This window comes from Bradyrhizobium sp. Ken64, assembly GCF_055807555.1.
Map to the genome: position 1 here is coordinate 1 of NZ_JBVVPA010000008.1, position 109945 is coordinate 109945.

Consider the following 109945-nt stretch of genomic DNA (forward strand, 5'->3'; position numbering starts at 1 on the left):
TTTTCCTGCGTGTGCTTTTCGCGCAGCGGACCGCGGGTGCGAGGTCAGCACCCGGCCTTCCCTGCGCCCTCTTGGATCAAGAGGGTGGAATGACGAAGCAAAACTCGGGCGATTTGCGCCGCGAGGATGCGAAGCTGTGTCTGCATTCAAGATGCGAGCTGGAAAAGTGGCGCTGCCGCCTCATACTCATTGCGAGCGCAGCGAAGCAATCCAGTCTGCCGCCGCGGAGGGATTCTAGATTGCTTCCGCCTTCGCTAAAGCTTCGGCGGACAAGTCGCTGCGCTCGCAATGACGATGTGGAGAGAACGTGCCTCACGCTCCGCTCTCGTGCCCCGGACGCAGCGCAGCGTCCCTTCGACGGTGCGCTGCAGAGCCGGGGCCCATCTCGCTGCAGTTTACTGTGTCGTCCTGGGTCCCGGCTCTGCGCAGCAGCGCAAGAGCGCTGCAGCGCGTCCGGGACACGAGAGCTTCGCTGCCCCCGCGATGAGGAGGCGAAAACACCGACTCACCTCAGTTCGCGCGGTCGCGAGTCGAATGGGCGCGCACGGTGCCTGCCACAAAATCTGAAGTTGCAAATGTCCACGCCCGCGATGGTATTTTGGTAGGGAAAATTCGTGTCCTCCGGGCCACGATTGTGCCGCCCATGCAACACTCATCACGGATTTATCCATCATCGCTGTCCGTTCGCATCAACGCCGCTTTTTGGCCACACCCGAACATGAATAAATTCACTCGAATGTTTTAGCGGCAGCGGTGGTCCTGAAGGCGACGGAAATCCCCAAGGTCGATTCAAAAGGTCGATTCAAATCTTGGCTCTGATTTTTCGGGTCTGAAAGGGTTGGCCGGGGAAACTGGTTTGCGATGGACGCGAAGAGCAACATCAAGCAGAGGCTGCCGAGCCGTCACGTGACGGAAGGCCCTGCGCGCGCGCCTCATCGGTCCTACCTCTACGCCATGGGTCTGACCACCGACCAGATCCACCAGCCCTTCGTCGGCGTCGCCTCGTGCTGGAACGAGGCCGCGCCCTGCAACATCTCCCTGATGCGCCAGGCGCAGGCGGTGAAGAAGGGCGTCGCATCCGCCGGCGGCACGCCGCGCGAATTCTGCACCATCACAGTGACCGACGGCATCGCCATGGGCCATGACGGCATGCGCTCCTCGCTGCCGTCGCGCGAATGCATTGCCGATTCCGTCGAGTTGACGATCCGCGGTCACGCCTATGATGCCCTCGTTGGCCTGGCCGGCTGCGACAAGTCGCTGCCGGGCATGATGATGGCGATGGTCCGCCTCAACGTGCCCTCGATCTTCATCTATGGCGGTTCGATCCTGCCCGGCAATTTCCGGGGCCAGCAGGTGACCGTGCAAGACATGTTCGAAGCCGTCGGCAAGCACTCCGTCGGCGCGATGTCCGACGAGGACCTCGACGAGATCGAGCGCGTGGCGTGCCCCTCGGCGGGTGCCTGCGGCGCGCAGTTCACCGCCAACACGATGGCGACCGTCTCCGAGGCGATCGGGCTGGCGCTGCCGTACTCGGCTGGTGCTCCGGCCCCCTATGAAATTCGTGACGCCTTCTGCATGACCGCGGGCGAGCAGGTCATGGAGCTGATCGCCCAAAACATCCGGCCGCGCGACATCGTCACCCGCAAGGCGCTGGAGAATGCCGCCGCGGTGGTCGCCGCGTCCGGTGGCTCGACCAATGCTGCACTGCACCTACCGGCAATCGCGCACGAGGCCGGCATCAAGTTCGACCTGTTCGACGTCGCCGAAATCTTCAAAAAGACACCGTACGTCGCGGATTTGAAGCCGGGCGGCCGTTATGTCGCCAAAGACATGTTTGAAGTAGGTGGCATACCGCTTCTGATGAAGACGCTGCTCGACAACGGATTTCTCCACGGTGACTGCATGACCGTCACCGGTCGAACGATCGCCGAAAACCTCAAAAGCGTGAAGTGGAATCCGCACCAGGACGTGGTGCACCCGGCAGACAAACCCATCACCGTCACCGGCGGTGTGGTCGGTCTGAAGGGCAATCTGGCGCCAGAAGGTGCGATCGTGAAAGTCGCGGGAATGTCCAACCTCAGGTTCACCGGTCCGGCCAGGTGCTTCGACCGTGAGGAGGATGCTTTCGAGGCCGTCCAGAAGCGCACCTACCGCGAAGGCGAAGTCATCGTGATCCGCTACGAGGGGCCCAAGGGCGGTCCCGGCATGCGGGAAATGCTCCAGACCACCGCGGCGCTGACCGGCCAGGGCATGGGCGGCAAGATCGCGCTCATCACCGATGGCCGCTTCTCCGGCGCCACCCGGGGCTTCTGCATCGGCCATGTCGGGCCGGAAGCCGCCATCGGCGGCCCGATCGGGCTGCTCGAGGACGGCGATATCATCGAGATCGACGCGGTCGCCGGTACCCTTAACGTAAAATTGAGCGACCAGGAGCTTGCCCAACGCAAGACCAAATGGACCGCTCGCGCGACTAACCACACGACGGGCGCGCTCTGGAAATATGCTCAGCAGGTTGGACCAGCGGTCGGTGGGGCAGTGACCCATCCGGGCGGCGCGCACGAGAAACAGTGCTATGCGGACATCTAGGCGTACCATCGTTGCGTTTGTGTTGGGGGCTACCGCGCTGGCCGCGCCGGCGCTCGCCTTTGACGGCGCACCCGTCAGCCAGAAGGATGCGACCATCCCGGTGGTCACGACCTTGCCGGGCGCAGCAGGCAAGGTGCGCAATGTACCGCCAGTCGTGCCCCAGGAAACCTCGCTCAGCGCCCTGCAATATGCCGCGGAGGGTGGCCACCCCATCGCGCAGTGGAAGCTCGGCCGCATGTACGCCAATGGCGACGGCGTCGCCCAGGACGATGTGCGTGCGTTCGAGTATTTCACCCGCATCGCCAACGCGCACGCCGAGGACAGCCCGTCGGCGCCGCAGGCGCAGATCGTCGCCAACGCCTTTGTGGCGCTCGGCCGCTATTATCTCAGTGGCATCCCGAATTCGAAGGTCAAGCCGGACCAGGAGCGGGCGCGGGAGATGTTCTCGTATGCCGCGTCCTATTTCGGCAACGCGGATGCGCAATACGATCTCGCCCGCCTGTACCTGAAGACGCCGGACGCTTCGCGCGAGGATTTCCGCTACGGCGCACGCTGGCTTGGGCTCGCCGCGCAGAAGGGCCAGCACGAGGCCCAGGCGCTGCTCGGCCAGATGCTATTCAACGGCGACCGCCTGCCGCGGCAGGCCGCGCGCGGCCTGATGTGGTTGACGCTGGCGCGCGACAGCGCAGGCAGCGACGAGACCTGGATCAAGGAAAACTACAACCGCGCCTTCGCAAAGGCCTCCGACGACGATCGCGCCATGTGCCTGCAGATGCTGGAGCAATGGGTGCAGGGCCGCCGGGAGTGATGGGTTGAGGCGGCCTCACGCCGCCTCGAGATCGAGATCCGCCCACACCGGCACGTGGTCCGACGGCTTCTCCCAGCTGCGCACATAGCTGTCGATGCCGACATTGGCGAGCCGGTCGCTGGCCTGTGGCGACAGCAGCAAATGGTCGATCCGCAGACCGTGGTTCTTCTGCCAGGCGCCGGCCTGGTAGTCCCAGAACGTATAGAGCCCGGGCTCGTCGGTGACGGCCCGAAGCGCATCGGTCAGACCGAGGCCGAGCAAGGACTGAAAACTCTCCCGCGTCTCGGCCTTGAACAGGGCGTCCTCGGTCCAGGCGGCGGGATTATGGACGTCCCGGGCATGCGGGATGACGTTGAAGTCGCCTGCGAGGATCAGCGGCTCCTCGGTCTTGAGGCGCTCCTTCGAATACTCAAGAAGCCGCGACATCCATTTGAGTTTGTAAGGATATTTCTCGGTGCCGACCGGATTGCCGTTAGGCAGATAGAGGCAGGCGATGCGCAGCACGCCGGACTTGAGCGTCACCACGCCTTCGAGGAAGCGGGCATGGGCGTCCTCGTCGTCGCCGGCCAGCCCCGACTTGGTTTCATCGAACCGGAGCTTCGAGAGCAGGGCGACACCGTTGAACGTCTTCTGTCCGTGGGTGACCACGTTGTAGCCGAGCGCCTCGATCTCCAGCCGCGGGAAGGCCTCGTCGACGCATTTGATCTCCTGGAGGCAGACGATGTCCGGCTGGCACTCCTTCAGCCAGGTCAGCAACAGGTCGATCCGCTGCCGGACCGAGTTCACGTTCCAGGTGGCTATTCTGATGGGCATCTTGGCGGCTCCGGGCAGGGGCCATCGTTAGAACAAAATGCAAACGCGCCCGTCAAGGAGGCTGCGAAATCTCCCACAAAATTAACCCGGCTTAAGTCGGGCCCGGGCCATTGATCGTGAAAAGGTTTTTCGAATGGGACGGCCGGACAAATCCATGAAGCGAACCGAGCCCCGCGACGGGTTGATCGGCGCGTTCCTGTACTGGCTCGGCGGCTACGAGATCGAGGACGGCCTGACCGCCGGTCTCAGCGAGAGGGAGCTGAGCCGCATCCGCGCCAAGCAGATCGACGCGGTGATACGGCTGATTCCCGTGACGATGGCCGTCACCATGCTCAACGTCGCCGTCGTGTTGATCTTGTTCTGGGGCCGTGGCTGGAACGACTTTCTCGCGATCTGGGGCATGACCCTCGCGACCGCCGCCTCGCTCGCGGTGCGCGCGTGGCGGCGCTCTCACCAGAGCCCGCCGCAGGAAGCCTCGCCTCGCGCCGCGCGGCAGATGTTGCGGCAGGCGTTTTTCCTCGCCGCAATCTGGGGCACGCTGCCGGTTGCGCTGTTCAGCCACATCGAGCCAACCAGCCAGCTCATTCTGGCCTGCCTGATGGTCGGCATGATGTCTGGCGGCGCCTTCACGCTGTCGACCTTCCCGCGCGCGGGCCTCGTCTATCTCGCGACGACGACGATCGCCTGCGCCGGTGCGTTGCTGTTGTGCGGCACCGGGCCTTACCTCGTGACCGCGGTGTTCCTGCTGCTGTTCGCGTTCTTCATGGCGCGGAACATCGTCTCGCAAGGCAATCTGTTCCTCGGCAATCTCAAGGCCCAGCTCGAGCTCGAGCGCAAGACCGAGATCATTTCGCTGTTGCTGAAGGATTTTCAGGAGAATGCTAGCGACTGGCTGTGGCAGACCGACGCCGAAGGGCATCTGGTCGACGTGCCCGAGCGCTTCGCCGCGGTCGCACAGCTGCCACTGCCGTTGCTGAAGGGCTCGCATTTCGCCGACGTGCTCGACATGCTGTGCCCCGAAGACAAGAGCGCGGCCTACAACGTCGTCGGCCTGATGGAGCACGCCGAACCGCTGCACGAGATGAACCTCAAAGTGGTCGCCGGCGGCGAGGCGCGGCTGTGGTCGCTCACTGCGAAGCCGGCCTACGACCGCGACGGTCAATTCCTCGGCTATCGCGGCTTCGGCCGCGACGTGACCGAGCGCTGGCGCGCGGAAAAGGCCGAGGCCGAGAGCCGTGCCAAATCCGATTTCCTCGCGGTGATGAGCCACGAGATCCGCACGCCGATGAACGGCGTGCTCGGGCTTGCCAGCATGCTGCTGGAGACAAAGCTCGATCCGGAGCAGCACGAAGCCGTCACCACGATCCGCGAGTCCGGCGACAATCTCCAGCGCATCCTCAACGACATTCTGGACCTCTCCAAGCTCGAGGCCGGACGTTTCGCGTTCGAGGTGATCGACTTCGCGCCGCAGGCGATGGTCGAAGCCGTGGCGACCGTCGTGCGCGCGAGCGCCAAGAGCAAGGGGCTTGCGGTCAAGGTCGAACTCGATCCCAACCTGCCGCCGACGCTGCGCGGCGATGTCGCGCGTATCCGCCAGGTCCTGCTCAATCTCGCCGCCAACGCGGTGAAGTTCACCGACGCAGGCGAAGTCACGATCGCAGCTGTCTGTCAGGCCCGCCGCGATCTGCTCGCCACCGTCGAATGGAGCGTGACCGACAGCGGCATCGGCATCGCCCCCGAGAAGCTCGGCCAGCTCTTCTCCGAGTTCGCTCAGGCCGACGCCTCGATCAGCCGCCGCTTCGGCGGCACCGGGCTGGGCCTAGCGATCTCCCGGCGCATCATCGAGCAGATGGGCGGCACCATCGGCGTCACCTCGACGCCGGGCGAAGGCTCGACCTTCCGCTTTACGCTGGTGCTGCCCTGGAGCCAGGCGCAGGCATCCGACCACAATGCAGACCGCGACGAAGCCGACGATCTCAAGGCGCGCATCGCGGGCCTCGACCGGCCGCTGAAGGTGCTGGTCGCCGAGGACGACGCCGTCAACCGCATGGTCGTGAGCAAGATGCTCGGCGCTTTCGATGTCGAGTTGCGCGTCGTGACCGACGGTGTCGAGGCCGTCGCGGCCGTGTCCGAAGGCGATTACGATATCGTGCTGATGGACGTGCGCATGCCCGAGATGGACGGCCTTGCCGCGACCCGCGCGATCCGCGCCGAGGGCGGACGCTTCGCGGCCTTGCCGATCATCGCGCTGACCGCCAATGCCTTCCCCGAGGACGTCAAGATCTGCCGCGAGGCCGGGATGTCCGACTTCCTCGCCAAACCGCTGCGCAAGCCTGCGCTGGTCACGGCGCTGCTGCGTGCGCTGGACGGCCAATGGGTATCGGAGGACGCCCCGCTTCAGCCAGAGCAGATGCCGGTCGAGGCGGACTGGACGGACGAGGAAAGGCAGATCACCGGCGCCTAGCCGGCGACGTCAGATCGAGAAGTGGTCCCGCAACCGCAGGACGCCGTGGCGTTCGGATTGTTGACGCGGAACGAGGTGCCGATCAGATCGTCGACGAAATCGACCTGGTACTCCATCCGGCTGAGCCACGGCCGACGATGTAAGACGTTACAGCTTTCCATACACTCGCGTGGCGACCGCCTTGAGACGCTCGACAGACCCGGACGCCGGATGCGGCTTGACCGGCGCGAACAGGATCGAAGCCTGCCTGCCGTTCTTCCAGACGAAGATGTTGACCGCGTTGCCGTTGCCCTTGGTGCAAGAATGCTCGCCGAACGCTTCGCTGCCGAGCTCGGGGACCGTGACGTGCTGGCACGGGCCCGGGCGTTTCATCATGCTGATGACCGTGTCGCGCGAGATCGCGATGACCGCTACTATCATAGTGTTGGCCTCGCGATCGAACATCATGCAGCTTCCTGCGCCGGTCCGCTGGACCTGCAGCGTGCTCTTGTCGAGAAAGCCGTCGGCGTCCGCGGCAGTGAGCCATTCGCAGGTGCCGAACCGCTCGCTGGTCTTGCTCACATTGCCAACGGCGACGCGCGCGGCTTGGGTGATCGGTCCGAGCAGCGCGTCGTCGGCGCGCCGGCCGATCGGATAGACGCTGATCTGCAGAATGTAATCGCCGGACAAGGCAACAACCGAAGCCTCCTGGCGCTCCGCGCCGGTCGCGCTCGTTCCGCCCTGGCCTTCGTCGCCGATCCCTGACACCGCGTTAAGCGGCATGCGCTCGGCGAGCGTTTTGACGAAGGTCGCGTACAATTCCCTGGCGCGGTCCTTCTCGGGATTGCGGAACACGGTCAGCATCATCGTGTCGCCGCGCCCGCCCTGGTAGATGCAGCCGCGGCCGTCCTGATTTGAAATCAGTGACCATTTGAGCGCCGGCATCGCGCCGGCGAGCTCCCGGGCGCTGATGAACGGGCAGGTCTCGGCCGCGAGCGCGGGAGGCGGGACGGCTGCAACGGCGAGGAAGAGAGCGAGGCAGCAGAACAGGCGATCGGTCATGCGCATTGGATAATTGTTCTCAGCTATTGGCGCCCACGGCGTGCCGCAGTCTGGCTTACGGTCCAAGCGGCTGCGATGGAATGCTCGATCTCGTCGCTGCCGAAGGTGCCTCGTAATATTGTAGGTTCAACAGGTGTTGGGGGGCGAGATGAATGAGGGGCTGTCAGCGGACAATGGCGGGGTCTCAGCGGAGGCTATTGATCGAAGGCTCAGGTCAGAAGTGATCCTTCGAGCCGAGGGCGTACCTGTCCTTGCCACATTACCCGTTATTGAAACTGCGGCTGAGTCGCTGAAACGATCAAAAGAAGAAGTCGCGCTACGCACTCTTTGCGTCCTTTTCGTTGCTGCAAAGGGCGAAGGTCTTGGGGAAGAGCTAGTTGAACAACTTCTGGAATGATACGAACTCCGGCCACATCTCACTCGCTTTCGTGCTCGACAAGTCCCCCCTCGCAGCACGACCGGATTCAATTCACTTGGCGGCACGAAGCCGCTTGGACGCTGCTTTGGGCAATGGGCTTCGTGGCGCGATTAGGAAAGCCAGCTCAGATTTGCGACGTGGGATTCGCCGCTGGGACAATGGCCGAAAGGACAACCTCTCAGTTCATCGAAGACTCCGAACTTCGTCCGATCGCCGACATTCTTGATCAGGCCGATCTGGTCTACAGGTACCACTGGACTGTTAGAAATGCCGTATAGGGACAGGAGGTACCGGCGGGTCTCGATCCTGGCGTGACGCAAGAAAGGCACTACGCTTTGAACTGGCTTATCGGATACCATGAACAAGCGTGGGATAATGTCACGACTGACACATAATACTCTACCGAGTACATGACCCCTGTTTTGCCCGACACGTCAAGTTATTTTCGTAAAATACGAAGTTGATCGTGCCGGCTTCCCGGCTACTTTGCATGGGGTTGTTTTTCAGATTTTGAGTCGGGCTAGATCGAGAAGCTGGTCCCGCAGCCACAGGACGCCGTGGCGTTCGGATTGTTGACGCGGAACGAGGCGCCGATCAGATCGTCGACGAAATCGACCTGCGACCCCGCCAGGAATGGCTGCGAGGCGGAATCGACCAGCACCACCGCATTGTCCTGCTCGATCACGAGATCGTCGTCGGTGCGGGCACGGTCAATGTCGAACTTGTACTGAAAGCCGGAACAGCCGCCGCCCTCGACCGAGATCCGCAGCATCGCGCCAGACCCTTCGCCCTTGAGGATCTCCCCAATCCGGCGTGCGGCCTTGTCACTGATGGTCACGTCAGTCGTCATCGTTCGTCTCCGATAGGCCCGCGGTCACACCAAGATCACCTGAGGGTCGCTTGCCCAATTCAGTTGGTATCCCGCGTCCGGCATAGTTAAGTGCCACCATACGCAGAATCAAATGGATAGGGACTAAATTCGCCGTGTCCGTCGGAATGGCTGCCCCCCACGCGCCCTATGCCTGCGATCCCAATCGCAGCCGCGGCCGGTTGGTCGCGGAACCGCCGAGCCGGACCCGCAGCCCGTTCCGGCGGGATTGCGACCGGGTGATCCATTCCACAGCGTTCCGCCGGCTGAAGTACAAGACCCAGGTGTTCGTGTTCCACGAGGGCGACCACTACCGCACCCGGCTGACCCATTCCCTGGAGGTGGCGCAGATCGCCCGGGCGCTGGCCCGGCAGCTCGGGCTGGACGAGGACCTCACGGAAACCCTCGCGCTCGCCCACGACCTCGGCCATCCCCCGTTCGGGCACGCCGGCGAGCGGGCGCTGGACGCCTGCCTGACGGATTTTGGCGGCTTCGACCACAACGCCCAGACGCTCCGCGTCGTTGCGGCGCTGGAACACCGTTATCCCGAATTCGACGGACTCAACCTGACCTGGGAATCGCTGGAGGGCATCGTCAAGCACAACGGCCCGCTGACCGATCGCAGCGGTGCGCCGGTCGGGCGTTATCGCGAGCACGGCATTCCCGTCGGCATCGCCGACTACGTCAAGACCTACGATCTCGAATTGTGGAGTTTCCCCTCGCCGGAGGCACAGGTCGCCGCGATCGCCGATGACATCGCCTATGATGCCCACGATATCGACGACGGCCTGCGCGCGGGTCTGTTTCACCTCGACGACCTCAAGGTCATGCCGCTGACCGCGGAGATCATCGCCGAGACGTCTGCGCATTACCCCGATCTCGAAGACGTCAGGCGCGGCGCCGAGCTGGTGCGCGAGCTGATCTCGCACCTGATCGGTGCCGTGTTCGCCGAGGCGCAGACCAACCTTGCCGCCGTGAAACCGCAATCCGCCCAGGACGTGCGCCAGCAGAGCCGGGCACTGATCGCGTTCCCCGCCGAGGTCGCCGAGGAGGAGGCCGCCATCAAGCGCTTTCTCTATCAGCACATGTACCGCCACAAACGGGTCATGCGGGTAATGGGTGAGGCGGAACAGATCCTGTTCGACCTGTTCGCGAAATACCTCAAATCGCCCGGCGAACTGCCGCCGGAATGGCTGGTCGGGGCGGAGGCGGACAATGAGGGCGACCGGGCTCGCCGGATCGGGAATTTCATTGCCGGAATGACCGACCGTTTCGCCCTGACCGAGCACCAGCGGCTCTTTGACTCGACCCCGGATTTGCGTTAGGCGGCGCCCATGCCCGACACATCCTCAGCACTGCACCTGTTCGCCGACGTGCTCGCACGCGTGCACGCGGTCTGCCGCGCGCTCGCGGCGGAAGCCAACTGGCCAGAGGGCATCGATTTCTCGCGCGTGGTGGTCGAGCCGCCGCGCGATGCTTCCCATGGCGACATGGCGACCAACGCGGCGATGGTGCTTGCGAAAGAGGCAAAGGCAAAGCCGCGCGACCTCGCCGAGCAGATCGCCGAACGGCTGCGCGCGGATGCGCTGATCGCGAAGGTCGACGTCGCCGGTCCGGGCTTCATCAACCTGACGCTGAAGCCGGCCGCATGGGCCGAGGCGCTACGGACCGTGCTGCGCGAGGGCGCCGATTACGGCCGCGTCCGCGGCGGCTCCAAGGTCAACGTCGAATATGTCTCCGCCAACCCGACCGGACCGATGCATGTCGGCCATTGCCGCGGCGCCGTGTTCGGCGACGCGCTGGCGAGCCTGCTTGAATTTGCAGGCCGTGACGTCACGCGGGAATATTACATCAACGACGCCGGCGCGCAGGTCGACGTGCTCGCACGTTCCGCCTTCCTCAGGTATCGCGAGGCGCTCGGCGAGGACATCGGCGCGATCCCGGAAGGCCTTTATCCCGGCGACTATCTGAAGCCGGTCGGGCAGGCCCTGGCGCAGGAGCATGGCGACAAGCTGCTCGCCATGAGCGAGGCGCAATGGCTGCCGACGGTTCGCGCCAAGGCGATCGCAATGATGATGGACGAGATCAAGGACGATCTTGCCGCGCTCAACATCCGTCACGACGTGTTCTTCTCCGAGCGCTCGCTGCAGGACGCCGGCAACAACAAGGTCGCCGAGACCATCGATTTCCTGCGCGCCAAGGGCGACGTCTACCAGGGCCGTCTGCCGCCGCCAAAGGGCGCCCCGGCCGAGGATTGGGAAGATCGCGAGCAGTTGCTGTTCAAGGCGACCGCCTATGGCGACGACGTCGATCGCCCGCTGGTCAAGTCGGATAATTCCTACACCTACTTCGCCGCCGATATCGCCTACCACAAGAACAAGTTCGACCGTGGTTTTGCCGAGATGATCGACGTCTGGGGCGCCGACCATGGCGGCTACATCAAGCGCATGCAGGCGGCCGTGAAGGCGACCACCTCCGGCAAGGGGGCGCTCGACGTCAAGATCGTCCAGCTCGTGAAGTTGCTGCGCAACGGCGAGCCGGTGAAAATGTCCAAGCGGAGCGGGGACTTCGTCACCTTGCGTGAGGTGGTGGATGAAGTCGGCCAGGACGCCGTCCGCTTCATGATGCTCTACCGCAAGAACGACGCGGTGCTCGACTTCGATCTCGCCAAGGTCATGGAACAGTCGCGCGACAACCCGGTGTTCTACGTGCAGTATGGCCACGCCCGCGGCCATTCGATCTTCCGCAACGCCCGGACCGAGCTGTTCCCGGAACTCCCGGAGGACACGGAAACGCGCATCGCCTGGCTCGGTGAGTCGGCGGTGGAACGGCTGTCGGACCCGGCTGAACTCGACCTTCTTAAGCGGCTCGCAATTTTTCCGCGCATGCTGGAGGCGGCAGCAAGCGCCCACGAGCCGCACCGAATTGCCTTCTATCTCTATGATTTAGCCAGCGAATTTCATGCACTTTGGACGAAGGGGCGCGATTTGCCCTATTTACGCTTCATTATCAATAATGATGCAGATCTAACGAAGGCGCGGCTGGCCATGGTCCAGGGCGTCGTCTCTGTCCTGGCATCGGGCCTCGCCATCCTCGGCGTCCATGCTCCGGACGAGATGCGGTAGTTTGGGGCGAACTACTTAAGGGATTTCGGGGGTAACCGGCAGAAGCCGGATCGCTTAGACTTGGTTGAAAGCCTTGTGGGTCGAAAGCCGTGCCTTGGTCGAGGGGCGCGCGGCTTTCCCGAAGGGACGCATCATCACGATGGCCGAACGATATCAGGACAGACCGTTTCCTTCCGATGACTATGGTCGCGGTGGCGATCAGCATGGGGGCGGCGATCCCTTGGCCGAACTTGCACGTCTGATCGGGCAGACCGATCCGTTCGCAGCGCAGGGGCGGCCGGGCGCGCACCCGCCAGCAGCGCCCGCGCCTGTCCAGAGCTATCAGGACGACGACTATCACCAGGACGATTATCAGCAGGACTATGCCGAGCAGGCTCCTCCTCCGCCGCCCGGACCGCCCTCATGGATGCGGCGCGCCAATGTGCAGCCGCAGACGGCGCCAACTGAGCCTGCCTATCCCCCTTCCGTAAACCCGGTTCATCCACTGCATCGGTATTCTGCCCAGCCGGCTGCACCCGAGCCCGAACCTGATTTTCGTCAGCCGCAGGCCTATCCGGATCAGGGCTATCAAGCTCCTGCTTATCAAGCTCCTGCCTATCAGGATCAGGCCTACCAGCAGCACGATCAGGCTTACCAGGAGCAAGCCTATCAGCAGCCCGATCCAGCGCGCTACGACGATGCGCTCTACGGACGGCCGGAGGCGGGCGAGCAGGACTATCAGCGCGATCCCGCCTATCCAGACGATCCCTACGCGTTCCAGAGCGACTACCCCGAGGCCGATCTCGACGAGCCGAAGAAGCAGCGCGGCGGCATGATGACGGTCGCGGCGATCCTGGCGCTTGCCGTGGTCGGGACCGGCGCCGCGTTCGCCTACAAGACCTATGTGGGCTCGCCCCGCAGCGGCGAGCCGCCGATCATCAAGGCCGACAACACGCCGACCAAAATCGTGCCGGCGCCGTCGGACTCCTCGGCCAAGGTGCCGGACCGCATGGTCACCGGAGATGGCACCGAGAAGATCGTGCCGCGCGAGGAGGCGCCTGTCGACGTCAACGCCAAGGCGGGAGGTCCCCGCGTGGTGTTCCCGCCGCTGAACCAGAACGCGAACCCGCCGCCGGTCGCGAGCGTGTCGCCGTCCAGCATTCCTCTGTCGAGTGCGGGCCCGAATCCGAGCAACGGCACGCTGCCGAACAATTCGCCGCGCGCGATCAGGACCGTGGCCGTGAAGGGCGATCAGACTGACGCCACCGCGTCGCCAGCGGCCACGGCCGCGAAGCCGGCAGCTCTCCCGAAGCCCGTCGCGGCACCGGCTGCACCGCGCACGCCGCCGACCTCGGCCAATGCGAGCGCCAATCAGCCGCTCTCGCTGGCGCCGCAATCGGCGCCGGGTGCGGAGCCGCCGCAGCGGATGGCTGCGACCAATCCGACGCAAATTGCGCCCCCGAGCAGCAGCGGCGGCGGCTACGTCGTGCAGGTCTCATCGCAGCAGACCGAGGATAGCGCCCACGCCTCCTACCGGGTGCTTCAGAGCAAGTACGGCAGCGTGCTGGGCTCCCGCGCACCGGTGGTCAAGCGGGTCGACCTCACCGACAAGGGCAAGGGAATCGTCTATCGCGCCTTCGCTGGTCCCTACGGCTCGCTCGAAGAGGCGAACCAGGCCTGCAACAGTTTGAAATCCGCTGGCCTGTCTGCCTGCTTCGTCCAGAGGAATTAACGGCCGTTTCCTTGACCCTCCCGCGGGTCAGGGTTAATCGGCCGTATGAGCACGCGGGCCTTCATTACCGGCGTTTCCGGAACGGAACTGACCGCCGCCGAGCGGGAGTTTATCCGCAGCGAACGCCCGTGGGGCTTCATCCTCTTCAAGCGCAATGTCGAGACGCCGGCTCAAGTTGCTGCACTCGTTGCGGAATTGCGGGCGGTCGCGGGTTTTGGGGATGCTCCTGTCCTGATCGACCAGGAGGGTGGACGGGTGCAGCGGCTAGGGCCGCCGCATTGGCCGGTCTATCCGCCGGGCGCTATTTTCGCCGGCCTCTACGATACTGATTCGGCGCTCGGGCTGACCGCGGCGCGCCTCAGCGCCCGGCTGATCGCGGCCGATCTCGCCGATCTCGGCATTACCGTGGATTGCTTGCCGCTGGCTGATGTGCCCGTGGCTGGCGCCAACGCCGTCATCGGGAACAGGGCTTACGGCACCGAACCGGGAAAGGTCGCCGCGATCGCCCGCGCGGTCACCGAGGGCCTGGAAGAGGGCGGCGTGTTGCCGGTCCTCAAGCACATCCCCGGCCATGGCCGAGCTACGGCCGATACCCATTTCAATCTGCCGACGGTCGACACGTCGCGAGACGAACTGGACCGCACCGACTTCGCGGCATTCAAGCCGCTGGCAGATTTGCCGATGGCCATGACTGCACATGTTGTGTTTAGCGCAGTCGACCCCGCCCATCCGGCGACGACATCTGCGACAATGATCGCTGAGGTGATTCGCGGCACAATCGGGTTCCAGGGTTTGTTAATGAGTGATGACGTGTCGATGAATGCGCTGTCGGGCAATATCGCCGAGCGGACCCGCGCAATTTTTGCGGCCGGGTGCGACATGGCCCTGCATTGCAACGGCAACATCGAGGAAATGCGTGATGTCGCCGGCCAGACACCCGAACTGGCGGGCAGGGCGCTGGAGCGGGCGAAGGCCGCGCTCGCGGCGCGTAAAGGACCGCAACCGTTTGATCGCGCGGCCGCGCGCGTCGAACTGGACGCATTGATCGCACGGGCAAACACGGCATCGGCATGACCGCAGAAATCCTATCGTTTGAAACCGGGCGGCCCGCAGAGCTCGCCGAGGGTGAGCCGGCGTTGGTGGTGGACGTCGAGGGCTATGAGGGTCCGCTCGACCTGCTGCTCGCACTGGCGCGGCAGCAAAAGGTCGATCTCGCCAAGATCTCGATCCTGGCGCTCGCCGACCAATATCTCCACTTCATTGAAGCCGCGCGAAAGATCCGCCTCGAGCTTGCCGCCGACTATCTCGTGATGGCGGCCTGGCTCGCCTTTCTGAAATCTCGCCTGCTGCTGCCGGAGCCGCCGAGTGCGGAAGGCCCGAGCGCCGAGCAGATGGCGACGGCGCTCGCCAACCGCCTGCGCCGGCTGGAGGCGATTCGTGAAGCCGCCAACCGGCTGATGAACCGGCAGCAATTGCTGCGCGACATCTTCCCGCGCGGCGAGCCCGAGCAGATCGCCGAGATCAAGCATCCGAAATACACCGCGACGCTCTATGACCTGCTCACCGCTTATGCCGCGCAGCGCCAGTCGCGCGTGCTGGCGAGCGTGCATCTGGCCAAGCGCACGGTGTGGTCGCTCGCCGAGGCGCGCGCCACGCTGGAGCGGCTGGTCGGCAGCATCAGCGAGCAAGACGATTGGGGCGTTCTCGACGATTTTCTGCTGCAGCATGTCGCCGATCCGACGCAGCGCGCGACGGTGCTCGCCTCGAGCTTCGCGGCTGCGCTCGAGCTGGTGCGCGAAGGTCAGCTCGAGCTGAATCAGAAAGAGGCGTTTGCGCCCATCTATTTCCGGAAGGGGCGCCCCAAGCCGGTCATGGACGCAGCTCCTGCGCCCGATGCGCCGGTCGCTTAAGTGCAACAAGGAGAATCTGCCATGGCAAGCCTGGCTGAAGTGCGGGTAGAAGAGGCCGAGCCGATGGAGAACGAGTCCCAGGCACGTCCCGAAGAATTGCGGCTGCTGGAAGCGCTGCTGTTCGCTTCGAACGAACCGCTGGACACCGCGACGTTGGCCAAGCGCATGCCCGAGGGCGTGGACGTGAAGGCCGCGCTCGAGCAGTTGCAGGCCGACTATTCCCTGCGCGGCGTGAATCTCGTGCGGGTCGCCAACAAATGGACCTTCCGCACCGCGGGCGATCTCGCCTGGCTGATGACCCGCGAGAGCACCGAGACCCGCCGCCTGTCGCGCGCCGCGATCGAGGTGCTGGCGATCATCGCCTATCACCAGCCGGTGACGCGCGCCGAGATCGAGGAGATCCGCGGCGTCGTCACCTCGAAGGGCACGCTGGACGTGCTGCTGGAAACCGGCTGGATCAAGCCGCGCGGCCGTCGCAAGACGCCGGGCCGTCCCTTGACCTTTGGAACCACCGAGGACTTCCTGTCGCAGTTCACTCTGGAACAGCTTGGCGATCTGCCGGGCCTGGAGGAGCTGAAGGGCACCGGCCTCCTGGATTCGCGTCTGCCGACCGGATTCAGCGTGCCGACGCCGTCGGATGACCCGACTTTGCGGGAGGACGAGGATCCGCTGGAACCGGGCGAGGACCTTGATCTTGCGCTGGCGCCCGCGGTCGAGCCCGAGACGCCGCCGGAAGGCGGCAATGAGGGTGGCGAGGACTGACGTCCCGGCCTTTTACCGGACACCTGCGACCAGTTAACACTAGCAAAATTACGTAGCGCCAACAGCGAATTGGCGCTGCCTTGGTCCTTGTTTTTGACACCTGCCAAGCCTAGGTTTCGGTGAAGATCGGCCGGTCCTCGGCCATGCGCGTTTGGAGGGTTGCAGGATGGGTTCACTCAGCATTTGGCACTGGGTCCTGGTGATCGCAGTGGTCCTGCTGCTGTTCGGTCGCGGCAAGATCTCGGATCTGATGGGCGACGTGGCGCAGGGCATCAAGGCGTTCAAGAAGGGCATGCAGGACGACGACAAGGTCGCCGACAAGCCCGAGCCGGCCAAGTCCATCGAGCACAACAATGCCGCGCCGACCGCGGCACGGTCCGACGTCGGCAGCAAGGCCGTCTGAGCCAGAGAGCACGCGAGACGCGGGTAGCGGACCCGATCCTGCGCGCGAGGGATTGGGCCGGCTTGCTGCTGGCGTGAACGGAAGACCTCATGTTCGACATCGGGTGGAGTGAACTGGTCCTGATCGGGGTCGTGGCCCTGATCGCCATCGGCCCGAAAGAGCTGCCGGGCGTGCTGCGCATGGTCGGGCAATGGATGGGCAAGGCGCGCAAGATGGCCGCCGAATTCCAGGGGCAATTCCAGGAAGCGATGCGCGAGGCCGAAATGGCCGACCTCAAGAAGAGCTTTGACGAGGTCAAGGAAGCGGCTTCCGGATTCGCCGGCAACAATTTGATGACTTCGCTTCAGAAAGACGTCAGCGACGCGCTCCGCGTCGATGCGCTGGACAAGCCAGCCGAGACCTCGACCACCACCGCTGTCGAACCGCTGGCGACTTCAATCGAGGCGCCGTCGACGCCCACCACGCCCGAAGCGCCGACGCCCGAGACCTTCGTGGAAGCCGAGGCACATGCGGCCGTGAATGAGCCGCTCGCCATCACCCGTGAGGTCGAGCAGGCGCAGGTGGCGCAAGGTTCGGCCACGCAAGATTCGGTGATCCAGGACACCGCGCCGGCCGAGGCGATCAAGGACGCCAGAGCGTCATGAGCGCCGCGGATATCGAGGCCAGCAAAGCTCCCCTGATGGACCATTTGATCGAGCTGCGTTCGCGGCTGATCAAAGCACTGCTCGGCTTCGGCATTGCCTTCATCTTCTGCTTCTTCTTCGCCAAGCAGATCTACAACGTGCTGGTCTGGCCGTTCGTGTGGGTCGCGGGTCCCGAGAACTCGAAATTCATCTACACGGCGCTGCTGGAATATTTCATCACCCAGCTCAAGCTCGCGCTGTTCGGCGCCGGCTTCATCTCGTTCCCGATCGTCGCGACGCAGATCTACAAGTTCGTCGCTCCGGGCCTCTACAAGCACGAGAAGCAGGCCTTTCTGCCGTATCTGGTCGCGACCCCGTTCTTCTTCGTGATGGGCGCAGCACTGGTCTATTTCGTCGTGCTGCCGATGCTGGTCCGCTTCTCGCTCGGCATGCAGCAGGCCGGCAGCGACGACACCGCGCAGATCCAGCTGCTGCCCAAGGTCGGCGAATATCTGTCGCTGATGATGTCGCTGATCTTCGCCTTCGGCATCGCCTTCCAGCTTCCGGTGATCCTGACACTGCTCGGGCGTATCGGCATCGTCACCTCAAAAATGCTGCGCGAGAAGCGCCGCTATTTCATCGTCGTCGCCTTCGTCATCGCGGCCGTTCTGACCCCGCCCGACGTGCTCAGCCAGTGCTCGCTCGCGATCCCATTGCTCGCGCTCTACGAGGGCTCGATCATCGCGGTGGGGATCGTGGAGAAGAAGGCGGCAGCTTCGCAAGCCTCTAGCGGCACCGACGTATCGACGCCGGCCAATCCGGCGGAGTAGGGCGCCCCATACTCCGGTGTCATTCCCCGCGAAAGCGGGGAATCCAGTACGCCGCGGCCTCTCGGGGAATCACGGACGTCTCTGGAATACTGGATCATCCGCCTTCGCGGATGGTGACAGCCGTGCTAGGAGACGCGCTGATGTAAACTGACAACGTTCGCCGTTGTTTGTTTACGCGCTGCCCCAGGACCTCGGCCATGCACGACATCAAATCGATCCGCGACAACCCGCAAGCCTTCGACGCCGGCCTCGTACGACGCGGCCTGAAGCCGATGTCGGCCTCGCTGCTAGCGATTGACGAGACCCGGCGCGCAGCGATCCTGGCCTCCGAGCAGGCGCAGGCGCGGCGCAATGCGGCCTCCAGGGAAATCGGCGATGCCAAGAAGGCGAAGGACGAGGCGCGCGCGGCGAAGCTGATGGCGGAAGTTACCGAGCTCAAGACCACGATGCCGGAGCTCGAGGCGACCGCGAAGGCTGCCGACGAGGAGCTGACGAAAGAGCTGTCCGCGATTCCGAACATCCCGTTAGACGAAGTGCCCGATGGCGTCGACGAGCACGGCAACGTTCAGCACCATGTGTTCGGCAACAAGCGCAATTACGGCTTCGCGCCGAGGCTGCACGACGATCTCGGGACCGCCCTCGGCTACATGGATTTCGAGACAGCGGCAAAACTATCGGGTGCGCGCTTCGTCGTGCTCAAGAAGGGGTTGGCGAGACTGGAGCGCGCGCTCGGCCAGTTCATGCTCGACCTGCATACCAACGAGCACGGCTACACCGAGGTCAATCCGCCGCTGCTGGTGCGCAACGAGGTGATGTTCGGCACCGGGCAGTTGCCGAAATTCGAGGACGATCAGTTCTGGGCGATCAGGGGTGAGCTCCTGGCCGCGCCGGACCCGGAGCGGCTGATGACCGAGCGCCTCGGCCTCATCCCGACCGCCGAGGTTGCCCTCACCAACCTCGTCCGCGAATCCATCCTGGACGAGAAACAATTGCCGATGCGGCTGACTGCGCTGACGCCCTGCTTCCGCGCCGAGGCGGGTGCGGCCGGGCGCGACACCCGCGGCATGATCCGCCAGCACCAGTTCACCAAGGTCGAGCTGGTCTCGATCACAACGCCCGAAACCAGCAAGGACGAACTGGAGCGGATGCTGTCCTGCGCCGAACAGGTGTTGCAGAAGCTCGAGTTGCATTATCGCGTGATGACGCTGTGCGCAGGAGATATGGGTTTCTCGTCGCAAAAAACCTATGACATCGAGGTCTGGATGCCGGGGCAGGGCGAGGGCGGCATGTTCCGCGAGATCTCGAGCTGCTCGGTCTGCGGCGACTTCCAGGCGCGGCGCATGGATGCCCGCTCGCGCGGGCCCGACGGCAAGCCGCGTTTCGTGCATACGCTGAACGGCTCGGGTACCGCGGTCGGCCGCGCGCTGATCGCCGTGATGGAGACTTATCAGCAGGAGGACGGCTCGATTGCAGTCCCCGATGTGCTCCAGCCCTATATGGGCGGCCTGAAGGTCGTCGCGCGCGAGTAAGGCACGTTGCTCGCCTGAAACGGTCGAAACGTTTGGTTGCGAAGATCGGGCGGCCGGTTATCCTGCCGGCCACCCGACAACGCGAACCGATCGTTCATGGCCTTGCACCGCGACATCTTCTGGGTCGGCAGACAATGGGCGGTGACGGGTGCCGGCATCCAGGCTGTCGATCAGCGGCTGCGTGGCGTGCTCGACATCGAGATCACGCGGCTCTGGGACGATCATCTCGTCCAGAGCCGGCGGGCCAAGCCCGGTGTGAATGCCGCGGATTTCGACCGGGCACTGACGCTGGCACGCGAACGCTTTCCGCAGGCGCCGTTGGCGGATCCGTTCGTTGCACAGCTGGAGGCGCTCGGCGTCATCGAGGCTCCCATCGTGAGCCCGGTCGTGCCGGCGATGAAATTGCACGCGGAGGGCCGGCTGGCGCGCTTCCTGCCGCAATGGCGCGTTCGCCGATAGCCGGCCCAAGCCGGGATCGGTCCGGTTTGCCTGATCGGCCCCAGCCGGATAAGACGGCTCAGACCCGCTTCAGGAATCGACCTTCCCCATGCGCATTCTCTGCACCAATGACGACGGCATCCACGCCCCCGGCCTCAAGGTCCTGGAGGAGATCGCGCGCGCATTGTCCGACGACGTCTGGGTGGTCGCGCCTGAGCTCGACCAGTCCGGTGTGTCGCATTCGCTGTCGCTGAACGATCCGCTGCGGCTGCGCGAGGTCGGACCGCGGCATTTCGCGGTGCGCGGCACGCCGACCGACTGCGTCATCATGGGCGCGCGCCACATCCTCGGCGCCAAGCTGCCCGATGTCGTGCTGTCCGGCGTCAACAAGGGCCGCAACGTCGCCGAGGACGTGGTCTATTCCGGCACCATCGCCGGCGCGCTGGAGGGTACCATCCTGGGGCTGCCGTCCTTCGCCCTGTCGCAGGAATTCAGCGTCGAGACCCGCGACCGGCCGCTGTGGGACACTGCGCGCAAATTCGGGCCCGACATCCTGCGCAAGGTGATCGCCGCCGGCATCCCGAAGGACACCGTCATCAACGTCAACTTCCCCGCCTGCGCGCCGGAGGATGTGCTGGGCATTCGCGTGACGCGGCAGGGCAAGCGCAACCTCGGCTTCCTCAAAATCGACGAGCGCAAGGACGGCCGTGGCAATCCCTATTTCTGGATCGGCTTCGAGCGCACTGCGATGATGGATACGCCCGCTGAAGGCACCGATCTCGCGGCGCTGCGCGAACGCTACGTCTCCGTCACGCCGCTCAGGCTCGACCGGACCAACGAGGCGTTTTCCGAGGCGCTGAGTGCAACGCTGAAGTAAGTCCGACCTGGAACGGGGCCTAGCCGCCGCGAAGCGCGGCTTCGATGGTCTTGCCGAGCGCGTCGAGCTGAAACGGCTTCTGAAGCGCCGGCCGATCGCGGTACTGCTCGGGCAGGCCGGAGGAGCCGTATCCGGTGGCGAAGATGAACGGGCAGCCCTTCGCCTTGATGACGTCGGCGACCGGCGAGATGACCTTGCCGTTGACGTTGACGTCGAGAATGGCGATGTCGAACTCGGTTGCCTGGGCGAGCCGCATGGCTTCGCTGATGTCGCCAGCCTCGGCTGCGACCTTGTAGCCAAGCTCTTCGAGCATGTCCGCGACCATCATCCTGATCATCACCTCGTCTTCGACGAGGAATACAGAGCGGCCGGTAAGCCCCGTCGCGGTCATAGTGGAGTCCTTGCCCATTGCCAAAAACGTTCGCAGATAACATGAATCGACGCAATGCGCGTTTCGACGAACGGATGCCTGAAAATGGCCATCGCGGCTCGCCCGTTGCAAGCCAATTTGTGGTCAACTACGCCATCCGAAGCCTATCATGGGTTCCCTGAGCCGGAACAAGAATCTCGCGCCCCAGGTTGGCGTCCCGGACCCCAAAGACAGCACAAGCAGGCAATGACCTCCCATCAGCACCCGCCGGAAAAGATGATGTTTCAGCTCACGCTGAGGCGTCGGGGCATCAGCGACCAGGCGGTCCTGCGGGCCATGGAGGAGGTGCCGCGCGATCAATTCGTCGACGACGCCGATCGCGACGGCGCCTATCGCGACAGCGCGCTACCGATCGCCTGCGGGCAGACCATCAGCCAGCCCTTCGTCGTCGCCTACATGACCGAGCAGCTCCAGCTTCAGAAGAAGCACCGCGTGCTCGAGATCGGCGCCGGCTCGGGCTACCAGGCGGCGGTGCTGTCGCGGCTCGCCGGCCAGGTGTTGACGGTCGAGCGCTACCGCAAGCTGGCGGATGCCGCACGTATCAGGCTTGAAAAGCTCAACTATCACAACGTCGAGGTGATGCTGGGCGACGGACTCAATCTGCCCCCCAATATCGGCCCGTTCGACCGCATCATCGTCACTGCCGCGATGGAGCAGCTCCCGGAGAACCTGGTCGAGCGGCTGGAGGTGGGCGGCATCCTGATCGCGCCCGTCGGCCCGCATCAGGGGGTGCAGACGCTGATCCGGCTGAGCCGGACCGAAGCCGGGATCGAGCGCAGGGAACTCGTCGAGGTCCGCTTCGTGCCGGCGCTGCCCGGTGTGGCGCGGGAGCTGTAGAATTCCGGATTGGCTGTGCTGACAACGTCTTATTGGGAGGGTTAAGCCGTTATTTACTCGGCGCGTGTTTACTTAAAACACCAGTTCTGTTGCGTACGAGTGAGTAACCATGTCCGTTGCCGCCGAGTTGCTTTACTCGCGCCGTGTGCCGCAGGTCGCGGTGCTGGCGCTGATCTCCTTCAGCTTCGCAGGGTGCAGCGCCGACATGTCGTCGCGCATGTCCCAGTCGAACTTCTCCAATCCCTTCGCGCAGGAATCGACCGGTTCGGTGCAGCAGGCACCGCCGCCGCAGCGTGAGCTGCCGCAATATTCGCGGCCGCAGACGCAGCCCGGTTCCTATCAGTCGCAGCCTTTGCCGCCGGCGGTGTCCGCGCCGCAATCCTACCCCGTTGCAACAGGCGGTGTGTCCGGAGGTGGTCGCGGTGTCGGCTCCTACGCCCCCCCGGCGCAGCCGCATCTCGAGACCACGGCCACCGTGCCGCCGCGCTCGGTTGCAGCCGCCCAGCCGGTCGGTGGAACCAAGATCATCGTCGGCACCAGCGATACGCTCGACCTGCTTGCCAAACGCTATCGCGTCACGCCGCAGGCAATCCTCGCGGCCAACGGCTATAAGGGCCCGCGCGCGCTCTCGCCCGGCCAGCAGCTGATCATTCCGCATCAGGCCACCGCCGCTGCGCCCGCGCCGCTCATGGCTCCGGTTGCGGCGGCCCCCGCGTTGGCGCCTGCTGCGAGGCAGGTTGCGGCCGTTGCCGCGCCGTCAAGCACGCACTTCGTCAACCACGGCGACACGCTCGCCAGCATTGCCCGCAAGAACCATATCTCGACGGCTGAACTGGCCCGTGCCAACGGCCTCAATCCCTCTGCAAAACTCAAGCTCGGCACCAGGCTGGCCGTGCCCGGCGCCAAGACCGCCGCTGTCGCAGCACCGCTTGCCGCGGCTCCGGTCGGAGCCGCTCCCGTCGCGGGGACGCTGCAGCCCGTTGCGGCCGCACCTGCGCCCGCTACCAAAATGGCGGCCGTCGCCGCGCCCGTGCAGAGCGCGCGCCTGGCCCAGGCCACGGCGAATGTCGAAGACAAGGCCGCGGAAGCTCCGGCGAAAGCTGCGGAGACCACCAGCGCGCTGCCGACTTTCCGCTGGCCGGTGCGCGGCAAGGTGGTCACGAGCTACGGCGCCAAGACCAATGGCAAGTCCAACGACGGCATCAATCTCGCGGTGCCCGAGGGTACGCCGGTCAAGGCAGCTGAAGACGGTGTCGTTGCCTATTCCGGCAACGAGCTGAAAGGTTACGGCAATCTCGTCCTGGTTCGGCACTCCAACGGCTACGTCACCGCATATGCCCATGCGAGTGAGCTGATGGTGAAGCGCGGCGATACCATCAAGCGCGGCCAGGTCATTGCCAAGTCGGGTCAATCCGGGGAGGTGGCGTCGCCGCAGCTTCACTTCGAGATCCGTAAGGGATCGAGCCCGGTTGACCCGCTTCAATTCCTGAACGGGGCGTGAGCCTGAAGTAGGGCACGCCACCGCCACAAACTCGGTGGCGTCGCCCGGTTCGGCCGGGCGACCCAGTACGCCGCAGCGTCTCGATCGATCACAACCGTCTCTGGAATACTGGATCGCCCGCTTTCGCGGGCGATGACAGTTTTGGGTTGGGCTATGACTGTGGCCACGTCGCCGTCAGCTTCACGCCGAGCCGGCCCGCAAGCTCCTGCACGAACTGCCAGGCGACGCGGCCCGAGCGCGAACCGCGCGTCGTCGACCATTCAAGTGCCTCGCGCTCCAGCGCGTCATCGTCGACCTTGACGCCGAAATGGCTGCAATAGCCCCGCACCATGGCGAGATATTCGTCCTGGCTGCAGCGGTGGAAGCCAAGCCAGAGGCCAAAGCGATCCGACAGCGAGACCTTCTCCTCGACGGCTTCGCCGGGATTGATCGCGGTCGAGCGCTCGTTCTCGATCATCTCGCGCGCCAGCAGATGGCGGCGGTTGGAGGTGGCGTAGAGGATGACGTTCTCCGGCCGACCTTCGATGCCACCTTCCAGCACCGCCTTGAGCGATTTGTAGGACGCATCATTGCCGTCGAAGGAGAGATCGTCGCAGAACACGATGAAGCGGAAGGACGAGGCGCGTAGCTGCTCCATGAGCGCCGGCAGGCTTTCGATGTCCTCGCGATGAATCTCGATCAGCTTCAGTCTGTCGGCCGGTTTGCGCTCCGCGTTGATGCTGGCATGCGCCGCTTTCACCAGCGACGACTTGCCCATGCCGCGCGCGCCCCAGAGCAGCGCGTTGTTGGCGGGCAATCCGTTGGCGAAGCGCTCGGTGTTCTCCATCAGGATGTCGCGCATCCGATCGACGCCCTTGAGCAGGAACAGTTCGACGCGGCTGACGCGCGGCACCGCCGCAAGACGGCCGTCCGGATGCCAGACGAAAGCGTCCGCCTGCTTGAACGATTCGCGTTCGGCGGCGGGCTTGCCTTGAGCGGCGAGGTGCGCCGCGATCGTCTCCAGCGCGCGAACGATGCGCTCCTGGGAGACGCTTTGGTTGGCCTTCGAAGTCGTCTTGGAAGTCGCCTTGGAAATCGTCTTGAAAGCCGCTTTGACGGCCGCCTTGGGACGTTTTGCCGCGACGCCGGCTGGTTTCGCGGCAGGGGTGCGGGGGCCTTTGCCGGCCGGGCTTTTGCTTGGTTTTTGGGGCATGTCCGAAGTTCCTGAGAATGCAGCCTTATCGGGCCTGAGCGCGCGCCGCAAGGTGGCTAAAAGGGCGGTCTGGCAGCGTTGCAATTGGGGCAATGGCCGCTATAGTCCGCGCGAATTTGACCGAACCGGTCGCCATCTGGGCCTGACCGGTTTTCCCCCGTTCTCACGAGGATCGTCCGAATGCTGATTACCCCTGCGTATGCCCAGGCTGCGGGCGCCGGCGACACCAGCGGCATGTTGATGTCGCTGCTGCCGTTCGCCCTGATCTTCGTGATCATGTACTTCCTGATTCTGCGTCCGCAGCAGAAGAAGGTCCGTGACCACGCCGACCTCGTGAAAAACATCCGCCGCGGCGACACCGTGGTGACCTCGGGCGGTCTCGTCGGCAAGGTCACCAAGGTCGTCGACGACGACCAGATCGAGTTCGAGATCGCCGATGGCGTGCGGGTGCGGCAGATGCGCTCGATGGTCTCCGGCGTGCGCGCCAAGGGGGAGCCGGCCAAGGAATCCAAGGAAAGCGCCAAGGAAGACGCCGCGTCGAAGTAAGTGCTTCCGCGAGTCTCTCAAGTTTTCCTGCAAATCTCCTGATCTGACAGGTCCAGTCGATGTTGTATTTCACGCGGTGGAAGGCGCTCGGGATTATCCTGACGGCGCTGATCGTGTGCCTCTGCGCGGTCCCGAACTTCTTCTCCGAAGCGCAGGTCAAGACCTGGCCCGCCTGGGCGCAGCGGAAGCTCGTGCTCGGCCTCGATCTCCAGGGCGGCTCCTCTTTGCTGCTCGAGGTCGATTCCAACTATGTGAAGAAGGAAAAGCTCGATCAGATCCGCGACGACGTCCGTCGCGTGCTGCGCGAGGCCAAGATCGGCTTTACCGGCGGCGTCACCGTGCGCAACGACGCGGCCGAGGTTCGCATCACCAAGGAATCCGACCAGCAGCCGGCGCTGGCCAAGCTGCGTGATTTGGCCCAGCCGCTCGGCGGCCTGATGGGATCCAGCGGTCAGCGCGACCTCGAAGTGACTGACGCCGGGGGCGGATTGATCCGCCTGAGCATCCCGCAGGGCGCGATGCTCGACCGTTTGCGCAAGACCATCGAGCAGTCGATCCAAATCGTCGAGAAGCGCGTCAACGAGCTTGGCACCGTCGAGCCTATCATCCAGCGTCAGGGTAACGACCGCATCCTGGTGCAGGTCCCCGGCCTTCAGGATCCGACCCGCCTGAAGGAGCTGCTGGGCAAGACTGCGAAGCTGGAATTCCGCATGGTCGATCCCTCGGTGCCGCCAGACCAGGCGCAGCAGGGCACGTTGCCGCCGGACACCGAGTACCTGCCGAGCGCCTCGCCGCCGCCGCCCGGCGAGGTGGTCAAGAAGCAGGTGCTGGTTGCGGGCGGCGATCTAACCGACGCCCAGGCGACCTTCGACCAGCGTAGCAATGAGCCGGTCGTCAGCTTCAAGTTCAATAGCTCGGGTGCGCGCAAGTTTGCGCAGGCCACGCAGGAGAATGTCGGGCTGCGCTTCGCAATCATTCTCGACAACAAGGTGATCTCCGCCCCGGTCATTCGCGAGCCGATCACCGGCGGCCAGGGCCAGATCTCCGGCAGTTTCACCGTGCAGTCGGCCAACGACCTCGCGATCCTCTTGCGCGCCGGCGCGCTGCCGGCGCCACTGACTGTCGTGGAGGAACGCACTGTCGGGCCGGGCCTCGGCCAGGACTCGATCGAGAAGGGTGAACTTGCTGCCTATGTCGGTTCGATCATGGTCGTCGTGTTCATGCTGTTGACGTATCGGCTGTTCGGCGTGTTCGCCAACATCGCCGTCTGTATCAACGTCGCCATGATCTTCGGCCTGCTGTCGCTGCTCAGCGCCACGCTGACCCTGCCGGGCATCGCCGGCATCGTGCTCACGGTCGGTATCGCGGTCGACTCCAACGTGCTGATCTATGAGCGCATCCGCGAGGAATTGCGCGGCGGGAGAAGCCCGATATCGGCGATCGACGCAGGCTTCAAGCGGGCGCTTGCCACCATTCTCGACTCCAATATCACCACCTTCATCGCCGCTGCAGTGCTGTTCATGATCGGCACCGGTCCGGTGCGCGGCTTCGCAGTGACGCTCGGCATTGGCATCATCACCACCGTCTTCACCGCCTTCACAATGACCCGCCTGATCGTCGCATGGTGGGTGCAGTGGAAGCGGCCGAAGACCGTGCCGATTTGATCATTCGAGGCCGGCCGTGACCACTACTCAAATCGTTCTCATCTCCCTCGGCGTCGTTATTGCCGTGCTGACCGTGGTCAGCGTGCTCGGGCTGCTGCCGTCGCTGCGCATCGTGCCGGATGACACGCATTTCGACTTCACCCAGTTCCGCCGCATCTCGTTCCCGATCTCGGCGACGCTCTCGATCCTCGCCATCGTGCTGTTCTTCACGCACGGCCTGAATTTCGGCATCGACTTCAAGGGTGGCACCCTGATGGAGGTGCGTGCCAAGTCAGGCACGGCGGACATTGCGCAGATGCGGTCCACCCTCGGCAGTCTGGGCCTCGGAGAAGTCCAGCTGCAGCAATTCGGCGGCCCCGCCGACGTGCTGCTTCGCGTTGCCGAGCAGCCGGGCGGCGACAAGGCGCAGCAGGCAGCTGTCGACAAGGTCCGCGCTGCCCTCGGCGACTCCGTGGACTATCGCCGCGTCGAGGTGGTGGGGCCGCGTGTCTCCGGCGAACTGCTGAGCTACGGCATGCTCGGCCTGATGCTGGCGATCGTCTCGATCCTGGTCTATCTCTGGTTCCGCTTCGAGTGGCAGTTCGCGCTCGGCGCCATGATCGCCAACGTGCACGACATCGTGCTGACGATCGGCTTCATGTCGATCAGCCAAGTCGATTTCGACCTGACCAGCATCGCGGCGCTTCTGACCATTTTGGGCTATTCACTCAACGACACCGTCGTCATCTACGACCGCATCCGTGAAATGCTGCGGCGCTACAAGAAGATGCCGATGCCGCAGCTCCTCAACGAGTCCATCAACTCGACCCTGTCGCGCTCGATCATCACCCATTTCACCGTGACGCTGGCGCTGCTGGCCCTGCTGCTGTTCGGTGGCCATGCCATCCACAGCTTCACCGCGGTGATGATGTTCGGCGTGGTGCTGGTCGGCACCTATACCTCGATCTTCATTGCGGCCCCGATCCTGATCTATCTCGGCGTCGGCGAGCATCGCGAAGATGCGGTCGATAAGGCTACGCCGACGAAGAAAAGCAAGGCATGATCCGAACCGCATGCCCTCGCAGGAGTTTGCGAGGGCAGTAGGCTCATTCGGACGAAGCTCATGGCCGGCGATCCCAACGCACCGCATTTCCCCCGCTCGGCGCCGATCGAAGCTTATGGCAAGGGCGGCTTTGCCTTTGCCGGCATGTCGCATCGGGGATCGCTGCTTTGCTTGCCCGACGCGATCTGGGCCTGGGACATAACGGACCCCGCGAAGATCGACCGCTATTCGCTGGATCGGGTCTTCAAGTCCGCCAACAGCATCGATACGCTCCTGATCGGCACCGGAACCGGGGTCTGGCTGCCGCCGGCGGAACTGCGCCAGGCGCTCAAAGCGGCGAGGGTGGTTCTGGATACGATGCAGACCGGTCCGGCCGTGCGTACCTACAACATCATGATCGGCGAACGGCGGCGCGTCGCGGCCGCGCTGATCGCCGTGCCATGAGTGGCTCTGTGCCGCCGCCGGATTCTGCCGCGTTCTGTGCTGACCTCGTGCGCAGCCACGACTTTCCGCGCTATGCCGCGACCCTGTTCGCGCCTGCTGCCGAGCGCCGCGCGCTGCTGGCGCTCTATGCCTTCAATGTCGAGATCGTCCGCGTCCGCGACCAGGTGACCCAGCCATTGCCCGGTGAAATCCGCCTGCAATGGTGGACCGACATGCTGTCGGGCCAGGTCCATGGCAGCGCCGAGGGCAATCCGGTGGCGGCGGAGCTGCTCCGCGCAATCCGTGATTTCGACCTGCCGGTCGAACCGCTGTCGCTACTCGCCGACGAGCATCAATTCGATCTCTACAACGACCCAATGCCAACAATGGCGGCGCTGGAGGGCTACCTCGCGGCGACCTCATCGGCGCTGTTCGATCTCGCCGCCCGGATCATGGGACCATCGTCGGAGGCGGCCGAGCATCTCGCCCGCCATGCCGGGCTGGCGCAGGGCATCGTAGAGGTCATCGCCAATCTGCCGCGCGATGCGGCGCGCCGGCAATTGTTCCTGCCGCAGCAGGTGCTGGCGAGCCACGATTGCGACGTGGAAGACGTCTTCGCCGGCAAGGAGACGCCAAACTTGCGCGCCGCGCTGGACCAGCTCTCGGCCGAGGCGCGGCAACATTTGACGACGGCCTTGTCGCTGCTGGTGGAGGTGCCGGCATCAGTGCGTCCAGCGTTCCTTCCGCTCGGACAAGCGCGGGCCGACCTCAAGCGCCTGTCGCAGCCCGGGCGCAATCCTTTTACGCCGCAGCCATCGTCGCGGCTGCGTACGCTGTGGACGCTTTGGCGGGCTTCACGTTCGCGGGAATTTACCAAATAGCCGTTGGCTTATCGCCGGAGCCGGGCAAATGCTCTATGCTGTCCTATGGCTGAGTTGTCCCAAAGCATCTCCTCTGATCTCAGCGGCCTTCCGGTCGGACCGGATGACATCCATGCCGCCGCCGAGACGATCCGCGGCGCCGTCGTCGAGACGCCCTGTAGCTACAGCCGCACGCTGAGCCATATCTGCGGCTGCGACATCTGGCTGAAATTCGAGAACCTCCAGTTCACGTCCTCGTTCAAGGAGCGCGGCGCGCTCAACCGCCTCAAGGCGCTGACGCCGGAGGAGCGCGCGCGGGGCGTCGTCGCGATGTCGGCGGGTAATCACGCGCAGGGCGTCGCCTATCACGCCAAGCGGCTCGGCATCCCCGCCACCATCGTCATGCCGGTCGGCACGCCCATGGTGAAGGTCGAGAACACCAGGCATCACGGCGCCGAGGTGGTGGTGACGGGCGCCACGCTGGAGGAGGCGGCCGCGTGTGCGCGCAGCCACGGCGAAGCCCATGGCATGATTTTCGTCCATCCTTATGACGATCCGCTTGTGATCGCGGGGCAGGGCACTGTCGGGCTGGAAATACTCAAGGCAGTGCCGGAGCTCGATACGCTGGTCGTCCCGATCGGCGGCGGTGGCCTGATCAGCGGGATCGCCATTGCCGCGAAATCGATCAAGCCGTCGCTGCGGATCCTCGGCGTCGAGGCCTGGCTCTACCCCTCGATGTACAACGCCATCCATGACGGCAATCTGCCGGCACGCGGCGACACGCTCGCGGAAGGCATCGCGGTGAAATCGCCCGGCAAGATCACGGCCGAAATCGTCCGCCGCCTCGTCGACGACATTGCGCTCGTCAACGAAGCCGAGCTTGAGCGCGCGGTGGCGACCCTGATCTCGATCGAGAAGACGGTCGTCGAAGGCGCCGGGGCCGCCGGTCTCGCCGCGCTGATGTCCGACCCGTCCCGTTTCGCCGGCCAGAAGGTCGGGCTGGTGCTGAGCGGCGGAAATATTGATACACGGCTGATCGCATCGGTCCTGACCCGCGAGTTGGCGCGCGAGGGACGGCTCACCCAGCTGTCGCTCGACATCCCCGACAGGCCCGGCCAACTGGCTGCGGTCGCGGCACTGCTGGCCGAGGCCGGCGCCAACATCATCGAGGTCTCGCACCAGCGCACCTTCTCGGATCTTCCGGCCAAGGCGACGTTGCTGCAGTTGGTGATCGAGACCCGCGACAGCGCCCATCTCGACGAGGTCATGGCGAAGCTTGGCGCATCCGGATTGAGTGCGCGCTGTACCTGATTGGCGCGACCGTTATTCCGGCAGGCCGGCGGCACGAAGCGCCTCGCCAAGGGACGACGCAAGCGACGGGGAACAGTTAACGCCTGAGAACTGCCGGCTGTAGCGAAACGTCGGGTGCAACTCGAGCACCCGGGCGGCCGCCGCCCTCGCTTCTTCCAGACGTCCGAGCTTTGCGAGCGCCGCAGCCAGTTGCACATAGGTAATGCTGTGTCGAGGATTGGCCTGAACCGACCGGTAGGCCGCACGACATGCTTCTTCATATCGACCGCGGTGGAAGTGACCCATGGCTTGCGCGTCGAACGCAGCAAAGGCCCAGGGATCGAACGGACTGAGCCGCACGCCCCTTTCGCTCCACTCGATGGCGCGGTCGGCTTCGCCGCTCCAGCCGAGCATGACGCTGCCGAGGATGTAGGTCAGCGCCGATGATGGGCTGATGGCGAGTGCGGCGTCGAGTGCAGTGAATGCTGCGGAACGATCGTGCCCATCCATGCCGATCGAAAAAGCCGCAAGGGTGAGAGCAAGCGCGTCATCCTGTCCGTGGATCAGAGCCGACCGTGCATGATGGATCGACGCGGCCCGATTGACCGCCTGCAAACCGGCTCGAAGGAACAGGCAATGGTGGCACATTGCGGCATTGCCGTGCGCTAGCGCATACGTGGGCTCAAGCGCGATCGAACGTGCGAGCAGCACAAGGGCTTGCGTGACCTGCTCTGGCATTCCGGAATCGACATCCGGCTGGGCCCGCAGGACAAGATCATAGGCATCGAGGCTGTCGGGCCGTTGGCGCTTGACCCTGTTGAATTCGGCGCGCCGCAGGCTCGGCGCAATGGCGCCGACGACCGATAGGGCGATGTCATCCTGGAGGGCGAAAACGTCCTCGGACCCGCGGTCGTAGCGCTCGGCCCACACATGCCCGCCGGTCGACGTATCGATCAACTGACCAGTGATGCGGACCGTTGTGCCGGTCTTCCGGACGCTGCCTTCCAGCACATACCGGACGCCAAGCTCGCGGCCGACCTGTTTCAAGTCTACCGCACGGCCCTTGTATATGAACGTCGAATTCCGCGCGATTACGAACAGCCAGTTGATGCGCGACAGTCCGGTGATGATGTCGTCGACCATCCCTTCGGCAAAGTAGTCTTGCTCTGCATCACCGCTCAGGTTCGCGAAGGGCAAGACCGCGATTGACGGCCTGTCAGGCAACATCAGCGATGGCGCTGCGGAGGCGGCGGATGCGTGATCCCGATGGGACGTCGTAACGGAGGGACCCACATAGCGATAGCCACGCCGTGGCAGGGTCTCGATCCAGCGGGCCTCTCCAGAGATATCTGCCAAAATGCGCCGCACAGCAGCGATTTGGACGGTCAAATTACTGTCCTCGATTGCCTGGGCAGGCCACGCCGCCTCGATCAAGGCTTCCTTGGACACCGGCGCGCCGGCCCGTTGCACGAGCAGGGCCAAGAGCAGGACGGCTCGCTGGCCGAGGGGGATCGGCTCGGCACCGTGGAAAAGGATTCCTGCATCGGCGTCGAGACGGAATGGACCAAATTCAAGGATCATGGCCATTGCCAAAGAAGGGCACATTTCGGAGGTTTTTTGCAATGTTTTCCGAACGGCTTCACCACTTTCAGGAGCCGCTGGATCACCATGGCGTGATTTTCAGCAGAGCCGCACCGAGCCATGGAGGGTCACATGAACGCCAAACCGCTCATCCGCAGGTCCGGCGAGACCAAGGGAATCATGCTGCGCGGTCAACCGATGGCCTTCCTGGTAACCGGCGAAGATACAAAGCACACCAGCATGTTCGACTGGACGATACCGGCAGGGTTCGCCACAGGCCGGCACGTTCATCGCGTGCAGGAAGAGACCTTCTACATGCTGGAGGGCGAGTGCGAATGGCATGTCGGTGACGAAGTCGTCCGAGCGGCACCGGGGACCTATCTCTTCATTCCCCCCGGCGTCCCGCACAACATCACCAACGTCAGCGAGAAGCCAGCGCGCGTGCTCATGACGGTCTCTCCACCGGGACACGAACGCTACTTCGAGGAATTGGCCAAGCTGACCGCAAGCGGAGCCCCGGACGCGAAAGCCATCAGTGAATTGCGCGCCCGTTTCGACACCGACCAGCTGTCGGCGCTGACAACGAAAGGTTGAAGGCCATGTGCTGGGGCGACGGCGGATCGGCTTCGAACTCGATTCGGTCGAGCAGGTTCTTGCGCCTTGCTATCGGGGCGTCAAAGCTTCCAGGTGGGCGATCAGCCGATCGATCTCGGCTTCCGTATTGTAGTAATGCGGGGAGGCGCGCACCACCGGGGGCAGCGCGCGAATTTCGGCATCGATGCGCGTGCTCGATGGATCTGACGCACCGATCGTGATGCCGGCGGCGGCCGCGTCGCTGACGATCGTGTCCGCCTCGTACCCTTCCACCGTGAAGCTGACGATGGCTCCCGGCGCGCGTCCGAGGTCGCGAACTCTGATGCCGCGAATGGTCGCAAGGCCGCCCCTTAGGCGGTCCGCCAACATGCGGCAACGCTGCTCGATGGGGCCGATCCCGATATCGAGGGCATAATCGACAGCCGTGCCCAGCCCAAGCCGGGCTGCGTAGTTGTTCTCCCAAGTCTCGAAACGACGCGCATCGTCACGCAGCCGATAAGCGTCCCGGGAGACCCAGGGTGCGGCGAAGTGGTCGATCATTGGCGGTTCGAGCTGCTGCAGCATCGCGCGGCGGACGTAGAGGAAGCCGGTGCCGCGCGGGCCGCGGAGGAATTTACGTCCAGTCGCCGACAACATGTCACAGCCGATGGCCTCGACGTCGACCGACATCTGTCCGACCGCCTGGCAGGCGTCGAGCAGATAAGGAATGCCTCGCGCTCGTGCGATCTTGCCGACGGCCGCAGCCGGATTGACCAGCCCGCCATTGGTCGGAACCCATGTGATCGCAATCAGCTTCACGCGCCCATCGATCATGCGTTCGAGCGCGTCAACGTCGAGCTCGCCGCTAGCATCGCTCGGCACGATGTCGATCGAGACGCCTGTTCGCTTGGCGACCTGGAGAAAGGCGACATAGTTGGCAGCGTACTCCGCCTCGGCGGTCAGGATCCGGTCGCCCTGACGAAATGGAAGCGCGTAGAACGCCATCTGCCAGGCAACCGTCGCGTTCTCCATGAGGGCGATCTCATCAGGCGCGGCATTCAGCAGGCGGGCCACTGAGCCGTAGACGGATTCAAGCCGGGGCGCCTCACGGTCGGCGGCGGCATAGCCTCCGATCTCGCTCTCCAGATCGATGTGTTCCTTCATCGCCGCAACAACCGGCGCCGACATCAGCGCCGCGCCCGCGTTGTGGAGATAGGCGAGCCGAGAGGCAGCCGGGGTGTCGCAACGAATTCGGTCGATATCCATCATCCATACCTCCGCGTCTCGCGATCCTCGTGCATGGATTAAACGCGTCGAGGGATGCGGGCAAGATGGCCGGGCTTGGTCTCAGATCGGGCTTGGTCTTAAATGCAGAGGCCGAGCAGCTTGATGTGGCAGCCGCCGGATTTGGGCTTGCTTGCAGGAGCGGCTTCGCGTTTCACGGCAACCAGGGGCTCCTTGTCCTTCTTGCCTTTGCCCTTCGGTTCGTAGTCGCCGGCGATCACCATCGCCCAATAGGTACGTTTGCCGCTGGCGTTTTTCGCGCTCGCGATCCCCACGCGGGAAGCGTTGTGCAGCAGCAAATTCTTGCGGTGTCCCGACGAGTCGATCCACTGTCCGAGGGTCTTCTCGAAATTGTCGTAGCCGTAGGCGATGTTCTCGGCGGCGCGGCCTGCGCCGGCCGGTGCGACGCGGCGGTTGAACGGGCCGAGGGCGTCGTGACTGAGGTCGTCCTTCGTCGCCATCGCGCGCGCCTGGTCCATGGCGATGCGGTCGAGGGTCGAATCGCGGACGACGCGGACCTCACCATGCTTGAGGCGGAAGCTGGAGATCAGCTCGGCCGGAGCCTCGGCCATTGCGGGCGTGGTGGCGAGCAGCAGAAGGCCGGCGATCAGGCTGCCAACCACACGATGCACCATTGTCCCCCGAATGCCCATGACCCCGCCAAGTCCTCCCGCCAAGCCCCGAATTATCCGATCGCTTCTCTATCGCCAATGTGGACGCTTCAAGGCGTGGTCCACCATGCTAGCCCGCCGGCAGGTCGGCCTCGAAATTGAAGCGGTCGCGCAGGTTCTTGCGCTGCTCCAGGATGTCCTTGAGGAAGGCGCGGTCCTGGTCGTTCTTCATCATCGGCTCGATCAGGTCGAGCTGGTTCATGGCGACCAGTTGCAGGATCTCCGTGCGCGGCTTGCCGTCCGGATTGCGTGGCAGCGCGTGCACGACCTGGATGTGTTCCGGCGGCTTCGGCCCCTTGGCGGCGGTGAGCTCGTTCCGCAACTGGCCTTCGAGCGCGGCCTGATCGGCTTCGACGAAGGCATAGAGCCCGACACCGGAGCGGCGGTCGGCAAAGGCGACGATGGCGGTGTCGCGCACGGCGGGGTTCTTGCGGATCAGTTCCGCCAGCACCGGTGCGTCGTTGACGAGCCGGCGGCCGCCGCCTTCACGATCGGTGAAGTTGAACAGGCCGCGCGTGATTGCCCGATAGACCTTCTTGCCGGTGGCGAGCCAAAGGCTGGCGGCGAACGACTTCTTCGCCAGGATCTTGCGCTCGCGCGGCGTCAGCGCTTCAGGCGCGTAGGAGCGCTTGTGCTTGAGCAGATGCCGGAGATCTTCATAGGCCAGGATTCGGTAAAGCCGGCCGCGACGTTCGAAGCAGGCCGCGAGCTGAAAGTCGGTCACGTAGGCGCGCCCGTCGCGGCCGACCAGCCAGTTCTGTTCCTTGGCAAGATCGTTGTGGCAGATGCCGGCGCGGCGCAGCCGGCGCAGCGCGGCCTTGGCCGAGCGAAAATAGGCGAGGTCGCCATGCGGTTTGGCCAGATGCAGCGCGACACCATCGACGAAGCCGCGCACCAGCGCGCGGCGTCCGGCCCACAGCAGCTCGGGGCCGACGTTCAGCCCCTTGGCGAGCACCAGCGCATGCTTTTCGCGAGCGAACAGATGGCGCGCCAAAGCGAATGACCACCACGGCACCTCGTCGAGGCGGCGCAGCACCGCGTCGACTTCGCTGTTGTCGCCACGGAATCGGCCGCGCTCGACGGTCGAGAACACGTCGCGCTTGAGCAGCACGCCCTCGGTCCAGCGCGCCGACAGTGTCGCGGCGTCGTCTTTGGGAAGGTTCATCGAAAACTCACGCCGCGGCGGCAATGCGCAGATGATCGGCGATCCAGCGATCGAGATCGGCGAGCGCCAGCGCGCTCATCGCCTGCTTCTTGGCCACCGTCTTCTCGTTCCCGCGCAGCCGGCTTCCGTCGGGCTTCTTCGTCGGTGCGCTGGCGAGCGGCGGGAACAGGCCGAAATTGATGTTCATCGGCTGGAACGAGCGCGTGCCGGGCTCGATGGTCTCGATATGGCCGCCGGTGATGTGGCCGAGCAGGGATCCGAGCGCGGTCGTGCCCGGCGGACTCGCAAGCGTCTCGCCGCGCACGTCCGCCGCCGCATAGAGGCCGGCGATCAGGCCGATGCTGGCGGATTCCACATAGCCCTCGCAGCCCGTCATCTGGCCGGCAAAGCGCAGCCGCGGCTGCGCGCGAAGGCGCAACTGGCCGTCGAGCAGCTTTGGCGAGTTGAGGAAGGTGTTGCGATGCAGGCCGCCGAGGCGAGCGAATTCAGCGTTCTCCAGCCCAGGAATGGTGCGGAAAATGCGTTGCTGCTCGCCGTATTTCAGTTTCGTCTGGAAGCCGACAATGTTGTAGAGCGTGCCGAGCTTGTTGTCCTGGCGCAGCTGCACGATCGCGTAGGCTTTTGTGGTGGGATCGTGCGGATTGGTGAGGCCGACCGGCTTCATCGGCCCGTGGCGAAGAGTCTCGGCGCCGCGTTCCGCCATGACCTCGATCGGCAGGCAGCCGTCGAAATAGGGCGTGTTGGTCTCCCATTCCTTGAACTCGGTCTTCTCGCCGGCCACCAGCGCGGCGACGAAGCCGTCATACTGCTCCTTTGTCATCGGGCAGTTGATGTAGTCGGCGCCGGTGCCGCCGGGACCGACCTTATCGTAGCGCGACTGGAACCAGGCCACTGACATGTCGATGGATTCGCGGTGCACGATCGGCGCGATCGCGTCGAAGAAGGCGAGGGCGTTCTCGTCGGTCAACTCGCGGATCGCGTCGGCCAGCGGCGCCGAGGTGAGGGGGCCCGTCGCAACGATGACGTTGCTCCACTCGGCCGGCGGCAGGCCTGCGACCTCGTCGCGGGCGATCTCGATCAGGGGATGGTCGTTCAGCGCCTTGGTGACGGCTGCTGAGAAGCCGTCGCGGTCGACCGCCAGCGCGCCGCCGGCGGGCACCTGGTTGGCATCGGCCGCGCGCATGATCAGCGAATCGAGGCGGCGCATCTCCGCATGGAGCAGGCCGACGGCGTTATTGGCGGCGTCGTCCGACCGAAACGAATTGGAGCAGACGAGTTCGGCGAGCCCGTCGGTGCGGTGCGCTTCGGTCATCCGGCTCGGCCGCATCTCGTGCAGCATCACGGGGACGCCGGCTTTGGCCACTTGCCAGGCGGCTTCGGAGCCGGCAAGGCCTGCGCCGATCACGTGCACGGTATTGGATTGGGGTCCTGTCATGGGGCGGACAGGTAGCGCTTTTCGGCGATCAGTGGAATCGCCGAGATCGAGTTTTCTGCCTTCAGATACGACAACGCCCGCACGAGGCGGGCGCTATCGGTTCGTCCGGTTAAGGGCTGAACGATATCAGCCCTGATACTGACCGGCGGCAACGCGCGGGATGTCCGAGCGATCGAGGCCGATATCGGCCAGCTCGCGATCGCTGAGCTGGGACAGCTCGGCAACATTGCGCTGATAGTCCCGGAAAGCCTGGATCATGCGGATGAGCGAGAGCAGCATTGGTAGTCTCCTGTAGTTCGATTCAGCTCTTGCCCGAGCCTCATCGTTGAAATGAATATAGGTGAGAGTGGTGCAGTGCGAAAGTTCCGATGTTGCGATGCAGCTAAGCGCTGGGTGCATGGCATTGGTAACGGGAGATTAACCCAGGAGCACTCCCGCCCAAAGAGTGGGCGGAACGGGAAAAGGAGTGCTAAAAATGCCCGTTAATTCACGGATTTATCGCAGTTCAGTCGGTTCCATTTAAGTGCAAATAGGTTGCTTTTAGGTTGTCTGCAAGCTGATTGCCTAGCTCCTATACCCAAGTCTCGCATGCGCGAATCGCATGCTTGTTGAGTATCAGAAATGAATCATAATTCATTTACCGGCACGTGCGGTACACTTCGCCAGCCGTGGGCAGCGGTGCGACTGGACCGGCGGATCGACATGACGAGGGCGCTGGTTGCAGTGCACACGCGCCGAACTATGGGGCTGCTAGGGGGCGCGCGCGAGCTGGGTAGCAAAATAAGCGATGGTCTTCGAGTAGACCTCGCTCTTGTTCCACTGCTGCAGCACCGCGAAATTCGGACTGCCCGGCTGCCAATCCTTAGCCTTCTGCCACCCATAGCCGGCAAGGTAGTTCGCGGTGGAGGCGAGCACGTCGGGGGCGCTGTGCAGGAGATCGCGCTTGCCATTGCCGTCGAAATCGACGGCGTATTTCATCCATGACGACGGCATGAACTGGGTCTGTCCGAGCTCGCCGGCCCAGGCGCCCTTCATCTCGGCCGGTGCGAGGTCGCCGCGCTGGACGATGCGGAGCGCATCCAACAGCTCGGCGCGAAATTGCTCGGCGCGCCGGCAGTCATACGCCAGCGTCGCCAGTGAGCGGATGGTCGCGAACTTGCCGGTATTGATGCCGAAATCGGTCTCGAGACCCCAGATCGCGACCAGCACCTCGCCAGGCACGCCGTAGGTCTGCTCGATACGCGACAGCACCGAGCCGTATTGCTTCATCATGTTGGAGCCGCGCGTCATGCGCGGCGGCACCATGCGGCCGGAAAATTCCTCGAAGGTTTGGCTGAAGACCTTCTGCGAGCGGTCGCGGTTGAGCACGTTCTGATCGAGCGTCACACCAGCGAGCCCGGCGGAAATGGCCTGTGGCGAGACGCCTTTGGCCGCGGCGTCGGTTTTGAAGTCTGCAAGCCACGCGTCGAAATTGCCCGAACCGCAGGCAACAGCGGCGAGCGCTGGCTGAGCGGATAGGATGGACGCGGTGATGGCTAAAGCTGCGAGGGCGAGACGAGAAATCGTCGGGGTCATTCGAGCAAATAAATTCCGTGAAGTGATCTGACCGGCGGGCGCAATCTCGATGGTAACCGCGGCCAAAGCAAGGCGTATGACAGTGCGCGATCCTGCCCGCACCGGGGCAGGATCGCATGTCACGATATCGTCAGGCGTCGGACCGATTGCGCCAAGGGAAGAGGTTGGCGGGGAAATCGGCGGCCGGCTTGCGTGGACGATGCGGGGGAGGCGGCACCGGACGCGCGCCCGGATCGGCCGCGATCACCTTGCGGTAGAGATGCCAGGTGGCATGGCCGAGCACGGGGACCACCACGGCAAGGCCGAGGAAGGCGGGAATCGTGCCCAGCGCCAGCAGGACGGCTACGATCAGGCCCCAGGCCGCCATCGGCACCGGGTTCTTCGCGACGACGCGCAACGACGTCACCATGGCCTCGAACGCGCCGGCATGGCGGTCGAGCATCAGCGGGAACGACACAGCACTGATGCAGAGAGCGGCAAGGGCGAACAGGAAGCCGGTGCCGCAGCCGACCACGATCAGCCACCAGCCTTGCCGGCTCGTGAGAACGCGCGTCAGAAAATCCGATATCCCGGATGCGCCTTCATAGCCGAAAGCGGCGACGTAGATCGCCTGCGCGGTCGCAACCCAGGTCACGAACAGGGCTAGCAGCAGCGCGCCGAGACCGAGCATGGCGCCGAAGGAGGGCGAACGCAGCACCTCCATGGCATCCCAGGCGCTGGCCTCTTCATAGCGCTCGCGCCGGCTGGAGAGCTCGTAGAGACCGAGAGCGGCGAACGGGCCGATCAGCGCGAAGCCCGCGGCCAGCGGAAACAACAACGGCAGCACTGAATAGCCCATCACCACGCGGGCGAGCACGAGGCCCAGCACAGGATAGATCACGCAGAGGATGATGGCGTGGCTCGGCACCGCCTTGAAATCTTCCCAGCCGCGCTTGAGCGCATCGTGCAGATCGGAGAGTTGGATGGTTCGGATCACCGGTCCAGCCGCTTCGGCGGTCTGGCCCATAGTTGGGACATTGCCCTGGTAGAGTGTGGCCATGGTCGCTAGCTCCCTTGCCATGCGGCCGCATCTGGCGCCAGCAACGGCGCAAGCGGCCGCTATTCTGAGTTTCGCGATCCCGACCAGACGCGAATTCTGGATGGCATCGCGAACTGAACGTCAAGCGTACGCCCATTTGCGAGTCCTGTCCCTCACGCTTGGGTGAGATTCGATGCCGCAGCGCAACCTCGACGATGTCATTCGGCCGTCATTTCGCCGCAGATAAGCTGATGCTGCGTGTTGGTTCGCGGAACTTCGCGGGCGCAATGACGCAACTTGGTCTATAAGGGCCGCTCAAGGCCCTTCCACGGGTCCTTTTCGGGGAGCAGACATGAGCATTTTCGGGAAAATTATGGGCGCGATCTTCGGTAGCCATCCAGCTTCCGCCGCGCCCGCGGGCAGCGCACCGTCGGGCAGCGCGCCCGCAGGGGCCGCGCCGAGCGGATCGGCGCCCGCGGTGGACGTTGCCTCGATCGTCGACGCGGCGGTCGCCGCGCACAAGGGCGAGAAGCTGGAATGGCGCACCTCGATCGTCGACCTCATGAAGGCGCTCGACATCGATTCCAGCCTCGCTGCGCGCAAGGACCTCGCCAAGGAGCTCGGCTACAGCGGCGACACCAACGATTCCGCGACCATGAACGTCTGGCTGCACAAGCAGGTGATGTCCAAGCTCGCCGCGAATGGCGGCAAGCTGCCGCCGGAGATCAAGCACTGACCGATCGCCCGGTCATAACCCAAGGGCCCGCGATCGCGCGGGCCCTTTTGCATTCAGGCGACGAGATCCGCATCTTCCGGATGCCTGTCGAGATAGTCGACGACGAAGCCGCAACCGGCGATCACCTTCCTGCCGTCGCGGCGGATCAATTCCAGCGCGCCCTTGACCAGCTCGGAGCCGATGCCGCGGCCGCGCAGCGCGCGCGGCGTCTCGGTGTGGATGATGATCACCGCCGACGGCGTCAGCCGATAATTGGCGAAGGCGATCTCGCTGCCGACATCGAGTTCGAAGCGGCTTCTGTCCTTGTTGTCCCGTACCGATGGCGCCATGCAAAACCCTTCCGACATGCTGCTTGCGCCTGATCTAGGCGCCTGAACCGGTCCTTGCCAAGGTGCGACCAAGAGCGGTTGCCGCAGGGGAGATATCCGGAAACTGCGTGTCCCGCTCAGCCTCATCGTGCAATCGCCGAATACGACCAGGCCATCAAGCTCGAACCGCGTCGACTAAGGCGAGGCGATCCGTGCTGCGTCGGCCGACGCGCGCGGCTCGGCGACAAACAGGGTACGATTGCCGATTTCAGGAAGGCGCTGGAATTGAAACCGGGCCTGCAGACCGCACAGGAGTGATTGCGGAAGCTCGGGGCGTTGTAGCTCTCGGTCGCTTCTCGCGACGACGGGGCTGGACTTCCTCCGGGTCCTGATAGTCCGGATGCTTCAATCGGTCGCCTTGGCGAGCCTGGAATCCTCCGGCTGCGCCTGCGGGTGCAGGCAGCCCTGGCAGATGACGAGGGAACGGTTGACCCTGGCGTCCCGTTCAGCCTCGATGCCATCCTGCGCCTGCCACCATTCCTTCGAATAGGGATGAAGCCCGGCTTGCGATCTGTTGCGCTCGGATCGGGCCGTCCGTGCTGGTTCTGAAGCGGCGCGCGGGTGATTGGGATTTTCGCCGGCGCCGTCCCAGGCATAGCGCGCAGGCTTGAAGACGGGATCGGAGGCGAGGTGCGCTTGTGGGCCCACGGCACATCCGGCAAGCGCCAGCGATAACAGGAGGAGGGCGGGCGCTTTGACCATGATGCGGCACTCTGTACGCGAGAACTGACCAAGGTTGCGCCGATCATGTTTAAAATTCCCTGAACGATCGCGGCTGCGCTGACGACCAATGCCAATGCGATATCTGATCCTCCTGCTCGTCCTGTTCGCAACCGCTGCGCGCGCCGAGAACGCAAAGCCGTTCAATCCTGTCGACTATCCGCCGGGCGTGCAGAAGGCCGTGCGCTACGCGAACGAGGAATGCGAGAGCCAGGGCGGTGGCGCGGTCACTTTTGCGCCCGATACGGTGCGCAGGATCGATCTGACCGGCGACGGTCGCGACGACTACATCGTCGATTTCAGCGAGACCAGATGTGGCGATCGCGAGACGACCTATTGCGGAACCGGCGGCTGCGTCATGAACATCCTGGTCACGTTGCCGGACGGCAGCGTGCAACCCGTCTTCGATGGCCGTGTCCGCGGCTACGAGATCAAGCCAAAACCAATGAAGCGGGGTGCGGCGCGCACCATCCGCTTCGATCTGCATGGCAGCTATTGCGGCGGCTTTGGTGCGCAGGCCTGCGTCAAGGAGAAGGCCGTTGCGGCAACACCATTCGCATTCAGGCAGCCGTAGGGCAGGCGTGCGGCCGACGGTCTTGCGAGGTCGTGGGCGATGGCGATAAATGGGCTGCAATGAGCGGGCGGCTCGCGTGCCGTCCGCCGCCGAAGAGGAAGCCCGATGCAGCCCCTGCGCATGTCCCGCCGCGTCATGAATCTCGCTCACATGTTGACCCAGAATGCGCGGCGGCATGGGGCGCGTCCCGGTTTCGTCTGGGGCGACAGGTCCTGGACCTGGCGGGAGATCGACGCGCAGGTCTCGGCGCTGGCGGCTGCCCTCGCGGCGCGCGGCATCGCGAAGGGCGACCGCATCCTCGTCCATTCCAAGAACGGCGATGAGATGTTCTTCTCGATGTTCGCCGCGTTCCGGCTCGGCGCGGTCTGGGTACCCACCAATTTCCGCCTGATGCCGGACGAGGTGACTTATCTTGCGCAGGCCTCCGGGGCGAGGGCGTTTCTGTGCCATATCGATTTTCCCGAGCACGCGACGGCCGTGAGCGGTGGCGCGCTGGAATTCACCTGGAGCGTCGGTGGCAAGGCCTCGTTCGGCGAGCGCTCGGTGGCCGATGCCGTTGGTTCGCAGGCCGGCGCCGTGGTCGAGAACGTCGCGGTCGAGCACGACGATCCCTGCTGGTTCTTCTTCACGTCGGGCACCACCGGCCGCTCCAAGGCTGCGGTGCTCACCCACGGTCAGATGGGTTTTGTCGTCACCAACCACCTCGCCGATCTCACCCCCGGCGTCACCGAATCGGATGCCTCGCTGGTGGTGGCGCCGCTGTCGCATGGCGCGGGCGTGCATCAGCTGGTGCAGACCGCGCGCGGCGTGTGCACCGTGCTGCTGTCGACCGAGAAATTCGACATCGACGAGGCGTTCCGCCTGATCGAGGCGCATCGGGTCAGCAATCTCTTCGTGGTGCCGACCATTCTGAAGATGATGGTCGAGCATCCCGCCGCCGACAAATACGATCATTCCTCGCTGCGCCAGGTGATCTATGCGGGTGCGCCGATGTATCGTGAGGACCAGAAGGCTGCGCTGAGGAAGCTCGGCAAGGTCATCGTGCAGTATTTCGGCCTCGGCGAGGTGACCGGCAACATCACCGTGCTGCCGGCGGCGCTGCATGATCCCGAGGACGGGCCGCACGCGAAGATCGGCACCTGTGGCTTCGAGCGTACCGGCATGCAGGTCTCGATCCAGGACGACGACGGCCGTGAACTCGGCGCCAACCAGAGCGGCGAGATCTGCGTGATCGGCCCCGCGGTGCTTGCCGGCTACTACGACAATCCCGAAGCCAATGCGAAGGCGTTCCGCAACGGCTGGTTCCGCACCGGCGATCTCGGTCACATGGACGAGGAGGGGTTCGTCTACATCACGGGACGAGCCTCCGACATGTACATCTCCGGCGGCTCCAATATCTATCCGCGCGAGATCGAGGAGAAGATCCTGACCCATCCCTGCGTCGGCGAGGTTGCGGTGCTCGGCGTGCCCGATGCGACCTGGGGCGAGGTCGGCGTTGCCGTCTGCGTCGTCCGCGAAGGCGCGAAGCCGGTGAGCGAAGCGGAGATGGCGGCATTCCTGTCGCCCAAGGTGCCGCGCTACAAGATGCCGAAGCGGTTCTTCTTCTGGGAGGCCTTGCCGAAATCCGGCTACGGCAAAATTCCGAAACGGATGGTTCGCGACGAGCTCGAGGCGCGCGGCCTGCTCGATCTCGACAAGACACGGACGGGCTGAGCAAAGGTCATGCGCAGCATCAAGCAGCCTGGCGTGCCGGTCGCCGAACGCATCCAGTGGGTGGAGGCGAGGGGACGCGCTTTCTCTTTCACGCTTCAAGCAGGTCTGCCGCTGCTGGAGGCGGCACGCCGTGGTTTTGCCGCGGAGGGATTGGCCGGCGGTGTGCTCAACTTCGGGCGCGGCGCGCTCGGGCCGTTCGGGTATGTCATGCCGGCGCTGTCGAAGACCAGCGAGAACGCCGCGTTCTACAGCGACACATTCCGACCGGGCGGCGTGACGCGCACCAGGCTCGCCAGCATGACGCTGGGCATGCGCGATGGCGCGCCGTTCTTTCATTGCCATGGGCTGTGGACGGAGGCCGATGGCCGCGCCGGTGGCGGCCACATGCTGCCGGACGAGACTGACGTCGCCGAGCCGTTCGAGGTCGAGGCCTTCGGTCTCGATGGTGCGATGTTCAGCGCAGAGCCCGATCCCGAGACCAATTTCAAGCTGTTCGGGCCCGTGGCGGCTGCGCGCACCGGCGCACGCACGACCAGCCGCGCTTTCGCGCTGCGGCTGCGCCCCAATCAGGATTTCGCCCTCTGTCTCGAAGACTTCTGCCGCGCGCAAGGCATCGCGCGCGCCAGGATCCATGGCGGTGTTGGTTCGACCATCGGCGCCCGATTTACCCATGGCGGGGTGACCGAGCCCTTCGCGACCGAGCTTGCGGTGACAGCCGGCACGATTGCGGCCGGCTCCTCCGGCGCGCTCGAAGCCGCACTCGACGTCGCGCTGATCGACTACACCGGCGGCATGGCGGAGGGCCGTCTGATCCGTGGCGACAATCCCGTGCTGATGACCATGGAGCTGGTGCTCGAGGTGTTGGGCTAGCCCCGGCGAGCGATCATCAGTGGGCGCGTAGCCTGGCGATGGCCAAGTATGTGGAGTCACTGATCCCCGAACTCGATCCCTGAAACAGATTGAGCAGGGGGGATTGGCCCTGGCCGGTGCTCTGGCTGTTTCTGATGTCATACATGGCGGAGAAACGGTTCAGCAGCTTCGTAACCTTCGCGGGATCGGACAGATCCTTGATCTTCATGAACCTGTCCACGAACTTGGCCTGCTGATCGATCGGCATCGCCGCCATCGAGTCAGGCAGATCGAAGGTGGTCCTGAACACCTCCGAAAGAGCCTTGTCGGCCAAGATGTCGTACGCGGACGTGATGTCCCCCGCCTTTCGCTGGAAATAGAGCGCCAGGCGCACGCCGGGATTGGCATCCCCTTGCTGCTGCTCCAGGCTTTGCTCGACATAGTTCGCCTGTGTTTCCCGGAACTGATCCCGCTTCTGCGGACCCATCATCGGAAGACGCGCGACGTTGCCTTTGCTGTCGAAATTGAACGACGCCACGATTTCGGCAAAGCGAGGATCGCTCTCGGTGTTCGCGAAGCTCTTTGGATCGTTCAGATCGGAGCTGAAGATCTTCTTGAGAAAATCGGTGCTGACCCTCCTGGGATCCAGACCCTTGGCCAGGAGAATGAAATCGACCATCGGCCTGTTTGCGAGAAGATCGGAAACACTGTCGATGCCGGCGATGGCCTGCTGATATTCCGACGCATCCTTCGTGGCCTGGGCCCGAACCGCGGCCTGCTGTTGGGGCGTTGCCGTGCTGGCGCTCTTCACCGCCCCAATGACGTAGTCCTTCGCGATCTGGAGGACTTCAGCCGAGTCCTGGGCCACCAAGGGGGTCGTCAGATTGCCCTTTGCGTCGAAGTTGAAGGCGCGGGCCAGTCCCAAATATCGATTGTCCTTGAGGGTATAGACGTAGCTCTTGGGGTCGTTGATGTCGCTTTCGAGCACGGCCCTCACAGTCGCCGGCGACACGTTTGCGGGATCGAGGCCGACGGCTCCCAGCGCAAAATCATATACGCCTGGTGTCGATACGAACGCCTCGACTGAATTGATCTTGAGGATGGCAGTTCTGAATTGCCTGATTGCAAAGGCTTCGTTCAACGGGCTTGCCGCCGAATAGACGTCGGACTTGCTGTCGTCGAACTTCTGTTTCGTGATCGTGACATTTGCAGCAGTCTGCGCCGACACACCTGACGGAAGCGACCCGTCGGAGGAAAACTCGAACGCACCGGCCAGGTCGACGAACCCGCCAATCGTCCCTATCTGGTCGCTGAGGCTGGAAATGCTGCTCGCATATGACTCCAAATGATGCTTTTCGACCAGGATCTGGACGTTCAACTGGGTGACGTTCGCGCCCGGTTGCGAGAGTTGGGCGGTGTAATTGGCGATATTCAATTTGGCGGCGCTGACATCTGATTGGGCTTGAGCAAGCTGGGTGTTGAGGCCAGTCAGCTGAGACGCAAAAGTGGTGTTGACGTAGCTGTTTGGATCGGATGGATCGCTGCGCAAGACCTGGCTTATCGTGTCACGCGACCACTTGCTTTGATCGATCCCGTACGCCGAATAAACATAGTTGCGAAGACGGTCGTTGTTCAGGAGCTGGTCTGCACTGCTGATGTTGCCGATTTCGGCGCTGTAGTAATTGGAGTCGCTGGCAAGTGCATCGACCTGGTTTTTCCTGGTCGCCGTGTACAGACCGATCATCTCGTCGGTCTGGTTCTCCGATTGCGCAACCGGCGTTGCACTGCCATTGAAGGAAAATGCCGCGGCGAACTCGCGGTAACGCTTGTCGACCAGCTTGTTGACGAAGCTGTTTGCGTCGGAGAGGTCGCTCTCCAGCACCTTTTTCATGAAGGCCTTGGCGTAGGCCATGTCTTCGAGGCCATATGCCTTCGTCGCATAATGATAAAGGCGATAGTCTTTCATGAAGTCGTCGACGGACTTCACCTTGCCGATGTGGGCTTTGTAATAGGCGGCCTCTCGCGCCACGTCCTGTTGCTGTTCAACCCGCGTCAGGGACTGCTTGAGATTGCGCGTGATGTAGCTGTAACTGAAATACGTTGATACCATCGCGCACTCCTCGCGGCTCTTGCGGTCCCGGACGTCCGTCAATCATTGCGGGGTCGCGAGGTGGGGGCTGGCTTCATGCCAGGAAACTGTCTCAGCTGCGTCTTCCCAGGACGATTCTGGTTCACATTCTCAGGTTACAATTTGCGTCCAAGTGACGGATACGCAGTTTTGTTGCCGTTTGTTTCTAGCTGTTTCCCAGATGCAGCTTTCGCGAGGCTTTCGTACTTGGCATGTTGCTGTCGCCAGCGCGCCAGATAGAGTTCCACGCTCGTGCCCCGGAGAAGCTGCAACGCGTAAGCGTTGCGGCGTAGAGCCGGGATCCAGAAGCCGTGCATTTGCCGCTGCGTGGGCCCCGGCTCTGCGGCGCACCGCAAGGGCGCTGCGCCGCGTCCGGGGCACGCGCGCAAAATCGATCTTCATATTTCAAGCCACGGAGTTCGCGCAGTTTCGCATTCTCGCGGCCTGCGCGGCCCGAGTTTCGCTGCAGCCATCGCCCCCAAAATGCCGAGGGCGCAGGGAAGGCCGGGTGCTGGCTGGCACCCACGGTCCACTGTGCGAAGGTTGCGCTACAAGAGGCTGCACAGCGGCATACAGGTGAAGCCCAACACACGGCCTTCCCTGCGCAGTGGTTTTACGGCTTATGTCGTGATCTCCCCGGGGAGCGATGCACTATTGCCCCCGTCGCCTTGCGGATGGCTGATGCGCGAACCCGGTCGGGCCGCCACATCACCGCAACACTTGGCGCACAGACCCCGGGCGCCAGGACCACACGATTTTGCCGTACGCAGGCTGCGCCGGTCGTGTGCGCGACGCCTTCGCTCACGGTTTCCCGCCCTGCAAAGCCCTTCGCGCCGACGCCGCCTGCGCCCACCACGTCCCATCCCGCGTTCGTGACGATCGCGATCCGCCCCTCGGCCGGGTTGGGATGGCCTTCTATACGATAAACCGAAATACGGATAAAGAGAAATATTTCTGCGTGCCGTGATTGACCCTCTTATTGGGTGTTTTGCCCGCCGGGCGGCAAGGGGTTGTGGGCCGCGCGGACGCTCGCCGCAACGCGGCCACGAACGGGTCTCCCCGCGGCCGCAAAATGCGCTACCATGATCCCAGCGCGCTTCAAGTCGCGCATGATCAACGAGACGCATGAGGAAACGAGATGAGGGTGACGATTGGACGGCGCACGGTCCTGGCCGCGGTGCTGACTGCCGCGGGCGCGGCGGCTTTGACGGCGGCGTTTGGCCCGGCTTCGACATCTGCTTGGGCTCACGGGCCGACCCGGCAGAAGGTGCGCGAATCCATCGAGATCAACGCCGCCCCGGCAAAGGTGTGGGCCGCAATCGGCAATTTCCAGGACATGAGCTGGCTGCCGCCGGTTACCAAGACCGAGGGCGAGAAGGGCAACGAGATCGGCGCGACGCGGAAGCTGACGCTGACGGGAGGGGCTACCGTTGACGAGGAGCTCTACAAGTTCGACGCCGCCGCCATGAGCTATTCCTACCGGATCACCAATGTGGACGTGAAGGTGCTGCCGGTGACCAATTACTCCTCGACCCTGACCGTGACGCCGAGTGCCGACGGCAAGGGCTCGACGCTGGAATGGGCCGGCGCGTTCTACCGCGGCTTTCCCAACAACGACCCGCCGCCGGAGCTGAGTGACGAGGCTGCCAAGACTGCGGTGAGCGGGCTCTACAAGGCCGGCCTCGAGTCTTTGAAGAAGAAGATTGAGAGCGGAAGCTGACGGTGCGGACGCTCGTCCTGGCGGCGCTCGCCGCCAGCCTTTGCCTGGTCGGCGTCGCGCATACGTCCGCCGAAGAGGCGTTCGTCACCAACCAGCTCAGCGACGATCTGATGATCGTGGACCTCGCCACGGCGCGCAGCGTTGCGACGATCCCGATCGGCGGCAAGCCGGCCGGCATCGCCGTCAGCGCGGACGGGCGTTTTGCCTATGTGACGAGCCCGGATGCCAAGGCCGTGACTGTGGTGGACGCAGCGACGCGGCAGGTTATCGGGCGGATCGAGGTCGGCGGCGGGCCACTCGGCATCGCGGTCGCGCCGGATGGCCGCACCGTCTATGTCGCCGACTGGTATGCCGCGGCTGTGCGGGTGATCGATACGGCCTCGCGCAGCGTCACGGCCAGCATCGCGGTCGGCGCCTCGCCGTCAGGTCTGGCGGTGACGCCGGATGGCAAGCTGCTGCTCTCGGCCGACCGCGACGACGACAGCGTCTCGGTGGTCGACACCGCGACGCGCCAGCGGGGGGCGACCATCAAGGTCGGCACGCGTCCGTTCGGTGTCACCGTCGATGCCGAGGGCAAGCGCGCCTACACCGCCAATGTCGGCTCTAACGACGTCTCCGTGATCGATATCGCCGCGGGTAACGAGATCGGCCGCGTGCCGGTCGGGATGCGCCCTTATGCGGTGGCGCTGACCTTGGGACGCGGCTTCGTCACCGATCAATATGGCGGCACTGTCAGCGTGTTCGATCTGGCGACCTTGAAGCCGATCAAGCGCATCAATGTCGGCGATTATCCCGAAGGCATCGCCGCGACCGCCGACGGCAAGCGCGTCATCGTCGCCTGTTGGGAAAGCAACACGCTCGACATCATCGACGCGGTCGAGATGAAGGTGATCGGTGAGGTCAAGACCGGCGACGGCCCGCGCGCGTTTGGGGCGTTCTTGCGGAAGACCGAGTAGGGGCGTGTAGCCCGCATGAGCGGAGCGACATGCGGGACAGGGCTCTCCTCATCCACCGGCGTTCCCGGATGTCGCTTCGCTCATCCGGGCTACTGCACCGGGGCACAGCGTCCACACAATCTCATCCATCCGCTCAAACATGTGATCCGGTGCCAGCGCCCGCAGCGCCGCCGGCGCCGCATAACCCCAGCCGACCGCGCCGCAGGCAATGCCGACAGCTCGCGCCGCCTCGATGTCGCGGACCTCGTCGCCGATCGAGATCACCTTGCCAGGCGCCACGCCGGCGCGCCGCATGACGCGGCGAAATTTCGACGGCTTGCCGAACAGCGATGCCGCGCAATCGAAATGGGCGAACAGCGCCGCGCAATCGCCGAGCTTCTCGCGCGCATTGGCTTCGCTGTCCGAGGTCACGAGCGCGAGCTGCACGCCGTTCTCCGCCAGCGTCCGCAGCATCGCCTCGACGCCCGCAAACAGCGAAATCTCGGCTGCAGCCTCCGCCTTCAGCCGCCGCGCATGCCGCGCGATCGCCGGCAGCTTCCACAGGGGCACCTCGAGCCGGCTAAGAATCTCGCGCGACGAAGCGTGCCGCAGCCCCTCGACATCCTCATCCGCAACACGGCGAAAGCCGAAGCGATCGGCGACGTCGTTGATGGTGCGCAGGAACCACGGAAAGCTGTTGGCCAGCGTGCCGTCGAGATCGAAGATGGCGAGGGAGTAGGGCATGGGCGAGGAAAGTGCCGGAGGGTCGAGAATTGAGCGGCCTGCGACCCGCTGACAGATGTTATGACAAATGCTATATTGATCTGTGTAGAGGTGACAGATGTCGGAGCTACTGGCAAGGATTACGGTTGATCCGCAGCGCATGCATGGACGCCCGTGCATTCGCAATCTGCGCATAACTGTCGCTGACGTCCTGGGGCTGCTGTCCGCCGGACAGTCGCGCGAGAGCATCCTTGAGGACTATCCGTATCTCGAAGCGGCCGATATCGACGCAGTGCTCGCCTATGCTGCCCGTCAGGTAGATCACCCGGTCATAGCGGCCAAGTAGCTTGCTTTACCTAATTGACGCTCAGCTTCCTCCGGCACTTTCGGTGGCCATGCGTCGCGCTGGGTACGATGCCGCTCATGTGGCCGAGTTCGGGATGGCAAACGCGACCGACGGGATGATCTGGAGCGAAGCCGTTTCTCGATCGGCCGTTCTCGTTACCAAGGACCGCGATTTCTCCCTCCTTCGCGCCGGAAAGAAACAGGGGCCGATCGTGCTGTGGGTCCGGGTTGGCAACATCGACAATCGTGCCCTGATCCGTCAGATCTTGAGCGCCATGCCGCAAATCAGCGAAGCGGTTGCGCGGGGGGAGGCCGTTATCGAATTTGTCGGTGGTTAGCGTGGTAAGCGGGCTCGAACCACCCTTCCTATTCCGTCGGGAGGATTTATCGACTAATGCCGCTGTCCGCGTCTGCCTTCCGGCAGACATCTCTCACAAGATGATCCTTCTTGGCTTGCTTGCAAAGCAGCTTGGTTGTCCTGACTATTTCGGTGAGAATTGGGATGCTCTTGAGGAGTGCCTGCGCGATCTCTCTTGGTTACCTACGGGACCGGTCATTCTGGAGCGCGCAGACGTGCCACTTGTTCGAGACATCGCGAATGCGAGGATCTATCTAGCGATACTCGCTGACGCGACCCACGAAACGTCGAGGTCGGATCGTCCACTCCACGTGGTATTCCCAGCTGATTTTCACGGCCAGATATCGTGGCTTCTTCGACTGTAGGAACGAGGCGCCGCTACTCCGCCGCCTCGCTCGCCGTCCTCCTCCGCTTCGGCTTCCGTGCCTTCGCCAACACCGGCGCCAGGAACTTGCCCGTATAGCTCCTCGGCGCTTTCGCGATGTCCTCAGGCGGGCCCCAGGCGACGATCTCGCCGCCGCCGTCGCCGCCTTCGGGGCCGAGGTCGATGACCCAGTCGGCGGTCTTGATGACTTCGAGATTGTGCTCGATGACGACGACCGTGTTGCCCTGCGCGACCAGCTCGTGCAGCACCTCCAGGAGCTTCTTGACGTCGTGGAAATGCAGGCCGGTGGTCGGCTCGTCCAGGATGTAGAGCGTGCGGCCGGTGGCGCGCTTTGACAGCTCCTTGGCGAGCTTGACGCGCTGGGCTTCGCCGCCGGACAGGGTCGTCGCCTGCTGGCCGACATGGATGTAGTCGAGGCCGACGCGGTGCAGCGTCTGGAAGGTCTCGCGCACGCGCGGGACCGCCTTGAAGAACTCGGCGGCTTCCTCGACGGTCATGTCGAGCACGTCGGCGATGCTCTTGCCCTTGAACAGCACCTCCAGCGTCTCGCGGTTGTAGCGCTTGCCCTTGCAGACGTCGCAGGTGACGTAGACGTCGGGTAGAAAGTGCATCTCGATCTTGATGACGCCGTCGCCCTGGCAGGCCTCGCAGCGGCCGCCCTTGACGTTGAAGGAGAAGCGGCCGGGCTCGTAGCCGCGCGCTTTGGACTCGGGCAGGCCGGCGAACCATTCGCGGATCGGCGTGAAGGCGCCGGTATAGGTTGCGGGGTTCGAACGTGGCGTGCGGCCGATCGGCGACTGGTCGATGTCGATAATCTTGTCGATGTGCTCGAGACCCTCGATGCGGTCGTGCGGCGCGGCGCCCTCGCTGGCGTTGTTCAGCTTGCGGGCGATCGCCTTGTACAGCGTGTCGATCAGCAGCGTTGACTTGCCGCCGCCGGAGACGCCGGTGACGCAGGTGAACAGGCCGAGCGGGATTTCGGCCGTGACGTTCTTGAGATTGTTGCCGCGCGCGTTGACCACCTTGATGGTGCGGCGATGGTTTGGCGGACGCCGCTCCGGCACCTCGACCTCGAGCTCGCCGGTGAGATATTTGCCGGTCAGCGAGTTGGTGTTGCGCATGATCTCGGCGGGCGTGCCTTCGGCGATGATGTTGCCGCCATGCATGCCGGCGCCAGGCCCGATGTCGAGGACGTGGTCGGCGAGCAGGATCGCGTCCTCGTCATGCTCGACTACAATCACGGTGTTGCCGAGGTCGCGCAGGCGCTTCAGCGTATCGAGCAGGCGTGCGTTGTCGCGCTGGTGCAGTCCGATCGAGGGCTCGTCCAGCACGTAGAGCACGCCTGTTAGCCCCGAGCCGATCTGCGAGGCCAGGCGGATGCGCTGGCTCTCGCCGCCGGACAGCGTGCCGGAGGAGCGGGACAGCGTGAGATAGTTGAGGCCGACGTCGAGCAGGAAGGTGAGGCGCTCGCGGATCTCCTTGAGGATGCGGCCGGCGATCTCGTTCTGCTGGGTGTTCAGCGCCTCCGGCACGGTCTCGAACCACGCGCCGGCGCCCTTCACCGACATTTCGGAGATGTCGCCGATATGCTTGCCGCCGATCTTGACGCAGAGCGCCTCGGGCTTCAGCCGAAAGCCGTGGCACGCCTCGCAGGGCACGTCGTGGAAGTACTTCGCCAGCTCCTCGCGCGCCCACTCGCTCTCGGTCTCGCGATAGCGGCGGTTGATGTTGGTGATGACGCCCTCGAACGGCTTCTTGGTGTCGTAGGAGCGGACGCCGTCCTCGTAGGAGAACTTGATCTCGTCCTCGCCGGAGCCATGCAGGATCGCGTTCTGCGTCTTCTTGGGCAGATCCTTCCATTTGGTGGTCAGCGTGAACTTGTAGTGCTTGCCGAGCGCAGTCAGCGTCTGGATGTAATAGGGCGACGAGGACTTGGCCCAGGGCGCGATCGCGCCCTTGCCGATGGCGAGCTCCTTGTCGGGGATGACGAGGTCTTCGTCGACATGCTGCTCGACGCCGAGGCCGCCGCAGGCCGGGCAGGCGCCATAGGGATTGTTGAACGAGAACAGCCGGGGCTCGATCTCGGGGATGGTGAAACCGGACACCGGGCAGGCGAACTTTTCCGAGAACAGCATGCGCTCGGGTCCGCTCTTGTCGTGGATCTTTGCGGTCTTCTTTTTCTCTTCCGCGGGGGCTGCTGCAGCCGGCGCATCGGCGAATTCGATGACGGCAAGACCCTCGGCGAGCTTCAGCGCGGTCTCGAAGCTTTCGGCGAGGCGCTGGCCGATGTCGGGGCGCACCACGATGCGGTCGACGACGACGTCGATGTCGTGCGGGAATTTCTTGTCTAGCGTCGGCGCTTCGGCGAGCTCGTGGAAGGCGCCGTCGATCTTGACGCGCTGGAAGCCTTTCTTGAGCCATTCGGCGAGCTCCTTGCGGTACTCGCCCTTGCGGCCGCGCACGACCGGCGCGAGCAGATAGAGCCGCGAGCCCTCGGGGAGCGCCAGCACGCGGTCGACCATCTGCGAGACGGTCTGGCTCTCGATCGGCAGGCCGGTGGCGGGCGAATAGGGCACGCCGACACGCGCCCACAGCAGGCGCATATAGTCGTAGATTTCGGTGACGGTGCCGACGGTGGAGCGCGGGTTCTTCGACGTCGTCTTCTGCTCGATCGAGATTGCCGGCGACAGGCCGTCGATCTGGTCGACATCAGGCTTCTGCATCATCTCCAGGAACTGGCGGGCATAGGCCGACAGCGATTCGACGTAGCGCCGCTGGCCCTCGGCGTAGATGGTGTCGAACGCGAGCGAGGATTTGCCGGAGCCTGACAGCCCCGTGAACACCACCAGCTTGTCGCGGGGAATCTCGACGTCGACGTTCTTGAGGTTGTGCTCGCGCGCGCCACGGATCGTAATTGCGCGCAGGTGTGCTCCCGCGTTCTGTTGTTGGCGCTTCGCCTTGATCACTTCATCCATCCTGGTGGTCCTCAAGGAATCCAAAAGCGCGCGATCGCGCCAACGAAACAGGCGCGCTTCGCCCGGAACCGGGATCGGCGCCGATGGGTATGTGAGCGAACGTAGGAAGAACGGGGGCGGATTTCCAGTGGCGTTTGCGAATCGTCAACGGATTGTTGGCGCGCTGGCGGCATCTGGCAGGAGCAGGGCTCGGAACCTCGCGGCGACGTGCCCGTCAAACAAAAAGGCCGGCGCAAGGCCGGCCTTTCGTAACGCGGATGCGTTGGAGCTAGGTACTGAACTCAGTACTTCGCGACCACCGGGCCCCCGAAGTGATAGTTCACGCCGACCTGCACGGTGTGGAGGTTGAGCGTTCCGGTCGGAATGGCGCCTCCGAAGTAGGTCTCGCCGCCGAGGCTGCGATAGAGGTATTCGCCCTTGACCGACCACTGCGGAGCGAAGAACGCCTCGACGCCCGCGCCGACGGTCCAGCCCGAGTGGAACTTGCTGTCGGAGACCGAGAGACCGCCCAGGGTGGCGGTGAGCTTGTTGTCGATCCAGGCGTAACCACCGGTGCCGTAGAACAGCACGTTGTTGACGGCCCAGCCGATGCGGCCGCGCACGGTGCCCATCGCGTCAGTCTTGGAGCTCAGCGAGGCGGGGATGCCACCGACGCCCGCAACGAAAACCGTACCAGCGGCCGAAGCGCTGACGTCTGCCCAGGCGCCATCGGCCTCGACGCCGAACACGACGTTGCCGGTCTGCCAGTTATAGCCGGCGGTGCCGCCGACGAAGCCGCCCTTCATCTTCGGGTCGGTCGAGGAATTTTCCCAAGCGCCACCACCGACGATACCGAGGTAGAAGCCGGTCCAGTTGTAGACCGAAGCCATGGCCACCGGCGCCTTGGTGTAGGGGCGCGCCGCGAGATCAGCGGCCGAGGCCGGGGCAGCGAGAGCGAACAAACAGGCCGAAGCCAACCAAACCTTTTTCATTTTCAACTAATCCCAGTCCCAGTTTCTGATTGTGCCTTCCACGATCGAGAAGGGCATCGGACGCGGTGGTCCAACTGATGTCTCCATACACCGGTGAAGCCGCAAGTTGTGTCACTCAAAAGTCACACCATGTGTGAAACGTAATAGTTGTTGACTGACTATTCCGAGCTGGGAAGCACAGCAAAAAAGGCCGGCACAGGGCCGGCCTTTGATCTCAAGGATATCAGAGGGATATCAGTACTTCGCGACGACCGAGCCGCCCCAGTTGAAGTGATAGTTCACGCCCACCTTGATGGTGTGAACGGTGTCGGTCCATTCGGAGCGGTTGGTGACCACTGGAGAGTATTGGATCGTGCTCCTGCCGAAATCGATGTAGTTATACTCGACCTTGGCTGACCAGTTCGGAGCGAACATGTATTCAGCGCCTGCACCGACGGTCCAGCCCCAGCGCCAGTCGTTCTGGACGAAGACGTTTCCGGGAATGCCGTCGTAGCGGTGCTGGATGTCACCGACCGCGGCACCGCCGCTGACGAACCAGAGCGCGGGGCCGGTCGAGTAGCCGAGACGGCCCTTGATGTCGCCGAAGCCACGAATCTTCGTGAAGTAGGTGTCGCCGAGGCCGGCATTAATCTCGGCCGAACGGCCGCTGATGTCGGCCCAGTGATAATCGCCTTCGATGCCGAACACGGCCGGACCGGACTGCCAATTGTAGCCGAACACCCCGCCGACGAAGCCGCCGCTCGTGTCATACCTCTGGCTGCCCGCGAAGATCGCTGTGTTCGGACCGTCGAAGAAGGTCTCGTCGCTACGACCCCAGCCGCCGCCTCCCTGCACACCGGCGTAGAAGCCGGTCCAGGTATAGATCGGTGCGGGCGCGGCCATTGGCGCCTTCGTGTAAGGACGCGCGGCCATGTCCGCCGCACTGGCCGGAGCCGACAGGCCCATCGCCACTGCACCGATTGCACCAATAAGAAGCCTATTCATTGCCAGTCTCCCCAGGTTCGTCCGCCTCTTAATGTCCCCGAAGCGGCTGATCAGGCGCGAGGGCCCATATGAACTAAGTCCGAGGCAACCGTAGCTCTGCGGAGCGGCAGAGTCCGTCTCCGAAATGCAACAAGAACGGGGCAGTGCGAGTAGCCATAACTTGCTGAATGTTAAGTTCTTTCTTCCGTTTTTTGGAACCTACAAAGGTTCCAATCGACGCGTGCCTTCCCACAGGACATCGCCGATCGATCCCACACCTTCAGTGCTGTCATTCGCCAAGAACAAATCTGGAACGAGCCGGAGGTCGATGCTATATGTGGGGATAACCGGAGGGGTGACGGACTGATCGGCGTCCGCAAGCGTTCGGCGAGCGTATACGGTCGCCTCAACAGGCACGGCGGAACGCGGGGAGCGGACCGGCCTTCTTGAATTCAATGGCATTCGGAGCGGAGAGCGGAGATGGCGGGAAGCGTCAACAAGGTCATTCTGGTTGGAAATCTCGGCAAGGATCCTGAAATCCGCCGCACCCAGGACGGGCGGCCGATCGCCAATCTGAGTGTCGCGACCTCGGAGACGTGGCGCGACAAGGCGACCGGCGAGCGCAAGGAAAAGACCGAGTGGCACCGCGTCGTGATCTTCAATGAAGGGCTCTGCAAGGTCGCCGAGCAGTATCTGAAGAAGGGCGCCAAGATTTACGTCGAGGGTGCGCTCCAGACCCGCAAATGGACCGACCAGAGCGGCGTCGAGAAGTACTCGACCGAAGTCGTGCTGCAGGGATTCAACTCCACCCTGACGATGCTGGACGGCCGTAGCGGCGGTGGGGGAGGCGGCAGCTTCGGCGACGAGCCGGGCGGCGATTTCGGCTCCTCCGGTCCAGTCAGCAGCGCGCCGCGGCGCCCTGTTGCGGCCGGCGGCGGTGGCCGCAACAGCGACATGGACGACGATATCCCGTTCTGAGCGATCACGTTCTGAGAACGCGGCGTCTCGATGCGGATGCGCCCGCCGGATCGGCGCCGCTTCTCATCTCGTGTCAGAAAATCCCACTAATCGGCAGGACGGGCTCGGGATTTCCGGGCCCGCTTCATGTTTGGGGTGAGCTCGGATTGCGGCTTGGCAAACGCGCTGACGGGGCCAGCTCGCCGCGCGGTTTTCCCCGCGTCCCCGGCGATTTTGCAAGGCCGATGCGGGGGCCGTCCGCGACACCGCTCGCAAGGGCTTAAGTTGTTGGAAAAATAGGCGGAAAAAGCGCTTCCCAGAACGCCGCGAGGGTGGTTATCAGGGGCTCGATGCGCTATATGATTCCCAGATAAAATCTCACCGGATTTCCCCTTGGCTGACGACGACGACAAGCCCGGCGACCAGCCGGCGCAACCCTCGGATATTCGCCCGGTCTCCATCTTCGAGGAGATGAAGAAGTCCTATCTCGACTACGCCATGAGCGTGATCGTGGCGCGGGCGCTGCCTGACGCTCGCGACGGTCTGAAGCCGGTGCATCGCCGCATCCTGTACTCGATGAACGAGCAGGGGCACACGCCGGACAAGAAGTACGTCAAGTCCGCCCGCGTGGTCGGTGACGTCATCGGTAAATATCATCCGCATGGCGACCAATCGATCTACGACGCCATGGTCCGGATGGCGCAGGACTTCTCCATGCGCGTGCCGCTGATCGACGGCCAGGGCAATTTCGGCTCGGTCGACGGCGATCCTCCGGCTGCCTATCGTTACACCGAAGCCCGATTGACGAAGGCGGCGCTGGCCCTGCTGGCCGACATCGACAAGGACACGGTCGATTTCCAGCCGAACTACGACAACAACGAGACCGAGCCGTCGGTCTTGCCGGCCAAGTTCCCGAACCTGCTCGTCAACGGCGCCGGCGGCATCGCGGTCGGCATGGCGACCAACATCCCGCCGCACAATCTCGGCGAAGTCATCGACGCCTGCGTCGCGCTGATCGACAACCCCGCGCTCACCATCGACGAGCTCATCAACATCGTGCCGGGACCGGATTTCCCGACCGGCGGCGTCATCCTCGGACGGCAGGGCATCCGCGCCGCCTATCACCTCGGCCGCGGCTCGGTCATGATGCGCGGCAAGGTCGCGATCGAGACCATCCGCAAGGAGCGCGAGGCGATCATCATCACCGAGATTCCCTACCAGGTGAACAAGGCGACGATGGTCGAGCGCATCGCCGAGCTGGTCAAGGAAAAGAAGATCGAGGGCATCGGCGACCTGCGCGATGAATCCGATCGCGACGGCTACCGCGTCGTCATCGAATTGAAGCGCGACGCCGTGCCGGATGTGGTGCTCAATCAGCTCTACAGGTTCACGCCGCTGCAGACGAGCTTCGGCGTCAACATGGTGGCGCTCGACAGCGGCCGTCCGCGGATCATGCATCTGAAGGACCTGCTGGCGATCTTCGTCGACTTCCGCGAGCGGGTCGTCACGCGGCGCACCAAGTTCCTGCTCGCCAAGGCGCGCGACCGCGCCCATATCCTGGTCGGTCTCGCCATCGCGGTCGCCAATATCGATGAGATGATCCGCGTCATCCGGACCTCGCCCGACCCGACCACCGCGCGCGACACCCTGATGTCGCGCGACTGGCCCGCCCGGGACGTCGAGGACATGCTGACGCTGATCGACGATCCGCGCCACCGCATCAGCGAGGACGGCACGATCCGGCTGTCGATGGAGCAGGCGAGGGCCATTCTCGATTTGCGCCTGCAACGCCTCACCGCACTCGGCCGTGACGAAATCCGCGAGGAGCTCGACAAGCTCGCCGGCGAGATCGCCGACTATCTCGACATCCTGCGTTCGCGCGACCGCGTGCTGGGAATTATCAAGTCCGAGCTCGCCGAAGTGAAGGCCGAGTTCGCGACCCCGCGCCGCACCGTCATCATCGAGCAGGAAGGCGAGGTCGAGGACGAGGACCTGATCCAGCGCGAGGACATGGTCGTCACCGTCTCGCACGCCGGCTACGTCAAGCGCGTGCCGCTGTCGGCCTACCGGGCCCAGCGCCGCGGCGGCAAGGGCCGCGCCGGCATGCAGACCCGCGACGAGGATTTTGTCAGCCGGCTGTTCGTGGCGTCCACGCATACGCCGATGCTGTTCTTCTCTTCGCGCGGCCAGGTCTACAAGATCAAGGTCTGGCGCCTGCCGATGGCCGCGCCGAATGCGCGCGGCAAGGCGCTGATCAACATCCTGCCGCTGGAGCAGGGCGAGCGCATCACCACCATCATGCCGCTGCCGGAGGACGAGTCCACCTGGGGCAATCTCGACGTGATGTTCGCCACGACCGGCGGCAACGTCCGGCGCAACAAGCTGTCCGACTTCGTCGATGTCCGCCGCTCCGGCATCATCGCGATGAAGCTCGACGACAACGAAGCCATCGTCGACGTGCAGATCTGCACCGAGCACGACGACGTGCTTTTGACCGGCGCCGGCGGCCAGTGCATCCGCTTCCCCGTGACCGACGTGCGCGTGTTCACCGGGCGCACCTCGATGGGCGTGCGCGGCATTGCGCTTGCCGAGGGCGACAAGGTGATCTCTCTGGCGATCCTGCGCCACGTCGAGACGACGTCCGACGAGCGCTCGGCGTACCTGAAGATGCGTCGTGCGGTCGCCGGCGAAGCTGCGCCCGAGGAGCCGGCGGCGGACGCGGAGGCCGAGGAGACCTCCGGCAGCTTCCAGCTCGCCCAGGAGCGCTACATCGAGATGTCGGCGCAGGAGCAGGTCGTGCTGACCGTCTCCGTCAACGGTTACGGCAAGCGGACCTCGTCCTACGAGTACCGCACCACGGGCCGCGGCGGCAAAGGCATCGTCGCCATGAGCGTCAACAACCGCAACGGCAACCTCGTAGCGTCGTTCCCGGTGGAAGATGCTGATCAAATCATGCTGGTCACCGACAAGGGCCAGCTGATCCGCTGCCCGGTCGAAGGCATCCGCGTCGCCGGCCGCTCGACCCAGGGCGTGATCGTGTTCGACACCGCCGAGGACGAACACGTCGTCTCGGTCGAGCACATCACGGAAGAGGCCGAGAGCGGGAACGGGGCGAATGGGGAGTCGAACGGGGAGTGATGCGTCACCCCTCGTAGCCCGGATGGAGCGAAGCGCAATCCGGGACTCTCTGCGCGGCGCAAGAAACCCGGATTTCGCTTCGCTCCATCCGGGCTACGATTTGCGCTAAATCTCCAGCTCCGTGCCGAACTCGACCACCTGCTTGGTCGGCACGCCGAAGAACGCGGCTGAGCGTTCGGCGTTGCGTTGCAGAAAGGCGAACACGGTTTCGCGCCAGACCCACATGCCCGGCACGTCCTCGCGCGGAATGATGGTTTCGCGACCGACGTAATAGGTGATGTCGTCGAGGTCGATCCCGGGCAGCTTGCCGTGGCGGCAGGCGAGGGTCAGCCCGTCGTAGATCGTCGGGTTCTGCATGAAGCCGTAATGCAGGACGACGCGGGTAATGCCGGGAATGATCTCGATCACCTCGATGCGGTCTTCGTCGGCGATGTGAGGAAGCTCCTCGATCAGCACGGTGACCAGGATGATGCGCTCGTGCAGCACGTGGTTGTGCTTGACGAACTGGGTCAGCGCCAGCGGCACGCCGCGCGGCGCCGACGCCAGGAACACGGCGGTGCCTGGAAGCCTGGCGCTGCACTTGTTGACCGCGGTCTCGATCAGATCCTCCTCGGGCTGGCGCAGCTTTGCGCGTGCCGCTTCGACGAGCTTCACGCCGCTGCGCCAGGTCAGCATCAGGAAGGCGACGAAGCCCGCCAGCATCAGCGGAAACCAGCCGCCCTCGAACAGCTTGATCGAATTGGCCGAGAAGAAGATCAAATCGATCACGAAGAAGAAGCCGTTCACGGCCACCACGAGCCACGGCGAAAAGCCCCACTGGATCGCGAGCAACGCGGCGAGCAGCGTGGTGATCGCCATCAACAGCGACACCGCGATTCCGTAGGCGCCGGCCAGCGCCTCCGAGCTGCCGAAGCTCAGGACGGCGCCGAGCGTTGCGGCGGCGAGCAGCCAGTTCACCAAGGGCACGTAGATCTGGCCGATCGCGTCGCTCGTGGTGTGACGGATCTGCATGCGCGGCAGGAAGCCGAGCTGGATCGACTGCTGCGTCAACGAGAACACGCCGGAGATGATGGCCTGCGAGGCGATCACGGTCGCGACCGCCGAGAAGGCGACCAGCGGATAGTGCAGGGCGTCAGGGCAGAGCTGGAAGAAGGGGTTTTCGATCATGGTGGGGTCGGTGATCAGCAGCGCGGCCTGGCCGAAATAGTTCAGCACCAGCGCGGGCAGGCAGATCGCGAACCAGGCCAGCCGGATCGGCAGGCGGCCGAAATGCCCCATGTCGGCATACATGGCTTCGCCGCCGGTCACCGCGAGGAAGGCGGCCCCCAGGATCGCGAAGGAGACATGAAAATCCTGGTGGATCAGGAAGTCGAACGCATAGAGAGGGCTGAGCGCCGCCAGCACCGCCGGCGCCTTGACGATGCCGTGGATGCCGAGCGCTGCCAGCACGAAGAACCAGGCCAGCATCACCGGTCCGAAGATGCGGCCGATGAAGCCGGTGCCCTGCTTCTGCATCATGAACAGTCCGATCAGGATGACGACGGTCACGGGTACAACCGCCGGCGCGAGCGAGGGGGCGTCGACCTTCAGGCCTTCGATGGCTGAGAGCACCGAGATCGCCGGGGTGATCGCGCCGTCGCCGTACAGCAGCGCTGCGCCGATGAGGCCGACGACCAGCAGATGCGCGCGCCAGGTGCCGGGTTGGGCGTTGCGGGCATGCAGCAGCGCCAGGAGCGCGACGATGCCGCCTTCGCCGCGGTTGTCCGCGCGCAAAATCAACAGCGCGTATTTCAGCGAGATGATCAGCAGCAACGCCCAGAGGATCAGCGAGGCAACGCCCAGAACGGCATCGTTCGTCAATGTGCCGCCGTGGGCGGCAGCCTTGGCTGCTTCCTTCAGGGCGTAGAGGGGGCTGGTGCCGATATCGCCATAGACCACCCCGAGGGCGCCCATGGTCATCGCAAGCGGCAGTGGATCAGGTTGATGGCCGGAGGCGACTGCGGGCGTACTGGACAATGGCGACCCCCCGATGGGATCGCGCCCGACGGGTCATTCCGGCGGGCGCGAGCATCAGGCAGTCTGCGACGGGACGTCGCAAATATCCATGGGTTATCTTTTGGGTTTGTCGTTGGGACTTATCGCGAGGATTCCTGACGCGAAACTGACAGGCCCCCGCTACGGAGTGCGGTTGGCGGTCACGAGGCGCGCCTCGCGGATGTTGGCTTTGGTGCCGGCCTGGCGAAGGCAGGACGCCTCGAAATTCGGCCAGGCTCGCTGCGAGCAGTCCTTGCCGATGGTGCGGATATCGAGCCGGTCGCCCTTGGCGAGCGGCTGCGGCACGCTCGCCTCGACGGTCGGGGCGAAGCCGGGCAGGAGGGTGAGGGCGGCAGCAACACACGCAGAGATGGCGATCGCCGAAAGAGCCTTGATCATGACAGTCCCCTGTGATGCGACCGCTACGCCCAGTGCGCGGCCCGTCGTTCGTTGGCCGGATTAGTAACCATGGCCAGTTTCCGGACGTCTTCGCGAACGCGGGAAATGGTTTCGTTCGCGCTCCGTTTTGTTTCGTGGCTGCCCTCAGGACGAAACAATTCGGCGCATTCCGACACGGTTTTGCGGAAAAACCGCCGGGGAACCTGACCGGCTTGCCGGGCCGGGCCGGGCGCGGTAGGACGTGGCCATGCCCCGCATTGCCTTCTATCCAGGTTCCTTCGACCCCATCACCAACGGCCATCTGGACGTGGTCCGGCACAGCGTGTCGCTGTGCGACAGGCTCGTTGTCGCGATCGGGGTGCACCCCGGCAAGAAGCCGCTGTTCTCGACCGAGGAGCGGCTGAAGATGCTCCATGACGTCTGCGGGCCGGTGGCGGCCCAGGCCGGCTGCGCGCTCGAAGCTGTGACGTTTGATGATCTGTCGGTGACCTCGGCGCGCAAGCACGGTGCCACGATCATGATTCGGGGCCTGCGCGACGGCACCGATCTCGACTACGAGATGCAACTCGCCGGCATGAACGAGGCCATGGCGCCGGAGGTGCATACGGTCTTCCTGCCGGCTTCTCCCATGGTCCGCCCGATCACCGCCACTTTGGTGCGCCAGATCGCAGCCATGGGCGGGGACGTGTCTGCCTTCGTCCCGCCGCTGGTTGCGGCACAGCTCAAGGCAAAATTCGCCTGATAACGGCGCGTTTCCTTTCTCATCTCTGATCCGGAGTTATCATGATCCGAATTCTCGCAGTTCTTGTCGGGTTTCTTGCCGCGGTTCTGTTCGCGGTGCCGGCGTTCGCGCAAACCTTGCCGGCCGGCCTCGACAAGGCCAACGCCATCGTCATCGACTCCACCAAGGGCCGCATCGTCATCAAGCTGAGGCCGGACCTTGCGCCCCAGCACGCCGAGCGCATCAAGCAGCTCGCGCGCGAGGGTTATTACAACAACGTGCCGTTCCACCGGGTCATGGACGGCTTCATGGCGCAGACCGGCGATGGTCAGAACTTCAACGGCACCGGCGGCTCGAAATATCCGAACCTGAAGCAGGAATTCTCGAAGGTGCATTTTGCGCGCGGCATCGTCGGGATGGCCCGGCGCGGCGACAGCGTCGACACCGCCAATTCGCAGTTCTTCATCATGTTCGCCGACGGCGGCAGCCTCGACAACCAGTACACCGTGATCGGCGAGGTCGTGCAGGGCATGGACGTCGTCGACAGGCTGAAGAAGGCGCCTCCCGGATCGAGCGGCGGCACCGTCACCGACCCCGACAAGATGGTGAAGGTGCAGGTCGCTTCCGACATCAAATAGGAGCGGCGATGGCGCGCTGCGGTGGCAAGCTCCTGCTGGTTGCCGCGCTGCTGCTGCTCGGCGTCCCCGGCGCAATCGCCGAGGACGCACAGGTCAACACCATCCAGGACATCTTCCGGCATCTGCGCACCTGCTGGAAGCCGCCGCCCGCCGCCAAGGCCCGCCCGATCGACATCACCGTCGTCGTGAGCTTCAACAGGGCCGGAAACATTCTGGGCCATCCGAGGATTACCTATGAATCCGCGGAGGCTTCCGACAATGACCGGCTGCAATACCGGGTCGCGGTGATGGAGGCATTGCAACGCTGCACGCCGATGCCATTTACCGATGCGATGGCCGGCGCCGCTGCGGGGCGTCCATTCGCGATCCAGTTTCGCAACCGCAAATCTTCACCTGACAGGACTTCACCCCCAACCCAAGAGAGACGAGCATGAGCGCCACCGAAAATACACTGATCCTCGAGACCACGCAGGGCCCCGTCACCATCGAGATGCGGCCTGATCTGGCGCCCGGCCACGTCGCGCGCATCAAGGAACTCGTGCGTGAAGGCTTCTACGACGGCATCGTGTTCCATCGTGTGATCGACGGCTTCATGGCGCAGACCGGCTGTCCGCAGGGCACCGGCACCGGCGGCTCCGGCAAGAAGCTGAAGGCCGAGTTCAACAAGGAGCCGCATGTGCGCGGCACCACCTCGATGGCGCGCGCCGCCAGCCCGGATTCCGGCGACAGCCAGTTCTTCATCGTGTTCGACGACGCCCGCTTCCTCGACAACCAGTACACGGTGTGGGGCAAGGTCACCGAGGGCATGGAGAACGTCGACAAGATCAAGCGCGGCGAACCCGTGCAGAACCCCGACAAGATCGTCAAGGCCCGGATGGCGGCTGACGCGGAGTAGGCGTTCAACCCTCATGGTGAGGAGGCGCGTAGCGCCGTCTCGAACCATGAAGGCCGAGCTGGTGCAGCAGGGCCTTCATCCTTCGAGACGCGCGTTCCGCACTCCCCAGGATGAGGAACGACTGGCTGACGGAGGTCCTGCTTGACAGCAAAGCAATTTGTGATCGCGCCTCAGGATATAAGACCGCTCGCCACGGGAAAGGGGGCGTGCTTGGCCTCCGATCGGATTACGGTCGGCGGTCAGCGCGTCGGCTTCATGTATCGGGAGGCGCCCGACAATACCTCTGACAGCGGCTGGCGCTTCTTTTCAGGCGAGGAGAGCCAGGACTTCGCCGATGATCCGAACAATTTCGAGATCTACGATGTGAACACGATCGCCAATTACGATCCAGACATCATCCCGCTTCTTGAGTCGCCAGCTTTCTCTGCCTTCGAACGCGAGCCTAAATCGTCGGCGTTCGTTCGCACCGACTTTCCCCGCTGATGCGGGCAGGCCGCCAGAATCGTCTAACGGGCTGAAGACTATCCAACCTAGGTTCTATGCGCACCGACCTCTTCGATTTCGATCTGCCCGCCGACCGCATCGCATTGCGCCCGGCGAGCCCGCGCGACTCCGCGAAGATGCTGGTTGTCGATCGCGGCACGCTGCGCGACCAATTCGTCGCCGATCTGCCGCAATGGCTGAAGCCGGGCGACCAGCTCGTCGTCAACGACACCAAGGTGATCGCGGCACAATTGAAAGGCCGTCGCATCGGCCGCGAGACCGAGCCGAAGATCGAGGCGACTCTGATCAAGCGCCTCGACGGTTCGCGCTGGCAAGCGCTGGTGAAGCCGGCCAAGAAACTCACAGCCGGCGACCGCATCCGCTTCGGCAATGAGGGCAAGGTCTGCCTGCTCGGCCATCTCGATGCAGAGGTCGAGGCCAAGGGCTCCGAAGGCGAGGTGACGCTGTCATTTTCGTTCCACGGCCCGACATTGGATCAAGCCATCGCAGATCTCGGCAGCCCGCCGCTGCCGCCCTACATCGCCTCGAAACGCACGCCTGACGATCAGGATCTCGCCGACTACCAGACCATGTTCGCGGCGAATGAAGGCGCCGTTGCCGCGCCGACGGCCGGCCTGCATTTCACGCCGGCGCTGGAGCAGGCGCTGCACGCGCGCGGCGTCGGCATCAATCGCGTCACGCTGCATGTCGGGGCAGGGACCTTCCTGCCGGTGAAGGTGGACGACACCGAAGGCCACAAGATGCACGCCGAGTGGGGTACGCTCTCGGCCGAGACGGCGGAGCGGCTCAACACCGCCCGCAAGAACGGCGGCCGTATCATCGCGGTTGGCACCACGTCGTTGCGCTTGCTCGAAAGCGCAGCGAGCGAGGACGGCACCCTTGAGCCGTTCGCCGCCGAGACGTCGATCTTCATCACTCCCGGCTATCGCTTCCGCGCCGTCGATGTTCTGCTGACCAACTTCCATTTGCCGATGTCGACACTCTTCATGCTGGTGTCGGCGTTCTCCGGGCTGGAGACGATGCAGCAGGCCTATGCACACGCGATCGCGCATGGCTATCGGTTCTATTCCTATGGCGATGCGTGTTTGCTGTTTCGGGCGCGGGAGTGACGCCGGCGGCGTTCTCGTGCTATACTAATCATGTCGTTTGCAGGGATCGAGTGGCCGATGAACATCCGTTCCGCGAAAGTCGATGAGCTTGCCCAGCGCCTCGCCCGCCTGACGGGGGAAGATATCGAGACGGCGCTCGAACGCGCCATCGAGGAGCGCTTGTCTCGTGTGGCGTCGCCGGCGGTCGATCGAAGTGCCGCCTTGACGTCGTTCTTCGAGCGAACCGCTCGCTTGCCCGTTCTCGATTCCCGGTCTGCCGACGAAATCCTCGGCTATGACCGTTTCGGGCTGCCGTCCTGATGGTGCTGGATACGTCTGCGATCGTCGCGACCGTAACCAACGAGCCAGATGGGCAAGGCTATCGAAAAGCCATGCTGGATGCTACCAGCCTGTCGATGTCGGCAGTAGCCGTCCTGGAAACCAAGATCGTTCTCTCTGCCCGCTTCGGGTCATCGGCCGTGAAATTTTTCGACGAATTGCTGGAGACGGCCGGGATTGTCGTCGTGCCGTTCGACGTAGATATGGCGAAAGGCGCGTTCGAGGCATTTCAACGTTTCGGCAAGGGCGGGGGACATCCGGCGCAACTCAACATCGTCGATTGTGCGGTCTACGCTTTGGCGAAAGCGCGTTCGCAACCGCTGCTCTTCAAGGGAGCCGACTTTGCTAAGACAGACATTCTCCCCGCGCTGCCCTGACGGTTGACCATTGTAGGTGCGCGAGCGAAGTGGTGGGCAGAGCGCTCGCACGCCCTTGCCCACCCCACGCATCTTCGTTGTTACGCCATCACGCGCTGCGGCAACAACTCCGCGATCTGCACTGCGTTGAGCGCCGCGCCCTTGAGCAACTGGTCCGCCGCCACGAACATCGAGATCGAATGCCCGGAGGGGTCGCTGAGATCCTTGCGGATCCGGCCGACCAGGACGTCGTCCTGGCCCGAGGCGTCGATCGGCATCGGGAAGTAGTTCCTGGCGCGGTCGTCGACGACCTTGACGCCGGGCGCTCGCGCCATGATGGCGCGGACCTGATCCTCGCTGATCGGCTTCTCGCATTCGAAGGTGATGGCCTCGCAATGAGCCCGCAGCACCGGCACGCGCACGCAGGTAACGCCGATTGCGATCTTGTCGTCCTCGAAGATCTTGCGGGTTTCGTTGATGACCTTGGTCTCTTCGTCGTTGTAGCCGGTGTCGGGGTCGATCGCCGTGTTGTGGTTGAAGAGGTTGAAGGCGTAGGGATGCTGCATCACCTTCGGCGTATAAACCTGTCCGTTGAGGTTGGCGCGGGTGGACTCGACCAGCTCGTCCATTGCGGCAGCACCGGCGCCGGAGGCCGCCTGGTAGGTCGAGATGATCACGCGCCTGATGCGGTTGGCCTGGTGGATCGGCCACAGCGGCACCAGCGCCGTGATGGCGGCGCAGTTCGGGTTGGCGATGATGCCCTTGTGGTCGCGGATGCGGTTCGCGTTGATCTCGGGGATCACCAGTGGCACGTTCGGGTCCATGCGGAAGGCGGAGGAGTTGTCGACGACGACGGCACCCGCCTTGACCGCGATCGGCGCGAACTTCTTGGAGATGCTGCCGCCGGCGGAGAACAGGGCGATGTCAACGCCCTCGAAGGCGCGTTCGGTCAGCTCCTCGATGACCACGTCTTGCCCACGAAACGACACCGTCTTACCGGCCGAGCGGGCGCTGGCCAGCGCCTTGAGCTTGCCGACGCGAAAGCCGCGCTTGTCCATGGTGGCGATGAATTCGGCGCCCACCGCACCGGTGACGCCGACAATCGCGACGACGGGATCGTTACTCACTTTGTCCTCCATTGATTTGAGAATTCAGACAACAAAAAAGCCCCGGACCAACGAGGGCGGGGCTTCGGTAGAGTGGATTGCGTTCTAGTCGACGACTACACGCGCACGCCTCCCCGGGCCCCGAAGGCCGTGGTGGTTTTAGTCGTGCGTTTGGTGGTCGTGAACATGGCGGGAGCTTATGCGGGAGAGTTTTGCGCCCGTCAATGGCTTTTCGGCGGGATTGGGGCCGCCGCTATTTGGTCCGGGCGCCCGGCGGTTCGAGGATGACCTCCTTGAGGTTGTCGCCACTGATGACGACGATCGCGAAATTCAGCCGACCGCGTTCGCGCACCAGCCCGCCGCTGATCGCCTTGCCGGAGGCCGCGCGTTCGGCGACGTGCACGGCATCCGCAAGCCGGTGCTTGATGGCACCGAGCGCTGCGAGGTTGCTGCGGTCGTCGAGGTCGAGCTCGGCGAGAGGGAGGGCGGCTTCGCCGCCGACGAGCTCGCCGGTTGCGGCATTGATGGTGTGGCGCCAGATCCGGTCATTGTGCAGGGTCTTCACCCGGTAGACCGGCACGCCGGAGGCTCCGTCGAAACTCACATCCGCCGTGGTGGCACCCGCGTGACGGGCTTCCGCAATCGCCATGGCCTGGTTGATCGAGATTGAAGAGCTGCGGAAGCGCTCGATCTCGCGGCTGACCGCTTGGCGGTCGGCCTCAGCGTCACCATCTGTATCGCTGTGAAGGGTGGTCGGAGTGCCTGTGCTCACGATCGCCCGCGCCGGCGCCGCGAGGAGGAGTGCGGACAGGGCGATCGCGAGCAATCCCGAGATCCGTCGTTTGGCTGTCGTCATGCTCGAAACCCTCGGCCAGCGAGTGTGCCGGATGATCGTAAAGAATTTGCGGCCGACCTTGGGCATCGGTCGGCCGCTGAGCGTCGTGACGGGTGGTACCGCCGCGGCGATCGAAGCGATGCGGACCTCTTTGGGGCTGGTAAAAAAGCGATCCGCATCGCCCTATAATTAAACCATACCGTATCGTTTTGTTTTGGTCAACGGCGCGGGCGCCGGATTCCCTGGAAGAATCGCAACCTCACGGAATTGTCAGCGCGAGGGGCGCCGCCGCCGCGTGGTCTTGGCGGCCTCCTGGAGGCGGTCCGGAGGGCCAAGCGCACCGGCCAGGAACAGCTTGATGGCAACCCGCATGCGCTTTTCGGCGTCTTTCAGCTCGAGCGTCGTTCCGAACGTCGCCATGCGGTGGGTGTGCCCCACGACGACGTCGAGAAACACCTCGGCTGCGATCGTGGTGTCTTCGATGTCGAGCGCGCGTTGCGCCACCAGATGGTCGAAGAAGCGTGCCGTGGTGGCGACGGCCTTGAGCCAGCCTTCCTCCTTGCCGAGCTTGGCGATGTCGGGGAAGTTGATGGCCTGCGACGTCATCATGCGGCTGAAGGCGACGGCATCGGGACCGCAGGTGAATGTCAGCATCTCGCGCCCGATCTCGACCAGCCGCTGCTCGACCGAGATATCCGAGGCGCTGCCGAGCTGGGTCTCGGCAGCCGCCGATAGCGGTGCAAGCCATCGCGCGATCTCGCGCCGCAGCACGGCGGCGAACAATCCGCGCTTGTCTCCGTAACGGGCATAGACGGTGGGCTTGCTCACCCGCGCGGCTTCCGCGACCGCATCGAGCGAGGTGGCATCGAAGCCGCGATCCAGGAACAGGCGGGTGGCGACCTCGATCAGCCGCTGATCGCGCTCGATCGCGGCGCTTTTCGTCGGCCGGCCGCCGCGCGATTTCGGCACCTCGCGCCGCTGAGCTGCCGGTCTGGTCCTGGTCGCAGTCAATCCCATGCCCAATGATTCCTGCGCGGTCGTGACATCAGTGATTGCTCTATAACGCGCAGCAACGGGTGCGTCATGGCCAATCTGGCCGGACGGGCCTCATCGTCAACCGTCTCGGCACGGCCCCGTTCCTCAGCGAGCGCTCACGGAAGCGTCGAAGTCCAGGCCTGACCCGAAGCCGCCTTCTCATATCCGTACTGATACAGCGCCCGCATATAGGCGGTGTCGAAGCCTTCCGAGGGAGCAGCCGGATAGTCGCGCGCGATGTAGGAGAGATGGAAGCCTAGGCGGTTGCGCCTGGCAAAATCATAGGTCGAGAAGATGATCGAACGGGTCTGCGACTGGGTGATCGACGATAGGCTGCGTGAGGCGACGTCGATGGTGCTGTTGGAGACGAGCTCGAAGTTGCGTTCGATCTTCTTGTTGACGAGGATGTAGATGTCCAGGTTCGCGGGGCCGGGCAGGCGACTGCCCTGGAAAAGCAGGGCTTCGGGCAGTGTCAGCACCGGGGCCGTCACGCCGCCGTCGACATGCATCTCCTGAAACCTGCGGCCCTCGCCTTCGGCGTCGATCATGATCGGCGGAAACACCAGGGGGATGCTGGCGGAGGCCGCCATCACGTCGCGAAACAGCTTGAGCGCCTCGGGCGTGCCGACCGCGGCGATCTTGCCCATGTCCCAGATCGCGGTGCGCTGAGTGTCGAGATCGGTCGTCACCACCAGCAGCCTTCGGCCCTTGGCGTTTTCACGCGCGACCTGCGCCATGAGCTCCGGCCCGACATAGCGGGCGACGAGCTCGCGCAGCCGCGTGTTGCCGAACAGACCGGATCCGAACAGCACGCGCATGATGCTGGGATCGCTCAACAGGCTCTCCGCGACACCGCTGGTGTAGACCTCCTTCAGCGTGTCGTCATACCGTGAGCCGAGAAACGCAAAGGGTGCGATCAGGCCGCCGGTGCTGACGCCCGAGACGACCGAGAACGTGGGACGCGTTCTGGCCGCGGTCCAGCCGTTCAGCACGCCGACGCCGTAGGCGCCATCCGCGCCGCCGCCTGACAGCGCCAGGTAGGACCTCGTCGCGGTGCTGGTGTCCTTCTCGAAGCTGAATTTCGTGATGGGGTCGTCGGCGTAGCGCCGGAGGCCGTCGATATCGAGCACGCGCGATGTGCTGGCTTCAGCGGCCGTATAAGGCGTGCGAGGCAGGGAGGTGCAAGCGCCGAGCGCCAGGCTGCATGTCAGGACCAGCAATCCGAACAGGCGGACGCCGGTCTGCCTTGTCCGGTCATGCGAACGGGCGGACGGATCAGTCGAACTTGAAGGGAAAGGCATTGTCGGTGGCTGGCGATCACGCATTTACCGCCGCCGGCAACATCGCCGCGGCAGCTCGTCCAGCCCCAGGATAAAACTACACGGTATCGTTTTGTTTAACAAGCGCTGCGGGCACAAATTCCGTGTCCCCAATATTGGTGTCGGTTGTCCCGGTCTGATGCATAAGCCGGCCGAAGCATGGCCTGAGCGGGTTGATCGGCCTGCTCCGACACGCAATAAGCACCGTCATGAATCGTCCTGACACCGGTCTGCCCAATCATTTCGAACTGCTCGCCACCGATGGCGCCGCGCGCACCGGGCGCCTGGCCACGCCGCATGGCGTGGTGCGCACGCCCGCCTTCATGCCGGTCGGCACCGCCGGCGCGATGAAGGGCATGCACTGGCGCGAGGTGCGTGAAGCCGGTGCCGACATCGTGCTCGGCAACACCTATCATCTGATGCTGCGTCCCGGCGCCGAGCGGATCGCGGCGCTTGGCGGCCTGCAGACATTCACCGGCTGGAACGGGCCGATGCTGACGGATTCCGGCGGCTTCCAGGTGATGTCGCTGGCCGATTTGCGCAAGGTCAGCGAGCAGGCCGTGACGTTCCGTTCGCATATCGACGGCGCCAAGGTCGAGCTGTCGCCGGAGCGCTCGATCGAAGTGCAGCGTTTGCTCGGCTCCGATATCGCGATGCAGATGGACGAATGCGTGCGGCTGCCCGCCGAGCGCGCCGACATCGACCGCGCGATGCAATTATCGCTGCGCTGGGCCGAGCGAAGCAAGCGCGCCTTCGAGAACGCGCCCGACGGCTACATGCTGTTCGGCATCGTGCAGGGCGGCGACATCCCCCAGCTTCGCCATGCCAGCGCGCAAGGCCTCATCGAGATCGGATTCCATGGTTATGCCATTGGCGGGCTCGCCGTCGGTGAGCCGCAGGCCGTGATGCTGGCGATGATCGACGAGACGGCGCCGCTGCTGCCCAGAGAGCGCCCGCGCTATCTGATGGGCGTCGGCACGCCGGACGACATCCTCGAAGCAGTCAAGCGCGGCATCGACATGTTCGATTGCGTGATGCCGACGCGCAATGGCCGGCATGGCGTTGCCTTCACGCGCTTCGGCCAGGTGAATTTGCGCAACGCGCGCCACGCCGACGATTCCCGTCCGCTCGACGAAGAGAGCTCCTGGCCGTCGGCGCGCACCTACGCGCGCGCCTATCTGCACCACCTCGTCAAGTCGGGCGAGACGCTGGGTGCGATGCTGCTGTCCGAGGTCAATATCGCTTACTACCAGTTCCTGATGCAGGGCATCAGGGAAGCTATCGCACAGGGAACGTTCGAGGAGTTCTATCGGCGTACGCGCGAGAACTGGGCGAGGGGCGACATCGCCCCGCGCTAGGTCAATTGCGCATGGTCAGTGAAGGAGCATCAGTTGCAGAGGAAACGCTGCTTGACGGCGTGCTTGGTCACGAAGCCGTAGCCGCAATTGTCGCAGGTCCAGAGATAGCTGATCAGGTGCTCCGACACATACGCAGAACCTTCGGCGGCGACCATGGAGTCGGCGCAGACGGGACAGGTGGGCAACTCACTGCACCGCGGAGCGCGGTTCGGTGCGACGGTCGACAACACTTCAGCGACTGCTGACATCGTGGTGACCTCCCAGCTTGAGACCTAAGTCTAACATAAGCAGAATCAGTTGACGAGGTCGCAACACAAATGCGTTGGTTTTCTGATAATTACCGCTCACGCGATTTTGCGATGCAACGTATTTAACATGTGTCGCAATGCTTGCGTGTCGCCGCAGGCTGTCTCTAACTGCGCAAGAGCTGCAACAGAAGCACAAATCGTCGCCACAGGGAGTTCATCATGGACGCATCGTCCACCACGGGTGCAGCGCACCAACCGGGCCGCGGCCGGATCTATGACTCGATTGTCGATGCTTTTGGCGACACGCCGATCGTGCGCTTGCGCCGGCTGCCGGGCATGCACGGCGTGAACGCGACCATTTTGGCAAAGCTTGAATATTTCAATCCCGCTGCAAGCGTGAAAGATCGCATCGGCGCGGCGATGATCATCGCGATGGAGAAGGCCGGCATCGTCAAGCCCGACACCGTGCTGATCGAGCCGACCTCCGGCAATACCGGCATCGCGCTGGCTTTCGTCGCGGCGTCGCGCGGCTATAGGCTCAAGCTGGTCATGCCGGAGTCGATGTCGATCGAACGCCGCAAGATGCTGGCCTTTCTGGGCGCGGAGCTGGTGCTGACACCGGCCGCGCAAGGCATGAAGGGCGCGATTGCGACGGCCGAAGAGCTGTTGAAGACGACGCCGAATTCGGTGATGCCGCAGCAGTTCAAGAATCTTGCCAATCCCGAGGTGCACCGCCGCACCACCGCGGAGGAGATCTGGAACGACACCGGCGGCAACATCGACTTCTTCGTCGCGGGCGTCGGCACCGGCGGCACCATCACCGGCGTCGGCCAGGTGCTGAAGCCGCGCAAGCCCTCGCTGCGCGTGGTCGCGGTCGAGCCGGAGGAGAGCCCGGTGCTGTCGGGTGGCCAGCACACGCCGCACAAGATCCAGGGCATCGGTGCGGGCTTCGTCCCTGACATCCTCGACCGCTCGGTGATCGACGAGATCGTGAAGATCAACTCGACGATGGCGATCGAGACCTCGCGGGCGCTGGCGCGGCACGAAGGCATTCCGGGCGGCATCTCCTCGGGCGCCGCGATCGCCGCGGCCCTCGAGATCGGCAAGCGGCCGGAAGCTGCGGGAAAGACCATCCTGGCTATAGTGCCGTCCTTCTCCGAGCGGTATCTTTCGACGGCTCTGTTTGAGGGAATCTAGGACATGGCGGATCAACCACCGAGGCGGCCGCGGACGTTGGGCGACGCCAGGACGGAGGCCGAGGCGGCGTTCAAGAAGGTGACGGCGAAGGTCGCTGCGGCGCCGCCAAAGCAGAACGTGGCGCCGGGGGTCAAGGAGCAGGTCACGCTGCGGATAGACCAGGACGTGCTGGAGCATTTCCAGTCCGGCGGGCCCGGCTGGCAGGATCGCATCAACGAGGCGCTGCGAAAGGCCGCGGGGAAGTAGACGCCAAAGGTTGAGGGACTCGCAACGAAAAAGCCCGGCGCGAGCCGGGCTTCTGTATTTGCGATTGGCCTCGCCTCAGCGGCGGAACATGCCGCCCATCATGCCGCCGACGACACCGCCAACGAAGGCTGCGCCAGCGTCGCCGCCGCCGCCGCGATGCTGGGCCGGTGCGCTCTGCGCCTGGGCCGGGGCACGTCGGGCCGGCTTCGCGCTGTCGTCGCTCGCAGTGGCCGGCGCGGAGGCCACGATCTCCGACAGCAGGGCCTTGTGCTGGAGCTTGTTGAGATAGCCCGTCGACGGATAGCCACGTGCCGCCTGCCAGCGCTTGAGCACCGTACGGGTGTCCTCGCTGAACGCGCCGGTGACCTTGGTGTCGAATCCAAGTCCGGTCAGGCGGCGCTGCACGTCGCGGCGCTGGCCCTTGTCGAGGCCGATCTGGTCCTCGGTGAGCTGGCTGGCGTCGTCGGTGAAGGTCGCGGGATCGACGCCGGCGTTGAGGTTGCGGGTCGTCGTCGACGGGCCGCTCTTGATCGCGGCGAGCCGCGCCAGCGCCAGCGCCTTGAACTGGCCGTTCGGGTAGGTAGAGAGGTAGGCGTTGAGTTCTTCGGGCTTGTTGCTCTCCTTGACCGAGCGCCAGTATTCGAGCTCGACACCATCCGAATTGCCGCCCGTTGCCGCGGGCACGACGCCAGCAGCCGTCGGTGCCGCATTGGCGACCTGCGTCGTCGGAGCCTGGTTGAGATAGACCGCGCCGATCAAATTGGTGTGGCCCCAGGGGAGCTGCCCCTTGTGGGTCTCCTCGTTGACCTGGGCGCGGACCGACGTCATCGCCTGCTGGATCTCGACACCGGGCTTGGTGATGTTGTCGATCAGCGCACGGGTGAACGGGCTATTGTTGCCCTCCTGGCCGTCGAGCGCGGTCTGGCCGGGGCCAGTGGCGAACGCGATCAGCGTGCCTTCGCCGGATTTCATCTCGGCAAGACCGCTCTGTACGTTGACGCTGCGGGTCGCGGAGTTCGACTTGATCTTGGCGGCGAACGGATTGTCGCGGCAGGCGTCGAGGAAGACCAGCTTGACCTTGGCGTCGCCCATGGTCTGCTCGAGCGTCAGATCGATGTTGATGGCGGCGCCGAGCTTGACGTCCATCTCCGACTTGATGTCGGCGTCGACGGGCAGAAGATAGTTGGAGCCGCCGACCGCGATGCCGTGGCCGGCATAATAGAACACTGCGACATCGGAGCCCTGCGCCTTGCGGCCGAAGTCGAGCAGCTTCTCCGTCATCTGGTCGCGCGAGAGGTTCGAACCTTCGATCACCTCGAAGCCGACATTGCGCAGCGTTGCCGCCATCGCCTTGGCGTCGATCGGCGGGTTCGGCAATTGAGCGACGTTCTTGTAGGTGCCGTTGCCGACGACGAAAGCAACACGGCGGTCGGCCTTCGCGGCACTGACCGACAGTGCCATGCACATCAGCGACGCGAGGAGGGTGAGAGTGCGCATCTGGAATCCCCAACAGAATCGAATTGCAGGCAGCAACAAATTGGCAACGAACTTACACGAAGTACCCGATTTGGCGCCACCAAAACGGCAGTTCGTCGCGTTCAACCCGCTGCTGTGTGGCAGAATGTGCACGATGGAGTCCCTCTCCAGCGTGATCCAAATCACACGGCCACTTGGTTTTGTCGCGCGAGGCGGCGGGAGGTTCAGCGTGCGAGGGCAGGATCCGCCGGAGCTGGCTTTAGATTCAGGAGATTGCCGAACAGGATCAGCGCGGCGCCGACCACCGTCCAGGTGTCAAGCCGCTCCGAATAGAGCAGCCAGCCCGCGGTCGCGGTCAATGGAACCCGCAGGAAGTCCATGGGAACAACGATGGTCGCATCCGCATAGCGCATCGCGCTGGCGAGGCAGTAGTGCGAAAACGTGCCGCAGACGCCGATCACGCCGACCCATGCCCAGACATAGGCGGAGGGCCACGTCCAGACGAACAGCGTCGGAATGAAGCCTGCGACCGATTGCACCACCAGCATCCAGAACAGGATCGATAGCGCGCTTTCGGTGCGGGTCAGCGATTTGACGAGCACCATGGACACGCCAAAGCCCATCGCGGCGCCGAGCGCAATGAGTTGACCGGGATTGATTTCGCCGGTGGCGGGTCGGACGATGACGATCACACCGAAGAGGCCAAGCGCGATGGCGGCGATCTTCCACGGCGTCATGCGTTCGGAGAGGAGGCTCGCTGCGAGCAGCGCCGTCCAGATTGGCATGGTGAACTCGATTGCCACCACCTGGCCGATCGGGATCAGCGTCAGCGCGAAGAACCAGCCAAGCTGCGCAACATAGTGCACCAAATTGCGCCCGATGTGCTGCGGCAGGCGCGATGTCCTGAGCACCTTGAAGCCGCCGGCCCGATAGATGATCGGCGAGAGCAACAGGAAGCCTATCAGCGAACGCACTTCCATGATCTGAAATACATTCAGCTCGCGCGTGGTCTCGCGCCCGGCGACCGCCATGACCAGCATCAGCGACAGCCAGCCCGCCATCCACAGGGCAGCCATCGTTTTGGACGGTGTCGTGTTCATCGGCGCGGGTGTGAGAGGCGGGGGTCCTGAGGGAGGGCCGGTATCGGCGACATCGCCGCCGTTTGCAACGGCCAAATCTGCCGGTGCAGCGATGCATGCCGGCGTGCTAAGGCATCAGCGAACAACGAGAAAAATCGGGAGATATTCGCTCATGCACATCTTGCAGCCGGCCGAGTGGAAAAAACCGCGCGGCTTTTCCCATGGTGTCGTGGTCGAGGGGCCGGGTCGCTGGGTGATGCTGGCCGGGCAGACCGGCGGCGAGGAGACCGGCAATTACGCGCCTGACATGGCAGCGCAGGTCGGGACCGCGCTGAAGCGGATCGTCCAGCTCCTGGGCGAGGCCGGCGCCGGCCCCGAGCATATCGTCCGCCTGACCTGGTACCTGACCAGCCGCAGTGAATATGAGGCCGCCGGAGCCGGCATCGGCGCGGCCTGGAAGGAAACGCTGGGGCGCAATTTCCCGCCCTCGACCTTGCTCTACATCGGCGGCCTCGTGGACGACCGGGCCAAGGTCGAGATCGAGGTCACGGCGTTCGTGCCGGGCACATAAAAAAATCGACCCGGCGAGATCGCAGGGTCGATTGTCAATTTACTCGTATCGGTCTAGCGCGACAGCGAGATGTTGGCGCCGCGGAACTGGCTGTCGGCGCGCATCGTGACGTTCTGCTTGTTGCCGGACGTCTTCAGCGAGATGTTGGCGTTGAAACCGGCGGTGGAGGCGAGCAGCTCATAGTTTCCGCCGGCGCCGCGACCCGAAAGAGAGCCGCTGATATTGCGGCTGGCCTCGGACCAGCTGCCCGCGATGGCGCCGCCTTCAGCCTTGACGTTGGCGCCGAGGTTGAACTTGTAGGCGTCGCTGGCGCAGGTCAGAGACAACTCCATGGTCGGTCCGATCGGAGCGTATTTGGCCCGGCAGCGGATCCGCTCGGTCGAGCCGTCATCCAGGGTGACCGTGCCTGAGCCGCTCCAGCTGCCGGCCAGCGGGGCGAACGGGCCGGACTGGGCCTTGCTCTCGGAGTTGGCAATTCCGGCCGCAAACATAACGGCGGCCGCGATCAGCAGCCGCCGGCCCAGACCGCTGGTCACGATTTTTCTATTGGCGCGATGCTTCCCACCGCCCGCTGCACGGTATGCCTGCAGATGCTCCATTCCACTTCCCCGATCCGGCGTTGCCGCTGAGTTGACCGTTGGCATATGCACCATTGATCGAAACTTTCACAAGACCCTCCCGGCCGATGGTGCCGGAAACGTTAGCGCCGGGGGCGGTGATCTTGCCGTCGGCAACGGTCAGCAAGGAGCTTGCGGTCGGCTCGCAGGAACCGCTCTTGGTGACGATGGTGACCTGCCAGTTGCCATCATAGGGAGTCTGGGCGAAAGCGGGCGCGGCGAGGGTGATAACTGAAGCGGCACAGAACGCCGCAATGCGAGCAAAACGCATAAAATCCGTCCTTGAATTTGTCTGATATGCTGACCCTTATTCGGGCCAAATGTGACGGAAATTTGGTGCGGTGCCAAATCGAAAATTGTTCCTGTGGGAACAATGGTTTATTTGGGTTTCCGGCTGCAATTTTCGAAGCAGAATCAACGCCCCTTCACGTTAAGGGTAAACGTCAAGACAGCGACTCAGGAAGGGGTTCAGGAAAGGGGCCTCAGGAAAGGGGCTTAGGAAAGACTTGGCGCCGAGGTCGCGAACTGCTCGTCCTGGGACTTGGACGGCAGCGCCTTGTGGACCTTGGCGTAATCGATCACGTCGGCCAGCAATTTGAGCCCGAGCGGGGCGAGCGCGCGCTCCCACAGCTCCCGCGCCGTCTCGCCCTTCTTGACGAAGCACCACTCCTGGGCCGCGATGGCGCCGGCGTCCATGCGGTCAGCGAGGTGATAGATCGTGCCGCCGGCGATCGGATCGCCTTCCTTGATGGTCCATTCCACGGCCGCCTTGCCGCGGTGACGCGGCAGCAGCGAGGGATGATAGCCGATCCCGCCCAGCTTCGCCGCCTCAAGCGCGTCCTTGCCGATCCGGGCGTGGCTGTGCGCGGTGACGATCAGATCGGTATCGGGGGCGATCTCGGAGGCCACCACCAGCTTGGGATTGGCCTGAACCACGACCTCGATGCCCGCCGCCTTGGCTGTCGCGGCGAGACGGTCCTCGGCGTCGGCCACCACGACCCGCACGATCGAGACACCGTGCTCCCGGAGCATGTTCAGGGTGGTCACGCCGAAATGGCGGGAGCCGACGAGGGTAATACGCATGGGTGTCCGATCCGTCTCGCAACTGCGTCATCTCCCGATAACACGTCCGGACGTCCTGTCACCATCCGCGCCGGGTTTGGGCCGGTTATCAACAATGCAACCGGGCGAGGGTGCCCGATGAATTCCGCGATTGCGGCGTCGGCCGGTCCGGTGCTTCCATGCGCGCATGGCATCGGCTCGGAGCGAACGCATGCGCAGCGCGTGGTTTGTCCTTCTCGCGGCCCTGGTCGCAACCGTTCCGGCGCGCGCCGGCGGACCACCCTATCCGGCGGTTCCGCCCGAGGTTGGGGTGGCACCGTTCATCGGCCCGACTTGGGACACCTATCGCTGCGCGGAAGGGCCGGTCATCAATTTCTATCACGGCGCCTATTACGGCCAGGAGCCGCCGGCACTCTATCGCGGCTACGCGTACCGGCCGCATTACCGCTACAGCGCCTACCGCAGGCTGCCGCGCAAATATTTCTGCGTCTCGGACTAGCCGTGCCACGCCGCCACGGTCGGGCGGCGATTAGGGATAGGCCTGTTCCTGTGTTTCGTTTTTAACACAGAGATCCAGGATTTGCCGGTAGAAGGTGGACCCACCGGGGCTGGCGACATTTCAACCCGCATCCGTTTTCGAACCCGGATTTGGCCGCTGGCGTGATCGCCAGCGGCTTTTTCGTGCTCGGCCATCACGAAATCATCTGACGGTAACATGATCTCAACCAGCTTGGCGTATCGACGAATCCGTCGCGGATTTGTATTGCGTACCGCGACACCGAGATTGTCCCGCCGGCGTGGGTGCGCTGTGCGGGCTTTTTCGCCGGGACCTATTTCATGCCGAGCGCGATTGTGCAGATCGTCGACGTCTATGTCCGGCTGAAGAACCGGCGCGGCCTCGACGAGCTGATGATGCACAGACAGCGGCTTGCGGTCGATCTGAAGAGCAGGTCCGGCTACGACTTCAGCCTGCCGATCGGCCAGATCGACGAGGAGATCGCGATCATCGAAGCCGGCCTCAGCCGGCTCAAGGCGGGCGATATTCCCGCGACGGACGACGGCCGGCCAGTTTGACGCTCAGTCGCGTCGGCCGCCGTCGATGACGGTGAACAACGGCCGTGCCTGGGTCGGCTCGACCAGCAATTCCTCCACCAGCGCGGTCGCCGCATCGACATATTTGCGCGTCGGCTTGTCGAGGGGGCGCGTGGCCTCGTCGTCGAGCGCGACCTTTGCAGCCTCAACCAGCTTGCGCATCCGCACGGCATGGTCATCGCCCGCAGTCAGCGTCGCGCGGGCCAGCGAGCGCAGCACGAACAGCTCACCTTCGAGGCGGAGCAGGCGGTCGTTGAGCCTGGTGAGGACGGCGTTGAGGTCGGCCATGGCGCGCGTTCGTTGCGGAAGAGACATCCTGCTCTAGCGGCGATCGGTGAACGGAGTCCAAACGGCATCGGCGCAATTGGGGCGATCTCCCCTCAAGTCTCGGTCCGCGCCAGATAGTTGCGCGCGAGGGCGAGATACCAGTCGAGGCAGGCGGGATTGGCCATCGCCTCCCGGTTGATCACCTTCTCGACGGGCTGGCCGAGCAGCAGCTTCTTGATCGGCAGCTCCTGCTTCTTGCCCGAGAGCGTGCGCGGAATTTCAGTGACCGCAAAAATCTCGTTGGGCAGGAAGCGGCGGGAGAGGCCTGCCTCGATCGCCTTGTTGATCCTGGCCCGCATCGCCTCGTCGAGCGCGACGCCTTCACGCAGCACCACGAACAGCGGCATGTAGCTGTCACGGCCGAGATATTCGAGATCGACGACGAGGGAATCCAGCACCTCCGGCAAGGCCTCGATCGCAGAATAGAGTTCGCTGGTGCCCATGCGCAGGCCATACCGGTTGATGGTGGCATCGCTGCGGCCATAGATGATGCAGGAGCCGTCCGGGTCGACTTTGAGCCAGTCGCCGTGCCGCCACACCGGCCCGCGGCCGCTGCCGTCGAAGTTGTCGGGATAGGTCTCGAAATAGCTCGCCCGATAGCGCGCATCGCCCTTGTCGTTCCAGAAATAGAGCGGCATCGACGGCATCGGCTCGGTGCAGACGAGCTCGCCGACCTCGCCGATGACGGCGCGGCCCTGTTCGTCGAAGGCTTCCACGGCGGCACCCAGCAGACGGCACTGCATCGCGCCCGGCGTCTGCGGCAGTTCGCGATTGCCACCAATGAAGGCGCCGGCGAAATCCGTGCCGCCGGAGATGTTGGCCCACCAGATATCGGCCTGCGCCTTGCTGCCATTGGCCTTCGCGAGCGCCGCGAAGCGGTTGTTGAACCAGGCTTGCGTGTCGGCACTGAGCGGAGAGCCGGTCGAGCCGAGACAACGCAATCGCGAGAGATCGCCGGCGGTGAGGTCGACCTCGGCCTTGACGCAGTTGGCGAAGAACGCCGCGCCCGCACCGAAGAAGGTCGCTTTGGATTGCGCAACGAAGCGCCACAGCGTGGTCCAGTCCGGCTTGTCCCTGGCGCCGCCGGGACTGCCGTCGAAAATGCAGCAGGTGGTGCCGCTGAGCAGGCCGCCGACTTGCGAGTTCCACATGATCCAGCCCGTCGAAGAGTACCAATGATAGCGCTCGCCGAACGAGTTCTCGTGGTAGGAGCAGCCGAGATCGTTGTGCAATCCCAGCAGCGCCAGCACCACGATGACGATGCCGCCATGGCCGTGCACGATCGGCTTCGGCAGGCCGGTGGTGCCGCTGGAATAGACGATCCAGAGCGGATGATCGAACGGCAGCCAGACCGGCTCGAATGCGTCGATCTCCGCGCCGGTTGTTGCGACAATGTCGGAGAGCAGCGCGTCAGCCGCTCCGGGCGCGGCGGCCTCGCCGTGCAGGATGACGTGCTCGACCGTCGGCAGCGATCGCCGCAGCTCGGCGAGGACGTCTTTGCGATCGTGTCGGCGGCCGGCATAGGTGACGGCGTCGCAGGCGATCAGCACTTTCGGTTCGATCTGCTTGAAGCGGTCGATCACGGCTGGCGCGGCCATGTCGGGCGCGCAGACGCTCCAGATCGCGCCGATGCTGGCGCTCGCCAGGAATGCGATGATGGTCTCGGGGATGTTGGGCAGATAGGCGGCGACGCGGTCGCCGGGCTTGATGCCTTTTTCTTTCAGATGCAGTGCGAGTGCAGCGGCCTTGCGCCGCAGCTCCGGCCAGCTCGTCTCGCAAAGCTTGCCGTCCTCGCCACAGCTGACGATCGCGGGCAGGCCGGCGGCGTCGGCCGCGTCCACGTGGCGGAACACCTGCCGGGCATAATTGACCTGGGCGCCGGGAAACCAGACCGCGCCGGGCATCTTGCGCTCGGCGATCACGGCCGCAAACGGCGTTGGCGACTGCAGATCGTAATAATCCCAGATGCTGTGCCAGAAGCCGTCGAGATCGTGCACCGACCATTGCCGCATCTCCTCGTAGCTGGCGAAGGTGAGGCCGCGCTGTTCGGCGAGCCAAGTGCGATAAAGGGCAATCTGGGGAACGAAAGCTGCGGTCATTGCGTATCGGCTTCAGTTGCGGGGCGCGGAGTTTAACCGGTGCCGCAGAGGAGAAGAAGCCGCAGTTCGGGCAGGCAGCATTGACGGGAGTAGCTGGTCTGGGTCCGCTGGAAGCAGCCTACCAACCGGCCCCGGCCCAGCGCCTGCCGAACACGGGTGGCTTGGTCTTCACCGCTTCCCAGCCGAAGAAATGGTGCTTGCCAGACCATGTGTGCACAACGCCGCTGCAGATGCTGCACTTGAAGCTGCCGGAATGCGCTTCGGCGTGCTCCTCCCGTGTCGCGGTGTAGTTCATGCTGCAACCCGCGCAGGTGAATTCTTCGATCTTCCAGATGGTATTGGCCATTGCACCGAAGTGGTTTGGGGGACCTGGATGGAAGCGTAGGTGCACGCCTTTGCAACGGCGTAAACCGGTCGGCCGAAATCCGGTTAATCGTCGTTAATGCTCCGCATGTCCCGGTCGATGCGCATCTGTACGCGCCTGATGGCGAGCAACGGTAGCCTGCCTTGCACGCGCCCGGAGCGGGCCCTGTCGCCGACGGCATAGGCGTAGCGCCAATAGCCCGGTGCGGCGTTTGGCTTCAGCGAAAAATGGACGCCGCGGTGAATGCCTGCGTGTGTGACGGGCTCTCTGGGACGGCGTGCCATCGTCTCGGAATGCAGAATGGCCCGATGCGTTCCTAATCGCCGGCTCGGGCCGGCCCGGTCGTCTTGACGCCGGGGGCCCGGCTGGCAATAACGCTGGGCCGCGCAAGTGCCGGAACCCGCGTCAATGCCGCAAGGAAAGCCGTGCCCGTGAAAAGTCTGCGTCAGCTCCTGACGGGCGAGGACATCATCCAGCTCGTGATCCGCGTCGGCCTTCTCGGCCTGCTGATCATCTGGACCTTCCTGATCATCCGCCCCTTCGTGCCGATCCTTGCCTGGAGCGGCGTGCTCGCTGTCGCGTTCTACCCGGCCTTCAGCTGGGTCGCCAAGATCCTTGGCGGCCGGCCCAAGACCGCAGCGGCAATCCTGACCCTCATCACGCTCGGCATCGTCATCGGTCCTGCGACCTGGCTCGGCATCAGCGCAGTGGACGGTGTGCGCGAACTGGCGCACCAGCTCGGCACCGGCGACCTCGCGCTTCAGTCGGCGCCGGAGCAGCTCAAGTCGTGGCCGCTCGTCGGCCCCTGGCTATTCGACCTCTGGGAGCAGGCCTACAACAACATCCGCGCAGTGCTGCGGGAGGTGGCGCCTTATCTCCAGCCGCTGGCGGGACCGCTCTTGTCGCTCGCGGGCGACGCCGGCGTCGGCACGCTCCAGTTTCTGGTCTCGGTGTTCGTGGCCGGCTTCCTGTTTCCGCACGGACCGAGGCTGGTTGCGGCCGGCCGCGGCTTCCTGTTTCGCATCGTGCCCGAACAGAGCGAGCATTTCCTGGGGCTCGCGGGCGCGACCATCCGCGCCGTGGCGCAAGGCGTGATCGGTGTTGCGATCGTGCAGGCACTGCTCGCCGGCATCGGCTTCAAGCTTGCCGCGGTGCCGAGCGCAGGCCTGCTCGCCTTCATCGTGCTGCTGCTCTCGATCGTGCAGATCGGCGCCTTCCTGGTGCTGCTGCCGGTAATCATCTGGATATGGACTGCCAAGGACGTCACCACAGCGCTGCTGCTCACCGTATTTCTCGTCGTCGTCGGCTTCCTCGACACCATGTTGAAGCCGCTGGTGATGGGACGCGGCCTGACCACGCCGACCATCGTCATCTTCGTTGGCGTGATCGGCGGCACGCTCGCCCACGGCATCGTCGGCCTGTTCATCGGCCCGATCATCCTGTCGGTGGCCTGGGAAATGATGATGGCCTGGATCAGGACGGAGGACCGGGCCGAGGCGGGCTCGAGGGCGGGGACAGCGGCGGGCGAGGGCTGATCTGGCCCCCTCGAACGGCGGGATCGGCCTGCCGGTTCGATCAGACCTGACGGCCTTGCCCATGTGATCAAGATCCATCCCGAACTTGTCTATCCGACTAGACAAGTTACCATGGGCTCGATTCTATTTTCGACTACGGCGGACATGGCGAAGTCTTCCAAGCTGGTTGCCGCCAAGCGCGGCAAGGTATTGTTGGTCAGACGCCGGTCGGACGGCCTGTGGATGTTCCCGGGCGGCCGCAAGCGTGCGCGCGAGTCCGACAAGGACTGCCTGCGCCGGGAAATCAAGGAAGAGCTGCCCAAGCTGAAGCTCGGCCGGATCAGCCTCTGGAAGGAAGTGACGACCAGGAACAAGCGCTCCGGCCGCAAGATGAGCGACGCGATCTTCATCGCCAAGGGCGCCAAGGGCAGGCTCGCGATCGGGGACAAGAACGAGATCGACCGCGCCGTCTGGCAGAAGCCGCGCGGCATCCGCCTGACGCCGACCTCGCGCTATATCCGCGACCGCCTGTTTCCGCGGAAGCGCGGGTGAGCTAGGCCTCCTCGTCCTCCGACGAGTGCTGTATCCGTCCGGTGTGGGCCCGCGAAGAATTGGCGCGCGTTTGCGGCGCGGACACCCTGGCCATTTCGGTTTCGCGCTGCTCCTTGCGAGCCTTGCGCGCGCGCTTCATGGCCTGCTTGACCTGAGGGTTTGGCGAATCCTCCGCGAAGAACAGCACCACCTCGCAGCTCGGACATTGCCTGGAATAGCCGTCCTGCAACCGTCCCGCGCGGTCGCGGAACACGGTCTTGCAGCGCGTGCACTGAATCTGGACGAAACTCATGCGCGGTCGACCGACGATGACTGATGGAAATGGATCGTCAGGTGATCCCAAATGTCTGAAGAAAGCTTGAACGCGTCCGGGACTTCAAGCCGCTCGATCAGCCGCCTATTGCTTGGCCGCTATCGTGTCCAGGCAATGGTTGAGATAGACGGTGCGATCCCTGGGCAGCACCTTCTCGAGATCCGCCTTCAGCGCGCATTCGCGTTGCCGCATCTGCTCGGCCCGCCGCTTCTCGGCCGCCTCGCGATATTCGGGAGCAACCTTGTTGGGATCGACGAGGGCCTGCGAGCGGGCGGGAGCCGTCACGGCGAGCGCAATGGCGGTGATGATAATGAACTGTTTCAAATGAGCCTCCGTAAAAAGGCTCATCCTAGCGCTCGGGCGGCGAGAGCTCAAACGGCAAGTTCGCCGAGACACCCGGCCGCGCAGCCTGTCCGCGCAGGGGCGAAGGCACCTGGTCGAGTTGATTTCAACTACCTGAAGTTGGGACGAGGGGAGGCCGTCACTTCGGGACGTGGTCGATCTTGTGGCCGAGATGCCCGGTGTCGTGATCGCGCCGCAACTGGCTCAGCGATGTCTCGTTCAACTGATGCAAGACCTCGCTGAGTTCAGTCGTATCCGGATAACCGGCGGCAAAACCCTTGCCGTAGATCTTGCGCAACGTACCGACCAGCGTGTTGCCGTGCTTCTTGCTGATCGCGCCATCCTTGTCGCGGTGGCGATGATCCAGGCCCGTTTCCTTCATGGCTTTCTCCCTGAGCGGCGTCTGCGCGCCTGGAGAGAGCGTGCTCCCAAACGAGTTGATTGGCAACGGCACGGCGCGCGGCAGTTGAGCCTCGTCAAGGCGTGGAAAGATCGAAGTCTGTGTGAACCAGTTCACAAGCGATGGTCGAGATCGCTGCTACGAAGACCTCATTGCTTGACCAATTGATATTTTGAAAACGCCCCGGCGCTCCACCAGGCGCTGGGGTTTTCACGTCGATCACCGCAACGGCGAGAGCGCGCGACGCGCGATCGGATGGGCGGGTGGTTTCCGAATAATACCGAAGGCGGGCGGCTACGCGGCTTGCTCCTCGAACGAGGTGTAGACCTGGCCCCCTGGACCGATCACCTGAACGCCCCAGCACCCGTCGGCGATGAGCTCCTTGGCCTTCTTGAGGGCGGCGGTGAGTGACAGCCGCTTGAGGCTGACGATTCCTGCCGTGTCGAAACCGCTGATTTCAAACATGCCGCTCCTCCCTGTTTTGTCGAATCCTACACTTTTTGAGCGGGTTGTCTCCCGGCTTTTGGGGCAGGGCCCGGCGCAAGAGCAGGCGGTGGCCAAAATCGCGAAAACAACCCCATGCACAGTAGCTAAGTCCTGCTGGCGCAACGCTTTCTTTTTGGCACAAAGCGGTCTTGCATCCGGCGGAGACGCCGGTTGACTCGTCGGGCAAAACAGGGGTACCTTGCCAACTTCGGAAAATCCGCTTCGGACCCAGACGGCTTCCCGGGATCGGGGGGAGCTCTCGTACCAGGCTGCGAGTCATGTCTGTCGCACGACCCCGTAGTCGGCCGGGGTGGCGGGGTCTGCAGCAGGCCGCGGCCGCTAACGTGGAATTAAGCTGAAAAGCCCACAATTTTAGACAGTTGTAGATGGGTGCTGCGTAAGGGAGCTGTCGCGAGGACGTTCCGGCGACGGCTTCCCGTTGCTCGCTCATTTGGGGTCAATGCCATGACCGCGACTTTCGAAACGCAAGGCCTCGTCGAACAGCTCGACCCTGCAGCACTGGCTGCGGCCATCGCCGCCGACGAACCCGCAAGCCTGGACGCTCCAGAACCGGTCAAGCGGTCCGGCCGGACATCGGTCATGGCGCTGTCGGTGTGTGCCCTGGCCATCAACGGCGCGGCGGCGATCTACACATGGCCGGCCGGCTTGCCGTCGCTGAATCTGAGCAGCCTGGCTGATCTGCTCCCGCGGCAAGAGGCGTCAGCGCCAAAGCCGGATCCGGTTGTCGCTGCCTTGAAGGACATTCAGTCGACCCAGCAGCAACACACGGCTTCGCTGCAGGAGAGCAATCAGGCTTTGCAGCAAAACGCGGCTCTGCTGCAGGGGGATTCGATGGTGCTGCTTTCGCTGCGGCAGAGCATCACGGACGAACGGGTCGATGTGAAGAAGGTGTCTTCGCAGCTTTCCACGCTGATCGCGAAGATCGACTCGCTGCAAAACGCCATGATGTCGGACGTCACGTCCTCCGTTCGAAGAGCGCATGCGCGCTATGGACTATCCGCCGCGATCCGCAAGCGGATCGCCCGGCAGTCGAAATCGGTCGGGCCCGTTTCGGTTGGAGGAGCTCCGCTGAGCACGCCGGCTACGGTGTCAGCTCCGGAAAGCTGAAGGCAAGGCGGGCTCGCGTTGACGGGCCGCTGATATCGGCCCGTGCATCCGGGAACCAATGACGCGACGCTAGTAGCGCGGGTAATAGCCCGGCGCGTACCTGGGATCGCCATATCTGTGAGGTCGATAGTAGCCATAGCCCCGCGGCGGATCGTCGGGGATGGGTCTCGCGTAGACGCCGGGCGCCTTGTACGCGTTGGGATAGCAGCGGCCGTTGGAGTAGTTGAAGTCATATCCGTGCGGACAGCCGCCGTCCGGGCTGCCGCGAAACTGGACCTGTTGGACCGGGCCCGGCTGGGGAGCGGCCATGCCCACCTGGAGAGCGAGGGCCGCACCGGCGATAGCTGCAAGCATTTCTATGTCCTCCGCGTCACTCCCCGATCGCCCATATGGCTATGACGAGTAATGGTCGCTGAATTGGGCATTCATCCACCATTCACCTCGGGATGTTGTTTACTCCAGCGGTTCGAGGATGACGAGCCATGGTGTCCGCCAGGAACTCGGCTAACGAAGCGAAGGCGCAGACCACCGAAAAGGCGACCGGAGGAATAGCGGCGCATTTAGCTCGTTCTCCAGGGCGCCAGGGCTTGTGGCGTATCGGCCCAGCGCGGGAAGCTGTCTTCGGCCTCCGGTCGTCCCTGAGGCCGCTTTTTTGCCTGAATCCGCCGGTCCACGCGCGAGCCTTAACCTAGCTTTAAGAAAACGTTGGACGGCGGTGCTAGGTTGGATACAACAAAGCCTGTGTCAGCGTCAGTTGCGTCCGGAAGTCATGATTACGTACAAGCAGTACCATATCGAACGATTTGAGCACGGGCCCAAGCGCTGGGTTGCTCGCATCACGCGGACAGACGGCCAGAACATCCGCACGATTCTGCCAGCGACCGAGCTACCTTACCTCGACACGAAGCCGACAACGTCCCCCGAGGAAGCCGAGGCGCTTGCCAAGGAAGGCATCGACTTCGGCGGCGTGGTGTAGTCCGTCGTCGCGGTCTCCTGACTCTTATTCGCGAACTCGCCGGCGAGTTCATCCGCAGCGGTGGTGCGGGTGTGTGGCTTCGTCCGGTCATCGGTGGTCTGCTTCGACGTGGTCGTCGAGCGCTACGATCAGCGGCCTGCGAGGCTTCCGCGCCTGATCCACTCTGCAGGATCTTGCGAGGCATCCGGAGTTGGCGGGCCACAGGCAGAACGCCTTCGCTTCCCTCGGCACGCTTGCTCGCCTTCAACTTGTGCGCCGTCGGAAACCGACGGTTCTTTGCTCTTTCTGCCACATGTCATCTGGGATTGAGCCTCGCCGGCCTATAGGATCACCTGATCTTTGCTTGGATTGACGGAATCGCCTTCGTTCGAACCTGTGCGCAAGAGGCTCCGATCGTCGGTTGACGCCACATTGAGCAACAACTAGTCAGCACGCTTCCGATTGAAGAATATTGCATGCAGTCCAAGATCAATCTTACACGCACCGATGCTCGAGGGGCGCGTACAATAAATCTCGCTGCATGGACTATGGTCGTTGTTGTGTCGGCCGTGTTCATCCTGAAGCTGCTGGGACTGGCACTCTATGCGATCCCCGAATCCGATGATTTCTGTTTCTTTGATGCGAACAATCACCACGGGATGGTGGGATCGGTATCGATATTCTACAACTCGGCCATAGGGCGCATCACGCCGTTGCTGCTGATGCAGCTTCCTGCCGTCCTCCGCACCTCGACTGGCATAGACCTTTTCATTTGCTACGTCCTGATCATGGTTGCGTTCATGATCGCGTTTGTTGCGGCAATGATATTCCTTGCGCGACGAATCCAGCCGAACACAACTCTCTTGCAGCAGACTGCGCTCGGGCTGGCCTTCGTCGCTGTGCTCGCGAGCGAGGCTCCGAGCCTGCATGACATGTTCTATTGGTTACCAGGTGTCGCCTGTTACATCGTTCCTGCGGCGATCATTGTCTCGGTGTTTGCTGAGCTCATAAACGCGACGGAAAATGGAGTGCGTTTCTCGCGCGCATCGACTGCACTGATGGCATTCGGTGGTTTAGCCGCGGCTATGTGCAATGAGTTCACGGCGGTTTGGCTAATAGGTGCCGTCTCCTGCTCGCTGTTGGCTCGCTGGGTGTTTGACCAACGCCTTCAGTTCGACGCGCATTTGTGGATTGGTCTTGCGACCGTCGCCGGTCTCGCCGTCGTGTTGTCGGCGCCTGGCAATTCCGTGCGCATGAGTCAGTTTCCGCTGGCGGGTGATTTCTTGAATTCGCTGAAGGAGGCGTTTCTTTTCGGCTTGATTGGTCTGGGGCGCCTGTTCAGAGAGCCCGCGACGGGGACGTGGCTTCTGTTCGTTGTGTTGGTCACCACCGTATTGCCACAGCCGAATTGCGTGAGTTCGAGAAACAGAAAGTTTTTAGCCGCAGGAGTCGCGGTCATTAGTCTAGGCGGCGCGTATTTTGGATATTTTGTGCACCAATATGCGACGGGGAACCGGCTTGTGGAGAGGGCGCAGAATGAGGTGCTGGTCTTTGTGCTGTTCGGCCTGACGATGAGCGCCGCGCTTTTCGCGCGAGCCTATCGCGACCGAATTTGCAAGTTCGTCACGGCGTTGCCCTTGCCTTCATCAGTCATGGGTATTGCCGTGCCCCTGATATTCGGCGCCAGCCTGGCAGTAGCGTTGCACTACAGCAAAGTCGGCATGCAGATTCGGTCGGAGCGGGACGACTTTAGCGTGTTCTGGCTCGAGAGCATGGAACGTCATGCGCGCCTGACCCTGTCTCCAGAGCAAAGGCTGGTGGTTGCGCAGCACACGGTTCACCCGACGACGTTGATGAACAGCGATGTGACCGACAACCCCGGCCGGCTCCCGAACGACTGCATCGCGCGCCTGTACCAGAAGGAGAGCATCGTAGCGGGGCCCGCGGGTACGTCTAGCGTACAGCGCGCCGACTAGACCAGGCCAATGACAGGAAGTCGTAACGCGACGGCTGCCCGGTGATTGCGTAAGCCGCGGCCTCTGGACTAGTCGAGTAGGCCGCAGGACGCCACTTGCGAAGCCCTTGCCTGCGCTGGCTACCGTTCCGCACGATCGGCACCCAGAGCCTGCGGGGCACAGGCAGAGCGACTTCGCCTCGCTCGGCACGCTTGATCGCCTTTAACTTACACGGCTGGAAACCGACGGCTCTTTGCTATTGCTGCCGCCTTCGCAGCGGGCTTTTTATCCGAAAACTATTGTGGCTCGGTTGGCTTGTCTCGCTCATGGCTCTCGGCTTCGGCGGCCGCGCACGCATCCATGCCATGACATTTGCTTAGATAGTACCGGGTGCCCGCGAAGATCGAGCAAGCAATCACCACGGAAACCAGCAGGAAGATCATCCACCGTCGGTTCAACATTCCCATGACCTTCTGCACCCTCCATCCGACGCGGCCCGTTCGCCTGACCGGCCCAACCAGGCGAGGCGAAGCGTCGATGAGCTCAAATCAGACCTTGCGCTTCGGATTCAGTCTAGCCTCACGCTCCAGCCGCTCGGACTTCAGGCGTTTGAGGTTTTCCTGAAACTCCGGAGTGGCTTGACTGTCCGCTATTGTCTGTCTCGATCCTATCGGATTGAGGGTCTTTCGATTGGCTTCGTCCGCGACTTGTTGCGCGGCCGAACGTTTGGGTTTGATCATTTGCTGTTGCCTTCAGGCCGAGATGGACCAAGCGGTGGCCGGTCAATTCATTTTCGATTTGGCCGGTCGCGTCGAACGTTCTGGAATTCCTCGGGCCCCTTGACGAGCCGCCGCTTGCGGCTGGCCTGGTCATCCGGGCTCGCTTTGTTGTCTTTGAGCTTGTCGATCGCGTTACCCGCCATTTCCCGAGCCCGCTCGGACGAGGCCTTGGCGGCAGACGTGACCGCGAGGGCGGGGGCGGGTTTGCCCAAGCCAATATCGACCAGCCGACGGATGGATTCAGAGCGAGCCGGAGTGTCTTCCTGCCGCGACGCCCATGCGTCGATCTGAACGACAGTCGCCTCCGGCCAGCGCGTGCCGATCTGGACGCCCTGACCAGTCGCGGGGCGGCCGCGATGTCTTTTGGCACGAATCTTTTTTGCTGGTTTCATTTTATTTGGTACCAAAAAATCGGGCGAAAGGGAAGCGCGAACTTCCGATAACTGTGCCTGCTTGATGCACTGTCACGGCAGTCCCCACGCAACATGTCGATCACAGATTTGAAGTCAGGGCGGCGCCCCGTAGAGGGAGCGCCAGTTGTACAGCAAATGGTCGGGAAGCATTGGCTTGGATGAAGGCCTGCAAGGCCGGCGTGATCTCGCTACTGGTGACACGCTCGGCAAGCTCATCTGCGATCTCGCTGGTGGCATCGCGAGACCGGCCCTCGATCGCATTGAAGGCGACAATACGGACCGGATAGGCGTACTGCCCGGAGAGCAGGTCGCGGATGATGGTCTCGACGTCGGTGTCCTGCTCGTCGGTCTCACGCCAGGAACAGCCGGCGCGCGCGCCGAAGTCTTCCAGCACCAGGTAAATCTCACGGTCGAGCCGATCCAGCGGCACAATCGACGGCGCATGACGCATGACGCAACTCCTACTAAAGAGGAGCAATCGTTCGACTGTGGGATCGTTCCGGGCGCCGCGCATGTGCGACTGTGACGATCGTCACAGACCAGCCGCTTGCCTTCCGACAGGGTCCGAATACTCTCATCACATTGTGATTTGGGGATTTATGGGCGCGCTTCGGCCTTTGGTATTGTTCCTTTTGACCGTCTGGCTCGGCGCCGCGCCTGCGCATGCCGAACGCCGCGTCGCGCTGGTGATCGGAAACTCCGCCTACAAGAGCGTGCCCCGTCTCGCCAACCCCGTGAACGATGCAACGCTGGTCGGGGGCATGTTCAAGAAGGCCGGCTTCGACGTTGTCGACACCAAGCTCGATCTGAGCGTCGTCGACATGCGCAAGGCGTTGCGCGAGTTCGGGGTGAAAGCGCGCGATGCCGATGTCGCGGTGATCTACTACGCAGGCCACGGGATCGAGCTGGATGGCAATAATTATCTGATCCCTACGGACGCGGCGCTGGAGACCGACACGGACGTGTTCGACGAGACCTTCCCGCTCGACCGGGTGCTTTTTGCGATCGAGCCGGCGAAGCAACTTCGGCTCGTGATCCTGGACGCCTGCCGCGACAATCCGTTCGCCAAGAACATGAAGCGCACGGTGGCGTCGCGCGCGGTCGGGCGCGGCCTCGCCAAGATCGAACCGACGAGCCCGAACACGATGATCGCCTTTGCCGCAAAGGCAGGTTCGACGGCCTCTGACGGCGACTCCAAAAACAGCCCGTTCTCCACCGCGCTGGTCGAGCGTCTGCCGACGCCCGGTCTCGACCTGCGCAAAGCGTTCGGCTTCGTCCGCGACGACGTTCTCAAGAACACCGGCTACAAGCAGGAGCCTTACGTGTACGGCTCGCTCGGCGGCGACGACGTGCCGCTTGTCCCCGCGAAGCCGGCAGCCGCTCCTGGACCGCAGGCAAGCCCGCAGGATGCCGTTCGCAGAGACTATGAGCTGGCTTTGCAGGCAGGCGAGAAAGATGCGTGGCAGGCCTTCCTGCGCGCTTACCCAGATGGCTTTTACGCTGATCTCGCCAAGGTCCAGTTGAGGAAGATTGAAGCCGAGCAAGCGCGTGCCACCGCTGCCGAGAAGGCCCGGCAGGCAGAAGATGAAAAGGCGCGGCTCGTCGCGGACCGTGCCAAGAAGGCCGAGCAGGACAAGGCGGCGACTGCCGCCAAAATCGCCGAGGACGCCCGGCTCGCGGCCGAGAAGGCCAAGCACATAGAGGATGCGAAGGCTGCGGCGGCGGAGCAGCGCAGGAAGGATGCAGAAGCGGCCGTGGCGAAGTCGCTGGCGGACAAGCAGGCCGCCGAGAAGGCGCTTGCCGACAGGATCGCGAGTGAGAAAGCGGTAGCTGACCAGGCCAAGCAGGCAGCAGAGAGCAAGAAGCAGGTCGGCAGCGAGCAAAAGGTGGCGGCCGTCGCGCCGACCTCATCCCCGCCCAGCCTGTCTCCTCAGGAGACCGCAAAGCTTGTCCAGTCAGAGCTGCGCCGCGTCGGCTGTCTGGCCGCCCCTACGGATGGTGACTGGAACGTATCGTCGCAGCGATCCCTCTCGATGTTCAATAAATATGCCGGCACGAAGTTCGACGCCAAGCTCGCGAGCTTCGAGGCGCTCGATGCCATCAAGGCTAAGCCGGGCCGGGTCTGCCCGCTGGTGTGCGACCACGGCTTCAATGCTGATGGCGACGCATGCGTAAAGATCGCCTGCCGCGCTGGCTATCGCGTCAATGACGACAATGAATGCGAAAAGGTGCAGGACAAGAAACCGGTTGCGATCCGCGAGGATACCAAGAAGCGAGACGCGGAGCGGAAGCAAACCGAAGCGGCACCAGCGAAGCCCTCCGCGTCCGGGCAAGTCATTTGCAACGGTGCGGGTTGTCGTCCCGTCCGACCCGGCTGTCACATTGAACAAACGTATCGGGCGGCCAGCACTCTTGCGAACAGCGAAGTCTGCAACTGACCTCTCAGGCCCTGCGTGAATGGCACCGCATGCCCTTTCGTGTCATGCCAGTTCGGCACGACGTTCATCTCACAACCCTACAGACCTTGGCCGCTTTCCAACGCGGCGGAAAGGCCGCGCCTAGCCGCGTGCGGTCACCGGGACGCCACGGCGCGAGGACCCTTGCTGGTCCAATCGGGCCGGACGGCGGCGCCTCGCGTCCCGCAGGCGGAGCAGATGCAGCGCTCCTTCGATGTCGCTTAGCCGGAGATTGTCCGGCTAGGTGTCGGCGCTGACGGCGATGTGGTGGCCGCAATGGCACCAGACCACGACGCCGCTTAGGCCCATCTCGCGCAGCTCGGCGACGCTGATTTTCTGTTCTTGCATAGGGGACATCAAACGCTGCTCGATGCGCGGCAATCGATTTGCCCACACAGTGCCCACACATGGAATTTTGGTGTAGGCGTCGCTTCGGCTTAAGTGCTTGATTTGCTTGGTGAGCGCGCTGGGGCTCGAACCCAGGACCCCGTGATTAAAAGTCACGTGCTCTACCGGCTGAGCTACGCGCTCCCATGGCCGCTGATGGCTCTAAAGAAATCGCCATCGTCTTCGGTCATTTGGAAAAGCATGTCTTGCCGCCACGTCGACGCAAGCGTTGCGGAAAAACCGGCTGTTTCCGGATCATGCTTTCGGCCCGCGCTGTGTAGGGGGATGGGGCGCGGAGGTCAATAGCAGGAGTGGGTGCCGAACTTGAAGGCAACAGCGGGAATTCGCTCGCCGTTTCCAATGCTTGAGCCGGGATTTTCAACCGGAATGGCGGCCGTCATCCACGCCGAAGAACCCGCGACATCCGCCCATGGGCCGGATGCCGCGTTTGGAGCCCCGTCACTTCGCTTCCCGCCGCACCTCGCTGGGCACCGGCACTTGCTGCGGCGTGCCGGCGGGGGTCGGCAGCGCGACCGGGCGCAGGCCGATCAGCTCGGCGGTGCGGATCGCGCTGTCGCGCCAGAACTGGAACGAGTTGATGCGGCTGAGCTCGAGGATGGCGATGGCGACCGCAGCCAGGAACGGCAGGCTTTGGAGCACCAGCACGCCGGCGAAGATGTAGATCTCGGTGATCTGGCGATAGCTGTTGGAGGCCACCAGCACGCCGGCGCCGATCAGGAGCAGGGCGCCGATCACGGCCTCCCAGAACGCCTGGAACTCGATCGACATCCTGGACAGGCCGCCCTTGGACGTGCGCGCAAACGCAATGTGCTCGGTGATCAGTCCCTGCGCCACCGCGCGCGACACCGTCCACTGCACGCTCATCGCCGCGATCATCGCGCCCAGCATCTGGCCGGGCTTGATCGCGACGCGCGCGCGGTACATCGACAAGAAGTGCACGAGCGAGACGATGAAGGCGCCGATGATCGGCAGCGTCAGGATCTTGTCGGGGATGGCGATGTCGGCGAAGGCGACGATCGGCACCCAGACGAGGTTGAGCAGCGCCACGACGACGCCGAGGCTTTCGGCGCCCAGCCAGTTCAGCCAGCCCAGGCCGTATTCGCGCTTCTGGTCGGGCGTCAGCCGGCTTCGTCCGGGCAGGAAGTTCCGCCAGTGCTTCTTGACGATCTGGAGGCCGCCATAGGCCCAGCGGTGACGCTGCTTCTTGAAGGCCTCGTAGGTGTCGGGCAGCAGGCCCTGGCCGTAGCGGTGGTTGGTGTAGTGCGTGGTCCAGCCGAGCTGCTGGATCGAAAGGCCGAGATCCGAGTCCTCGCAGATCGTGTCGGACGACCAGCCGCCGGCCATGTCCATCGCGGCGCGGCGGATCAGGCACATCGTGCCGTGCACGATGATGGCGTTGGTCTCGTTGCGCTGGACCATGCCGATGTCGAAGAAGCCGGCATATTCGCCGTTCATGATGTAGTGCATGATCGACAGGTCGCCGTCGCGATGTTCCTGCGGCGCCTGCACCAGGCCGACGCTGGGATCGGCGAACGCCGGCACGAGGTCCTTCAGCCAGTCGGGATCGACGACGTAGTCGGCATCGAGGATGCCGATGATCTCGGCGTCGACGGCGGTGCGGTCCATCGCGATGCGCAGCGCACCGGCCTTGAAGCCCTGCACCTTCTCGGCGTTGATGAACTTGAAGCGTTCACCGAGCGCGCGGCAATGGTCCTGGATCGGCTGCCAGAAGGCAGGGTCCGGCGTGTTGTTGATGATGACGACGCATTCGTAGTTCGGATAGTTCAGCCGCGACAGCGCATCGAGCGTCTGCTTGAGCATCTCGACCGGCTCGAAATAAGCGGGGATGTGGATCGAGACCTTCGGAAAGTAATTCTCGGGCACGTCCTCGACCGGCTTGCCTTTCGTGAGCAGCCGCTGCGGCGGCCGGCCGAACGCCACCGCCGCGATCTCGTCGATGCGCGCCATCGCGATCAGCACGAGGGGAACAAGCAGGATCATGCCGAGCGTGAGCGCGAAGGCCGAGCCGAAGATGAAATAGTGCCCGTTCCAGAACGCGAACACGGTGGCAGCCCAGGCGCCGACGCCGTTGGCGGTGGCCGACAGCAGGAACGCCTGCTTCGCCGTCGGCTGCTGCAGCCGCAGGATCGGCAGCGACAGCAGGATACCGACCAGGAGGGCGACACCCATCAGCTTCCAATAGTCGGGATTTTGCACCGGGCCCGTCCAGGCGAATTTCGGCTCCCGGCTGGCGTTGAGGATGCCCCAGTACGGACCGACGCCGCCTTCGAAGTATTTCCAGGGCTGATCAATGGCCTCGACGATGTTGTATTCCATGCCGATGGCATCGGCGCGGCTGACGAAGTTGCGCAAGGTCAGGGCCTGCTGGAACGGACCGGGGTCGGCGTTGCGCAAATTGTAACCCGCGCTCGGCCAGCCGAACTCGGCGATCACGATGCGCTTGCCGGGGAACAGGTTGCGCAACAGATTGTAGCGGTCGACGGCCTGGTCGACCGCCTGGTCCGACCGGAAGTTTTCCCAATAGGGCAGCACGTGGGCGGCGATGAAGTCGACGTTGGAGCCGAGGTCGGGATTGTCGCGCCAGATGTTCCAGATCTCGCCGGTCGTGACGGGCACGCGGACCGAGCCCTTGACCTTCTTGATCATCTCGATGAGGTCTTCGACCTTCTGCTCGCCGCGATAGATCACCTCGTTGCCGACGACGACGCCGTTGACGTTGCTGTTCTTGCGGGCGAGCTCGATGGCGGCCTTGATCTCGCGCTCGTTGCGATCCTTGTCCTTGTCGATCCAGGCGCCGACGGTGACCTTGAGGCCGAATTCGGCCGCGATCGGCGGCACCAGTTCCACGCCTCCTGTGGACGAATAGAGGCGGATCGCGCGCGTCATCGTCGACAGCGTCTTCAGGTCGGCGCGGATTTTCTCCACCGTCGGAATGTTGTCGATGTCGGGGTGAGCCGAGCCCTCGAACGGGGCGTAGGAGACGCTGGGCAGCAAGCCCTTGAAGTCGGGCGCGGGTTCCTTGTCGCGCAAGACTCCCCAGAGGCCGGCGTGGAGCGCGGACACAAGCAACAGAACGGCGGCGACAACCCGCATCGCGGCTAAACCAAAAGGGGCTGAGGGGGCAGGGAAGCGGATCCGACCCCGAGATCCGACCAAGTCCGCGGCAAATGGAGCATACCTCTGCCGCGCGGTTTCACAACTGTCATCGCCTCATGACCATATGAGGGCATGCACATTTCGAAATTCGCAGCAGTGCCAATTGCCTCTATCGCCGATCGTTCCTGAACGGAGGCTGAAACAATCGCGGCTATTTCGGGGGCGCCGGTGACGGGCTTGCCGCCGGCGAGGGGCTCGCGGCCGGCTGCGGCTGCGCATTGCCCGATGCCGGCGCGGCCGGCTGCGAGGCCGCGGCCGCCGCCTGCTGCGGCTGCGATGCCGGGTTGATCCAGCAAGCGTGCACACGGCTGTCCAGGGTCTCGGCGACCTTGGGATCGATCTGGCCGCCGAAGCGGGTCAGGCAGCGGAAGGCGGCCTGGATGTGGCCGCCGGGGCAGCCGAAGCGGTCGTAGAGGTCGAGATGACGGAATGCGGTATCGAGGTCATCCCGCCACATCAGCCGCACCACGCGCCGGCCGAGCCAGACGCATTCGGGGTTGCCCGCCGGGCCGCTGATGACCTGGGCTGCTTCGGCGAATTCGTCGGTGCGGCGCTGGTTCTGGGCGGCGTCCTTGGCGGCGGCGTCGGCGGGCTGGGCGGCTGCCTTGCTCTGGTCCGGAGCGGGCGCGCCGCTCTGGGCGGAGGCCGCGCCGATACCCATCAGGATGACAAGGGAAGAAACGGCCAAGGTGGCGGCGAACTGCCGCAGGACCGCATTTCGTAACTCGAACACCCGTTGCCGCATGAATTCCCCAATGTATCACTGACCGTCCGCGTCAGGACCTTCGCGGACGCGCCTGCGTGATGGCGTCCAAATGGGTCTCCAATGCGGCGGAAAAGTCCTCCCGAGTCCATGGCCTGAATCCGGAAATTTGTCCAGCAAAGTCACGATCCTAGGCCTCGGTCGAACGGCCGGAGGTAAATTCCTCAGGGGAGGGATGGATCCATAACGGAGTCACCCCCTTGGCAGACGGCGTGCTAGCAGGTAATCGACGGCCCTCGCGGAGGACGGAACCGATTTCTCTTCGTACGCCACTGGCGCTTCTGCTCGTTTCACTGGGTGCGATCGCTGCCGTGTGGTGGTGGCTTGCCACGCCGATCTCGCTTGCGCGCGCCCCGATCGATCCCGCCGACAAGGTCCAATGCGTCTCCTACGCGCCGTTCCGCGGCGAGCAGTCGCCGCTGAACGCATGGACCCATATCGAGGCCGACCAGATCGAGCAGGACCTGCGCCAGCTCAAGGAGATCACCGACTGCGTCCGCACCTATTCGATGGAGAACGGGCTCGACCAGGTGCCGGCGATCGCAGCCCGGATCGGCGGGCTGAAGGTGCTCCAGGGCATCTGGCTCTCCAGCAACCGCACCAAGAATTTCGAGCAGGCCGCGCTCGCCATTCGCCTTTCCAAGGATTTCCCCGGAATCATCACCAGCATCATCGTCGGCAACGAAGTGCTGCTGCGTGGCGAGATGACGACCGCGGACCTCGTCTCCATCATCCGCTCGGTGAAGGCGCAGGTCAGCGTGCCCGTCACCTATGCCGATGTCTGGGAGTTCTGGCTCAGGAATCGCGAGATCTACGACGCCGTCGACTTCGTCACGATCCATATCCTGCCTTATTGGGAAGACAATCCGGTCAAGGCGAAGTTTGCCGCCTCCCATGTCGAACAGATCCGCGAGCGCATGGCGGTCGCGTTCCCCGGCAAGGAGATTCTGATCGGCGAAACCGGCTGGCCGAGCGAAGGGCGCATGCGCGAGGGCGCGCTGCCGTCGCGCACCAACCAGGCGCGCGTGGTCTCGGAGATCCTGAGTCTCGCGAAAGCGCAGAAATTCCGCGTCAATCTGATCGAGTCCTACGACCAGCCGTGGAAGCGCAAGCTGGAAGGCACCGTCGGCGGCTATTGGGGCCTCTATGACTCGGTGCGCCGTGGCCTGAAATATCCGCCGGGCCAGCCGATCAGCAATTTCCCGTACTGGAAATGGTACATGGGCGCCGGCATGGGCCTCTGCGTCCTGGTGTTCGCGGTCGCCGGCCTGACGTTGCGACGCAGGCCCTGGACGCCGCGCTTCTCGTCCTGGCTCGGCGTGGCGATCTCGGCGACCTCGGCCGGCATCCTGCTCGGGATCGGCGCGGACAAGATGTACTACGAGAGCTACGGCATCGGCGGCTGGCTGCTGTGGGGCGCGCTGCTCGCGGCCGGCATCCTGTCGCCGATCTTCTGCGCGCAGGCGATGGTGATCGGCCGCAGCCTCCCGACCTTCCTCGATCTGCTCGGTCCGCGCGAGGGCCGGAAATGGTCGAAGCTCACCGCCGTGCTCGGCTTGACGCTGGCAGTGACGGCGGTCATCGCGGCGCAGACCGCGCTCGGCTTCGTGTTCGACCCGCGCTACAAGGATTTCCCGTACGCCGCGCTGACGATGGCGGTGGTGCCGTTTGCGCTGTTGATGCTGAACCGGCCGCAGATCGGCCAGCGTCCGATCGCGGAATCGGTCTTCGCCGGCGTGCTGGCGCTGTCGGCGAGCTTTGTGCTGTTCAACGAGGGCCGCGACAATTGGCAGTCGCTGTGGACCTGCGCGATCTATCTCTTGTTCGCGCTCACGCTGTGGCGGGCGCGGGCCGAGCAAATCCAAGAATGAGCAGGCCGATCGCCAGGCCCGACAGCACGACATTGTAGAGCACGATGCCGAGGCCGGCCGCGATGATGCCGACGGTGAGCAGCACGATCGACGGCCGCATCAGGTTCAACGTCGCCACCACCAGTGCGACGATGCCGAACACCGAATTCTTGAACAGCACGGTCGAGACCGAGCGCGCCTTGCAGACCAGGGTCTGAAGCCCTGCGTCGCAGGCGAGACCGACCTGCGAGTTTTCGATTCCGAGGTAGCGCAAATAGAGAGCATAGCCGACGCTGGCGAAGCCGACGACGATCAGGAACTGCACCTGGTAGGGCGTGAGGCGGAAGGGCTTTTTTGTCATGGCGGCAATATGGTCGGGAAGCCGCGGGCGGGCAACAGGGAAGACGAGTTTATCGCGGCCCGTTGCGGGAGGAGCAAGGCGGCCGCGCCTGGCCCGAACTTGTCCAGGAACAGGCTGGGATCACGCAGGTTTTGAAACGGTGTGACCGCGCAACGCATGCTGCATACAAGGAGCGAGCATGGAAAAGCCAACCCAGGAGCAACTGGACGAACTCAAGAGACTGAGCAAGGAAGCTCGGGTCGAGGATTGGTCGGAACTGGTCCAGTCGAGGGATGAAGCTGAGAATCGCATTCGCGACCTGAAGGAAAAAGCGCGCATGGAGTAGGTGATTGCGTGCGCCGATGAGCCATCAAGGACGATTTTGCACCACCCGGTTCTGGTCCCTCAGCCGACGTTCGTATTTTTCGGCCAAGGCCAGCAATCGCCTCTTGATATAGGGGTCGGCCTGTTCGGCCAATTCGCGGATCAGCGCGAGGTGCTCGCGCAAAAACGTCTCGTCCGCCATCTCCGCTCCGAATCATGTTCGTCGCGGATACTGCCGTTTTGTGTCGGGAAATTTCGTATCGTTTGATACGTCGGCCCGAGACGGTCTTCCCCGCCGCAGGGCGGATGCCGCGTCTACCTTCTGAAGAACGACGACAGCGTCGATCCCGCCGACGCCGTCTCCGGCTTGGCCGGCGCTGCGGGTTGCGCCGCAGGAGCAGGCGCCGGCTCCTCGCGCTTCGACGAGCGTTTTGAGGAAGAGCTGCGGCGATGCTTGTCAGGCTTGGCGGCGGGCGCGGGTGCCGGAGCGGTCTCGGCTTGCGGCACCGAGTCCTGGTTCTTGTCGGAGTTCTTCTCTTGAACTCGATCCTGACTCTTCTCTTGTTTTTCCTGGCCGCCGCGCATTGACAGCCGCTGGCCGTCGAACACGGTGGTCTCGCAGTGGCGGTCGTTCTCGGCGAGGCCGGCGCAGAGTTTTGCTGCAGCCGCTGCATTAATCAGTGGGCCGGCACCGAGGCGGAGCTGCATGCCGAGGCCGGTGTTGCCTTCCTTGATCATGATGATCGGCCGCAGCGCTGCGATCTCGGGATTGGATTTGGTCACCCCGCGCCACAGCGCGCGCAGGCCATCGAGCGAGTTGGCGCCACCAAGATCAATCGCAAAGCGCGTCTGCTGGACCGCGATCGCGGGAGCCTCGCTTTCAGCGGCCTCCGGCGGCTTGGCTTGTGCCGCAGCGACTTCGACCGGGGCAGGCGCCGGATCTGGCTTCTTCTCGGTCGCCTTCTCAGCTGTCTTCTCAGTGGACTCGGGCTGAACCAGTTTCGGGGCGGCCGGATCGGGCGGCGCCATGATCGATTTGGATGGGACCAGCGGAAGCATCGGCAGTGCCGAATTCGTCGCCGGCAACTGCGCGACGAGCGAGGCCGCGGCCGCGCTTTGTGGCGGCGGGCTCGACGGCTCCTTTGTGGCCTCGGCGCGCGGCTTGTCGTTGGCCGGAGCCGGCGTCGAGGCGACCGGCGCGATGCCGGGCGCCGGCGGCCCGATCAAAGCCGGCGCGTCCTGAGGTTTCGCAACGGACGCCTGCGGCGGCGTTGTCGTCTGCTTGGCGATCGCGCCGGTGACGGAATCGAGCCCCTGCTCCAGCACGGTGACGCGCGAATAGAGCCGGTCGCGATCGGTGTTCAGCGTCTCGATGGCGGAGGCGAGGCGGCGGGCCTCGTTCTGGCTCTCCTTGCTCAGCATCTGGAGCCGGTCGGCCTGGCGCGCGAGATCGGCGGACGCAACCTGGTCGCGCCGCCAGCCGAGCTGGGCCTGATTGGCGAACACGGCAAGCACCACGGCGCCGACGGCCGCCACGCCCCATGAGCCCAGCCGCCACATCATGCCGCGATCGAACGAACTCTCCTCGGCCACAAGTCCGGAGAACAGCCCGCCGGTCTCCTTGGCGCCGAAGGCATCCGCCAGTGGGTCGGAATCCTTTGCCATGAACGTTAAGTGCCCAACCCCTGTCCGGCTTCCCCGAATCAATCAGGGAACATTAACAGGAAAAGCGTGTCGCACTTGAACTCCGGGCGTTTGCGGGGGTAGCAAGGCGATAGCTGATGAGGGCGGCCCGTCGCCCGCTGGCGCCGATTGATTCGGCCGGATTGACAGGATTTCGATGACCGCCCGTTCCAGCCTCACGATCGTGCTCGCCGCCGGCGAAGGCACGCGTATGCGCTCACACCTGCCGAAAGTGCTGCATCCGGTCGCGCACCAGAGCCTGCTCGCCCACGTGCTCGCCGCGGCGCCCAAGGGAACCGGCACCTCGCTCGCGGTCGTGATCGGACCCGACCATCAGGCGGTGGCGGACGAAGCAAAGCGCATCCGCCCCGACGCGCTCACCTTCGTGCAACAGGACCGGCTCGGCACCGCGCATGCGGTGCTGGCGGCGCGTGATGCCATTGCCCGGGGCGTGGACGATTTGCTGATTGCGTTCGGCGACACGCCGCTGATCTCGGCCGAGACCTTTGCGCGGCTGCGCACGCCGCTGGCCAAAGGCGCCGCGATTGCGGCGCTCGGCTTCCGCGCCGCCGATCCCACCGGGTATGGCCGCTTCATCGTCGAGGGCGACCGCCTGGTCGCGATCCGCGAGCAGGCCGATGCCAGCGCCGAGGAGCGCAGGATCGACCTGTGCAATGCCGGGGTCATGGCGATCGACGGCCGCCGCGCGCTCGCGATCCTTGAGAAGATCGGCAATGCGAATTCCAAGGGCGAATATTATCTGACCGACGCCGTCGGCGTTATCAGCGAACAAGGATGGGATGCCGTGGTGATCGAAACCAGCGAGGACGAAGTGCGCGGCATCAACACCAAGGCGCAGCTATCCGAGGCCGAAAGCGTGATGCAGGCGCGGTTGCGGAAAGCGGCGATGGAGTCCGGCGTCACGCTGATCGCGCCCGAAACCGTCTATCTCGCCGCGGATACCGTGTTCGGCAAGGACGTGACCATCGAGCCCTTCGTGGTGATCGGCCCCGGCGTTTCGATCGGCGACGGCACGGTGGTGCATTCCTTCTCGCATATCGTCGAGACCAAGCTCGGCAAGAAGGTCTCCATCGGCCCCTATGCGCGGCTGCGGCCCGGCACTTCGCTCGGCGACGGCGCGCGCATCGGCAATTTCGTGGAGACCAAGGCCGCGACGCTGGAGGCCGGCGTCAAGGTCAACCATCTCTCCTACATTGGCGATGCCACAATCGGCGCCAATTCCAACATCGGCGCCGGCACCATCACCTGCAACTACGACGGTTTCAAGAAGCACAAGACGATCATCGGGCAGGGCGCCTTCGTCGGCACCAACTCCTCGCTGGTCGCACCGGTGACAATCGGCAATGGCGCCTATATCGGCTCGGGCTCGGTGATCACGCGCGACGTGCCTGATGACGCCATGGCGCTGGAGCGTAGCCCGCAGACCATCCGCGACGGTGGCGCGGCGCGCTATCGCGAGATGAAGACAAGTGGCAAGAAGCTTGAAAAGAAGCCGGCGAAATGAGCGCCGCTATTCGTCGTCGGCGAATTCCGAGAAGATCGCGCGCGTCAGGCGCCAGCCACGCGCCTTGGCACGCTTGGCCGGCTCGCCGGCGGCGTGCTTGATGAAGACGGGCTTGCTTTCCTTGCCGCGCTGGGGCGGCGGCCAATGCGCAAGGTGCGTGCCGGTGGTCTCGCTGGCGCTCACCGACATCGATGACAGACCTTTGCGGTTGGATGAGCCTTTCATGGCCTCTCTCCTTGGTACGCAAGGGTTGGCCAAATTCGTTGACAACAAGTTAATGCGCGCGGTTTAAGGCTCAGCCAGTTCGACGCAGGCGAGGCGCGTTGCCGTCGGTGCTGTCTCAATCAGCAATAATTATTGAGTATCTGGTTCCTTAGGAACTTCGCTAAAAACCGAGCGCGTCGTTTAGGCGATTTTTCGACGATTTGGGGGATATTGATCCGCATGTGCGGGATTGTCGGCATTCTCGGGCGCGAACCGGTTGCAGAGCAATTGGTGGATTCGCTCAAACGTCTTGAATATCGCGGCTATGATTCCGCGGGCGTCGCCACGCTTGAAGGCAAGCATCTCGAGCGCCGCCGCGCCGAGGGCAAGCTGAAGAATCTGGAGAAGCGGCTGGAAGCCGAGCCGCTCAAGGGCACGACCGGAATCGGTCACACCCGTTGGGCCACCCACGGCAAGCCGACCGTGAACAATGCGCACCCGCACGCGACCGAGCGTGTCGCCGTCGTTCACAACGGCATCATCGAGAATTTCCGCGAGCTGCGCGAGGAACTCGAGACGAAAGGCACGGTGTTCCACACCCAGACCGACACCGAGATCGTGCTGCATCTCGTCGACGATCTGCTCACGCGCGGCAACAAGCCCGTGGAAGCGGTGAAATTGACATTGGCGCGTCTGCGCGGCGCGTTCGCGCTCGGCTTCATCTTCGCCGGCGAGGACGATTTGATGATCGGCGCCCGCAATGGTCCGCCGCTCGCGATCGGCTATGGTGACGGCGAGATGTATCTCGGCTCCGACGCCATCGCGCTCGGGCCGTTCACCGACACGATCAGCTATCTCGAGGACGGCGACTGGGTCGTGCTGACCCATACGAGCGCTTCGATCTTCGACAAGGACGGCCATGCCGTCCAGCGCGAGAAGACCAAGCACGCCGCCTCGACCTCGCTGGTCGACAAGGCCAATTACCGCCACTTCATGGCCAAGGAGATCCACGAGCAGCCGGAAGTGGTCGGCCACACGCTGGCACGCTATGTCGACATGGCGACAGAGCGCGTCTCGCTGCCGGTCAAGCTGCCGTTCGACTTCAAGAATATCCAGCGCATCAACATCACGGCCTGCGGCACCGCGAGCTACGCCGGGTTCGTCGCAAAATACTGGTTCGAGCGTTTCGCGCGCGTGCCGGTCGAGGTCGATGTCGCCTCCGAATTCCGCTACCGCGAGGCGCCCTTGCGCAAGGGTGATCTCGCCATCTTCATCTCGCAGTCGGGCGAGACCGCCGACACCCTGGCCGCGCTGCGCTACGCCAAGGATCAAGGCGTGCACACGGTGGCCGTCGTCAACGTGCCGACCTCGACGATCGCGCGCGAAAGCGAGACCGTGCTGCCAACGCTGGCCGGCCCCGAGATCGGCGTCGCCTCGACCAAAGCCTTCACCTGCCAGCTCATGGTGCTGGCAAATCTTGCGATCGCGGCCGGCAAGGCCCGTGGCGAACTGTCCGACGAGGACGAGTCCAAGCTCGTCCACGGGCTCGTCGAGATCCCGCGTTTGATGTCGGATGCGCTCACCACCGAGCTCCAGATCGAAAAGCTGGCGCGCGAGATCGCGAAATCGCGCGACGTGCTCTATCTCGGCCGCGGCACCAGCTTCCCGCTCGCGCTCGAGGGCGCGTTGAAGCTGAAGGAGATCTCCTACATCCACGCCGAGGGCTATGCCGCCGGCGAGCTCAAGCACGGCCCGATCGCCCTGATCGACGAGACCATGCCCGTCGTCGTCATCGCGCCCTACGACCGGGTGTTCGAAAAGACCGTCTCCAACATGCAGGAGGTTGCCGCCCGCGGCGGCAAGATCATCCTGATGACCGACGCCAAAGGCGCGGCGGAGGCAACCGTCGAGTCCCTCGTCACCATCGTCATGCCTGACATGGCGGCGGCGTTCACGCCGATGGTCTATGCCGTCCCCGTTCAGCTGCTCGCCTATCATACGGCGGTCATCATGGGGACCGACGTCGACCAGCCGCGCAATCTCGCGAAATCCGTGACGGTGGAATAGGCGGAAGGGTTGAGAGCGGAACGCTTCGTGGTCTTCCAAAACCTGCTAGAAGACCCTAGCTTGAACGAAGCGACCGACCTGGAACCCGAATGACCCCCCGTGACGATGCGCCTGCGCCTCTTGATCCCACGCCGGAGCCGCATACCGGCCTGATAGGCCGCTTCCGCAATTATTTTCTCACCGGTCTCGTGGTGACGGGACCGGTTGCGATCACCTTTTATCTGGTTTGGTGGTTCGTCACCTGGGTTGATGGCGTGGTGCGGCCGTTCGTGCCGCTGGCCTATCGGCCTGAAACCTACATGCCGTACGTCATCCCCGGCTGGGGACTGATCGTCGCATTCTTCACGCTGACTCTGGTCGGCTTCCTCGCGGCCAATTTGATCGGCCGGACGCTGGTCGATGTCGGCGAGACCTTCCTCGGCCGCATCCCGGCGGTGCGCGCCATCTACCGCGGCCTGAAGCAGGTGTTCGAGACTCTGTTCTCGGGCAAGGGCTCGAGCTTCCGCAAAGTCGGTCTGGTCGAGTTTCCCTCGCCGGGCATGTGGTCGATCGTGCTGATCTCGCAATCGCCGAACGAGGACGTCTCCCGCAGCCTGCCGGGTCAGGAGGAGCACGTCTCGGTGTTCCTGCCGTGTTCGCCGAACCCGACGACCGGCTTCTTCTTCTACGTGCCCAAGAGCAAGATCGTCGAGGTCGACATGAGCACCGAGGACGCCGCGACGCTGATCATGTCGGCCGGCGTGGTGCAGCCGGGTTCGGCGCCCGACCCGAAGAAGGCGGCGGCGCTGGCGGGCATGGCGAATGCCGCGCGTATTGCCAACGCCTCGGCTGCGCTGCAGCCCCAGCCTGCGAAGGTGGAGTAGGGCCATTCCTCTGCGGGATGGCCGCCGGTCACGCGAGCGTCCCGTCCTCTGCTAGTCTCCGGTGAACCGAGCGCGTTGCTCGGACTTCGATCTGGAGTGCACGATGTCCAAAACCATTGCGATCTTCGCGCCCGGTGCCATGGGCAGTGCCGTGGCCCGCCGTCTCGGCGAGCACGGTGCGCGCGTGCTGACGTCGTTGAAAGGACGGAGCGAGGCGACGCGCAAACGCGCGGCGGATGCCGGCATGATCGGCGCCGAGGACGACGCGATCGCGGACGCCGACATCATCCTCTCGATCGTGCCGCCGGGCGAAGCCGTGGCGCTCGCCGAGCGGCTGGCCGGGCTGATCGTCCGGCGCGAGAAGAAGCCGGTCGTGGTCGATTGCAATGCCGTCAACGTCGATACCGTGATGAGGATCGAGGAGATCATCGGCTCGGCACAGGCGCTGTTCGTCGATGCCGGCATCATCGGGTTTCCGCCCCAGCCCGGCGGCAAGAGCCCGGCCTTCTACATGTCCGGCGAGCATGCCAAGGACGTCGCCGTGCTGAAGGATTTCGGGCTCGACGTGCGGATCGTCGAGGGCCCGGTCGGCGCGGCGTCGGCTTTGAAAATGTCTTACGCCGGCATCGTCAAGGGCCTCGCCGGCATCGGCTCGGCGATGGTGGTCGCGGCAACGAAGGCGGGGGCTGCGGATGCGCTGCGCGACGAACTCGCACTCAGCCAGCCCGCGGTTCTGGCCCGGCTCGAAGTCGCGCTGCCGGACATGATTCCGAAAGCCTATCGCTGGGTTGCGGAGATGCGGGAGATTTCCGGCTTTCTCGGCCCCGATCATCCAGCCAGCCAGGTTTACGAAGGCTTTGCGCGCTGGTTCGAGCATCTCGCCGAGGACGCGAAGGGCGAGGCGGCGGATACCGACCTGATGAAGGCATTCGCCGCGCGTATCGCGCAGAAGAAATCCTGATCGTCCGGTCTCACGTCGCGGCCATCGATCATGTGCCGTGCACCGACTCCAGAAAACCCTGGATGTCCCGATCGCGTCTCAAGCGCACGACCGGGACGTCAGCACCATACTGCACGCGCTCGGCCTCGATGACAGGCGCGCGCTCGGTGTCGTAGCGCCATGCTTCCCGCATCAATGTCCAGTCGAACTGTTCGGGGCACCCCTCCGGGAGGTCAGGCCGGGTCTTGTCGCGATCGAGGGCGGAGCGCAGGAGAATGCGCCACTGGCAGAGCCAGCGCGGGCGGTCGATGACGACCAGAGTATCGGCGCGCGCCAGCGTGAGATCGAAGGCAAGCCCCGAGAAGCTGCCGTCGACAACCCATGCGTCGCCCGCGATCGCATCAGCAACACGTGTCCGGAAGCTCGGTTTGTCGGATGGCTTCCAGCCCGGCCGCCAGTAGAGCACGTCGAGATGCACCACCGGCAGCCCGAGCTTTCGCCCGAGATTCCGGGAGAGGCTCGTCTTTCCGCTACCCTGACAGCCCACGACGATGATCCGGCGCATGATGGGAAGATTTCACAAAGCCGGCCGCGACGAAAGGGGAGGTCTAAAGGGGAGGCCTTATGAGCCGGGCTGCGCTCGCAATGACGG

Annotated in this window: 112 protein-coding genes, 1 tRNA gene and 1 pseudogene; 63 read left to right on the forward strand and 51 right to left on the reverse strand. The window is 64.0% G+C overall.

What is annotated here, in order from left to right:
• The first annotated feature begins 861 nt into the window (after positions 1-861).
• Entirely contained in the window at positions 862-2586 is a 1725-nt protein-coding gene (gene ilvD / locus AC0L2F_RS15520) for a dihydroxy-acid dehydratase (RefSeq protein ID WP_063996212.1), read from the forward strand.
• Positions 2573-3394, forward strand: coding sequence for a tetratricopeptide repeat protein (locus AC0L2F_RS15525; RefSeq protein WP_007590646.1), 822 nt, complete (start codon positions 2573-2575; stop codon positions 3392-3394). Before ilvD ends, AC0L2F_RS15525 begins: the two co-directional genes overlap by 14 nt.
• 15 nt (positions 3395-3409) lie before the next feature.
• Here the strand turns inward: AC0L2F_RS15525 and xth are convergent, their stop codons facing one another.
• The gene (xth, locus tag AC0L2F_RS15530; RefSeq protein ID WP_007610740.1) at positions 3410-4207 is read right to left on the reverse strand and encodes an exodeoxyribonuclease III; all 798 of its coding nucleotides are present in this window, start codon (positions 4205-4207) and stop codon (positions 3410-3412) included.
• 133 nt (positions 4208-4340) lie between these two features.
• Between xth and AC0L2F_RS15535 the strand changes: the two genes are divergently transcribed.
• Positions 4341-6671, forward strand: coding sequence for an ATP-binding protein (locus tag AC0L2F_RS15535; RefSeq protein WP_473248939.1), 2331 nt, complete (start codon positions 4341-4343; stop codon positions 6669-6671).
• A 147-nt stretch (positions 6672-6818) separates the two neighbouring features.
• On the opposite strand, the gene AC0L2F_RS15540 is transcribed toward AC0L2F_RS15535, so the two are convergent.
• Positions 6819-7718, reverse strand: a complete 900-nt coding sequence (locus AC0L2F_RS15540; RefSeq protein WP_473248940.1) for a hypothetical protein — start codon at positions 7716-7718, stop codon at positions 6819-6821.
• 142 nt (positions 7719-7860) lie between these two features.
• On the opposite strand from AC0L2F_RS15540, the gene AC0L2F_RS15545 reads away from it, so the two are divergent.
• A complete protein-coding gene (locus AC0L2F_RS15545; RefSeq protein WP_473248941.1) occupies positions 7861-8109 on the forward strand; it encodes a DUF4272 domain-containing protein in 249 nt (82 codons plus the stop codon).
• A pseudogene (locus AC0L2F_RS15550) lies at positions 8106-8525 on the forward strand (DUF4272 domain-containing protein). Before AC0L2F_RS15545 ends, AC0L2F_RS15550 begins: the two are co-directional and overlap by 4 nt.
• Before the next feature lie 125 nt (positions 8526-8650).
• Here the strand turns inward: AC0L2F_RS15550 and erpA are convergent.
• Positions 8651-8980 (reverse strand): iron-sulfur cluster insertion protein ErpA, encoded by a 330-nt coding sequence (gene erpA / locus AC0L2F_RS15555; protein ID WP_007610737.1) that lies wholly within the window; start codon positions 8978-8980, stop codon positions 8651-8653.
• Between the two features lie 134 nt (positions 8981-9114).
• Here erpA and AC0L2F_RS15560 point away from each other — a divergent pair, with 134 nt between their 5' ends.
• The 12 genes from AC0L2F_RS15560 to surE all read left to right on the forward strand — a co-directional run bounded on the left by AC0L2F_RS15560 (position 9115) and on the right by surE (position 21206).
• Positions 9115-10323, forward strand: a complete 1209-nt coding sequence (locus AC0L2F_RS15560; RefSeq protein ID WP_473248942.1) for a deoxyguanosinetriphosphate triphosphohydrolase — start codon at positions 9115-9117, stop codon at positions 10321-10323.
• A gap of 9 nt (positions 10324-10332) precedes the next feature.
• Complete coding sequence (gene argS / locus AC0L2F_RS15565) at positions 10333-12123, forward strand: arginine--tRNA ligase (RefSeq protein ID WP_473248943.1); 1791 nt, start codon at positions 10333-10335, stop codon at positions 12121-12123.
• Positions 12124-12262: 139 nt separating this feature from the next.
• Positions 12263-13834, forward strand: a complete 1572-nt coding sequence (locus tag AC0L2F_RS15570; RefSeq protein WP_473248944.1) for an SPOR domain-containing protein — start codon at positions 12263-12265, stop codon at positions 13832-13834.
• Between the two features lie 45 nt (positions 13835-13879).
• Positions 13880-14908 (forward strand): beta-N-acetylhexosaminidase, encoded by a 1029-nt coding sequence (nagZ, locus tag AC0L2F_RS15575; RefSeq protein ID WP_473248945.1) that lies wholly within the window; start codon positions 13880-13882, stop codon positions 14906-14908.
• Complete coding sequence (locus AC0L2F_RS15580) at positions 14905-15744, forward strand: segregation and condensation protein A (RefSeq protein WP_007590654.1); 840 nt, start codon at positions 14905-14907, stop codon at positions 15742-15744. Before nagZ ends, AC0L2F_RS15580 begins: the two co-directional genes overlap by 4 nt.
• 21 nt (positions 15745-15765) lie before the next feature.
• Positions 15766-16506, forward strand: a complete 741-nt coding sequence (gene scpB, locus AC0L2F_RS15585; RefSeq protein WP_473248946.1) for an SMC-Scp complex subunit ScpB — start codon at positions 15766-15768, stop codon at positions 16504-16506.
• 166 nt (positions 16507-16672) lie between these two features.
• Entirely contained in the window at positions 16673-16909 is a 237-nt protein-coding gene (locus tag AC0L2F_RS15590; protein WP_007610722.1) for a twin-arginine translocase TatA/TatE family subunit, read from the forward strand.
• A gap of 89 nt (positions 16910-16998) precedes the next feature.
• Entirely contained in the window at positions 16999-17553 is a 555-nt protein-coding gene (gene tatB, locus AC0L2F_RS15595) for a Sec-independent protein translocase protein TatB (protein ID WP_473248947.1), read from the forward strand.
• The gene (gene tatC, locus AC0L2F_RS15600) at positions 17550-18362 is read left to right on the forward strand and encodes a twin-arginine translocase subunit TatC (protein ID WP_007610712.1); all 813 of its coding nucleotides are present in this window, start codon (positions 17550-17552) and stop codon (positions 18360-18362) included. The genes tatB and tatC overlap by 4 nt, the downstream gene beginning before the upstream one ends.
• 197 nt (positions 18363-18559) lie before the next feature.
• The gene (gene serS / locus AC0L2F_RS15605) at positions 18560-19891 is read left to right on the forward strand and encodes a serine--tRNA ligase (RefSeq protein ID WP_473248948.1); all 1332 of its coding nucleotides are present in this window, start codon (positions 18560-18562) and stop codon (positions 19889-19891) included.
• Positions 19892-19987: 96 nt separating this feature from the next.
• Entirely contained in the window at positions 19988-20350 is a 363-nt protein-coding gene (locus tag AC0L2F_RS15610; RefSeq protein WP_473248949.1) for a hypothetical protein, read from the forward strand.
• Between the two features lie 88 nt (positions 20351-20438).
• On the forward strand, positions 20439-21206 hold the full coding sequence (gene surE, locus AC0L2F_RS15615; RefSeq protein ID WP_007610706.1) for a 5'/3'-nucleotidase SurE: 768 nt from the start codon (positions 20439-20441) through the stop codon (positions 21204-21206).
• Positions 21207-21225: 19 nt separating this feature from the next.
• Here the strand turns inward: surE and AC0L2F_RS15620 are convergent, their stop codons facing one another.
• Positions 21226-21597 (reverse strand): response regulator, encoded by a 372-nt coding sequence (locus AC0L2F_RS15620; protein WP_007610705.1) that lies wholly within the window; start codon positions 21595-21597, stop codon positions 21226-21228.
• Between the two features lie 225 nt (positions 21598-21822).
• Here AC0L2F_RS15620 and AC0L2F_RS15625 point away from each other — a divergent pair, with 225 nt between their 5' ends.
• Positions 21823-22473, forward strand: coding sequence for a protein-L-isoaspartate(D-aspartate) O-methyltransferase (locus AC0L2F_RS15625; RefSeq protein WP_473248950.1), 651 nt, complete (start codon positions 21823-21825; stop codon positions 22471-22473).
• 109 nt (positions 22474-22582) lie between these two features.
• The gene (locus tag AC0L2F_RS15630) at positions 22583-23974 is read left to right on the forward strand and encodes a peptidoglycan DD-metalloendopeptidase family protein (protein ID WP_473248951.1); all 1392 of its coding nucleotides are present in this window, start codon (positions 22583-22585) and stop codon (positions 23972-23974) included.
• Between the two features lie 151 nt (positions 23975-24125).
• On the opposite strand, the gene AC0L2F_RS15635 is transcribed toward AC0L2F_RS15630, so the two are convergent.
• Positions 24126-25166 carry an ATP-binding protein gene (locus AC0L2F_RS15635; RefSeq protein WP_473248952.1) on the reverse strand — a complete coding sequence of 347 codons (1041 nt, stop codon included), beginning with the start codon at positions 25164-25166 and terminating at the stop codon, positions 24126-24128.
• A 180-nt stretch (positions 25167-25346) separates the two neighbouring features.
• On the opposite strand from AC0L2F_RS15635, the gene yajC reads away from it, so the two are divergent.
• Genes yajC through AC0L2F_RS15665 form a run of 6 tightly spaced genes read left to right on the forward strand, consistent with a single transcriptional unit; the run spans position 25347 to position 31012 of the window.
• The gene (gene yajC, locus AC0L2F_RS15640; protein ID WP_007610701.1) at positions 25347-25712 is read left to right on the forward strand and encodes a preprotein translocase subunit YajC; all 366 of its coding nucleotides are present in this window, start codon (positions 25347-25349) and stop codon (positions 25710-25712) included.
• Between the two features lie 59 nt (positions 25713-25771).
• Positions 25772-27376: a protein translocase subunit SecD gene (gene secD, locus AC0L2F_RS15645; RefSeq protein WP_007610700.1), complete on the forward strand. Its 1605-nt coding sequence runs from the start codon at positions 25772-25774 to the stop codon at positions 27374-27376.
• A 16-nt stretch (positions 27377-27392) separates the two neighbouring features.
• Positions 27393-28418, forward strand: coding sequence for a protein translocase subunit SecF (gene secF / locus AC0L2F_RS15650; protein WP_007610698.1), 1026 nt, complete (start codon positions 27393-27395; stop codon positions 28416-28418).
• Positions 28419-28478: 60 nt separating this feature from the next.
• Positions 28479-28862 (forward strand): Mth938-like domain-containing protein, encoded by a 384-nt coding sequence (locus tag AC0L2F_RS15655; protein WP_007590678.1) that lies wholly within the window; start codon positions 28479-28481, stop codon positions 28860-28862.
• The gene (locus AC0L2F_RS15660) at positions 28859-29722 is read left to right on the forward strand and encodes a phytoene/squalene synthase family protein (RefSeq protein ID WP_473248953.1); all 864 of its coding nucleotides are present in this window, start codon (positions 28859-28861) and stop codon (positions 29720-29722) included. The genes AC0L2F_RS15655 and AC0L2F_RS15660 overlap by 4 nt, the downstream gene beginning before the upstream one ends.
• Positions 29723-29767: 45 nt before the next feature.
• Positions 29768-31012 (forward strand): threonine ammonia-lyase, encoded by a 1245-nt coding sequence (locus AC0L2F_RS15665; protein WP_473248955.1) that lies wholly within the window; start codon positions 29768-29770, stop codon positions 31010-31012.
• 12 nt (positions 31013-31024) lie between these two features.
• Here the strand turns inward: AC0L2F_RS15665 and AC0L2F_RS15670 are convergent, their stop codons facing one another.
• On the reverse strand, positions 31025-32578 hold the full coding sequence (locus tag AC0L2F_RS15670; RefSeq protein ID WP_473248956.1) for a winged helix-turn-helix domain-containing tetratricopeptide repeat protein: 1554 nt from the start codon (positions 32576-32578) through the stop codon (positions 31025-31027).
• Positions 32579-32704: 126 nt separating this feature from the next.
• Here AC0L2F_RS15670 and AC0L2F_RS15675 point away from each other — a divergent pair, with 126 nt between their 5' ends.
• Positions 32705-33166 carry a cupin domain-containing protein gene (locus AC0L2F_RS15675; RefSeq protein WP_007610684.1) on the forward strand — a complete coding sequence of 154 codons (462 nt, stop codon included), beginning with the start codon at positions 32705-32707 and terminating at the stop codon, positions 33164-33166.
• 69 nt (positions 33167-33235) lie between these two features.
• Here the strand turns inward: AC0L2F_RS15675 and AC0L2F_RS15680 are convergent, their stop codons facing one another.
• The 7 genes from AC0L2F_RS15680 to AC0L2F_RS15710 all read right to left on the reverse strand — a co-directional run bounded on the left by AC0L2F_RS15680 (position 33236) and on the right by AC0L2F_RS15710 (position 40314).
• Complete coding sequence (locus AC0L2F_RS15680) at positions 33236-34414, reverse strand: aminotransferase class V-fold PLP-dependent enzyme (protein ID WP_473248957.1); 1179 nt, start codon at positions 34412-34414, stop codon at positions 33236-33238.
• A 95-nt stretch (positions 34415-34509) separates the two neighbouring features.
• Complete coding sequence (locus AC0L2F_RS15685) at positions 34510-35082, reverse strand: CAP domain-containing protein (protein ID WP_473248958.1); 573 nt, start codon at positions 35080-35082, stop codon at positions 34510-34512.
• A gap of 88 nt (positions 35083-35170) precedes the next feature.
• Entirely contained in the window at positions 35171-36265 is a 1095-nt protein-coding gene (locus tag AC0L2F_RS15690) for a serine/threonine protein kinase (RefSeq protein ID WP_473248959.1), read from the reverse strand.
• A gap of 7 nt (positions 36266-36272) precedes the next feature.
• A complete protein-coding gene (gene trmFO, locus AC0L2F_RS15695; protein ID WP_473248960.1) occupies positions 36273-37700 on the reverse strand; it encodes a methylenetetrahydrofolate--tRNA-(uracil(54)-C(5))-methyltransferase (FADH(2)-oxidizing) TrmFO in 1428 nt (475 codons plus the stop codon).
• Positions 37701-37826: 126 nt separating this feature from the next.
• Positions 37827-37979 carry a DUF1127 domain-containing protein gene (locus AC0L2F_RS15700; protein ID WP_007590701.1) on the reverse strand — a complete coding sequence of 51 codons (153 nt, stop codon included), beginning with the start codon at positions 37977-37979 and terminating at the stop codon, positions 37827-37829.
• Between the two features lie 471 nt (positions 37980-38450).
• A complete protein-coding gene (locus AC0L2F_RS15705) occupies positions 38451-39275 on the reverse strand; it encodes a lytic murein transglycosylase (protein ID WP_473248961.1) in 825 nt (274 codons plus the stop codon).
• 130 nt (positions 39276-39405) lie between these two features.
• Positions 39406-40314 carry a DUF2189 domain-containing protein gene (locus tag AC0L2F_RS15710; RefSeq protein ID WP_007610673.1) on the reverse strand — a complete coding sequence of 303 codons (909 nt, stop codon included), beginning with the start codon at positions 40312-40314 and terminating at the stop codon, positions 39406-39408.
• 331 nt (positions 40315-40645) lie between these two features.
• Between AC0L2F_RS15710 and AC0L2F_RS15715 the strand changes: the two genes are divergently transcribed.
• Positions 40646-41029 carry a DUF3597 domain-containing protein gene (locus AC0L2F_RS15715; protein WP_473248962.1) on the forward strand — a complete coding sequence of 128 codons (384 nt, stop codon included), beginning with the start codon at positions 40646-40648 and terminating at the stop codon, positions 41027-41029.
• A 53-nt stretch (positions 41030-41082) separates the two neighbouring features.
• Here the strand turns inward: AC0L2F_RS15715 and AC0L2F_RS15720 are convergent, their stop codons facing one another.
• Together AC0L2F_RS15720 and AC0L2F_RS15725 are read right to left on the reverse strand one after the other, a co-directional pair.
• Complete coding sequence (locus AC0L2F_RS15720) at positions 41083-41358, reverse strand: GNAT family N-acetyltransferase (protein WP_473248963.1); 276 nt, start codon at positions 41356-41358, stop codon at positions 41083-41085.
• Between the two features lie 384 nt (positions 41359-41742).
• Positions 41743-42099: a hypothetical protein gene (locus tag AC0L2F_RS15725; RefSeq protein ID WP_473248964.1), complete on the reverse strand. Its 357-nt coding sequence runs from the start codon at positions 42097-42099 to the stop codon at positions 41743-41745.
• 94 nt (positions 42100-42193) lie between these two features.
• Between AC0L2F_RS15725 and AC0L2F_RS15730 the strand changes: the two genes are divergently transcribed.
• The 3 genes from AC0L2F_RS15730 (at position 42194) to AC0L2F_RS15740 (ending at position 45274) form a co-directional block, all read left to right on the forward strand.
• Positions 42194-42691 carry a hypothetical protein gene (locus AC0L2F_RS15730; RefSeq protein WP_473248965.1) on the forward strand — a complete coding sequence of 166 codons (498 nt, stop codon included), beginning with the start codon at positions 42194-42196 and terminating at the stop codon, positions 42689-42691.
• Between the two features lie 105 nt (positions 42692-42796).
• The gene (locus AC0L2F_RS15735; protein ID WP_473248966.1) at positions 42797-44404 is read left to right on the forward strand and encodes an acyl-CoA synthetase; all 1608 of its coding nucleotides are present in this window, start codon (positions 42797-42799) and stop codon (positions 44402-44404) included.
• Positions 44405-44413: 9 nt separating this feature from the next.
• The gene (locus AC0L2F_RS15740) at positions 44414-45274 is read left to right on the forward strand and encodes a PCC domain-containing protein (RefSeq protein WP_007610662.1); all 861 of its coding nucleotides are present in this window, start codon (positions 44414-44416) and stop codon (positions 45272-45274) included.
• Between the two features lie 16 nt (positions 45275-45290).
• Here AC0L2F_RS15740 and AC0L2F_RS15745 read toward each other — a convergent pair whose 3' ends face one another.
• A complete protein-coding gene (locus tag AC0L2F_RS15745; protein WP_473248967.1) occupies positions 45291-47363 on the reverse strand; it encodes a DUF1217 domain-containing protein in 2073 nt (690 codons plus the stop codon).
• Between the two features lie 1156 nt (positions 47364-48519).
• Between AC0L2F_RS15745 and AC0L2F_RS15750 the strand changes: the two genes are divergently transcribed.
• Both AC0L2F_RS15750 and AC0L2F_RS15755 read left to right on the forward strand, forming a co-directional pair.
• Positions 48520-49101: an SRPBCC family protein gene (locus AC0L2F_RS15750; RefSeq protein WP_063996235.1), complete on the forward strand. Its 582-nt coding sequence runs from the start codon at positions 48520-48522 to the stop codon at positions 49099-49101.
• Between the two features lie 2 nt (positions 49102-49103).
• A complete protein-coding gene (locus AC0L2F_RS15755; RefSeq protein ID WP_473248968.1) occupies positions 49104-50057 on the forward strand; it encodes a YVTN family beta-propeller repeat protein in 954 nt (317 codons plus the stop codon).
• 48 nt (positions 50058-50105) lie between these two features.
• Here the strand turns inward: AC0L2F_RS15755 and AC0L2F_RS15760 are convergent, their stop codons facing one another.
• A complete protein-coding gene (locus AC0L2F_RS15760; RefSeq protein ID WP_473248969.1) occupies positions 50106-50780 on the reverse strand; it encodes an HAD-IA family hydrolase in 675 nt (224 codons plus the stop codon).
• Between the two features lie 97 nt (positions 50781-50877).
• On the opposite strand from AC0L2F_RS15760, the gene AC0L2F_RS15765 reads away from it, so the two are divergent.
• The 3 genes from AC0L2F_RS15765 (at position 50878) to AC0L2F_RS15775 (ending at position 51827) form a co-directional block, all read left to right on the forward strand.
• Positions 50878-51105: a DUF433 domain-containing protein gene (locus AC0L2F_RS15765; protein WP_063996238.1), complete on the forward strand. Its 228-nt coding sequence runs from the start codon at positions 50878-50880 to the stop codon at positions 51103-51105.
• A gap of 1 nt (position 51106) precedes the next feature.
• Entirely contained in the window at positions 51107-51442 is a 336-nt protein-coding gene (locus tag AC0L2F_RS15770; protein ID WP_473248970.1) for a DUF5615 family PIN-like protein, read from the forward strand.
• Between the two features lie 100 nt (positions 51443-51542).
• Positions 51543-51827 (forward strand): barstar family protein, encoded by a 285-nt coding sequence (locus tag AC0L2F_RS15775; RefSeq protein ID WP_245313557.1) that lies wholly within the window; start codon positions 51543-51545, stop codon positions 51825-51827.
• 13 nt (positions 51828-51840) lie between these two features.
• Here the strand turns inward: AC0L2F_RS15775 and uvrA are convergent, their stop codons facing one another.
• The 3 genes from uvrA to AC0L2F_RS15790 all read right to left on the reverse strand — a co-directional run bounded on the left by uvrA (position 51841) and on the right by AC0L2F_RS15790 (position 56777).
• On the reverse strand, positions 51841-54822 hold the full coding sequence (gene uvrA / locus AC0L2F_RS15780; RefSeq protein WP_473248971.1) for an excinuclease ABC subunit UvrA: 2982 nt from the start codon (positions 54820-54822) through the stop codon (positions 51841-51843).
• 281 nt (positions 54823-55103) lie between these two features.
• Positions 55104-55793: an outer membrane protein gene (locus AC0L2F_RS15785; protein ID WP_007610651.1), complete on the reverse strand. Its 690-nt coding sequence runs from the start codon at positions 55791-55793 to the stop codon at positions 55104-55106.
• A 234-nt stretch (positions 55794-56027) separates the two neighbouring features.
• On the reverse strand, positions 56028-56777 hold the full coding sequence (locus AC0L2F_RS15790) for an outer membrane protein (RefSeq protein WP_063996242.1): 750 nt from the start codon (positions 56775-56777) through the stop codon (positions 56028-56030).
• Positions 56778-57236: 459 nt separating this feature from the next.
• Here AC0L2F_RS15790 and AC0L2F_RS15795 point away from each other — a divergent pair, with 459 nt between their 5' ends.
• Positions 57237-57734 carry a single-stranded DNA-binding protein gene (locus AC0L2F_RS15795; RefSeq protein WP_007590726.1) on the forward strand — a complete coding sequence of 166 codons (498 nt, stop codon included), beginning with the start codon at positions 57237-57239 and terminating at the stop codon, positions 57732-57734.
• Positions 57735-58106: 372 nt separating this feature from the next.
• A complete protein-coding gene (gyrA, locus tag AC0L2F_RS15800) occupies positions 58107-60851 on the forward strand; it encodes a DNA gyrase subunit A (RefSeq protein ID WP_063996243.1) in 2745 nt (914 codons plus the stop codon).
• 105 nt (positions 60852-60956) lie between these two features.
• On the opposite strand, the gene AC0L2F_RS15805 is transcribed toward gyrA, so the two are convergent.
• On the reverse strand, positions 60957-62810 hold the full coding sequence (locus AC0L2F_RS15805; RefSeq protein WP_050992648.1) for a potassium transporter Kup: 1854 nt from the start codon (positions 62808-62810) through the stop codon (positions 60957-60959).
• A 216-nt stretch (positions 62811-63026) separates the two neighbouring features.
• Positions 63027-63284: a hypothetical protein gene (locus tag AC0L2F_RS15810; protein WP_007610646.1), complete on the reverse strand. Its 258-nt coding sequence runs from the start codon at positions 63282-63284 to the stop codon at positions 63027-63029.
• A 247-nt stretch (positions 63285-63531) separates the two neighbouring features.
• Here AC0L2F_RS15810 and coaD point away from each other — a divergent pair, with 247 nt between their 5' ends.
• The 8 genes from coaD to AC0L2F_RS15850 all read left to right on the forward strand — a co-directional run bounded on the left by coaD (position 63532) and on the right by AC0L2F_RS15850 (position 67846).
• Positions 63532-64026, forward strand: coding sequence for a pantetheine-phosphate adenylyltransferase (coaD, locus tag AC0L2F_RS15815; RefSeq protein ID WP_473248972.1), 495 nt, complete (start codon positions 63532-63534; stop codon positions 64024-64026).
• A gap of 41 nt (positions 64027-64067) precedes the next feature.
• The gene (locus AC0L2F_RS15820) at positions 64068-64643 is read left to right on the forward strand and encodes a peptidylprolyl isomerase (protein ID WP_473248973.1); all 576 of its coding nucleotides are present in this window, start codon (positions 64068-64070) and stop codon (positions 64641-64643) included.
• Positions 64644-64651: 8 nt separating this feature from the next.
• A complete protein-coding gene (locus tag AC0L2F_RS15825; protein WP_473248974.1) occupies positions 64652-65077 on the forward strand; it encodes a hypothetical protein in 426 nt (141 codons plus the stop codon).
• The gene (locus tag AC0L2F_RS15830; RefSeq protein ID WP_007590736.1) at positions 65074-65538 is read left to right on the forward strand and encodes a peptidylprolyl isomerase; all 465 of its coding nucleotides are present in this window, start codon (positions 65074-65076) and stop codon (positions 65536-65538) included. The genes AC0L2F_RS15825 and AC0L2F_RS15830 overlap by 4 nt, the downstream gene beginning before the upstream one ends.
• A 141-nt stretch (positions 65539-65679) precedes the next feature.
• Positions 65680-66021 carry a DUF2185 domain-containing protein gene (locus AC0L2F_RS15835; protein WP_473248975.1) on the forward strand — a complete coding sequence of 114 codons (342 nt, stop codon included), beginning with the start codon at positions 65680-65682 and terminating at the stop codon, positions 66019-66021.
• 56 nt (positions 66022-66077) lie between these two features.
• Entirely contained in the window at positions 66078-67151 is a 1074-nt protein-coding gene (queA, locus tag AC0L2F_RS15840; protein ID WP_473248976.1) for a tRNA preQ1(34) S-adenosylmethionine ribosyltransferase-isomerase QueA, read from the forward strand.
• A 57-nt stretch (positions 67152-67208) separates the two neighbouring features.
• Positions 67209-67451 (forward strand): type II toxin-antitoxin system VapB family antitoxin, encoded by a 243-nt coding sequence (locus AC0L2F_RS15845; protein WP_473248977.1) that lies wholly within the window; start codon positions 67209-67211, stop codon positions 67449-67451.
• Positions 67451-67846, forward strand: coding sequence for a type II toxin-antitoxin system VapC family toxin (locus AC0L2F_RS15850; RefSeq protein WP_473248978.1), 396 nt, complete (start codon positions 67451-67453; stop codon positions 67844-67846). Before AC0L2F_RS15845 ends, AC0L2F_RS15850 begins: the two co-directional genes overlap by 1 nt.
• An 80-nt stretch (positions 67847-67926) precedes the next feature.
• Here AC0L2F_RS15850 and AC0L2F_RS15855 read toward each other — a convergent pair whose 3' ends face one another.
• From AC0L2F_RS15855 to AC0L2F_RS15870, 4 genes are all read right to left on the reverse strand, one after another.
• Positions 67927-68964, reverse strand: coding sequence for an aspartate-semialdehyde dehydrogenase (locus AC0L2F_RS15855; RefSeq protein WP_473248979.1), 1038 nt, complete (start codon positions 68962-68964; stop codon positions 67927-67929).
• Positions 68965-69184: 220 nt separating this feature from the next.
• Positions 69185-69787, reverse strand: coding sequence for a PepSY domain-containing protein (locus tag AC0L2F_RS15860; RefSeq protein WP_007610636.1), 603 nt, complete (start codon positions 69785-69787; stop codon positions 69185-69187).
• A 249-nt stretch (positions 69788-70036) separates the two neighbouring features.
• On the reverse strand, positions 70037-70783 hold the full coding sequence (locus tag AC0L2F_RS15865; RefSeq protein WP_007610635.1) for a TetR/AcrR family transcriptional regulator: 747 nt from the start codon (positions 70781-70783) through the stop codon (positions 70037-70039).
• A gap of 134 nt (positions 70784-70917) precedes the next feature.
• The gene (locus tag AC0L2F_RS15870; RefSeq protein WP_473248980.1) at positions 70918-72126 is read right to left on the reverse strand and encodes a patatin-like phospholipase family protein; all 1209 of its coding nucleotides are present in this window, start codon (positions 72124-72126) and stop codon (positions 70918-70920) included.
• 203 nt (positions 72127-72329) lie between these two features.
• Here AC0L2F_RS15870 and tgt point away from each other — a divergent pair, with 203 nt between their 5' ends.
• The gene (gene tgt, locus AC0L2F_RS15875; RefSeq protein ID WP_473248981.1) at positions 72330-73478 is read left to right on the forward strand and encodes a tRNA guanosine(34) transglycosylase Tgt; all 1149 of its coding nucleotides are present in this window, start codon (positions 72330-72332) and stop codon (positions 73476-73478) included.
• A 29-nt stretch (positions 73479-73507) separates the two neighbouring features.
• On the opposite strand, the gene AC0L2F_RS15880 is transcribed toward tgt, so the two are convergent.
• On the reverse strand, positions 73508-73726 hold the full coding sequence (locus AC0L2F_RS15880; RefSeq protein ID WP_007610632.1) for a hypothetical protein: 219 nt from the start codon (positions 73724-73726) through the stop codon (positions 73508-73510).
• 219 nt (positions 73727-73945) lie between these two features.
• On the opposite strand from AC0L2F_RS15880, the gene cysK reads away from it, so the two are divergent.
• Together cysK and AC0L2F_RS15890 are read left to right on the forward strand one after the other, a co-directional pair.
• Positions 73946-74923: a cysteine synthase A gene (gene cysK, locus AC0L2F_RS15885; protein WP_473248982.1), complete on the forward strand. Its 978-nt coding sequence runs from the start codon at positions 73946-73948 to the stop codon at positions 74921-74923.
• A 3-nt stretch (positions 74924-74926) separates the two neighbouring features.
• Positions 74927-75169 carry a BrnA antitoxin family protein gene (locus tag AC0L2F_RS15890; protein ID WP_007610629.1) on the forward strand — a complete coding sequence of 81 codons (243 nt, stop codon included), beginning with the start codon at positions 74927-74929 and terminating at the stop codon, positions 75167-75169.
• Between the two features lie 75 nt (positions 75170-75244).
• Here AC0L2F_RS15890 and AC0L2F_RS15895 read toward each other — a convergent pair whose 3' ends face one another.
• On the reverse strand, positions 75245-76666 hold the full coding sequence (locus tag AC0L2F_RS15895; protein WP_473248983.1) for a caspase family protein: 1422 nt from the start codon (positions 76664-76666) through the stop codon (positions 75245-75247).
• Between the two features lie 203 nt (positions 76667-76869).
• On the reverse strand, positions 76870-77745 hold the full coding sequence (locus tag AC0L2F_RS15900; protein WP_007610626.1) for a DMT family transporter: 876 nt from the start codon (positions 77743-77745) through the stop codon (positions 76870-76872).
• Positions 77746-77896: 151 nt separating this feature from the next.
• Here AC0L2F_RS15900 and AC0L2F_RS15905 point away from each other — a divergent pair, with 151 nt between their 5' ends.
• Positions 77897-78295, forward strand: coding sequence for a RidA family protein (locus tag AC0L2F_RS15905; RefSeq protein WP_473248984.1), 399 nt, complete (start codon positions 77897-77899; stop codon positions 78293-78295).
• A gap of 53 nt (positions 78296-78348) precedes the next feature.
• Here the strand turns inward: AC0L2F_RS15905 and AC0L2F_RS15910 are convergent, their stop codons facing one another.
• The 3 genes from AC0L2F_RS15910 to AC0L2F_RS15920 form a co-directional block, all read right to left on the reverse strand.
• The gene (locus AC0L2F_RS15910; RefSeq protein WP_007610623.1) at positions 78349-78894 is read right to left on the reverse strand and encodes a hypothetical protein; all 546 of its coding nucleotides are present in this window, start codon (positions 78892-78894) and stop codon (positions 78349-78351) included.
• Positions 78839-79183, reverse strand: coding sequence for a hypothetical protein (locus AC0L2F_RS15915; RefSeq protein ID WP_007610621.1), 345 nt, complete (start codon positions 79181-79183; stop codon positions 78839-78841). Before AC0L2F_RS15915 ends, AC0L2F_RS15910 begins: the two co-directional genes overlap by 56 nt.
• Before the next feature lie 224 nt (positions 79184-79407).
• Positions 79408-79995 carry a formyltransferase family protein gene (locus AC0L2F_RS15920; protein ID WP_007610619.1) on the reverse strand — a complete coding sequence of 196 codons (588 nt, stop codon included), beginning with the start codon at positions 79993-79995 and terminating at the stop codon, positions 79408-79410.
• A gap of 190 nt (positions 79996-80185) precedes the next feature.
• Between AC0L2F_RS15920 and AC0L2F_RS15925 the strand changes: the two genes are divergently transcribed.
• The gene (locus tag AC0L2F_RS15925; protein WP_473248985.1) at positions 80186-80473 is read left to right on the forward strand and encodes a hypothetical protein; all 288 of its coding nucleotides are present in this window, start codon (positions 80186-80188) and stop codon (positions 80471-80473) included.
• Positions 80474-80811: 338 nt separating this feature from the next.
• On the forward strand, positions 80812-81048 hold the full coding sequence (locus tag AC0L2F_RS15930) for a hypothetical protein (RefSeq protein WP_473248986.1): 237 nt from the start codon (positions 80812-80814) through the stop codon (positions 81046-81048).
• A 3-nt stretch (positions 81049-81051) separates the two neighbouring features.
• On the opposite strand, the gene AC0L2F_RS15935 is transcribed toward AC0L2F_RS15930, so the two are convergent.
• The 3 genes from AC0L2F_RS15935 to AC0L2F_RS15945 form a co-directional block, all read right to left on the reverse strand.
• Positions 81052-81354, reverse strand: coding sequence for a hypothetical protein (locus AC0L2F_RS15935; protein WP_007610613.1), 303 nt, complete (start codon positions 81352-81354; stop codon positions 81052-81054).
• Between the two features lie 92 nt (positions 81355-81446).
• Positions 81447-83492 carry an acetoacetate--CoA ligase gene (locus AC0L2F_RS15940; RefSeq protein ID WP_473248987.1) on the reverse strand — a complete coding sequence of 682 codons (2046 nt, stop codon included), beginning with the start codon at positions 83490-83492 and terminating at the stop codon, positions 81447-81449.
• A 118-nt stretch (positions 83493-83610) separates the two neighbouring features.
• The gene (locus tag AC0L2F_RS15945) at positions 83611-83838 is read right to left on the reverse strand and encodes a hypothetical protein (protein WP_473248988.1); all 228 of its coding nucleotides are present in this window, start codon (positions 83836-83838) and stop codon (positions 83611-83613) included.
• Between the two features lie 443 nt (positions 83839-84281).
• Between AC0L2F_RS15945 and AC0L2F_RS15950 the strand changes: the two genes are divergently transcribed.
• Positions 84282-85391: an AI-2E family transporter gene (locus tag AC0L2F_RS15950; RefSeq protein WP_063996260.1), complete on the forward strand. Its 1110-nt coding sequence runs from the start codon at positions 84282-84284 to the stop codon at positions 85389-85391.
• A 144-nt stretch (positions 85392-85535) separates the two neighbouring features.
• Positions 85536-85922, forward strand: a complete 387-nt coding sequence (locus AC0L2F_RS15955; protein WP_179950106.1) for an NUDIX hydrolase — start codon at positions 85536-85538, stop codon at positions 85920-85922.
• A gap of 1 nt (position 85923) precedes the next feature.
• Here the strand turns inward: AC0L2F_RS15955 and AC0L2F_RS15960 are convergent, their stop codons facing one another.
• The 4 genes from AC0L2F_RS15960 to AC0L2F_RS15975 all read right to left on the reverse strand — a co-directional run bounded on the left by AC0L2F_RS15960 (position 85924) and on the right by AC0L2F_RS15975 (position 87442).
• Positions 85924-86214 (reverse strand): Zn-ribbon containing protein, encoded by a 291-nt coding sequence (locus AC0L2F_RS15960; protein WP_007610595.1) that lies wholly within the window; start codon positions 86212-86214, stop codon positions 85924-85926.
• A 105-nt stretch (positions 86215-86319) separates the two neighbouring features.
• Positions 86320-86559, reverse strand: a complete 240-nt coding sequence (locus AC0L2F_RS15965; RefSeq protein WP_473248989.1) for a hypothetical protein — start codon at positions 86557-86559, stop codon at positions 86320-86322.
• 157 nt (positions 86560-86716) lie between these two features.
• The gene (locus AC0L2F_RS15970; RefSeq protein WP_007610592.1) at positions 86717-86959 is read right to left on the reverse strand and encodes a hypothetical protein; all 243 of its coding nucleotides are present in this window, start codon (positions 86957-86959) and stop codon (positions 86717-86719) included.
• 312 nt (positions 86960-87271) lie between these two features.
• Positions 87272-87442 (reverse strand): hypothetical protein, encoded by a 171-nt coding sequence (locus AC0L2F_RS15975; protein WP_007590796.1) that lies wholly within the window; start codon positions 87440-87442, stop codon positions 87272-87274.
• 486 nt (positions 87443-87928) lie between these two features.
• Here AC0L2F_RS15975 and AC0L2F_RS15980 point away from each other — a divergent pair, with 486 nt between their 5' ends.
• On the forward strand, positions 87929-88591 hold the full coding sequence (locus AC0L2F_RS15980; protein WP_473248990.1) for a hypothetical protein: 663 nt from the start codon (positions 87929-87931) through the stop codon (positions 88589-88591).
• 69 nt (positions 88592-88660) lie between these two features.
• Here the strand turns inward: AC0L2F_RS15980 and AC0L2F_RS15985 are convergent, their stop codons facing one another.
• Complete coding sequence (locus tag AC0L2F_RS15985; RefSeq protein ID WP_473248991.1) at positions 88661-88945, reverse strand: hypothetical protein; 285 nt, start codon at positions 88943-88945, stop codon at positions 88661-88663.
• A 415-nt stretch (positions 88946-89360) separates the two neighbouring features.
• Here AC0L2F_RS15985 and AC0L2F_RS15990 point away from each other — a divergent pair, with 415 nt between their 5' ends.
• Positions 89361-89567 carry a hypothetical protein gene (locus AC0L2F_RS15990; RefSeq protein ID WP_007610586.1) on the forward strand — a complete coding sequence of 69 codons (207 nt, stop codon included), beginning with the start codon at positions 89361-89363 and terminating at the stop codon, positions 89565-89567.
• 455 nt (positions 89568-90022) lie between these two features.
• On the forward strand, positions 90023-91522 hold the full coding sequence (locus AC0L2F_RS15995) for a DUF6056 family protein (RefSeq protein ID WP_473248992.1): 1500 nt from the start codon (positions 90023-90025) through the stop codon (positions 91520-91522).
• A 527-nt stretch (positions 91523-92049) separates the two neighbouring features.
• On the opposite strand, the gene AC0L2F_RS16000 is transcribed toward AC0L2F_RS15995, so the two are convergent.
• The 3 genes from AC0L2F_RS16000 to AC0L2F_RS16010 all read right to left on the reverse strand — a co-directional run bounded on the left by AC0L2F_RS16000 (position 92050) and on the right by AC0L2F_RS16010 (position 93144).
• A complete protein-coding gene (locus tag AC0L2F_RS16000) occupies positions 92050-92241 on the reverse strand; it encodes a hypothetical protein (protein WP_007610584.1) in 192 nt (63 codons plus the stop codon).
• Between the two features lie 47 nt (positions 92242-92288).
• On the reverse strand, positions 92289-92672 hold the full coding sequence (locus tag AC0L2F_RS16005) for a hypothetical protein (protein WP_473248993.1): 384 nt from the start codon (positions 92670-92672) through the stop codon (positions 92289-92291).
• 100 nt (positions 92673-92772) lie between these two features.
• Complete coding sequence (locus AC0L2F_RS16010; protein ID WP_473248994.1) at positions 92773-93144, reverse strand: hypothetical protein; 372 nt, start codon at positions 93142-93144, stop codon at positions 92773-92775.
• Between the two features lie 148 nt (positions 93145-93292).
• On the opposite strand from AC0L2F_RS16010, the gene AC0L2F_RS16015 reads away from it, so the two are divergent.
• A complete protein-coding gene (locus tag AC0L2F_RS16015; protein WP_473249094.1) occupies positions 93293-95131 on the forward strand; it encodes a caspase family protein in 1839 nt (612 codons plus the stop codon).
• Positions 95132-95604: 473 nt separating this feature from the next.
• Here the strand turns inward: AC0L2F_RS16015 and AC0L2F_RS16020 are convergent.
• From AC0L2F_RS16020 to AC0L2F_RS16030, 3 genes are all read right to left on the reverse strand, one after another.
• Positions 95605-95680 (reverse strand) — tRNA-Lys (locus tag AC0L2F_RS16020).
• Between the two features lie 315 nt (positions 95681-95995).
• Positions 95996-98671, reverse strand: a complete 2676-nt coding sequence (locus AC0L2F_RS16025; protein WP_473248995.1) for a glycosyltransferase — start codon at positions 98669-98671, stop codon at positions 95996-95998.
• Between the two features lie 214 nt (positions 98672-98885).
• Positions 98886-99479 carry a hypothetical protein gene (locus tag AC0L2F_RS16030; RefSeq protein WP_007610565.1) on the reverse strand — a complete coding sequence of 198 codons (594 nt, stop codon included), beginning with the start codon at positions 99477-99479 and terminating at the stop codon, positions 98886-98888.
• A gap of 329 nt (positions 99480-99808) precedes the next feature.
• Here AC0L2F_RS16030 and AC0L2F_RS16035 point away from each other — a divergent pair, with 329 nt between their 5' ends.
• Positions 99809-101368 (forward strand): glycoside hydrolase family 17 protein, encoded by a 1560-nt coding sequence (locus AC0L2F_RS16035; protein WP_473248996.1) that lies wholly within the window; start codon positions 99809-99811, stop codon positions 101366-101368.
• Here the strand turns inward: AC0L2F_RS16035 and AC0L2F_RS16040 are convergent.
• Positions 101328-101708: a hypothetical protein gene (locus AC0L2F_RS16040; RefSeq protein WP_063996284.1), complete on the reverse strand. Its 381-nt coding sequence runs from the start codon at positions 101706-101708 to the stop codon at positions 101328-101330. The genes AC0L2F_RS16035 and AC0L2F_RS16040 overlap by 41 nt on opposite strands.
• Positions 101709-101886: 178 nt before the next feature.
• Here AC0L2F_RS16040 and AC0L2F_RS16045 point away from each other — a divergent pair, with 178 nt between their 5' ends.
• Positions 101887-102033: a hypothetical protein gene (locus AC0L2F_RS16045; RefSeq protein WP_007610562.1), complete on the forward strand. Its 147-nt coding sequence runs from the start codon at positions 101887-101889 to the stop codon at positions 102031-102033.
• Positions 102034-102057: 24 nt separating this feature from the next.
• Here AC0L2F_RS16045 and AC0L2F_RS16050 read toward each other — a convergent pair whose 3' ends face one another.
• Entirely contained in the window at positions 102058-102213 is a 156-nt protein-coding gene (locus AC0L2F_RS16050) for a hypothetical protein (protein WP_473248997.1), read from the reverse strand.
• 113 nt (positions 102214-102326) lie between these two features.
• Complete coding sequence (locus AC0L2F_RS16055) at positions 102327-103676, reverse strand: hypothetical protein (protein ID WP_473248998.1); 1350 nt, start codon at positions 103674-103676, stop codon at positions 102327-102329.
• A gap of 175 nt (positions 103677-103851) precedes the next feature.
• Between AC0L2F_RS16055 and glmU the strand changes: the two genes are divergently transcribed.
• Positions 103852-105219, forward strand: a complete 1368-nt coding sequence (gene glmU / locus AC0L2F_RS16060; RefSeq protein ID WP_473248999.1) for a bifunctional UDP-N-acetylglucosamine diphosphorylase/glucosamine-1-phosphate N-acetyltransferase GlmU — start codon at positions 103852-103854, stop codon at positions 105217-105219.
• A gap of 6 nt (positions 105220-105225) precedes the next feature.
• Here the strand turns inward: glmU and AC0L2F_RS16065 are convergent, their stop codons facing one another.
• The gene (locus AC0L2F_RS16065) at positions 105226-105444 is read right to left on the reverse strand and encodes a hypothetical protein (protein WP_063996287.1); all 219 of its coding nucleotides are present in this window, start codon (positions 105442-105444) and stop codon (positions 105226-105228) included.
• 219 nt (positions 105445-105663) lie between these two features.
• On the opposite strand from AC0L2F_RS16065, the gene glmS reads away from it, so the two are divergent.
• The 3 genes from glmS to AC0L2F_RS16080 all read left to right on the forward strand — a co-directional run bounded on the left by glmS (position 105664) and on the right by AC0L2F_RS16080 (position 109314).
• The gene (glmS, locus tag AC0L2F_RS16070) at positions 105664-107490 is read left to right on the forward strand and encodes a glutamine--fructose-6-phosphate transaminase (isomerizing) (RefSeq protein ID WP_473249000.1); all 1827 of its coding nucleotides are present in this window, start codon (positions 105664-105666) and stop codon (positions 107488-107490) included.
• A gap of 89 nt (positions 107491-107579) precedes the next feature.
• On the forward strand, positions 107580-108353 hold the full coding sequence (locus tag AC0L2F_RS16075) for a DUF502 domain-containing protein (RefSeq protein WP_007610549.1): 774 nt from the start codon (positions 107580-107582) through the stop codon (positions 108351-108353).
• A 103-nt stretch (positions 108354-108456) separates the two neighbouring features.
• Positions 108457-109314 (forward strand): NAD(P)-dependent oxidoreductase, encoded by an 858-nt coding sequence (locus AC0L2F_RS16080; RefSeq protein ID WP_473249001.1) that lies wholly within the window; start codon positions 108457-108459, stop codon positions 109312-109314.
• Between the two features lie 28 nt (positions 109315-109342).
• Here AC0L2F_RS16080 and AC0L2F_RS16085 read toward each other — a convergent pair whose 3' ends face one another.
• A complete protein-coding gene (locus AC0L2F_RS16085; protein WP_473249002.1) occupies positions 109343-109858 on the reverse strand; it encodes a P-loop NTPase family protein in 516 nt (171 codons plus the stop codon).
• Positions 109859-109945: the final 87 nt, after the last annotated feature.

Coding starts and splice junctions, on each gene's coding strand:
- AC0L2F_RS15810 (WP_007610646.1), bottom strand. CDS start 63,284: ATGATCAAGGCTCTTTCGGCGATCGCCATCTCTGCGTGTGTTGCTGCC.
- AC0L2F_RS15980 (WP_473248990.1), top strand. CDS start 87,929: ATGACCGCGACTTTCGAAACGCAAGGCCTCGTCGAACAGCTCGACCCT.
- AC0L2F_RS15870 (WP_473248980.1), bottom strand. CDS start 72,126: ATGCGTGATCGCCAGCCACCGACAATGCCTTTCCCTTCAAGTTCGACT.
- AC0L2F_RS15970 (WP_007610592.1), bottom strand. CDS start 86,959: ATGAAGGAAACGGGCCTGGATCATCGCCACCGCGACAAGGATGGCGCG.
- AC0L2F_RS16050 (WP_473248997.1), bottom strand. CDS start 102,213: ATGGCGGACGAGACGTTTTTGCGCGAGCACCTCGCGCTGATCCGCGAA.
- AC0L2F_RS15985 (WP_473248991.1), bottom strand. CDS start 88,945: ATGCTTGCAGCTATCGCCGGTGCGGCCCTCGCTCTCCAGGTGGGCATG.
- AC0L2F_RS15735 (WP_473248966.1), top strand. CDS start 42,797: ATGCAGCCCCTGCGCATGTCCCGCCGCGTCATGAATCTCGCTCACATG.
- AC0L2F_RS15905 (WP_473248984.1), top strand. CDS start 77,897: ATGCACATCTTGCAGCCGGCCGAGTGGAAAAAACCGCGCGGCTTTTCC.
- AC0L2F_RS15850 (WP_473248978.1), top strand. CDS start 67,451: ATGGTGCTGGATACGTCTGCGATCGTCGCGACCGTAACCAACGAGCCA.
- queA (WP_473248976.1), top strand. CDS start 66,078: ATGCGCACCGACCTCTTCGATTTCGATCTGCCCGCCGACCGCATCGCA.
- AC0L2F_RS15990 (WP_007610586.1), top strand. CDS start 89,361: ATGATTACGTACAAGCAGTACCATATCGAACGATTTGAGCACGGGCCC.
- AC0L2F_RS15945 (WP_473248988.1), bottom strand. CDS start 83,838: ATGGCCAATACCATCTGGAAGATCGAAGAATTCACCTGCGCGGGTTGC.
- AC0L2F_RS15900 (WP_007610626.1), bottom strand. CDS start 77,745: ATGAACACGACACCGTCCAAAACGATGGCTGCCCTGTGGATGGCGGGC.
- AC0L2F_RS15675 (WP_007610684.1), top strand. CDS start 32,705: ATGAACGCCAAACCGCTCATCCGCAGGTCCGGCGAGACCAAGGGAATC.
- AC0L2F_RS15685 (WP_473248958.1), bottom strand. CDS start 35,082: ATGGGCATTCGGGGGACAATGGTGCATCGTGTGGTTGGCAGCCTGATC.
- tgt (WP_473248981.1), top strand. CDS start 72,330: ATGAATCGTCCTGACACCGGTCTGCCCAATCATTTCGAACTGCTCGCC.
- AC0L2F_RS16015 (WP_473249094.1), top strand. CDS start 93,293: ATGGGCGCGCTTCGGCCTTTGGTATTGTTCCTTTTGACCGTCTGGCTC.
- AC0L2F_RS15795 (WP_007590726.1), top strand. CDS start 57,237: ATGGCGGGAAGCGTCAACAAGGTCATTCTGGTTGGAAATCTCGGCAAG.
- AC0L2F_RS15940 (WP_473248987.1), bottom strand. CDS start 83,492: ATGACCGCAGCTTTCGTTCCCCAGATTGCCCTTTATCGCACTTGGCTC.
- AC0L2F_RS15785 (WP_007610651.1), bottom strand. CDS start 55,793: ATGAAAAAGGTTTGGTTGGCTTCGGCCTGTTTGTTCGCTCTCGCTGCC.
- AC0L2F_RS15910 (WP_007610623.1), bottom strand. CDS start 78,894: ATGGAGCATCTGCAGGCATACCGTGCAGCGGGCGGTGGGAAGCATCGC.
- secD (WP_007610700.1), top strand. CDS start 25,772: ATGTTGTATTTCACGCGGTGGAAGGCGCTCGGGATTATCCTGACGGCG.
- AC0L2F_RS16055 (WP_473248998.1), bottom strand. CDS start 103,676: ATGGCAAAGGATTCCGACCCACTGGCGGATGCCTTCGGCGCCAAGGAG.
- AC0L2F_RS15720 (WP_473248963.1), bottom strand. CDS start 41,358: ATGGCGCCATCGGTACGGGACAACAAGGACAGAAGCCGCTTCGAACTC.
- AC0L2F_RS16025 (WP_473248995.1), bottom strand. CDS start 98,671: ATGCGGGTTGTCGCCGCCGTTCTGTTGCTTGTGTCCGCGCTCCACGCC.
- AC0L2F_RS16045 (WP_007610562.1), top strand. CDS start 101,887: ATGGAAAAGCCAACCCAGGAGCAACTGGACGAACTCAAGAGACTGAGC.
- AC0L2F_RS15715 (WP_473248962.1), top strand. CDS start 40,646: ATGAGCATTTTCGGGAAAATTATGGGCGCGATCTTCGGTAGCCATCCA.
- tatC (WP_007610712.1), top strand. CDS start 17,550: ATGAGCGCCGCGGATATCGAGGCCAGCAAAGCTCCCCTGATGGACCAT.
- AC0L2F_RS15960 (WP_007610595.1), bottom strand. CDS start 86,214: ATGAGTTTCGTCCAGATTCAGTGCACGCGCTGCAAGACCGTGTTCCGC.
- AC0L2F_RS15525 (WP_007590646.1), top strand. CDS start 2,573: ATGCGGACATCTAGGCGTACCATCGTTGCGTTTGTGTTGGGGGCTACC.
- AC0L2F_RS15790 (WP_063996242.1), bottom strand. CDS start 56,777: ATGAATAGGCTTCTTATTGGTGCAATCGGTGCAGTGGCGATGGGCCTG.
- AC0L2F_RS15745 (WP_473248967.1), bottom strand. CDS start 47,363: ATGGTATCAACGTATTTCAGTTACAGCTACATCACGCGCAATCTCAAG.
- AC0L2F_RS15540 (WP_473248940.1), bottom strand. CDS start 7,718: ATGCGCATGACCGATCGCCTGTTCTGCTGCCTCGCTCTCTTCCTCGCC.
- AC0L2F_RS15710 (WP_007610673.1), bottom strand. CDS start 40,314: ATGGCCACACTCTACCAGGGCAATGTCCCAACTATGGGCCAGACCGCC.
- AC0L2F_RS15890 (WP_007610629.1), top strand. CDS start 74,927: ATGGCGGATCAACCACCGAGGCGGCCGCGGACGTTGGGCGACGCCAGG.
- AC0L2F_RS16080 (WP_473249001.1), top strand. CDS start 108,457: ATGTCCAAAACCATTGCGATCTTCGCGCCCGGTGCCATGGGCAGTGCC.
- AC0L2F_RS15700 (WP_007590701.1), bottom strand. CDS start 37,979: ATGCTGCTCTCGCTCATCCGCATGATCCAGGCTTTCCGGGACTATCAG.
- AC0L2F_RS15670 (WP_473248956.1), bottom strand. CDS start 32,578: ATGGCCATGATCCTTGAATTTGGTCCATTCCGTCTCGACGCCGATGCA.
- AC0L2F_RS15690 (WP_473248959.1), bottom strand. CDS start 36,265: ATGAACCTTCCCAAAGACGACGCCGCGACACTGTCGGCGCGCTGGACC.
- AC0L2F_RS15760 (WP_473248969.1), bottom strand. CDS start 50,780: ATGCCCTACTCCCTCGCCATCTTCGATCTCGACGGCACGCTGGCCAAC.
- AC0L2F_RS15845 (WP_473248977.1), top strand. CDS start 67,209: ATGAACATCCGTTCCGCGAAAGTCGATGAGCTTGCCCAGCGCCTCGCC.
- AC0L2F_RS15935 (WP_007610613.1), bottom strand. CDS start 81,354: ATGGCCGACCTCAACGCCGTCCTCACCAGGCTCAACGACCGCCTGCTC.
- AC0L2F_RS15730 (WP_473248965.1), top strand. CDS start 42,194: ATGCGATATCTGATCCTCCTGCTCGTCCTGTTCGCAACCGCTGCGCGC.
- xth (WP_007610740.1), bottom strand. CDS start 4,207: ATGCCCATCAGAATAGCCACCTGGAACGTGAACTCGGTCCGGCAGCGG.
- AC0L2F_RS15725 (WP_473248964.1), bottom strand. CDS start 42,099: ATGGTCAAAGCGCCCGCCCTCCTCCTGTTATCGCTGGCGCTTGCCGGA.
- erpA (WP_007610737.1), bottom strand. CDS start 8,980: ATGACGACTGACGTGACCATCAGTGACAAGGCCGCACGCCGGATTGGG.
- AC0L2F_RS16000 (WP_007610584.1), bottom strand. CDS start 92,241: ATGATCAAACCCAAACGTTCGGCCGCGCAACAAGTCGCGGACGAAGCC.
- nagZ (WP_473248945.1), top strand. CDS start 13,880: ATGAGCACGCGGGCCTTCATTACCGGCGTTTCCGGAACGGAACTGACC.
- tatB (WP_473248947.1), top strand. CDS start 16,999: ATGTTCGACATCGGGTGGAGTGAACTGGTCCTGATCGGGGTCGTGGCC.
- AC0L2F_RS15895 (WP_473248983.1), bottom strand. CDS start 76,666: ATGCGCACTCTCACCCTCCTCGCGTCGCTGATGTGCATGGCACTGTCG.
- AC0L2F_RS15655 (WP_007590678.1), top strand. CDS start 28,479: ATGGCCGGCGATCCCAACGCACCGCATTTCCCCCGCTCGGCGCCGATC.
- yajC (WP_007610701.1), top strand. CDS start 25,347: ATGCTGATTACCCCTGCGTATGCCCAGGCTGCGGGCGCCGGCGACACC.
- AC0L2F_RS15665 (WP_473248955.1), top strand. CDS start 29,768: ATGGCTGAGTTGTCCCAAAGCATCTCCTCTGATCTCAGCGGCCTTCCG.
- glmS (WP_473249000.1), top strand. CDS start 105,664: ATGTGCGGGATTGTCGGCATTCTCGGGCGCGAACCGGTTGCAGAGCAA.
- AC0L2F_RS15995 (WP_473248992.1), top strand. CDS start 90,023: ATGCAGTCCAAGATCAATCTTACACGCACCGATGCTCGAGGGGCGCGT.
- AC0L2F_RS15680 (WP_473248957.1), bottom strand. CDS start 34,414: ATGATGGATATCGACCGAATTCGTTGCGACACCCCGGCTGCCTCTCGG.
- AC0L2F_RS15705 (WP_473248961.1), bottom strand. CDS start 39,275: ATGACCCCGACGATTTCTCGTCTCGCCCTCGCAGCTTTAGCCATCACC.
- scpB (WP_473248946.1), top strand. CDS start 15,766: ATGGCAAGCCTGGCTGAAGTGCGGGTAGAAGAGGCCGAGCCGATGGAG.
- AC0L2F_RS15925 (WP_473248985.1), top strand. CDS start 80,186: ATGCGCAGCGCGTGGTTTGTCCTTCTCGCGGCCCTGGTCGCAACCGTT.
- AC0L2F_RS15765 (WP_063996238.1), top strand. CDS start 50,878: ATGTCGGAGCTACTGGCAAGGATTACGGTTGATCCGCAGCGCATGCAT.
- AC0L2F_RS15830 (WP_007590736.1), top strand. CDS start 65,074: ATGAGCGCCACCGAAAATACACTGATCCTCGAGACCACGCAGGGCCCC.
- AC0L2F_RS16030 (WP_007610565.1), bottom strand. CDS start 99,479: ATGCGGCAACGGGTGTTCGAGTTACGAAATGCGGTCCTGCGGCAGTTC.
- AC0L2F_RS15660 (WP_473248953.1), top strand. CDS start 28,859: ATGAGTGGCTCTGTGCCGCCGCCGGATTCTGCCGCGTTCTGTGCTGAC.
- argS (WP_473248943.1), top strand. CDS start 10,333: ATGCCCGACACATCCTCAGCACTGCACCTGTTCGCCGACGTGCTCGCA.
- AC0L2F_RS16040 (WP_063996284.1), bottom strand. CDS start 101,708: ATGACAAAAAAGCCCTTCCGCCTCACGCCCTACCAGGTGCAGTTCCTG.
- surE (WP_007610706.1), top strand. CDS start 20,439: ATGCGCATTCTCTGCACCAATGACGACGGCATCCACGCCCCCGGCCTC.
- AC0L2F_RS15975 (WP_007590796.1), bottom strand. CDS start 87,442: ATGTTTGAAATCAGCGGTTTCGACACGGCAGGAATCGTCAGCCTCAAG.
- AC0L2F_RS15775 (WP_245313557.1), top strand. CDS start 51,543: ATGATCCTTCTTGGCTTGCTTGCAAAGCAGCTTGGTTGTCCTGACTAT.
- AC0L2F_RS15740 (WP_007610662.1), top strand. CDS start 44,414: ATGCGCAGCATCAAGCAGCCTGGCGTGCCGGTCGCCGAACGCATCCAG.
- AC0L2F_RS15855 (WP_473248979.1), bottom strand. CDS start 68,964: ATGGAGGACAAAGTGAGTAACGATCCCGTCGTCGCGATTGTCGGCGTC.
- AC0L2F_RS15545 (WP_473248941.1), top strand. CDS start 7,861: ATGAATGAGGGGCTGTCAGCGGACAATGGCGGGGTCTCAGCGGAGGCT.
- AC0L2F_RS16005 (WP_473248993.1), bottom strand. CDS start 92,672: ATGAAACCAGCAAAAAAGATTCGTGCCAAAAGACATCGCGGCCGCCCC.
- trmFO (WP_473248960.1), bottom strand. CDS start 37,700: ATGACAGGACCCCAATCCAATACCGTGCACGTGATCGGCGCAGGCCTT.
- AC0L2F_RS15610 (WP_473248949.1), top strand. CDS start 19,988: ATGGCCTTGCACCGCGACATCTTCTGGGTCGGCAGACAATGGGCGGTG.
- AC0L2F_RS15880 (WP_007610632.1), bottom strand. CDS start 73,726: ATGTCAGCAGTCGCTGAAGTGTTGTCGACCGTCGCACCGAACCGCGCT.
- AC0L2F_RS15825 (WP_473248974.1), top strand. CDS start 64,652: ATGGCGCGCTGCGGTGGCAAGCTCCTGCTGGTTGCCGCGCTGCTGCTG.
- coaD (WP_473248972.1), top strand. CDS start 63,532: ATGCCCCGCATTGCCTTCTATCCAGGTTCCTTCGACCCCATCACCAAC.
- uvrA (WP_473248971.1), bottom strand. CDS start 54,822: ATGGATGAAGTGATCAAGGCGAAGCGCCAACAACAGAACGCGGGAGCA.
- ilvD (WP_063996212.1), top strand. CDS start 862: ATGGACGCGAAGAGCAACATCAAGCAGAGGCTGCCGAGCCGTCACGTG.
- AC0L2F_RS15920 (WP_007610619.1), bottom strand. CDS start 79,995: ATGCGTATTACCCTCGTCGGCTCCCGCCATTTCGGCGTGACCACCCTG.
- cysK (WP_473248982.1), top strand. CDS start 73,946: ATGGACGCATCGTCCACCACGGGTGCAGCGCACCAACCGGGCCGCGGC.
- AC0L2F_RS15590 (WP_007610722.1), top strand. CDS start 16,673: ATGGGTTCACTCAGCATTTGGCACTGGGTCCTGGTGATCGCAGTGGTC.
- AC0L2F_RS15620 (WP_007610705.1), bottom strand. CDS start 21,597: ATGACCGCGACGGGGCTTACCGGCCGCTCTGTATTCCTCGTCGAAGAC.
- AC0L2F_RS15635 (WP_473248952.1), bottom strand. CDS start 25,166: ATGCCCCAAAAACCAAGCAAAAGCCCGGCCGGCAAAGGCCCCCGCACC.
- AC0L2F_RS15535 (WP_473248939.1), top strand. CDS start 4,341: ATGGGACGGCCGGACAAATCCATGAAGCGAACCGAGCCCCGCGACGGG.
- AC0L2F_RS16065 (WP_063996287.1), bottom strand. CDS start 105,444: ATGAAAGGCTCATCCAACCGCAAAGGTCTGTCATCGATGTCGGTGAGC.
- AC0L2F_RS15750 (WP_063996235.1), top strand. CDS start 48,520: ATGAGGGTGACGATTGGACGGCGCACGGTCCTGGCCGCGGTGCTGACT.
- glmU (WP_473248999.1), top strand. CDS start 103,852: ATGACCGCCCGTTCCAGCCTCACGATCGTGCTCGCCGCCGGCGAAGGC.
- AC0L2F_RS15580 (WP_007590654.1), top strand. CDS start 14,905: ATGACCGCAGAAATCCTATCGTTTGAAACCGGGCGGCCCGCAGAGCTC.
- AC0L2F_RS15865 (WP_007610635.1), bottom strand. CDS start 70,783: ATGGGATTGACTGCGACCAGGACCAGACCGGCAGCTCAGCGGCGCGAG.
- serS (WP_473248948.1), top strand. CDS start 18,560: ATGCACGACATCAAATCGATCCGCGACAACCCGCAAGCCTTCGACGCC.
- AC0L2F_RS15930 (WP_473248986.1), top strand. CDS start 80,812: ATGCCGAGCGCGATTGTGCAGATCGTCGACGTCTATGTCCGGCTGAAG.
- AC0L2F_RS15915 (WP_007610621.1), bottom strand. CDS start 79,183: ATGCGTTTTGCTCGCATTGCGGCGTTCTGTGCCGCTTCAGTTATCACC.
- AC0L2F_RS15630 (WP_473248951.1), top strand. CDS start 22,583: ATGTCCGTTGCCGCCGAGTTGCTTTACTCGCGCCGTGTGCCGCAGGTC.
- AC0L2F_RS15805 (WP_050992648.1), bottom strand. CDS start 62,810: ATGACCATGGGCGCCCTCGGGGTGGTCTATGGCGATATCGGCACCAGC.
- AC0L2F_RS16010 (WP_473248994.1), bottom strand. CDS start 93,144: ATGCGTCATGCGCCGTCGATTGTGCCGCTGGATCGGCTCGACCGTGAG.
- AC0L2F_RS15625 (WP_473248950.1), top strand. CDS start 21,823: ATGACCTCCCATCAGCACCCGCCGGAAAAGATGATGTTTCAGCTCACG.
- AC0L2F_RS16085 (WP_473249002.1), bottom strand. CDS start 109,858: ATGCGCCGGATCATCGTCGTGGGCTGTCAGGGTAGCGGAAAGACGAGC.
- AC0L2F_RS15570 (WP_473248944.1), top strand. CDS start 12,263: ATGGCCGAACGATATCAGGACAGACCGTTTCCTTCCGATGACTATGGT.
- AC0L2F_RS15955 (WP_179950106.1), top strand. CDS start 85,536: ATGGCGAAGTCTTCCAAGCTGGTTGCCGCCAAGCGCGGCAAGGTATTG.
- AC0L2F_RS16075 (WP_007610549.1), top strand. CDS start 107,580: ATGACCCCCCGTGACGATGCGCCTGCGCCTCTTGATCCCACGCCGGAG.
- AC0L2F_RS15860 (WP_007610636.1), bottom strand. CDS start 69,787: ATGACGACAGCCAAACGACGGATCTCGGGATTGCTCGCGATCGCCCTG.
- AC0L2F_RS15820 (WP_473248973.1), top strand. CDS start 64,068: ATGATCCGAATTCTCGCAGTTCTTGTCGGGTTTCTTGCCGCGGTTCTG.